This is a genomic window from Bacillus sp. ISL-18 (assembly GCF_018613415.1).
Classification (GTDB): domain Bacteria; phylum Bacillota; class Bacilli; order Bacillales; family Cytobacillaceae; genus Neobacillus.
Genome location: NZ_JAGGQG010000003.1, coordinates 1 through 115,343, shown reverse-complemented (window position 1 = coordinate 115,343; position 115,343 = coordinate 1). Strand labels below are relative to the sequence as shown.

Below are 115,343 nucleotides of genomic sequence, written 5' to 3'. Positions count from 1 at the left end.
TAATATGAAACTAGGCGTCTTTACTGTATTGTTTGCTGAAAAAACTTTCGAGGAAATGTTAGATACTGTTCAAAAGGCCGGATTACATGCGGTTGAAATTGGAACCGGCTGCTACCCAGGAAACAGCCACTGTGATGTAGATTTACTACTAGAAGACGAAAAGGCAAGAAGTGAATATTTTCAAAAAGTAGAGGAACGCGGATTAACGATCAGTGCGTTCAGCTGCCATGGCAATCCGATTTCTCCTGAAAAAGAATTTGCTCAAAGCTCACATGAAACACTTATAAAAACAATTAAATTGGCATCGTTACTGAATGTACCGGTTGTTAACTGTTTTTCAGGTACAGCTGGAGACCATGAAGGAGCAAAGTATCCGAACTGGCCTGTTACCCCTTGGCCAAATGAATATGGCGACGTTAAAAAATGGCAATGGGAAGAAAAGCTGATTCCCTATTGGAAAGAAGTTGGCCAATATGCTAAAGATAACAATGTCAAAATCGGTCTTGAACTACATGGCGGCTTTTTAGTCCATACCCCATATACGTTATTAAAATTACGTGAAGAAACCTGTGATGCAATTGGGGCTAACTTAGACCCAAGTCACTTATGGTGGCAAGGAATTGACCCTGTAGCGGCCATTAAGATTTTAGCAAAAGAAAATGCCATCCATCATTTCCATGCAAAGGACACATACATTGATCAAGAAAATGTGAATATGTATGGATTAACAGATATGCAGCCATACGGAGAAGTACGTTCGCGGGCATGGACGTTCCGTTCGGTTGGCTGTGGACATGGTTTAAAAGAATGGTCTGACATGATGAGCGCCCTTCGCACATATGGTTATGATTATGTGGTTAGTATCGAGCATGAAGATCCAATCATGTCGATAGAGGAAGGATTTACGCGAGCTGTAAACAATTTAAAATCTGTCTTAATTGAGCAGCCTGTTTCACAAATGTGGTGGGTATAACTCCTAAGAAAAACATCTAAGAATTAGAGGTGCCAAATGAATAAAAAGTGGTGGAAAGAAAGCGTGGCCTATCAGGTTTATCCTAGAAGCTTCGTGGACAGCAATGGTGACGGAATTGGCGATCTAAAGGGGGTAACTTCCAAGTTAGATTACTTAAAAGAGCTTGGCATTGATGTGATTTGGTTATCGCCAATGTTCAAATCCCCCAATGATGATAATGGCTATGACATTTCCGATTATCAAGATATTATGGATGAGTTTGGAACAATGGCTGATTTTGATGAGCTCCTTGAGGGAGTTCATCAGCGCGGGATGAAATTAATACTTGATTTGGTTATTAACCATACAAGTGACGAGCATCCATGGTTTATTGAGTCACGATCTTCCAAGGATAATCCAAAGCGTGATTGGTACATTTGGAGAGACGGTATTGATGGTAAGGCACCAAATAACTGGGAATCTATTTTTAGCGGACCGGCCTGGAGATATGATAAAGAAACTGAACAATATTTCATGCACATCTTTTCACCACGCCAGCCGGATTTAAATTGGGAAAACCCTGAGGTCAGAAATGCCTTATATGACATGGTCAATTGGTGGCTTGATAAGGGCATAGATGGATTCCGTGTCGATGCGATTTCTCACATAAAAAAAGAACCCGGATTCCCCGATATGCCAAATCCTGAGAATCTAGACTTTGTCCCATGCTTTCCGAAAATGATGAACGTGGATGGGATTGATGAATTCCTAACTGAATTCTCACAAAAAACGATTAAAAACTACGATATTATGACGGTTGGGGAAGCTAATGGTGTTGGGCTGGACGATGCGGATAAATGGGTCGGTGAAGACAACGGCTACTTTAATATGATTTTCCAATTTGAATTCCTAGGTCTCTGGGATAAGGATGCAGATGACCGTGTGGATGTACGTGCCTTGAAGAAGAATCTGACCAAATGGCAGAAAGGGTTGGAGGGCAGAGGGTGGAACGCTTTATTCATTGAAAACCATGACCAGCCGCGCCGCGTTTCAAGTTGGGGGAATGACCGCAAGCTTTGGAAAGAAAGCGCCAAAATGCTGGGCGCCCTTTACTTTCTCATGAAAGGAACGCCATTTATCTATCAAGGTCAGGAAATCGGAATGACCAATGTCCAGTTCCCTTCCATAGAGGATTATAATGATGTTGGAATGCTTAACTATTACAAGGTTGAAACAGCAAACGGCCGTTCCCATGATGAGATTATGGAGATTATTTGGAAACAGTGCCGTGACAACGCTCGGACTCCGATGCAATGGAATGCTTCCAATATGGGAGGATTTACTTCCGCAAATCAAACCTGGCTGGGAATTAATCCAAACTATAAAGAGATTAATGTTGAGTCTCAACTAAATGATCCTGACTCTATTTTATCTTTTTATAAAAAGTTAATTCGACTACGGAAAGATAACCCGCTGTTTGTATATGGAACTTACGACTTGTTATTACCAAACCATAAACATTTATTTGTTTACACCCGTCGCCATGGAAGCCGTAAGGCGATTGTGATTAATAACTTTAGTGAAAAATCAACTAGATTTAAAGTTCCAACGAGTGTCTCCTATACGGGTTCTGAATTGGTTTTAAACAATTATGACACAGCAGACAAAAAATTAAGTAGAGAATTCAACCTAAAGCCTTATGAAACAAGGGTATATCTGTTGAAGTAAGTTCGGGTTTATTCAAAATAAAAGACGATTCGAAAATCCGAATCGTCTTTTATATATATCTATCTTTACACGGTTGCTTTTGCTTTATCAGGATTTGCATTTCTGTTACTCATCTTTCTAATAAAAGGAACAACCCAGCGGTCTAAACCAATTTTACCAGCGTTATAGCCTGCAGTTAAGATGATAAAGCCTAAGAAAATGTCTCTAGGGTTATGAGATACGGTTCCTGCTAGGAAGAAAGTAAAGTTCATGACTAGACCAAAGAACATTGCTGCAGTTGTTAAGCAGCCAAGGATTAAACCTAAACCTATTAAAGTTTCCCCAACCGGTACGACTATATTAAAGATATCAACGTTTGGCAATGCAAAGTGTTTTAAGAAATCAACATACCAGCCAAAAACGACTACACCGTCTGGACCTTTAACTGGATTTGCAATCGCTCCTTTTATAAAACCAGAAGCATCGAATCCTCCGCTCGTTAATTTTCCTATACCGGCTGTAACCCAAGAGTAACCAAGATATACACGTAAAACAGTTAAGATCACTGCTGCAATTTTATTCTCTCTTAAAAATTTGTTAAACATAAATGATTCCGCCCTTCTATTTTTGTTTGTTCTTTATGGTTCTACTATATTCCTTTTTATTGTTAAAAACATGGTTATAGTGATAAGTTCAAAGTTTGTTCGAAATGTTATGGCAAACTATTGAACATCACAATCCATTAAATAAAAAAGTGGCAGCCAGTTCTTTTGAACTGATTGCCACTTTTTGTTTTATATCGAAAGTTCCGCTTTTGCAGCCTTGCGCCGCTCCCATGGTTTCATAGACCAGCGTTTTAAGGCGAAACAACCGCGCAGCCATTCATCTGCACCCTGGGCAAGCCAAACACCTAATAATCCAAGTCCATAGTGCACTCCAAGCAGATAGCTGAGGGAGACGGCTATTCCCCACATCGACAGTACGCCCATCACCACTGGGAAACGAACATCACCCGCCGATTTAAGGGAATTCATTAAAACAATATTCATCGCTCTGCCTGGTTCCACAAAGACAATGGCCCATAAGACAGGCAGGCCGACAGCGATAATTTCCGGGTTTTTTGTAAACGTTTCTAGTAAAGGCGACCCAATCAAAGCGATTATTAACGAGGTTAAGGTGGAGGCGGCCATGGCAATTTTCAAGGTCTTAATGCCTCGCTTTAAAGCCCGGTCATACTGCCTGCCGCCAATGTACCGGGCCACTAACAACTGCGTCCCTTGGGCGATTGCCACAGTAAATAGAAAACAAATATAGTTTATATTTAAAACATAGACACGTGCCGCAAGTGATGCTGTACCCATGGATACAACAAAACTGGTAATAATCAGCTGTGAGAATTGATAAGAAAGATTCTCACCCGCTGAGGGAATCCCAATACCGAGCAGCCCCTTAATATCTTCTTTTTTAGCAGTCATAACATCTTTTAATTCCAGTCTTAGTGCCATCCGGTTATATACAAAATATAGTAAAGCACAAACGGCAAAGGCACGTGCCACAACAATCGCCCAGGCCACACCTGTGACACCGGTAATCGGTAAACCGAAAATCCCTGTTATAGCAAGGATATTTCCGCCTATACTGATAAAATCCATCATCATTGTTACGAACATTGATTCTTTTGTATACCCATGGCTTCGTAAGATAGCACTTAATGCAAGAGAAATAGATTCAAAGAAAAGCGAAATTCCGCATATACGAAGAAAGGTCAATCCGTAGTCATATACTTTTCCATGGATATCAAATAGTTGTAAAAGCTGTTCGCCGAAGAAGAAAACGATGAAGGCTACAATGAGGCCGAACCAAACGTTCAGTCCAAATACTGTGCGTCCTAACTGTCTAGCATCTTTCAAACGGCCGGCACCGAGTTTTTGGCTTATTAAAACTGTTCCCCCGATCGAAGTCACATTAAAGACGAGAATAAATATATTTAAAAGCTGATTGGCAACCCCAACACCGGCAGCCGCTGAATCCGAGAAATGCCCCAACATGAAGGTCGCGATAATACCGATTCCCATATGCAGGGAAAGTTCAATAAAAAGCGGCCAAGAAATACTGAATAGAGATTGTTCTTGATATTTATATGATTTTTCCTCCAAACTTTTATACCCCTTTGCTCTAGTAACTTATTAAAACATAACTTCCATTGTACACCCAACTGACTGATAAAAATAGTGGAAATCTCACTCGGTCTCTCTTACCATATTCGATAGAGGCTTGTATAAGACATGATAAAAAAATAGACTGACTCCTTAATCTGCGAGTCAGCTAGTCTTGAAAAAATGGAGAAGGGATTATCTCCCCCATTTCATCGCAATGGTTAAGGTGCAGCAGTTGACTGATTGCAGCTGGCTAGGGTGGGTGGCAAGGGTAAAATTCACGCCAGTAGGTGTGAATCTAGACTGAACAGGTACTCTTAAACCAATTGATTTTATCAATTGATCAACTTCAGTCTGTTTTCCTTGCTGGGCCGCACTCATAACCTTTCGTGAAAATTGAGCATCACCGAGGCGGTCTAAAAGTATACTTCCCTGCGCCATTAACAGACGAAAGGTTTTGACGGACGTTTCAAATATATTGATATCGACAGGTGGATACATGCGTGGGATGGGAGCGTTTAGTGTATAGGTCGGATAAACCTGATTGGGAGGAATAGCCGGATAATAAAAAGGGTTGTAGTACATGCTTTCTCTCCTTCCATAAATAAAAACACAAGGCAATATACGGTATGACAGAAGGTGGACTTTTGTGCCGATAGAAGGAAGCAGGGGGATCAATATAGGGGATATCTAAGACTTTAACTATATCTTAAAATCCTCTTGATTTTATTAAAGTGGAGGAGTGAGCTAAAATTAAAGGATAAGGATATAGAAAGGAGAGTGATTTCTGTTATTCAGACCATTATTTTATTTATTCTAGCTGGACTTGCAGAGATTGGCGGAGGGTACTTGATTTGGCTGTGGCTTCGTGAGGATAAGCCATGGTGGTTTGGAATTTCGGGCGCAATTGTCTTAGTCGCATACGGCGTAATCCCAACGTTTCAAAAATTCCCTTCGTTTGGAAGGGTATACGCTGCATATGGGGGAGTCTTTATTCTTCTAGCTGTACTCTGGGGGTGGGGAATCGATAAAAAGACCCCTGATATGTATGATTGGATTGGTACGTTGATTTGTTTGATTGGCGTGACGGTGATCCTTTGGGCACCGAGACACTAAGGGAAAATTTTTTCGGTTTACGAAGTTTTTTTCATTCCCTCTAAAGAAATTATGGTATCCTTTGGTAGGGAGGAGATTTACATGCTGCAAAGTTTAAATAAACGACTTGTCAAAATTATGCCGTTGATCACTCCAGTTAGCGTGATTTTAGGCGTTCTTTTAAGCACTTATATAAAAGAGTTTTCTTATTTAATTCCTTGGATTTTTGCCTTTATGACTTTTGAAGGCAGTTTAAGTTCAAACTTCCGATCATTAAAGGATGTTATTACACATCCATTTCCTATATTCCTAGCCCTGATGATTTTACACGTCATTATGCCGCTTTGGGCTTGGGGGATTGGTCATGCTGCTTTTTCAGGAGATGCCTATACCATCACTGGTCTTGTTCTCGGCATGGTTATTCCAACGGGTGTCACGAGTTTCATTTGGGTATCGATTTATAAAGGAAATATTCCTTTGGTTTTATCGGTTATCTTAATTGATACTTTATTATCACCGATTATTGTTCCATTAACTTTGACATTATTTATCGGTCAAAAGGTCGATATGGATACAATGAGTATTATGAAAGGTATGTTGGGAATGGTGGTGATCCCATCATTGGTTGGGATGACTTTAAACCAGCTTACAAAGGGGAAAGTGAAAGAACAAATCGGACCAAATCTTGCCCCTTTTTCAAAACTTTGTTTAGGTATTGTTGTGATGCTGAATGGGTCTGTTGTGGCGCCTTATTTGAAAAATTTTAGCTTTAAGCTGGTTAGTATAATAGTAGTTGTCTTTTTCATTGCCTTAACGGGCTACTTGTTTTCCTTCTTTATTGGACGCTTGATGAAGAGAGGACAAGGAACTGTTATCACTTTGACGTTTACAGGCGGGATGAGAAATATTAGTGCCGGTGCTGTTTTAGCGGTCTCGTTTTTTCCTGCAGCAGTAGCAGTTCCGGTTGTAGTTGCTATGCTATTCCAGCAAGTGCTGGCGTCGTTAAATGGTCATTTTGTAGAACGTTATTATAGTAAAAAAGCCATCGACAGTCAGGAATCGATTGCGTTATAAATGGGAAAGTCAGTTGTGAAAAAACTGGCTTTTTATTATGAATTAATCCCAATATGCTTGAATGTTGACACCTGGAATAGCCCTTGATCAGTTAGCTTTAGCTCTGGAATAACCGGTAGAGATAAAAAAGATAGTGTTAAGAATGGATTAAGGTGGTCGTTAGCTCCAATCTTCTTAAGAGCAAGATTGATTTCATTTAGCTTGCTGTACACCTCCTTGTATGGCCGATCAGACATTAATCCTGCAATAGAAAGCTCTAAAGAGGCGACTACTTCTCCTTGATTAACGACAACCATACCACCCTGCATATCTTTGATTGCATTTGCGGCCACAACCATATCCTTATTATTGGTGCCTGCGATGATAAGGTTATGTGAATCATGGGCGATAGTGGTCGCGATGGCTCCTGATTTTAGTCCCAAGCCTTTCACAATCCCCAAACCTATTTCCCCTGTCAGCTGATGGCGTTCAATGACAGCCAGCTTTAATTGATCAGCAATAATGGATGGTCGAAATAATCCAAGTTCACACGTATCCACCTGTTCTATTTGATGGATCGTTACGAGACTGTTAGGGATAATTTCAATAATATTGGCCTTCGTGCCCTTAATAAGGAACTGAAAACTATCCTCTTCAAGCTCGTGAAAGCGAACCGATTCTCTTATGGATGCAGGGATGGGGAAAGTCAGACTTTTTGGTTCATTGATTAGCAAGCCATCCTTGACAACCGCAAGTCCATCTTTGTATACATTCGTTATTTGGATGGTTTCGAGGTGATCGAAAAGGATGAAATCCGCTTTGTAACCGGGGGCAATAGCTCCTTTTTCTTCAAGGCCATAACATTCGGCCGCATTAATAGAGGCCATTTGAATTGCAGTGACTGGGGAAATCCCAGAGGCAATCGCCAGCCGGACATTATGGTCAATACTGCCTTCCTGAACAAGGTCGTCTAGGTGCTTATCATCTGTTACAAACAGACAGCGCCTGGTATTATGTTCATTCACAACAGCAATTAACTGATGTAAGTCCTTGGCAACAGTCCCTTGACGAATCATCAAGTACATTCCTCTACGAAGACGCTCTTTTGCTTCATCAGCCGTTGTACTTTCGTGGTCAGTTCGAATGCCCGCAGACATATATACGTTTAAATCATCGGCTTTTAGTCCAGCAGCATGACCATCGATTTTTTTTCCTAAGTTCTTTGCATCTGATAGTTTATCGATCATATCTTGGTCTGCATTTACCACGGCAGGGTAATTCATTACTTCTGCTAACCCGAGGACGCGCGGATGCTTATAAAAAGGCTTTAAATCCTCGGCCATAAGAATAGCGCCAGAATGTTCAAAGGCTGTTGCGGGTACGCAGGAGGGAAGCATAAAGTAAAAGTCAAATGCAAGGCCTTCCGTAGAATCCAGCATATATTGAAGACCTGCCGCTCCTGAGACATTCGCAATTTCATGGGGATCCGCAATGACGGTCGTAACCCCATGAAGGAGAAGGACTTTGGAGAATTCCCCGGCTGTTACCGTAGAGGATTCAATATGGACATGGCCATCAATGAAAGCAGGAGAAACATAACTGCCATTTGCATCAATGATATTTTTTCCGCTATATTCTCCTATTCCTGCAAAATATCCGTCTACAATGGCAATGTCAGCTTCGATTATTTCACCGTTAAAGACATCGATTATTTTTCCATTCTTAATAACAGTATCTGCAAGTTCGTTTCCAGATGCCACAGAGATTCTTCTTTCTAATTGATTTCTCTCCATCTTCAACATCCTCTTTTTATCAGATTAATATTCAACCTTAGTGTGTGATTTCTCCCAGGTTCTAAACGGCAGGTCGCCATTTACAGGGAAAATTTGTTTCATTGGGATTTTTCGCGCTTCGTAAGGTAATGCGAGTTGTTCATAAATAAATTGATCATCAAAGCCAATTTTTGCTGCGTCTTCTTTGGTACAGGCATAATAAACAGCCTTTGGACGAGCCCAATAGATGGCGCCAATGCACATTGGGCAGGGTTCGCAGCTCGTATAGATGTCACAGTCCTCAAGCTGATAGCTTTTAAGAGCTTGGCAGGCTTCGCGAATTGCCTGAACTTCGGCATGGGCTGTCGGGTCGTTTGAGGAAGTAACTTCATTCCGGCCTCTGCCGATAATTTTCCCGTCTTTGACAACGATTGCTCCAAACGGTCCACCATGACTAGTCATCACATTGGTGAGAGCTTCATCAATTGCTTCTTCCATAAATTTGTCAGCCGACATTACAATCTCTCCAATCTACTTTATATATTAAACGTTAGTCATTATGGGTTTATACCTACCTTGTGAAAGGGGAAAGCAAAATTTCCCCTTTAAACTTGAGATTTATTATTCTATAACACCCGGATATTTTCTCTTTTGTTGTAAGGCTATCTGACATTCTTTTTCAAATTGATTCTCGTTAGAAAAAATTCCAAACATGTAATCCTAAGGCTGTTTTTATCTTGAATGTTGATTTTCGCTTCAGGCGGCTTCGCTTTTTGAATCCAGCAAAAAATTTCCATGTTAGATTATATAACGCCATTGTAGAAGCAATTTCCCCTTTTGGATATCATAAGTGAAAGGCTGATGATAGAAACATTAACATTATCCTTAGTTACATAATCTCACCTATCCACTTGAGCCCATATTTAGAGATAGAACATGGATGGTTTTTTAGGAGGTCTATAAATAAATGAAATAGAGGGGGTCTTGTATGGACGGGATACACGAGATTTTAGACGCTATGGATGGGTCGATTAATGATAATGTCCTTGCTACCATTATTCGGGTAGAAGGATCAGCTTACCGAAAAGAGGGAACTTCCATGCTGTTCCGGGGAGACGGGAAGCAAATAGGTCTTTTAAGTGCTGGCTGTCTAGAGACAGATTTGTCTTATCAAGTTCAAGATGTTCTTAATCAGCGAACGACAAAAACCGTTGTATATGACTTAAGGGATGAGGATGATCTGTCATGGGGACAGGGAGCAGGCTGCAATGGGGTGATTAGTGTCCTTTTGGAACCGATTGATGCCTGTCTTCGTGAGCACCTTAGTAAATTAAAGTTTCACCTTAATAATGGGAACCGAGTTACGGTCATAAAAAGATTAGCAGCAGACGATTCGGTTTCCGATTATTTGTTTATGACAGATGATCAGCAGCTGTTTGGAAAGTGGCATGGAAGAGTACCCTCGCAAATTAAAAAACTATTAAATGATATCCAGCAAACATCTCCCAATAGTGGAGTTACCTTTTTTTCGAGATTATCAGCTGAATTTTATATCCATTGCTTTGAGCCTAAGCCGCGGTTAATTGTCTTTGGCGCTGGCAGGGATGCAGTGCCATTAGTCAAGATGGCCTCACAAGCTGGCTTTTCCGTACTTGTATCTGATTGGCGCTCGTCCCTGTGTAAAGAGGAATTTTTTCCAGACGCTGATCAATTAATCGAAGGATTTCCAGGCGAAGTGGTGCCGATGCTGGCTTTGTCTAAGCTAGACTCCATCATCATTCTTACCCATCATTTTCATTGGGACAGGGAATTACTAAATCTTTTAAAAGGACAGAAATTAAGGTATTTAGGGGTACTTGGATCAAAAGCGAGGACTCAACGCTTATTGGATGGCAGGGAAATTCCACCGGAAATTAACAGTCCTGTGGGTCTTCGAATCGGAGCGGAGGGTCCAGAGGAGATTGCGGTTAGTATTGTAGCAGAATTAATTCAGAGGCAGCGCTTAAAGAGGCAAAGGCCTGAACAGGTAAGGCAACTGAAAGGAGCTGGTCCGATATATGATTAGGCAGGGAGCAGCGATGTTGAACTCACCAGAAGTTTGGCTTCCGGATGATCTTTCGGCAGCCTGGAAATTAAAACAGCAATTTCGTGGAGAGTCTTGTTTTATTGCAGGTGGGACTCTCATGCAGACCCAGTGGCAAAAAGGTGCGGATTGTCCACGTCATTTAATCAGTTTGGAAAAAATAAAAGAAATGCAAGTCTGTGAAAACGCTAAGTATTCCGGAGAAGCTGGTATCCGGATTGGTGCATTAACCACACTAGCTGCATGTAAGGAACACCCTTCACTTTTGAAACAATTTCCCCTATTAGAAGAGGCAGTAAGAAATGTCGCTGCTCCCGCTATTCGTAACAGGGCAACGATTGGGGGGAATATTGCGGGCAGATTTGGCGATTTAACTCCTGCCCTCTTGGCGCTGGACACCACGTTATCCCTTTATGATGGCAGCAAACTTCTATTTAAGCCATTATCTGATTGGATAAGAGAGGGGACTGCCTCCAACGATTTCATTCTTACTGCTATTTATGTCCATGACAATCTGAAATTGGATAAGAAGAGCTTTTTTTACAAAAAGCTGGGGTTTAGGGAAGCTTTTACACCTAGTATTGTCACAATCTCCGGCTGTTGCCAGCTGGGTGAACAAAATGAGGTGAAATACATTCGTCTAGCGGCAGGTGGAGGCACAACGCCGTATCAAAGATTAACAGAGTGTGAAAGATTAGCAGCGGGCTTAACCTTAACCAATGACCTTTTAAAAAAACTTTTTCAGGGGATAAAAGAGGAATTTAATGCTGCTACTGATGTGTTTACAACATCAGCTTATAAAAAGACAGTTGCGGCCAATATGATGGTTTCAAAGATTGCTAGTTTTGCTGGTTAGAAAAGGAGGGATCTTATGTCATCAAAAACGAACCTATCAGCGATGAAAAAGAGGATACGTCCTGATGGTCCCGAAAAAGTGACCGGCAGAATGAAATACCTCACTGATTTAACGTTTCCTAACATGCTGTATGGAAAAGTTTTAAGAAGCAAGGAGCCGCATGCTGAGATTTTAACTATTTCGGTCGAGGAAGCAAAGAAGCTTCCTGGTGTAAGGGCTGTATTGACCCACAAGGACGTTCCCGGATTAAACGGTTTTGGACTTATTTTTCCAGACCAGCCTGTACTTTGTGGAAATCGCGTACGATATGTCGGGGATGCTCTTGCGGCGGTCGCGGCGGATACAGAGGAAATTGCCGAACAGGCCTTGCGCTTAATAAAGGTTGAATATAAGAAGCTTCCAGTGCTTGACACTCCCGAAAAGGCCCTTCAGCCCGATGCTCCGCTGCTACATCCTGGTGGAAATATTCTTCATCATCCTCAGTTTATAAAGGGGGATGTGGAAACGGGTTTTTTTGATTCTGCTTTTGTGGTTGAGGAAACCTACGAATTGCCAAGGCAAATGCATGCCTATATGGAAACAGAGGGCGGTGTGATTGTCCCGGAACCCGATGGGAAATTAACGATATACGTGGGGACGCAGCATGGCTTCAAGGATCGGTTTCAATTAGCAAGAATTCTTGATATGCCGGAATCGGATATCCGGGTGGTTTCGAGTCCCATGGGCGGATCGTTTGGAGGGAAGGATGAATTAAACATTCAGCCTTACGGAGCATTACTTGCACTCGCCACAAACTGCCCTGTCAAAATCCATAACAGCAGACAAGAATCGGTGAGGGCGGGCCTTAAGCGCCACCCTATGAAAATAACGATGAAAACAGGGGTGGATCAAGAGGGAAATATTCTTGCTCACAAGGTAAAAATTATTGCGGATACCGGAGCATATGCCACTTTAGGTCCTGCTGTGTTAGATTTTGCAGTTGAGCATGCTCCTGGCCCCTATATCATCCCTCATCTAGAAATAGAGGGATTATCTGTTTTTACTAATAACGGCGTAGCGGGTGAGTTTCGGGGCTTTGGCGGAAACCAGATCACCTTTGCGTTAGAGGGACAAATCGACAGGCTTGCCGATAAGCTGAACATGGATCCTCTTGTATTCCGTTTAAAGAATTTAAGGAAGCCAGAAGATCCTGGACCATTAGGTCAAAAAATTGCTCCGACTAATGGAGCATTGGACGTTCTTCAGGCCATTGAACACTCACATGCTGAAAAAGCCAAGCGCTGGCAGCAGGAAACCTCAGATAAATGGAAAGTGAGAGGGACTGGAATTGCCATTACGATGCACGGAGGGGGACTTGGGATAGACCGAATGGATCCCGCAGGCGGACGACTTTCTTTTACAAAGGCAGGGAAAATCGAAGCCGCCTTTGGTTTTGAAGAATGTGGTCAAGGTCTTTTGGGAGTGATTGAAACCCTGCTTATCGAGGAATTCTCGTGTGCAGAAACAGATATTAAGATTGTGATCGGAGATACCGCCTTGGTACCCGTGAGCGGTTCCTCAACTGCTTCCCGATCGACAAGTATGGTATGGCAGGCACTGCAAAGAATGAGGGGCTCGTTTCGAAAGGAAGTTTTAGAACTAGCCCAGCTTCTTACGGGTATCACTGCTGATCACCTTCAGATGGGGCCAAGCGGGATATGGCTAAAGGAAGATATGGCTGCCGCGGGTCCTTGTATTACTTTTAAGGAACTGGCAGAACGTATGCCAAGCGGTCGTTCGATTAATGTCCATACTTCGTTTAACTTTCCAACGAGTCCGGATGCAACAGTGGGAGGAAGCCATTATCTCTATGCCTTTGCAGCTGTTATGGCACGAGTCGAAGTGGATTTGCTAACAGGCAAAGTGAAAGTGAACGCCATTGATCAATCGGTCGCAGCAGGTCCCGTTGTCAGCTCGCTGGGGTATTTAGGGCAAATTGAGGGTGGCGGTGTAATGGCCTTAGGCTATACCTTGATGGAGGAAGCCATCATGGAGAATGGCATCTATATGACTGATAACTTTGATACCTATTTGATTCCGACCATATGTGATGTTCCCTACAAAACAAGTGTTGAAGCAATCGAAAAACTAGTGGATGGCGACCCATTTGGTCCAAGAGGGGTAGGAGAAATCGGAACGGTTGCGGTTTCTCCTGCAATTGTTCGGGCTATTTTTGATGCGACTGGCTGTTGGGTGAACAAGTTGCCGGTTTCTCCTGAATTCTTATTAAAATCTGATCGTTTAGGAGAGGTGAGACCATGGATATGAAAGATGTCATCCAACGTGCAGAACTACCAGCAATGACCCCTAAAATAGAGCTTATGCTGACTGTAAATGGAAACCCCCAACAGTTAGAGGCGGCACCAGCTGCAAGGTTAGTCGATATTTTGCGAGAAGACTTAGGATTGACAGGTACAAAAATGTCTTGTGAAATTGGCCGCTGCGGTGCGTGTGCCGTTCATATGAATGGTCATTTGGTTAACTCCTGTTTGGTTATGGCCTACCAAGCAAATGAGGCTTCTATCTATACGATTGAGAGTTTGGAGGACGATCCGATTCAAAAAGCCTTCTTAGAAGAGGGAGGATTTCAATGCGGGTATTGCACCCCGGGGATGATTATGGCCGTTAAGGCATTGCTGGATACAAACCCAAACCCGGCGAAACAACAAATCGTTGAAGCACTATCCGGAAATTTATGCCGTTGTACGGGATATGGCGGCATTATTCGTGCTGTTGAAAAGGCGATTACAAGCTTACAAGAAAAACAGGTTACTAACATCAAGGAGTGATTTACTGAATGGCTAAAGTATTAACCGAAGTAGTCAAGAAGGAGAAGGAGACAACAGAGCTATTGGTGAAAAATGGCCTGGTCTATACGGAAGAAGGCTTTCGTGAGGTAACCATTAAAATTATCGCTGAAAAGATTGTCTCGCTTGTGGAGGAGGATGCAGGTCCAATCTTAGAGACAGAGGAAAACATCATAGATGCAAGCGGTTGTCTTGTGGTTCCAGGGTTTATTGATGCCCATGTTCATTTTAATGACCCAGGCAGGACGGATTGGGAAGGGATTGAGACAGGGAGCCGGGCTGCCGCAATGGGAGGGACGACCACCATTTTTGATATGCCTTTGAATTGTTCCCCATCGACAATTAACCTACAAAATTTAACTGAAAAGAGAGAGTATTTATCCTCCTTATCCCATATTGACTATGCCCTCTGGGGCGGGATGACTGGTACCAATCTATCTAATAGGCAGGAATTAGTGCAAATGAGTGAGGGCGTAATTGCCTGGAAGTCGTTTATGAGTGAAAGTGGGATTGATGATTTTCAACACTTATCTCCAGATGATTTGAAACAAGCGATGCAAGCGGCAATGGACCATGATAAAATCCTCGCCCTCCATGCGGAATGGGAAGAGGATATTGCTAGACTGACAGCTTTATATAAACAGGATCCGCGGTTGGATGAACGAAGTGCTTTTTTAGCAAGCAGGCCGATTTCTGCCGAAGAAAAGGCAGTTAGCTATGCATTAGAGCTTGCTGCTAAATACGGAACCGCTCTTCATTTTGTTCATATCAGTTCACCGAAAGTAGTCAGGCTGATTGACCAGGCGAAAAAAAGCGGTGTAAACGTAACAGTCGAGACCTGCCCGCATTATTTACTATTTGATGAAGAGGATTTTCACCGGGAGGGGGCCATCTTAAAATGTGCACCGCCGTTAAGACTACGGGAAGAGGTAGAAGGATTATGGGACTGTCTTGCAAACGGGATGATTGATACGATTGGGTCCGATCATTCTCCATGTCTTTATTCGATGAAAACAACCAATAGCATTTGGGATTCCTGGGGCGGTATTCAGGGGGTTCAATTCACATGGCTGGCCATGCTTGATGAGGCGCTAAAACGGAAAATATCTTTAAAACGGGTCTTACCTTTAGGTACCTCTAATGTGGCAGACCGGTTTGGAATCAGGCACAAAAAGGGAAGAATTAGTCCGGGACTCGACGCAGACTTAGTCCTCATTTGTTTAGATGAAACAACGGTTGCGAATAAGGAGTCCTTTGGCTTTCGCAATGCTTATTCTCCCTATGAGGGCCGAGTATTTTCTACCAAGGTTAAAAAGACGATGCTGCGTGGCAAGGTGATTTATGATGATCAAAAGGGTGTAACAGAAGAAAAATGGGGAGTCTGCCTTTAAGGAGGAAGCGAGAGAGGTGACCGAAATGAACTGTTAAGAAGCCATCCGCCGGAAGATATTGAAAACAGATCCTGTATTTCTAAGAAAATATTAATCGGCAGGTGGCTTGGACCATCTCCGATTTTTTCTTATAATAGAGATAACCAATACCAGCTTTGGAGGGTCATATGACTAAATTATTCGTGGACAAGACGATTGCAATTAATGCTCCTGCTTCAAATGTTTGGGATGTCTTAACTAAAAGTGAATTAAATTGCCAGTGGGCAATCGAGTTTTCAAGCGGCGGTCCGGAGTTTCACCTGGAATCAACCTGGGAGTTAGCAAGTCCGGTTTATTGGAAAGGTCAGGATGGGACCGTCATTGTTGAAGGGAATGTAACTGCTGTTAAGCAGGATAAACTTCTTCGTTTTACTGTTTTTGATGTCCGAATGGAAGAAAGACCCGAGGTTACAGAGGAAGATGGAATCACCTTTCATTTAGCTGAAGTTGAAGGAAAGACGACCCTTCATATTTTACAAGGTGATTTTTATGCGATGACGAATGGTCAGTTCTATCGAGATGCTAGCGCAGAAATCTGGGATAAGGTCCTGCCAAAGATTAAAAGGATAGCGGAAGAGTTTTAGTGGCTGAGTATTTTTTATACTTGGCCTTTTTTTATTATGGTACACTTTTTATAAAAAGGAGTTTTGGAAACCATGAATATTATTGATCTGCATTGTGATGCCTTGATGAAACTCCAGGAAGCAAAGGGAGCTTTGCGATTTGCCGATGCAAAAGAACTCGAAACCAATAAGAATCGGTTGCAAGCGGGCAAAGTTAAAGTGCAATGCTATGCGATATTTATCGAGCCGGACATTAAAGGTGATCAGAAGTTTCAGGTTGCACTTGAGCAAATTGATTATTTTTATAAGGAAGTTCTCGGTCGTAATCCTGATATAGTTCATATTAAAGCCTGGTCGGACTTTGACCGTTTGAAGCTTGGGCAGATAGGAGCAATGTTAACGCTTGAGGGTGTTGATGCCATCGGGAATGATTTAGCGAAGCTTCATATCCTTCACCAGCTGGGGGTCCGGTCGGTGGGATTGACTTGGAACCAGGCCAATCTTGCTGCCGATGGTGCAGGGGAACCGCGCGGCGGAGGGCTGACCGTCTTTGGCAAGGAGATTGTAGAGTTTAATAATCAGCATCAAATCCTTACGGATGTATCTCATTTGAGTGACAAAGGAATTTGGGATGTGATCGAATTAGCAAAATATCCGATTGCCAGCCATTCCAATGCCCGGGCTCTTTGCGAGCATCCCCGGAACCTTACCGATGAACAGGCGAAGGCGATGTTTGCAAGGGGGGGATTGGTCCACGTGGTTTATAATCCTCCGTTTATTAAGGAAAGAGGAGAGGTAATCATTTCAGACTTGGTCAAACATATTGATCATTTTTGTGGTTTAGGCGGCGTGAAACAAATCGGTTTTGGATCTGACTTTGATGGCATCACTACTTTTGTAAGAGAGCTGGATGATGCCTCTAAGAGTCAAAATCTGATCAATGAGTTGTTAAAGCATTTTAAAGAGGAAGAGGTAAGAGGCTTTGCCTGTGAAAACTTTCTTAATCACCGGCCGGGAATTGAGCGGTAATCTAGATTAAAAGGGGATATTATTATAGTGTATCTGACAATAGAAGAAACAGCGGAATATTTAGCGGTACCAGAGGCAACCGTCAAGAGCCTGATCCAAAAAAAGAAAATCCGAGCGCTATTTGACGGCGAACAATACCTCATTTACAAAGAACAATTTGCCACCCATTTAAAACAAGTAGAAAAATACAAACAGCTCGTCGAAGAATACCTGAACGAACCTATACCAGAAAGCATTGACGTAAAGGACGAAGATTAATGGTGCCTGACACCATTCGTGGACACTGTCCATTTGGAAAGGACAGTGAGGGGTGTTTATAGCTTAGTGAGGTGATTACTTTTGGCTACTATTTTTATTAAAAGGGTATATGAACCATATGATGAGTTGGATGGCTGCCGGATTTTGGTTGACCGGTTGTGGCCGCGGGGGATTTCGAAGGATGCTGCGCGTCTGTCGTATTGGTTTAAAGAGGTCGCACCTAGTAATGAGCTGCGGAAGTCGTTTTGTCATGTGCCGGAGCTTTTTGAAGAGTTTCGTAAAAACTATCTTAAAGAGCTTCGGACGGATGAGGAAAAGCATGGGTTGGTCAGGGAAATACTTGAGCTCGCTGAGAAGGATCGGGTGACTCTTTTATATGGGGCTAAGGAACCTATCTTTAATCATGCTCAAGTGTTGCTGGAGGAGCTTAAAAGACAAACATTAGAGACTAAAGAGTAAATGGGTCCTCATTGAGTGTTCATGAGGACAAAGCTAGCAAAAAAAAAGACGTATCTGTCTTCAAGAAGCAGAAGGCCAAAATCCCAACGGCCCTCTGCTTTTAATTTTTCCGGAATCGTCCCATGACTTCCATCGTTTGCATGATATTCACAAATGCATGTGGATCGACATTTTTTATCGTGTGCTTGGTTTCATTCAGCTCAAATTTAGTAATAACCGTCGTTAACATCTTCCGTTGCTTATGAGTGTAAGCCCCCTCGACATCTGTTACCGTTACCCCTCTAGCATGGAGCTTAAATAAGGAATCGGTCAGTTCGTGATACTTATCCGTAATAATCGTGATCGTTAACTTATTTTGATTCGTATAAACCATATCAACAGCACGGCCAGCCACATAGATCGCAATAATCGTATAAAGAGTAATATTCCATCCGAAAATCAATCCCGAACTCCCCACGACAAAAAGATTCATAGTCGTATTTAAAAAGCCAACCTGAATATTCTTCTTTTTAGCCAGTGTTAAGCTGATAATATCAGTCCCGCCCGTCGATCCGCCTTGGCGGATAATAAGCCCAACAGCGATTCCATAGAGGGCACCACCGATAATCGAAGATAAAAGAATATCAGGACTAATCGCCCGAATGGGAATGAATCGCATACTAAGCGATAAAACCAATACCGCATAACCAGTAAACAGGACAAATCTTTTCCCTAAATATTTGATCCCAACAAAAAATAATGGAATATTAATGGCTAAAATAATTAATCCCGTATTGATATGGGTAAAGTGCTGAATTAAGAAGGAGATCCCTGTTACGCCTCCTGAAGTCAGCTTATGTGGAATGAGGAAGGAATTAAAGGAAAAGCCGAAAAGGATGGCTGATAGCCCGATGACGATGATTTGAAAAAGTAATCGAAACAAAGAAAACACCTCAGTCATATTTAAGCCATTTGTCCACGGTCACTTGATAGTTCTTATGTCCAGAATCGAAGTGGGCAAAACCCATAAGAAGCAGAAAAAATTCACCTTATAAAAAACTTTATTTTAGTTTGAGCCTTAAAAAAAATTTAATGTTATAAATTTGTATAAAAGAATTCTAAATAAAAAACGCCTAGGATCAAAGGCGTCTAAACTTAAATCACATATAAGTATACCGATAAGAAATGGGACAGGGTTCCGAACAAAATAAAGATATGGAAAATCTCGTGAAAGCCTAAATACTTTGTTTCAAGAAATTTCGGTTTTGCCCCGTAAATCACGCCGCCTATCGTATAGAAAATTCCTCCGAGGATCAGTAAGAACAGTCCAACTGGGTTTAAACTTCCAGTCAGTGGTGAGAAGACAAACACAATCATCCAACCCATCGCGATATACAAAGTTGTCGAAATCCAGCGCGGACATGCAAACCAGACCATTTTAAAAACAACCCCGCTAATCGCAACCGCCGAGATAATCGAAAATAACATAGCCCCTGTCTTTCCGTTCAGACTAATAAAACAAAAAGGCGTGTACGTTCCCGCAATCAGCACAAAAATCATTGAATGATCGAGTCTTCGTAAAAAGGCAATCACCTTATCACGGGCCATCACCATGTGATAAGTTGCTGAAGCAGAGTAGAGAAGGATCATACTGACACCAAAAATAATTACGGCGGTAATCTCAAGCGGGGTTGGGTTTGTCATCGAGGCTTTTATGACCATCATGAGCAAACCGACAAATGATAAAACAGCTCCCGCTAAATGGGTTAATCCATTAATGGGTTCTCGGATATAATTATGCATTTTATTGCCTCCCTGACGCAACATGTAGTTTTAATAACTACTTATAATAATACTGATAAAACGGAATCTAGTCAATCTTTATCTCATTATGTATAATAAGAATATCGATTAAGTTAGCGGGGGCTATTTACATGGAAAACATCAAACAAATCCTTGATTCATTAAGTCTTGAGACAAATTTAACACTGGATGATATTCCAAACATTGATTTATATATGGACCAGGTTATTCAGTTATTCGAAAATAAATTCAATGAATCAAAGCGGAATCAAGAAGATAAGATTCTTACGAAAACGATGATCAATAACTATGCAAAGGGAAAATTGATTTTTCCGATACAAAATAAAAAGTATTCAAAAGAGCATTTGATCCTAATGAGCTTGATCTACCAGCTAAAGGGGGCACTGTCGATCAATGATATTAAAATCACCCTTAGTGGAATGAACAAAAAAATAATAAATGATGAAATGGATTTAGCTTCTTTTTATATGAGTTACTTAGATTTAACCGGCCAAAACGTTGCTGATTTTAAGGAAGATATCGAAGAACGGGTAACGGCTGTTATGGAGGAAATTACGGATGACCACCAGGAAGACGCAGCTTATTTAGAGAGGGTGCTGATGATTTCGTCATTAGTCCATATGAGTAATTTATACAGAAAAGCAGCTGAAAAACTAGTAGATGAAATAGTTGGTGAAAAAGAAGGAAAGCGTCAAAAGTAAGGCTTGACGCTTTCTTAATACTTTTAGCGCAGCTGCAACTGTGTCAATGAAAGGAAGATTCTGCTTCAATCCTAACATCTTGTACAGCTTTTCCAACCTCAATTTCTTCCGGATCGCAAGCTTGAATTTTTAGCGAATCAGCTCGATTATCGCCGCCGTAAACCTTTATACACGCTCCTCGATTCGTAAAATTCTTAACTGTGATCCTGTTCAGAATTACATTTCGCGCGCGATATTGAATAGCAATAACCGGATTACCTTTAAAATCGTACTCAGGGTTGCCAATGACTGTCAGTTGATTAACGACCACATTTTTATAAGCGGAAATTACCATTCCACGCGGTGCTGAATCTTTATATAAATCCGAATATACCGGTGCAATTGCTGCGAGATTGGCAGCAATAATATTGTAGGCAGTCCTTGATTCTTCATCGTTTAGTTTATGATGACCAATATGCCGGAAGTTAAAAGCTCGATTGTCATTCATCGATAGATGTCCAATAATTATTACGTTTGAGGCTGCTGAGGAATTCTCGTGGGCCTTTATTTCAACTCCGCCAAAGCACCTGGCACTTGAATTATTCACTAATAAAACATTTCTAGAACCATCATCGATTTCAAATCCGTTCGAATTAGAGAATCCTTGTTGATGGGCCCGGCCGCTTGGGTCACACATATGCGAATTAGAGATAAAAATATAATCACTGTGGTGTGTGGTAAGGCCATCATCACCGAAACCATACCCAGTTACATGATCGAGCCAGACATACTTACTGCCTCTAAGGCCCCGATATCCGTCACCCGCATAATTGTAAAGGGTTGAAGAAATATCAAAACAATGAAGCCCAGGATTTATTCCTTCTACCTCTTTCACCCATCCGTAGGTAACATTAGCGTAGGTTAAACAGCTTGAATGGTTGCCCCATGTACTTGTTTTTGGAATATTACCGAGCCTTTCGACATTCCAATCCAAACTTAAACCTTGGACGAGAAGGTGATGATTGCCTTTCCAATGGTTAGCGTTTGTGAGAAGTCTTGTACCCTTTGGGGCATTATCATGTAATTTAATCGTGGTGATGCCGGGGCCTGAGCCAACCAGCCATGTCCAAGACGGCAGTGTGATTCCCTTTGTGATATAAATCCCAGGAGGAACCATTACCTTTACCTGCCCACTACCGAGTGCTTTTTTAAAAGCAGCAGTGCAATCCGTTTTTCCATCCCCAACCGCACCACAATCTACTACATTTATTTCCTTTGTGATCGTTGATAGTAATCGCTTGTACTCCACATCAAGTTTGTCTTTCCAATCGGGAACGACATTTCCATCATCCTGGTCCAGCAAAATGCGGGTAGGTTCTAAAATCTGAGACTGCTCAGCAGTAAGACGAAAAATCCCGCCTTCCAGTTTTTTTGAAGTAGAAGGCGATGAACTTGCTTCTGGTGGGGGGGCACTTGCAAGGTTTCGTGATTGCTGAAACAGGGTCTCGGTTTCTTGGATTAGTTCTTTTAAAGGTAGCTTGTTTTCGGTGATTTGGTCAATCAGCATCTTATTCTGACGCGGATCATGTGTTTTATCAAAATTCAGCATATTTTTCACTCCGTAAAATCTTATGAAACTAGTATACCCTGTTCAGCCTTTGTCAAAAAGTGTGGGTCATTCAAATGTAAGTCAATTTCTGAATCTTTTGTGAACAGAGATAATCTTTGTAGGTCAGAGGAATTATTTGGTTTACGATAAAGAGGAATTGAAACTCACCATTCAAAGGAGGGATAAGAAATGAAAAATCAAAAATCGATCAGCTTTTTAGCCGTACTTATTTCGTTATTGTCTTTTGCTGCCACAACATACGCGCTTGTTTCACACCAAGGTAAAGGTCCATACAAATATAAATCAATATTTAGTGAAAATGTGGACATTTATGGAAGGGGACTCTATCAGCATGATTCCGTATCAATGGCCACACAAGCACTTGCACAAGATTATGTGACCTTATTTTTAGCTATACCATTGCTCATTATTTCACTTGTTCTAACTACAAAAGGATTGGTAAAGGGGAAGCTGCTTCTTACAGGAACGCTTGGCTACTTCTTATACACCTACTCCTCATATTCGTTTCTTTCCATGTACAACTCCATGTTCCTAGTTTATATCATCATCATGTCAGCTAGTTTCTTTGGGTTTATACTTGCGATGATGTCCTTTGATATTCCTAAGTTACCACAAATATTTAACGAGACACTACCTGTTACTTTTATCAGCGGCTTCTTATTCGTTGTCTCATCTGTATTTTGCTTGATGTGGCTTGGAAAAGTAGTACCAGGGGTGATCCACGGTTCTCAACCGGTCGGCTTGGAACATTACACAACCCTTATTATACAGGCACTAGACCTAGGCTTTGTTATTCCAGTTGGATTCATAGCTGCCATATTACTCATGAAACGAAGACCATTTGGCTACCTCCTTGCAGCAGTGATTACCTTTAAAGATGTTACACTAGTAACAGCCCTCTCCGCCATGGTCATTCGACTAGTCGCAATAGGTGTCCAAATTAGCCTAGTGTTTATCTGTATCGTCCTCCTCATCAACATCGTTTTCCTCTATACCATGGTACTCATCTTGAAAAACGTAAAAGAGGTGTCAGGCACCGACTTTTTTACAAAAGGATAAATTAAGGAAAATGAAAAATACTAACAAATGTTCGGAGGTGGAATGAATGGAACAAAAGGATTATCAAAAAATTTATGAAGAGTATAAGGCACAAAGTGAGCAGCAGGCACAAATCGAAGCACAACAAGGCAATAGCTCCGGAAAAGAGGAATTTGTTGCAGTTAGGAAAAATAATGATGGCGACATCATCGCGTTCAGAACGAGTTCTGGGCGGGAATTAGATTATCTAACGGCTTTAAATGAAGCGAAGGCAGGGAAACTCGCCCATGTAGATGTATTTCATAAATATGGCCGAGACATTATTCGGAGTGAGCCTGACGGTATTAAGGAAAATAACCTTGATCAGCTCCCTGAATTTTAATTGTAAGTAAAAATGCGCTTGGGCAACGCCCAGCGCATTATTCTAATTATTTATTGTTTCATATTGCTTAATTTTATCCTCGTAAGTTAAAGTAACGCCAATTTCATCCCAGCCATTAAGCAGCATTTGCTTAGGGTATGGAGCGATATCGAAGGATAGCTCAAAGCCTTCATTGTCGTATACTTTCTGTTCTTCAAGGTCTACTGTTAATGTATATTCAGTGGACTCTGCCTTTTTAATAATTGTCTGAACCTGATCCTCACTAGCTACAATCGCGAGTATGCCGTTTTTTACACAATTGTTCTTAAAAATATCGGCATAACTTGGGGCAATGATGACCTTGAAGCCGAAATCCTGAACTGCCCATGGGGCATGCTCACGAGAAGAGCCACAGCCAAAATTCTCGCCGGCAACAATGATCGATGCGCCTTTATATTTCGGCGCATTCAATGAAAAATCAGGGCGAGGATTGCCGTTGTCATCAAAACGCCAGTTATAAAATAGAAATTGGCCGAAACCACTGCGTTCTATCCGTTTTAAAAATTGCTTAGGGATAATCTGGTCAGTATCAATATTAGAACGGTTTATTGGATAAACAAGGCCTTGATGGACGCGTAACGGTTCCATTTTAAATTACCTCCTGTGCAGTAAATTGACGGACATCTACAAAATGACCGGCTACCGCTGCGGCAGCTGCCATTTCTGGACTTACAAGGTGGGTGCGGGCACCATTTCCTTGGCGTCCTTCAAAGTTACGGTTAGAGGTAGAAGCACAGCGACCACCTGGAGGTACAATATCATCATTCATCGCAAGACACATACTGCAGCCAGCTTCACGCCATTCAAAACCGGCTTCGATAAACACCTGATCAATACCTTCTTTTTCAGCGGCAAGTTTAATACTAAATGATCCTGGAACAACAATCGCTGTAACACCAGGATTTACTTTGCGGCCACGAATAACTTCAGCAGCTTTACGTAAATCGCTTAATCTTGAATTTGTACAAGAACCAATAAAGACGTGATCGATGACCACACTTGATAGAGGCTGTCCAGCTTCAAGACCCATATATTCAAGGGCGCGGCTAATTTCGTCTTTTTCACTTGGCTTATCGCTGTCATCAGGGCTTGGTACGTTTGCTGTAACCGGGATACACATACCAGGGTTGGTTCCCCATGTAACCTGCGGTTCAACTTCAGCTGCATCTATTTCCACAACAGTATCATAGACTGCACCTTCATCGGTTGCTAGGGCACGCCATTTTTCGACAGCTTTCTCAAACTCTTCGCCTTGAGGCGCATGTCTGCGTCCGCGTAAGTATTCAAAAGTAGTTTCATCCGGCGTAATTAATCCTGCTCTAGCACCAGCTTCAATCGACATGTTGCAGACTGTCATGCGCTCATCCATGGAAAGAGAGCGGATGGCCTCACCAGTGTATTCAATTACATAGCCAGTACCAAATTGAACACCAAATTTACCAATAATCGCTAGAATTAGATCTTTCGCGGTAACACCTGTCCCAAGTTTTCCATTTACCTTTACATTAAGGGTTTTTGGTTTTGCCTGCCATAGCGTTTGAGTAGCAAGCACATGTTCCACTTCGCTGGTTCCAATACCAAAGGCAAGAGCACCAAATGCACCGTGGGTAGAAGTATGACTATCGCCACAGACAATCGTCTTACCAGGCTGTGTAAGACCAAGCTCAGGTCCGATAACGTGGACAATACCGTTGTCTGGATGATGAATGTCGGCAAGGGTTACTCCGAATTCCTGACAATTTTTTTGTAAGGTATCGATCTGATTTTTTGAAACAGGATCATTAATAGTCAGTCTCTGACGGGTTGGTACATTATGATCCATTGTTGCAAAAGTAAGGTCAGGGCGGCGAACCTTGCGCCCGTTCATCCGTAAGCCCTCGAACGCTTGAGGGGAAGTTACTTCATGAACTAGATGTAAATCAATATAAAGTAAATCTGGTTTTCCTTCTTCTTGATGAACGACATGTTGTTCCCAAATTTTTTGGATAATCGTTTTTGGTGTTTGCATAGCCACACTTCCTCACGATAATAGATTTATAGAAAAATTGTGGGTAAACCATTAAGACAATGGTTTACCCTGTAATTGAATTAATAATAACAGCTGGCGATACACTTGGATGCATGCTGTGATTTAATGTAGTCGACAATTAATTTCGTCATTTCAGCGGTTCCGACTTGGCGTCCTTCTTCGATTTGAAGGTCCCCTGTATGGAAACCAGAATCGAGAACCGACTGCACGGCATCTTCAATCACTTTGGCTTCATTATTTAAATCAAACGAATATCTCAGCATCATGGCAGCTGATAAAATCATCGCAGATGGATTGGCAATTCCTTTGCCGGCGATGTCAGGTGCGGAACCGTGAACGGGTTCATACAGACCAACACCATCTTCACGCAAGCTTGCAGAAGGGAGCATACCAATCGAGCCAGTTAAAACAGAAGCTTCATCACTTAAAATATCGCCGAAAAGATTTTCTGTCACAATAACATCAAACTGTGTTGGATTCGTGATTAATTTCATTGCGGCAGCATCAACTAACAAATGTTCTACCACAACATCAGGATATTGTGCTTTCTTTTCCTCTACGACTTCACGCCACATCTTACTGGACTCAAGGACATTGGCTTTATCAACCGAAGTAAGATGCCCCGAGCGCTGCTGAGCAGCCAGAAAGCCTTTATCGACAATTCGTTCAATTTCCTTACGTGTATAAGAAAGTGTGTCTACTACAGCATTTCCATTATCACGCCGTTCACTTGGTGTACCAAAATAAAGCCCGCCCGTTAATTCACGTACAATGAGGAGATCGCTTCCTGCCACCACTTCTTCTTTTAGAGGGGAGGCATGGAGCAGGTTCTTAAATCCCTTAATTGGCCTTAAATTTGCATATAAGTCCAGCGCTTTTCGGATACCAAGCAAACCGCGTTCGGGGCGAAGATGAGAAGGATTTTGATCCCACTTAGGTCCGCCTACCGCTCCTAGTAAAACAGCATCTGCCTGTTTACAGGCATCTACTGTTGAATCCGGAAGGGGAGTGCCATATTGGTCAATGGCTGCTCCTCCGATTTCATGGGTTTCAAAGCTAAAACTGTGGTTAAATTCTTCAGCAATCGCATGTAACACATCTTTTGCTGAATTAATAACTTCCTTGCCAATCCCATCCCCGGGAAGTAAGACAATATGTTTTTTCATTAGAAGCAACCTCCTCATTTTTTTGTTTTACGAGAGGGCGTCTATGTAGACGCCTTAATTTTTGCTAATACTTTTTTATATGGTTGCAGGTTCTTGAACTACGGATGATTGGTTAAAAAATACGCGATTGACTGCATTTAAGAAAGACTTTGCTGATGCTTCCAAAACGTCCTGTGCAGAGCCGCGGCCCGAGAAAGAAGTTCCGTTAACAGTCATTTTTACATGGACTTCAGCAAGTGCATCACGTCCCTGACCGACAGAGCTTAGTCTGAAATCAGTCAAATGAATTTCTTCTGCAATTAGTGCTTCCAGTGTGTTCATCAGTGCCTCAACACTTCCAGACCCCGTACGTGCTGTTTCAACTCGATTTCCATCTGGAGTTGTCAGCGCAACGGTTGCAGTAGGAAGGTTTGCGGAACCATACTGTACTTGGAAGGCAACCAATTCATATTTTTTCACATCGATCGTGGTAGTTTGAATATCAGTCAGAATCGTGAATAGATCCTCATCCGTCACTTCTTTTTTACGATCAGTCAATTGTTTAAAGGCAGTAAATGCTTCAGCCAGTTTTTCAGGTGATAAGGTATAGCCCATTTGCTCAATCTTATCTTTAAAAGCATGGCGGCCTGAATGTTTTCCAAGGACTAAATCATTGGATTTAACACCGACTAATTCAGGGGTAATAATCTCATAGGTTAACGTATTTTTTAATACGCCGTCCTGATGGATTCCTGATTCATGAGCAAAGGCATTTCTGCCTACGACTGCTTTATTGGGTGGAACAATCATGCCTGTTAATCGGCTGACCAGATCGCTTGTACGTTTGATTTCTTTTAATACTAGATTCGTAGTAAATGGATACTTATCTTTACGGATATTCAAGGCAACGGCAACTTCTTCTAAAGAGGCATTGCCGGCACGTTCACCAATACCGTTAATAGTACCTTCAATTTGCGTTACTCCGTTTTCAATTGCTGCCAACGAATTGGCAACAGCCATACCTAAGTCATCATGACAATGACAGGAGAGGGCGGCTTTATGAATATTAGGTACATTTTCTCTGATGTAGCGGAACATCCGGCCATATTCTTCAGGTGTGGTATATCCTACCGTGTCCGGAAGATTAATAACGGTTGCCCCGGCATCAATGACCTTGGTAATAATTTTGACTAGAAAATCCAGATCAGAGCGGGAGGCATCTTCTGCAGACCATTCAATATGCGGGAATCTCTGTTTCGCATATCTAACCATGTCTACTGCTGTGCTAACGACTTCCTCTGGAGTCTTCATCAGCTTATATTGCATATGGATAGGAGAGGTAGCAAGAAATACATGCAATCTTGGTTCGGCTGCATCTTTTAACGCATCCCACGCAATGTCAATGTCCGATTTTGTTGCACGTGCCAAGCCTGTAACAGATGAATTTTTAATCGTCTGGGCAATGGCTCTTACTGCGTCGAAATCGCCTTGAGAGGAAGCCGGAAAGCCGGCCTCCATAATGTCAACCCCAAACCGCTCTAGCTGTCTGGCGATTTCCAATTTCTCAAGCTGGTTTAAATTTACACCAGGAGACTGTTCTCCATCACGTAAGGTTGTATCGAAGATGTTAACGTGAACCATTTACCACCACTTCTTTCTTTGCATTTACAGGCTTTTTAATAAATGGCATTAATGCACGAAGCTCGCGGCCAACAACCTCGATTTGGTGATTGTTTTCAGCACGGTTAATCGCATTGAATTGTGGACGGTTTGTTTGGTTCTCTAAGATCCAGCCCTGAGCAAATTTACCAGTTTGGATATCTTTTAATACTTCTTTCATGCGTGCTTTTGTCTCTTCGTTCACTACACGTGGTCCAGAAACGAAATCTCCCCATTGAGCAGTGTCAGAGATTGAATAACGCATGTTTTCTAATCCACCTTCATATAAAAGGTCAACGATTAATTTTAATTCATGTAAACACTCGAAATAAGCAACTTCAGGCTGATAACCAGCTTCTACAAGAGTTTCGAAGCCTGCTTTGATTAGGGCAGTTGCACCACCGCAAAGAACTGCTTGTTCTCCGAATAAATCTGTTTCTGTTTCTTCTTGGAAAGTCGTTTCTAATACTCCGGCACGAGCAGCACCGATTCCTTTTGCATAAGCAAGAGCGATATCACGTGCTTGACCAGTGTAGTCTTGGTAAACCGCATATAGAGCAGGAACTCCAGCACCTTCTGTATAAGTACGGCGTACTAAATGTCCTGGACCTTTTGGAGCTACTAAGAATACGTCAACATCAGCAGGAGGTACGATTTGGCTGAAATGAATGTTGAAGCCATGAGCGAAAACAAGAGCATTTCCTGCTTCAAGGTTTTGTTTGATACTTTCTTCATATACTTTTGGCTGCATTTCGTCTGGAAGGAGAACCATAACTACATCTGCAGCTGCAGTTGCTTCTGCAACAGGGCGTACATCTAAACCATCTTCAACTGCTTTATCCCAAGATTTCCCTTCACGTAAACCGACTACAACATCAAAGCCGCTTTCTTTTAAGTTTAGTGCGTGAGCATGACCTTGAGAGCCATATCCGATTACTGCGATTTTCTTTCCTTGTAAAACTGCCTCTTGAATATCTCCGTTATAAAGTACTTTTACCATTATGAATCATCCTCTCAAATATATTGTTATTTTAATAGTGAATGTGTTGCTAGATCGTTTACTTGCGGCTGGTGCCCGCGTTGGAGGGCAGTCAGTCCGGTTCTGGCAATTTCTTTAATACCGTAAGGGCGGAGCATCTCAATCAGGGCATCGATTTTATCAGGACGACCTGTAATTTGAACAGCGAGACTGTCCTTACTTACATCAATAATTAAGGCACGGAACGGATCAATAATTCCGTTGATTTCACTGCGTAAATGGCTGCTTGAGGCTACTTTAATTAAGGCCAGCTCACGAGCGACAATTGCCTTATCAGTAATATCGGAAACTTTTAAAACATCAATTTGCTTGTTTAATTGTTTCGTCACCTGTTCAAGGCGTTGTTCGTCTTCCACTTCAACCACCAAGGTCATTTTTGAAATACCTTCAGTTTCGGATGGACCAACTGAAATGCTTTCAATATTGAACTGGCGTCTTTGCAAAAGGCCGGTGACCCGGTTTAAGACACCGCTTCGGTCTTGAACGGTTGCTGTTATGATCCGTTTCATGGTTTCACCCCTAACATTTCATGAATTCCTTTACCAGGGGCAATCATCGGGAATACCTTTTCTTGCTGAAGAACACGGCAATCAACTAATACCGGACCATTATGAGCAAATACTTCTGGTAAAACGGTAATTAATTCTTCCTGATTGTTCACCCGAAAACCCTTAATCGAATAACTGTCAGCAAGTTTGACAAAATCAGGCTGTGTATGAAGAATCGATTCAGAAATCCTGTTTCCGTGTAATAGTTCCTGCCACTGGCGAACCATTCCAAGTGCGCCGTTGTTGACAATAATAATTTTTACCGGAAGATTTCTTTCATATATTATCGATAATTCCTGAAGTGTCATTTGGAAGCCGCCATCACCAACAATCGCAACGACTGTACTATCCGGCTCGGCGATTTGTGCGCCAATTGCGGCAGGGAAGCCAAAGCCCATTGTTCCAAGTCCACCTGAAGTAATCCAGCGGTGCGGCTGCTTAAAGGTGTAATATTGTGCGGCCCACATTTGGTGCTGTCCGACATCCGTCGCGACAATGGCATCACCATTCGTTACTTTATGGACTGCTTCAATCACCCATTGCGGACACATTCCGTTTGGATCATGTTTATACCAAAGCGGATACTCCTGTTTGTTCTGGCTTAGTTTTTCCAGCCATTCACTAGCATTAGGTGATTCAATTTCCTGATTAAGCAGTTCACTAAGTGCCTCTTTCGTATCAGAAACGATTGGAAGATGTGTTGGAACATTTTTACCAATTTCAGCCGGATCGATGTCAATATGAGCAACCTTCGCAAATGGGGCGAAGTGTTTAAGATTGCCTGTCAGCCTATCATCGAATCGGGCCCCAAAGTTGATAAGCAGGTCACACTCGTAAATGGCCATGTTAGCTGCATAGGTTCCGTGCATTCCTCCCATTCCTAACGAAAGGGGATTATCTGCAGGAAAGGTACCAAGTCCAAGTAAAGTAGTGATGACTGGGATTTGGTGTTTTTCCGCAAAAGCCGTTAATTCAGCTGATGCTCTTCCATGGAGAACACCGGCACCAGAAAGAATGACAGGCTTGATTGCCTTTGAAATGGATTCGGCAAGTTTTTTAATTTGAAATGGATTTGGCTTTGTTGTTGGCTGGTATCCAGGCAAATTAATGCTCGCTTCTTCAGGTTCTTCTGTTAAAAATCCGGCGGAAATATCTTTAGGGACATCGACTAAGACAGGCCCTGGCCGTCCGGTAGAAGCAATATGAAAGGCTTCCTTGACAATGCGTGGTAAGTCTTCGATCGATTGTACCTGATAGTTATGTTTCGTAATCGGTGTGGTGATCGCCATAATATCCGCTTCTTGGAAGGCGTCTGTTCCGATGATGTTTCTTGCAACCTGCCCCGTGAAGATAACAAGTGGCAGAGAATCCATCATTGCATCGGTTATGCCTGTTACAAGGTTGGTTGCTCCTGGTCCGGATGTGGCAATGACGACTCCAGGTTTGCCGGTTACCCGGGCATACCCTTCAGCTGCATGGATCATTCCTTGTTCATGTCGGAAGAGAACATGCTTGATTCTATCCTGTGCGCGGTAAATGGCATCATATATTGGAAGCACTGCACCACCGGGATATCCAAACAGAGTTTCTACACCTTCTTCTTTTAGTAAGTCGATGAGAAGGTCTGCACCGGTTCTGGGCTCTGTAGTTGTTTGGATGTCAAGCTTTTTTGCTTCTACTTTCACGTCATAATCCCTCCTTAAGGGTATTTGAAAATTTGAAAAATTTACGGTAGATCGTTGTCTTTTATTTTATTGGTGCTTTGTTCTTATTTTTGGAATAATCTCTATTTTGTAGAATCATATCTTATTTTTGTAGAATAATCTACAGATTTTGTAGAATCTTTTCATAATTCGTAGAATTTTGTAGATTCACAATCTAGCCTTCCAATTGTTCTGCTTCATCATAGTAAAAAAGACCTATTCCCCTCGAATTAACTGCAATCAAGACAACGGTGCAGAATAATCGGGGAGAAAAGGCCTTTCATTTCTCGGTACCACCCGGTTTTTACAGTATCCTTACGAATACTGTCTTAGGAAGCGACAACTAAAAAGATTCGCTTCTTTTGGTAACAGGTGCTTAAAAACTACACCTGATTGAGCCTACTTATAACCCATTTCAGCCCAACACTCAGGGATGATGTCAGAATAAGTTGTATTACTGGGCTTCCAGCAACCCCAGCTCTCTGAAAATACAAGTTCTTATTCCTTTATTCCCGTCATCGATTTAACTATTATTTTGTCAAATGGTCTTCATTTAACACTTCTAGTACCTTAGCTTCCTTAGGGAAGGGGAGGGGTACTAACTTTTCCCGTATTTAGCTTGGTACCTCAACGGATGGACCGCAGAACCAGTACGAATGCTAAACTTTATATTTTCATAATTCCGCCAGTATTGGCAGATGTAACAAGCTTTGCATATTTCGCTAGATAACCAGTTTTAATTTTCGGCTCAGGTTTTACCCATGCCGTACGTCTTTGGGCAAGTACTTCATCATCAACCACAAGTTCAATTGAACGAGCTTCAAGGTCGATTAAAATTTTGTCACCATTTTCAACGAGACCGATTGGTCCACCCTCTGCTGCTTCTGGTGAAATATGACCGATCGAGATTCCACGGCTTGCACCTGAGAAGCGGCCGTCTGTGATTAGGGCAACTTCTTTTCCTAAACCCCGGCCCATAATAGCGGAAGTAGGAGCAAGCATTTCCGGCATTCCTGGTCCGCCTTTAGGACCTTCGTAGCGGATAACCACTACGTGGCCTGCCTTTACAGTACCGTTATTAATGTTTTCTTGAGCCTCATCTTGGGAATCAAACACGATTGCCTCTCCCAAGAATGTCTTAATGGAAGGATCTACAGCGCCAACCTTGATGACGGCACCATCTGGAGCAATGTTTCCATATAGGATGGATAGTCCACCAACTGGGCTATATGGATTATCTTTTGTCCGGATGACCGCTTCATTTGTGATTGTTGCTTCCTTCACATTTTCACGAAGAGTTTTTCCTGTAATCGTTAGGCAGTTATCATGCAAAGCACCTTCAACTTTATAAAGTTCATTGATGATGGCACTTACACCACCGGCACGATGAACATCGTCCATTGAATAATCAGATGCTGGCATAATCTTGGAAAGGTATGGAACCCTCTCAGCAATTTTATTAATTTCGCTAAGATCATAATCGATCCCGGCTTCATGGGCGATGGCTAAAGTGTGTAACACGGTATTAGTGGAGCCGCCCATGGCCATATCTAGTGCAAAGGCATTATCAATGGCTTCTCTAGTAATGATGTCACGTGGTTTAATATCATTTTTAACTAATTCAATAAGATGTCTAGCAGCTTGCCTAATGAGTTCATGTCTTTCTTCGGATGTAGCAACCATCGTACCGTTACCAGGAACCGTCATTCCTAAAACTTCCATTAAACAGTTCATGGAGTTCGCGGTAAACATTCCGGAACAGGAACCGCATGTAGGACAGGCATTGGTTTCAATTTCAAGCAGTTGCTGTTGGCTGATTGTACCGTTGTGGTAAGCACCTACGCCTTCAAAAACTGAAGTAAGGGAAAGATTTTTACCTGTCGATGGTGAAACGCCAGCTTCCATTGGACCGCCAGATACAAAAACAGATGGCACGTTAGTTCTTGCGGCAGCCATTAACATCCCTGGAGTGATTTTGTCACAGTTTGGGATATAAAAAACACCATCGAACCAGTGTGCGTTAATGACTGTTTCAGCACTGTCGGCGATAATTTCACGGCTTGGAAGGGAGTAGCGCATCCCTATATGACCCATCGCAATTCCGTCATCGACGCCGATTGTATTAAACTCAAATGGAATACCACCGGCTTCCCGGATTGCCTCTTTCACAATTTCCCCGAAATGATTAAGATGTTTATGTCCTGGGATAATGTCAATATACGAGTTACAAACTCCGATAAATGGTTTTTCCAAATCACTCGTTTTTACCCCTGTTGCATATAATAAACTTCGGTGGGGAGCACGATCAATTCCCTTTTTAATCATATCGCTTCGCATATTCTTAGCTCCTAACTGACAATAGCATGGTTTGCCCCTTCTGGGTAACAAGTCATTCCGTCGATTGTTACAAATCGTCTGTAAATGATTGATGATTTATTTTCAGTAATCATACAACCAATTGAAAACATGGTCAATATAGAAATCTGACAATTCTAACAAATTAATTTATCTGATAGCGTTTTCATTATTGGTATGATAAGGAATTTGTAAATAAAAAATTTTTAAAAAATTTTTTATTCGTTACTAGTGAGTAGAAGAAATTCGGAGAAATTTCAGTAGTAAGTAAGGGAGAGGGGAATAAATGACCAGATGGAAACTACTATGCTAATAGGTGAAAATATTAGACTAGAATAGTAGTTTATCATCCGATTTTTGCTAAATATTCATAAACCTGACGTAAATAGCGGAAGCCTTTTTCTTCTGCTAGCTGTAAATAATATCTCCATACTTTTGCTGTCATGATGGCATCACTGAGAGCGTGGTGTCGATTCTCCACCTCAATACCGCAAATCTCGCAAACCTCTTCTAGTGGAGCGGATTTCATATAGGGGTTTGAAAGGCGGATGAGAAAAGAAGTATCGACAATTCGATGGTCGAATCTTGTTCGTAATACCTCGCTTGTGATTTTTTTCATAAAGGCCTGCTCGTGACTGGAATGGTGTGCAACGAGAAGATCACTTTTGATAAATTGAAAGAATTGCAGTAGTGCTTCTTGAGCAATCGGGGCAGTGCTTAGGTCCTCTTCATAAATATTGGTTAAAGCAGATAGTTCATTTGATAGTGGAAGATCCGATTTTACTAATGTATAAAAGGTTTCCTGTTCCTTTAGTTGGTCGCCTGTCATTTTGACCGCACCAATGGAAATGATTTGGTCACCTTTCTCGGGATAAAAACCGGTCGTTTCTAGATCAAAGACGACCACCCTTAATTCTTTCAGCGGAACGTCTAAGCTGTTCTTTTCTTTCATTTCTCTTTGTATTTCTCTAAGGAAAGCCTTCTGCTGCAGTGAGGATTGATCTGATAAACTTGCGAAAAGGTTTGAGTTTGCTTTTCCAGATATTTGACGAAAAAATTGGATCATATTATTTATTCTCATCTGAATCCTCCTTTTCTAGTAACCTTTTCATATGATGAAAGAGAGCAGCGCCATTTTTGATGATTTCCTTTACCTCTCTAGCCTGTTCTTTTGTCAGTTGGGTGACAGTTAAATAATGACCTGAATCATAATCTTTATGGTCAGAAAATAATAATCGGTAGGATAGCAGTTTTAAGAATTGCTTTTTGAAAAAAGCTTTGTCACTTGCAGGGAAATACATCTCTGGTATTTTGTCGAGACGTAAAAGGGATGAGGATTCGTGCAATCTTTCTTTCATCGAAAGGAGACGAATCGCATTTACATATGGAAAAAGACCAATTTCTTTGATATTTAGTTTACCGGCATGATTTCCGTGTGTTTCTGTTAAGAACTGACCTAAAACGTTGATTCCTTTTTTGAGATGGAGAGTATTGCTTAGTGATTTATGCAGTAAATGATGTTGCTTCATGTTTTGATAAATATGGTTCTTTAGCTTTTCAACATAGGTGTTCTCTCCATAGATTGATCTTCCGTCTAGAAATATGAGAAGATAACGGATCGATTCCCAAGTGGATTCAATCATCCAGTTTGATAATTGCTGCTCCCATTCACTAATCGATTTACACCAGAATGGGTTGCTGGCCATCACGCCCCCGTCACAATATCTGTATCCTGCTTGATAAAGTCCTTTCGAAATTTCTTTTCCTAATGTTAAAAAGTATGATTTGGCATCGTCCGATGAATCAAGATAAATCATTCCGTGGTCTTGGTCGCTCCATACCGATTGTTCCATCCTGCCAGCGCTGCCCATGACAAAGAATGTAAATGGTGATGGAGGAGGTCCGTGTTGACTCGAAACCTGGTTTATCGCGATGGCTGCTACCCGGTGAATCAAATTATCATGTAGCTCGTTCAGTTTAAAATGGTTATGGCAAACATTTTTCAGTTTTTCGTCTCTAATCTGAATTAATACTGAATATGGGTCATGCTGCAACATGTACACCCCCTAAATCAACTAGCAGTCATGCCCTGTAAAAAGGAATGACCGCTGTTGATTCCTTCAATTATTGAACTTTAATTTGCTGTTCTGCTTTTACCAATTCAGGGTAACCGTAGCTGCCGTGCTCGCTCATATCTAGACCGATAATTTCCTCTTCTTCAGTGACACGTAATCCGTTCATTACTTTCTTCATTACTGCTAGAAGAATGAAGGAAACGATAAAGGCGAAGGCGGCACAGGTGAATACCCCTAATGCTTGAACACCAAGCTGATGTAATCCGCCGCCGTAAAATAAACCTGGCTTACCAACAGTGGCTAATTCTTTTGTTGCGAAGAATCCGTTCGATAAGGTTCCCCAAACTCCGGCGGTCCCGTGAACAGATAGAGCTGCAATCGGGTCATCAATTTTAACTTTCTCAAAAAATCTGATACTATAAAACACTAATATTCCAGCGATAAAGCCAATAAGGACGGCGGCCCAGGTTTCTACGAAAGCACAGGATGCTGTGATTGCTACAAGGCCGGCTAAAGCACCGTTTAACATCATGGGGACATCTGCTTTCCCTAATACGATCCAAGAAACGATCATGGCTGCAATTGTTCCAGCTGCAGCAGCAAGATTGGTATTCATGGCAACAAACCCGAAGAATCCTTTGTCAACCGATAACGTACTGCCTGCATTGAATCCGAACCAGCCAACCCATAATAGTAAGACGCTTAAGGCTGTAAATACTTGGTTGTGTCCGGCAAGATTATTAGCGGAACCGTCTTTGTTATATTTTCCAATCCGCGGCTTTAATAGAATGGTAGCAGCAAGTGCCGCCATTGCGCCGGTTAAGTGAACAACCGTTGAACCAGCGAAGTCTTGTTTACCATGCTCAGCTAACCAGCCGCCGCCCCAAATCCAATGAGCGATTGGAGGATACACAATGACTGAGAAAAGAACAGCAAAGACAAGGTAAGCACTTAGTTTAGCCCGCTCTGCAAACCCGCCAAACGCAATCGTTAAAGAAATACCTGCAAAAGCTAATTGGAATAAAAAGAAAACTGAACCAGAGAGTGATAAACTATCCATATCATAGCCTGAATACAAGAAATTCGAGAAACCAATCAGTGCATTTCCCTTACCAAAAATTAAACCAAAACCCACTGCCCAAAAGATAATGGAACTGATACTAAATGTTAAGATGGTTTTACCAGCGATATGTCCAGCATTTTTCATACGGGTTGATCCTGTTTCTAATAAGATAAAACCACCGATCATTAAAATAACGAGGACTGCTCCTAACATTACCCATAGACTGTTCATTAAGTATGTCGTATCCATTTATACTCCCCCTTTTTAATGATGTTAATTTTTATAACATCCTCTGTAGTTGTAACTTTACATCAATCAGGGTATTGTATCTATAATTGTGGGAGATTTTCTAACAGGGTTTTTAGGAGGGGGGGATTCCCCTAAGCAGTCATAGAAAAAGCCTCGTTTCTACTAAAAGAATCGAGGCCTTTTCTAATCTGTGTTACCTTTTTCGTATACCAAACTGGGCATTAAGCTGTCCTTGAATCATTTTCCTGCGAATATCCTCCTGATTCTGTTTCTTCTGTTCCCGCAGCATTTCCTTTCTAATTTCATGTGTTTGAATTCCATCCTCGATTTTGTTGGCAATATCCATTAGTAGTTCGACATCGGTAAAGGAAAATTTACGGCTCCCGCCTGGAGACCGTTCAGGGAAAATCAGTTTTCTTTCTTCATAATAACGGATTTGTCTTTCGGACAGCCCGGTCAGATCTCTGACAATACCAATGGTAATAACTTTTTTATCTTTATAAGACATATCTTTTCCCATTTTAGTCGCTCACCACACCCCGTTGTTACCATAGTTAGAATATTTTTAATATTATACGTTACATTTTCTCACATGAAAATGGATAATTGTACTGATATGCATTATTTAATGAAATAAATTTTTAAAGGAGTAGAGGACGTTATTTTTTAGAGGGGTTCGACTTTTTATAAAGAATCTCCAGTTCACTGATGGTAAGGGATTGAAGCTCGGCAGATGAATAAAAGATATCTGAATCAGCTAGCTTTTTAATGTAAAACTGCTTTAGTCGTTCAAGGCCTCTTCGTAAGTGGGTTGTCAACGTCTTTCCCTCCTTTAGATATTAGGCGTTTTGCAGCTTTCGTAAAAGTTCATGTCCTTTAGAGCCCATCGTTTTCATGAGTTCCTCATATAATTCATCACGTAATTTATCTAATTGTAAGATTTGCATCGCTAATTTGATTTCATGCCGTTGATTCATGTGAATTCTCCCCTTCGATAAGTTTATATTCAAAAATTACCTGATTTTTTAGCTCTTGTCAGGGAAGATGTTAGAAAGGTTAACAGGATTTTTTCTTGGGCATGGATTGATTTGAAAGGATTTCTAACTAATGAAAAAGAACCGGAAAAAGACCGGTTCTTCGTGAGACTTTAAAATTCTCCTTCAAAAGGTGTAAAGGGAATGTGGAGACGATTTTCAATTGCTCTTACTCGCTGATTGACGCGTACAAGACGTCTTTGGAGCTGAGTTACATCCCGTTGGAGTTGAGTAATTTCTCTGATTTGACGTTCATTTTGTCTTTCAAGCTGACTCACTCGGCGTTCAAGCTGCTGTGGCTGACGATTTGGGTCATATGGGTCAAGCGGCGCATAATGATTCACTTGATCAATTGGCGCGTAGGTATGAATAGGTTCTGTTGGAACGTAGGATGAATATTGTTCTGCAGGAACATAGCTATGATACTCAATTGGCATTTGTGGAACTTGATAATATTCGTAGGGATTCATTTAGGCATCTCTCCTTATGTGATATTCCCCTATAGATTATGTAACGGTAGGTTTGGAGAAACGGCGAATGCCTATAAAGGATAATTTATTCTGAAGATAGACCTGTTCATCTACTATCTATAAATTATTTATATTTTTCATAATAATGGAAGGTGATTGGGTGGAAAAATTAAAGAGTTTTATTGGATTTATTTCAGATGGATTTTACTATTTCACGAGCCCATAACCTTATTGTAATTAGGTTAAAACTTCTATGTAATAATTGATTTTATCCTATTAACTTATTAGTATAGTAAGAAAATAGAATATTGAATAAAAACACGAAAGATATTATAATCATTATAGTCTAAAAATTTTCAATGTTTAAAAAATAGTATTCATAAAAAATAATTAGGAGGCTTAAACATGAAAAAATTAAAGGTAGTAACAACTCTTATGGTAGTAGGTTTGCTCCTGCTGCTATCCGCTTGTGGAACTAGTAAAACAGGGGGAAGCGAGAAGAAAACACTAAGAGTTGTAACCGATGCGGCCTATGCACCATTTGAATACCAAGAAAAAGGAAAAGTCGTTGGTTTCGATGTTGATTTTGTTAACGCAGTTGCCAAGGAAGCTGGATACAAGGTGAATATTGAGCATGTTGGCTGGGATCCAATTTTCGTTGAGATTGAAAAGAAAACAGCAGATTTCGCTGTATCTGCGATTACCATTACGCCAGAACGTCAGCAGAGCTATGACTTTACCGTTCCATATTTCCTATCCAGAAATGAAATCTTAGTGCCAAAAGAAAGTTCTATAAAGAGAGCGAAGGATTTAGAAGGCAAAAAGATTGCCGTTCAAAATGGAACAACTGGACAGGAAGTCGTCGAAAAATTATTTGGGGAGAATAACCAAAATCTTAAGAAGTTTAAAAATAACAATCTTGCCATTCTTGAATTGAAAAATGGCGGAGCAGATGCCGTTGTAGCTGATAACTCGGTTATTGAAACCTATGTTAAAAACAATCCAAAAGACAACTTTAAATTCATAGAAGATGATGCTGCTTTTTCAAATGAATTTTATGGTCTATTGTTACCAAAGGGCAGTAAGCTGAAGGGTGAATTAGACAAAGCAGTAAAGACTGTTATTGATAACGGAACATATACAAAAATCTATAAAAAGTGGTTTGGTGTGGAACCTGATACACAAACATTGAAAGACCAACAATAGTACTCTACTGAAATTGCGTAACTTCTATATAATAGGCAGTTACGCAATTTTTGCTTAATAAACGAATTAGCCTACTCAATTGTGTCGGGGGGATCGTAATGGATTTTAGGTGGGATATCATAGTAGATTATGCGCCCTTACTTTTAAAGGGAACATTATTAACAATTGGTTTTTCAATCGCAAGTATTATAATTGGTACCATTCTTGGTTTATTTGTTGGTTTAGGGAAAATGACGAAAAAAAGGTTATATTCCTTGCCATTTAGATGGTACATAAACTTTTTCCGCGGCACACCGTTAATGGTCCAAATTCTATTAATTCATTTTGCCGTTGTACCAGCATTTCTTCATTCCACCAATGCCATCGTTGCTGCCATTTTAGCACTATCCTTAAACTCGGCAGCCTATGTGGCAGAAATCTTCCGGGCCGGAATTCAATCGATTGATAAGGGCCAAATGGAGGCAGCCCGTTCACTTGGGATGACACATGTACAAGCTATGCGATATGTAATTTTGCCTCAAGCCTTTAAACGAATGATTCCTCCGCTTGGGAATGAATTTATCGTTTTAATCAAGGATTCTTCATTGGCGGCACTGATAGCGGCTCCTGAATTAATGTACTGGGGACAGGCAATGCAAGGGGAGTATATGCGTCCGTGGGAACCATACCTATCATCAGCGGCTATTTATCTAGTGTTAACCTTATCTCTTAACTTCCTGTTAGGTAAACTTGAAAGGAGGTTTGCAACAGAATGATTCAGGTGAAAAATTTAAAAAAGTCGTTTGGGACGAATGAGGTTCTTAAAGACATTAACGTAACGGTCAAACCACAAGAGGTGGTGGTTGTTATTGGGCCGTCTGGTTCTGGTAAATCAACTTTTCTTCGTTGTATTAATATGCTAGAAACCATTACTGGCGGACATGTTCTAATAGAAGGCGTTGATATTACGGATAAAAAAACAGATATTAATAAAATTCGCACGGAAGTCGGAATGGTGTTTCAGCAATTTAATCTTTTCCCTCATAAAAAGGTGATTGATAATATTATGCTGGCTCCGATGAAGGTAAGAAACATTCCTGCTGAAAAGGCGAGAGCAAAAGCAATCGAACTGTTACGAAAAGTTGGTCTTGAGGATAAAGCTGATGCCTACCCGGATTCATTATCAGGTGGGCAGAAGCAACGGGTAGCGATTGCCAGGGCACTAGCGATGGAGCCGAAAATCATGCTGTTTGATGAACCAACCTCTGCGCTAGACCCAGAGATGGTTGGTGAGGTTTTAGAAGTAATGAAGGATCTTGCGAAAGAGGGAATGACGATGGTGGTCGTTACCCACGAGATGGGGTTTGCAAAAGAGGTTGGAGACCGGGTTATCTTCATGGACGGCGGCTTGATCGTGGAAGAAAAGGTTCCGGCTGAGTTGTTTGACAATCCACAAGAAGAGCGGACGAAGGCGTTTTTAAGTAAGGTATTATAGTTGGTTTATTGGGAGCCTGACACAGGGGCTCCCTAATTGTTTGTCTTGTATCTGGTGGAATGTGCCTGAGAAGCTCCAATTTTGGGTGGAACGGTCAATTTAGGGATATTTGTGCCCACAGCAGCGCGAATTTGGGTGGAACGGTCAAAATAAAAGATATTGTGCCCACAGCAGCGCGAATTTGGGTGGAACGGTCAAAATAAAAGATATTTGTGCCCGCAGGATCCCGGAATTTGGGTGGAACGGTCAAAATATAGGATAATTGTGCCCACAGGAGCCCCGAATTGGGTGGAACGGTCAAAATAAAAAATAATTTTTTATATGGGGTGCTAACCTAGAGTAAATTCGCCATTCATAAAGCAGTGGCTGCAATATTTAATGCTTGTGATTCCATTTTTCTCCGTTCCGCCTCCTAACTCATCTTTTGCTAAAGGCATCCCACACCTTTAACAGTTTTTGTAAACTCCCATTTTCCACACCCATTTCAATTTTCAAAATCAAACACTTCGGTAATTTTATCCGCTTTAATCCGGTTTTGGCAAAGCTTGAACAGCTGTGTCAAGAAATCTTCCACATTAGCAGGTGAGGATGGCAATTTAATATAAACGGTTGTCGACCCAAACATCTGTTTAAAATATGCCTTTCTCTGGTCGTTTTTCCCGTCGCGTTTAAACGGTTTATAGGACCAAACCAGATGAGGTCTATCCTCCAATTCTTGTATCTGCCGTATCTCAGCACAGGTAGTGGATTTATCATGTGCATAGATCACTAAATAATAGTTGTCATTGCGATGCCAGTCTATGAATAAAAGATAATAGCCGAGTTCACTTTCTGGCCGGAATACTTCATATGCGGCCAATACTTGCTTGCCATTCGTCCATTGATGGAACTTTGGCAGCATCCCGCTCACGGTTTCTAGCTTCTTAATTTCATATCTTATTGGATTTGAGCGTTCGATTTGTCCGCTTAAATTAATTGCCTGACTTTTTTCCAAATGAATATCCCCTTTAGGTATTTGTCTACATTATACGTTGAAAATTGGAATAAAAGGAAGAAAAGACCGAAGCTAATTTTCATGCCTTTAACCATAGAATGAGAGTTTGTCTTCAAAATGAAATACAACTGACATCATTTTAAAAAATTCCTTTGTTAGAATCGATATAATTGGGACTTAAAATCCATACATACTGCGAATAGTATATGGAATAAATATGACTCTTTTCCATATGAATGACATAGAGTGTTTTGCAATTGGAGGGAAAGAAAATGACGTTAGAAGAGCAGCTAAAACAAAAAACGTATTATAAAATGTTCATCGATGAGCATGAAGACATTCACCCGATTCTTGTTCTAGGCGAGGCATTTCAGGATGAGGCAGCAAAGGATCTTCCAAACCTATCGTCGATACGCTTTGCCCAAGGAGAAGTGTATTTTCACCATAAAGACTATGAAACGGCGATTTTTAAATGGGAAAACATCACCGATGAACTCGTTCCATGGGCAAAGAAAAATACAGGTGATGCCTATTATGAACTAGGGTTGCTTTCGACTGCCGAGGATATTTATACGGCAATCTCAAGCGATAATGCAACACTAAATACTGAAGTAGCATTACAGCTTTTCTCGCTTTATATCGAACGTGGGAAGCTGGAGTCAGCGGTTGCCACGATTAAAAGGACAATTGCTGCAAACCCGGAGTATCCGAATGTTACCGAAATCGCCAGAACTTTTTTCGAAGAACAGCAGGATTGGGAGCATGCGGTTGAATTAGCCGTCTCCGAAGCCATGCGTTCGGAGGATCCAAGTTGGTTTCATATCCTAAATAGCTATGTAGACAAGGGTGTTACAAAAAGACATGCACCGAGCTATTTCACCCCAACTTTAATTCGCTTGTTTCAACTCGATAAGAAAAAATTTGAACAGCTCGTCTCTTCACTATGGAAAAGTTACGAACACGAAGAATCTTATTTCTCTTGGATCAGAGAAATCAACCAGCTATTATTACAACTTGACCTCGAAAGAGAAAGTAACTGGTATGAACTTTCAAAGCTTCATAAAGATGCTTATTTCGATTTAATAGAAGGCAGATATTTTATTAAAATGCTCCAAGAATTTATTCCAGACATGTTGACCAACTGGCTTCGATTAGCGGATGAGAGAAATGTCGTGTTAGCATCTGCTGCGGTGCTTTCTTGGAACGAATTGTTCCCTGCCACGATCAGCTTATCCATCGTTTCTGAAGCGGAACAGCTGATTAGCATAACAGAGACGGACATCAATGAACTCGAGGAGAGCCTGGCGTTATTTGATACCATCGTCGATTGGGCAACGGCACATGAGATGGGCGAGAATAACCGGTATAAATGGCTTGTCGAGCAACTGGTGGATTTTGATAGACACCATCTCCTTATTACTGGGTTAACCGGGAGTGGAAAGTCGACCTTTGTTAATACCGTTCTTGGAGAAGACCTTCAAGACAGCCCAACGTCATCACTCGTCATGTTTAGAGATAGTGACGAAGAAGAAATAATCGAAATAACTGATTGGCAGATTGCTAGCTTAGAAGGATTTACTGAATTCCAAGAGCGAATGGACCGCCGCCGTAATGCCTTAGAATCCATTATCGAATTCAAGCTTCCTAACGGATTTATGAAGGAAAACAAAGTGACCTTTATTGATACACCCGGGTTAAAGGGAAATCACAATGATCGCTATGAAGTATTAAAAAACTTGCAAGTAGCTGACACTGTCTTGTTTGTGCTGGATGGAAACTCTCCGTTTACCGACAAAGAACGAGGAGCGCTCGTACAAATACAAGAATTAGCACCTGATATTCCTGTCCACTTTCTATTAAGCAAAATGGATACGATTGTTGGTGAGCAGGAAGCGGTAAGAATATATGAGGAAACCAAGTCGAGGATTCACGCTATTATGCCGGATGCCAGCGTGTTTGCCTTTTCTTCGCAATATGAACGCGGCCAGCAGATGAGGGACATTAAAGAGTTTATTCAATCGATCAAGGTTACTAGAAATCTAGAGGATAAACGACTGGCTAAGCTATTGTTTTTTATTCGGACCACTATCGCAAGTTTATTGCAAAAACGAATTGATGTTGAAAACCAACTAGTAGAAGCGATTCGCTGGAATGAAGATATGCACATCAAATTAAATGGCGCCGTTAATCAGTTAAAGGATACGGAAGTACAAAAAACAAGGGCCATTACGAAATCGTACCGAACGATTAGGGAAAACATTCATAAGGATATGGCCAGCACGATTCCTGCTATGTTAAAAGAGTGCTCCGCCCTTATTAAGGAAGACAGCAATTTTAGTAATATTCATTTAGAACTGAACGAAGAAATGAATAAGAGACTACAAGAATACTTGGAACAAACCGTGATGCCTAAATTCTATCGTTCCTTACAGGATTGGATTGGCTATAGTAAAGAGGAGTTTGACCAGGCACAGGAATTTTTAAATGAGATGGCTGATGGCTTTAACCAGATGTACGGGGAAGAACATCTGGCACTTGCTTGTGATTTCAAGGTGCTCGATGATTGGCTTCGCGACACAGACCGGATGACAAGCAGATTCCAGCTGGAATCTGTCAATATTCTCCTTCGCCGGACGCCTTCGCAATTTTTATTAAAGAGTGCCGGAAAATTATTCGGGGCACTATCGCAAAACAAGGCAATGCTTTATAACAAATACAAAGCATTTGTAGAGAATGAGGATTACACAGAAACGATTGAAGAAGTTAGTAAGCAATTTTTCCAGCCGTTTGAGCTGTTTGAAAAATCTCTAGAGCGTGACGTAACCTTATTCTTCAAGAGCCCGTTAAGGAATTTAACCACGGCAGTAGATGAGGCAAAGCTAGGAATTGAATCAAACCAGGAGCAGCTTAATAAGATGAATACCAATCCGGAAATGTTCCGCGATCCATTAACTTTATTCGGCGTAAGGCTTCGACAGTTCGAATGGATGACAGTGGCCGGAAAAGGAATACAAACAGTATACTAATAGTTAAAAGGAGAACCTTTGGGGTTCTCCTTTTTTGGACTAACGATGAGTATTCAAATCTTTTATCTATTTTAAGGGTTTTTTTACATCTATATTATTTTTTCTCAGATAACCATTTGGCGATTTTCTCAGAGTCTTGGTCAGAAAGCAAGTTACTTGGCATCATCCCTCTGCCATCTTTCACAATGCTGAGGATTTCTTGCTCGCTGTATTTACTGCCCACTTTAGAAATATCTGGACCGGCTCCGCCTTTTAAATCATTTCCATGACAGCTAAGGCACGTTTTCTTAAAAATCTCTTCTGCCGCGGATACTGTGTCATGATTTCCATGAGAAGACTCTTTTGCAGCTTCTGTTTTCGGTGTAAACACACCGTAAGGAACAAATTGGATTTCATGAGGTACGCCATCTGCGACAATTTCTGTAATTAATTTGCCTGTCTCAGTATCCCAAACCTGGACCCCGCTTACTGCGGCACCGCCAAGCGTATAAGGATAACGCTTATCCATTCCATGGTTTAGTGTCCAAAGCTCTTTACCGTCAGGAGTTACGCCAACATGGGCGGGAACTGTTGTCCCTGTTGAGCTCCACTCAATTTTATGAGTTTTTACATTAATTTTATAAATTTGGTTTCCGCCTGTTGTCACATACCCGTATTTGCTGTCGGGACTAAAGGCAATGTGAATCGGGCCCTCTTTTAACTTAATTTCGCCATTAACTTCAAGTGTTTTTGGATTAATGATGGCTACCTTTTTTGCGCCCATAACAGCTGCCCAAACGTATTTGCCATCTGGAGTTAGGTTTGTACCATGAACCATTCCGCCAACCGGAATGTTTTTCACGATTTCATTCGTCTCCATATCAATCGCAACAACTTTATTTTCGCTCTCAACACTTAAGAACATGTACTGTGTATCAATGGCCTTTCCATCCCAATACATTGTTGGACTTAAATAGCAGGTTCCTTTACCTGTCTGCAGATCTTTGATCTTTTTCCTTGCGGCTAAATCAAGTACGGAAAGGGTGCCTTCATGCTGGTTTGCTACATATAGATACTTGTCATCAGGAGATAAGGCAATATGGTGTGCGCCTTTACCGGTTGGACGTCTCCACTTTTCTCTCATCGTAATTGGGTCAATCGCAATAACATCGGATGGTTCGTCGTAGTTATACCAATCTCCTGTGAATAGAGTTTTAAAGTCTTTCGTAAAAGCAATCGCGTGGGTGTCATTTAAATTAGGATAAAAATCCTTATTGGTTCTTTCATTATATGGGCCGCCTGCATCGATGGTTGAGACTAGTTTATGATACTTACCATCAATGACCCATAATTTATTGGCTGTTCCGGCGCCTACAAAAGCGATCGTTTCACTGCCAAGCTGACCTCCAGCGAGTTTCTCATCAAAGCTTGCTGTCTTTGTTACTTTTTCAGCTTTTGTAGTTATCTGTTGCTGCGCATTATTTGAACCGCATCCACTCGTAATTAAAGCCGTTAGCAGAAAAGCTGTCCATAATTTCTTCATGGGTGTTCCTCCTTTTGATAAGAGATAAGTTAACTATAATCAAAAACTCATCTCTAAAAAGAAGGGCATGTGAAAGATTGATGAACAGGACTTATAGTTTCAAAGATTGGACACATGTTAATTGTTCTTCGCTTTTTAACAGAAATCAGGTTGGTTTAAACAATAGCCTTTTTTTAATATCCTTTTCTAAAATTCACTAGATTAGTACTTGGTGTCTGTCCGGTTAGATACGTCTTTAAATTGGGAATAAGGATGTTTTCAACGACCCGTTTATTATAATGCTCGGTTGCCCCGGATGTGTGCGGCGTTATAATAACGTTTTCCATTTCCCATAAGGGGCTTTCAGTACTTAGCGGTTCTGTTTCAAATACATCCAGACCGGCACCCGCAATGGTGCCTTCTTGTAAAGCTGAAATTAAATCCTCTTCAATCACGATTTCACCTCGGCCAATATTGATAAAAAAGGCAGATCTTTTCATTTGGGTAAACTGCTGTTCCCCAAATAAGTGATGAGTTTCTTGTGTATGCGGCAATGTTACGACCACATAATCACATTTTGGCAGTACCTGGTCTAACTGGTCTGGTGTATACATTTCATCAACAAAATCCGCTGGTTTCCCAGAGTGCCTGACACCAAGTACAGTCATTCCAAATGCTTTGGCAATTTTAGCAGTTTCTCTTCCAATTTCCCCGACACCAATTACTCCAATTGTTTTTTCATGAATCTCGAGGCTTAAGTGAGCATGGTCCCAAGTCTTCGTTTGTTGATTTTTTACATAGGTATGAATTTTTCTTGTTAATCCGAGCATTAAGGCAAAGATCGTTTCAGAGATTGGATAAGCATGTACACCGTTGGCGCTGGTTACATTAATATGTTTTGATTGCAGCTTCTCAAGAGGCAACGAATCAACCCCGGCACTCCAGGTTTGCAGCCATTGCAGTTTTGATTCAGAGGTAAGGCAATAATCAGCTAACTCTTTTCTCCAGCCGGCAATGACTTCTGCATCTTTCGCATGTTCTTTCCAGACAGATGGGTCTTTGCCTGCGATTACGTCCCAATCAGGGATGATGTTTTTAATTTTCGCTATGTATTCTGGCTTTAAGTTTTGTGTAATAACTATTTTCCGTTTACTCATTTAACTCCCACCTTTATGTTGATATAGACTAATCATATCGTATATATAATTAAATATTAATAGTTTCTTTGAATGGGTGGTGTACAAAATTTAGACACTATTGCTTGGCGGCTGCCCAAATGTTACGGAGGAATTTTTGTTCATAAGGACAAGAATAGCTGGTGGTAACCGTTTTTTGTCCACATGAGAGCTCCATGAGGACAGGAATAACTGAGGCAAGAGTTTTTTGTACGCATGGGAGCTCCATGAGGACAGGAATAGCTGGTGGTAATCGTTTTTTGTCCGCATGAGAGCTCCATGGGGACAGGAATAACTGGAGGCAAGAGTTTTTTGTACGCATGGGAGCTCCATGAGGACAGGAATAGCTGGTGGTAATCGTTTTTGTCCGCATGAGAGCTCCATGGGGACAGGAATGGCTTACGGTTACAGCCTTTTGTCTGCAAGAACAATCAAAAAAGTGTACCGTATCGCACTTCCATGTAGCTCGTGCAAAAACCCGATCTAGCATAAAACTTGCAAACTAAGAATATGAAATTGAATATGAGGGGGTATGAATAAATGCAAAGTCAATCATGCAGGGCCATTGTAACAGGGGGCGCTTCCGGACTTGGAGAGGCTACTGTTCGCAACATCATTGGAAAAGGAGGAAAAACTGTTATCCTTGACCAATCAGAGGAAAATGGTTTTCGCCTTCAGAATGAATTAGGTGAAGCTGCTTTATTTTTAAAAGCAGATGTGACCAAGGAAAAGGAGATTCAAGAGGCAATCAATCAAGCGGCTCATTTCTTGGGTGAAATCAATACAGTAGTGAACTGTGCAGGAATCGGGATTGCCGATAAAGTATTGGGGAAGAAGGGGGTACATAATCTTGAGCTCTTCTCCAAGGTCATCCAAGTAAATTTAATCGGTACCTTTAATGTTATCCGTTTGGCAGCAGCGAAAATGTCTGGAAATAATGTGAATGAACAAAACGAGCGCGGTGTTATGATCAACACGGCCTCTGTGGCCGCTTTTGACGGACAAATCGGTCAAGCTGCCTATAGTGCCTCTAAAGGCGGGATTGTTGGCATGACCTTGCCAATTGCGAGAGAGTTAGCCCGGTACGGAATCCGCGTAATGACCATTGCTCCGGGATTGTTCCACACACCGATGTTTGATACTCTTCCAGACGAAGCAAGAAGTTCACTTGGGAAAATGGTGCCGTTTCCTCCACGCCTAGGGTATCCAAGCGAATACGCACAGCTTGTCCAGAGTATAATTGAAAACCCCATGCTAAATGGTGAAACCATCAGGCTTGATGGCGCAATCAGGATGCAGCCTAAGTAATATATGAATCTATTTTAATCGTGTCATATTGGAGGGATTCCCACTTAGGAGAATCCCTTACAGAAATAATTATCCTCCAAAGAACAAATCAAGAATGTTTGAAGCGGTCGATGTTTTTTTATTATAAAACTCTGAATATCCACATTTCTTACAAAAAACAACGGTGAATGTGTTGTGCTGAAGGTCAAACATCTTAGATAGTCCTGTTCCAGTCATTGCTACATCTTTTGTTCCAGCTTCCCTGCTTCCGCATTTCATACATCCTTTTTCACTCATCGCAATCAACTCCAAGTTTAGATATCTCAGATTATTTACGAATGAGGTTAGAAAAAGTTGCAAATTTGAATGTAAAAATATTCTAAATTATCTTTCTTATCTGCTACAATAGGGGGAGATAAGCTTTATTTGGAAAATATTTTCCAATTAATGTAGAATTACTTTTTATTTTGTTGAATTACTGTCTTTTTCGTAGAATTATTCTTTATTCTTGTAGAAAAAGTCTTAGATTTGTAGAATAACCTTAGAAATTTGTAGAATCCATACAAAATCATTTAAGTCTGAAACTCACATCGACAAAGTAAGCGTTTACAAATATTGAAAGCGAGGTTACTAGAATGAAGCATCCCTATTTAAACAAAGATCACGAAATTTTTCGTCAGTCATTAAGAAAGTTTTTAGAAAAAGAAGCATATCCCTTCTATGAACAGTGGGAAGAAAAGCGTATGATTCCGCGGTCATTCTGGAAAAAGATGGGGGAGCAAGGCTTTCTGTGTCCGGATATTGATGAAAAGTATGGCGGCAGCGAGGTTGACTGGGGATTTGCCGTAATCATCAATGAGGAGCTTGAACGAGTCGGATCAGGCTTAGTGGGTATTGGGCTCCACAGTGATATTGTCATTCCGTATATAACCTCTTACGGAACCGATGAACAAAAACAGCGCTGGCTGCCAAAGTGTGTAACAGGTGACATTATTACTGCAATAGCAATGACCGAGCCCGGAACCGGCTCAGATTTAGCCAACATTAAAACTACTGCCAAACTGGACGGTGACTGTTATATCGTCAATGGCCAAAAGACCTTCATCACGAACGGAATCCAAGCTGATTTGATCCTTGTTGCGGTCAAAACCGACCCACAAGCAGTTCCGAAACACAAAGGAGTAAGTCTTCTCATGATTGAGCGGGATACACCGGGATTTTCTCGAGGAAGGAAACTGAACAAGGTGGGGCTGCATTCTCAAGATACAGCTGAACTAATTTTCGAAGACTGCCGCGTCCCGAAAGATAACCTGCTGGGGGAGGAAGGCAAAGGCTTTCTTTATTTAATGGAAAAACTTCAACAAGAACGTCTTCTTGTCGCAATTGGAGCACAAACAGCTGCTGAGGTGATGCTTAAGACGACGATTGACTATGTGAAAAGCAGGGAAGCCTTTGGAAAACGAGTTAGCCAGTTTCAAAATTCCCAGTTTAAGATTGTTGAAATGGCAACAGAAATTGAAATGGGCAGAGCCTTTTTAAATCAGTTAATCGCCGAACACATCGAAGGGAAAAACGTGGTAACAAAGGTGTCGATGGCCAAATGGAAACTAACGGACATAGCAAAACGGACCGCTTCTGAATGCATGCAGCTCCACGGCGGCTATGGCTATATGGAAGAATACGAGATTGCGAGGCGGTTCCGCGACATCCAGGTTTCTAGTATTTACGCTGGAACAAACGAAATCATGAAAACAATTATTGCAAAAAATCTAGGATTATAGGGGGAAATAATCATGCGTGAAGTTGTCATTGTAGAAGGCGTTCGTACACCGGTTGGGAGAAAAAATGGGGTTTTAAAAGATATCAGGTCGGATGACCTGGCAGGTTTAACCCTAAAAGAGCTTATTAACAGGACCGGAATCAATCCAGCAATCATTGATGACGTTATTTTAGGATGTGTGACCCAAGCGGGAGAGCAGGCAGGAGATATAGCAAGGGTTGCCGCATTAATTGCCGGATTCCCAATCGAAGTTCCAGGAACAACGATTGACCGCCAATGCGGCTCCAGCCAGCAGGCCGTTCATTTCGCGGCACAAGCCATCCTTGCTGGAGACATGGATGTGGTCATCGCTGGCGGTGTTGAAAGTATGTCCCGAGTGCCAATGGGATCCAACTACAAGGGGGTGGAAGAGCCATTTAGCCCGGTGTTACGGTCAAAGTATGAAATGATTCACCAGGGGCTGTCGGCCGAGAGGATTGCTGAAAAATATGGGTTTACCCGCGCTGAACTTGACCAATTCGCACTGGAGAGCCACCAGAAGGCCCTTAAGGCGCAAGAAAAAGGATATTTTTCGAGAGAGATTTTTCCAATTGATGTGACCCTTCCTGACGGAACAACGGCTGTTATTAAGGAGGATTCGGGTCCAAGAAAAGGAACTTCTCTTGAAGCATTAGCCGGTCTCCGTCCAGCGTTTAAAGAAGATGGGGTCATTCATGCCGGGAATTCCAGCCAAATTAGTGATGGTGCTGCCGCCTTATTACTGATGTCTCGGGAAAAAGCAGAAGAACTTGGTTTGAAACCTCGTTTTCGAGTCCACACACGTGTGGTTGTTGGATCAGACCCCACCTTAATGCTGACAGGACCAATCCCGGCCACACAAAAGGCGCTTGAAAAATCAGGCTTATCGATTGATGATATCGATGTATTTGAAGTCAATGAAGCCTTTGCTCCAGTACCTTTGGCGTGGTTGAAGGAGACCGGTGCCAATCAAGAAAAGTTAAATCCGAACGGAGGTGCGATTGCCTTAGGACACCCTCTAGGCGGCAGTGGTGCACGGTTAATGGTTACGATGATGCATGAGCTTGAGCGGACAGGTGGGAGATATGGATTACAAACCATGTGTGAAGGTCATGGAATGGCAAATGCCACAATTATTGAGAGGCTGTAATCGCGTTAATATTTGGATTCGCTGATAGTACTGGGAAATCGCTGATAACCATGAAAAATCACTGATAACCATGAAAAAATCGCTGAAAAACAAAATTTCAGTTCCAAATCCTCAAAAAGTAAATTATTGGAGGCGGCCTAATGAGTACAACGATTGGCAAAATCTTTGATTTAACCGTGAAAAAGTTTCCGAACAAACCGGCCATTTACGATGTGAGAAAAAATATCCGTTATACCTATCAAGAGTGGAGCGAACAAGTGACTCGGCTAGCCAATGCCCTTTTAAAAGAAGGGGTCCAAAAAGGAGACCGCGTATCCACCTTCATGTTTAATACCGAAGAACTAGGAACAGCCCTTTTTGCCTGCGCCAAAATCGGGGCGGTATTTAATCCAATTAATTTCCGTTTAACGCCGGAAGAGGTTGCGTTTATTCTTTCAGATGCCACTCCAAAGGTAGTTCTTTTTGAAAAAGCATTGGAGCCAGTAATTGAGACGATTGCAGGCCGATTTGATCACACAGCCTTTTGGTTTATCGAAGAAGAAAAGCCGGACTTTGCCGCATCCTATCAAGAAAAACTGGCAGATGCTTCGACTGAGGACATTAAATTAGAGGTAGCTGAATCTGACATCTATGCGTTTATCTATACAAGCGGAACTACTGGAAGGCCCAAAGGTGTAATGCATACACACCGTAATATGGTAGACCAAAGCGTATTGTGTATTGCTGCCGAAAAGCTTGAAGCGAACGATGTCGGTCTTGTTACGGCACCCATGTTCCATTGTGCCGAACTCCATTGTGCTTTTATTCCAAGGGTGCATGTCGGGGCAAGTAATGTCATTTTGCATCAGTTTAATCCGGAGGCCATCCTTCCATTAATTGAAAGAGAAAAAATCACGAAACTATTTGCCGCTCCAACGATGTGGAATATGCTCCTTCAAGAAGATTTAACTCGATATAATCTCTCCAGTTTGAAGCTAGGACTTTATGGTGCGGCTCCCATGGCCCCATCGCTTGTTCACGCGCTGCATGACCGCTTAGGTATCTCGCTGATTCAGGCTTACGGGATGACAGAAATGGGACCAGCTATTACCTTTTTGTCAGAGAATGATCAGCTCCGGAAAGCAGGATCTGCCGGACAAGCCGCTTTAAGTCATGATATTCGAATCGTCCGCACAAGAGAAGATGGTCCTTCCGATCCGGAAGATATCGTTCCAGTGGGAGAAACAGGCGAGATTATTGTACAGGGGCCATGTATGATGAATGGTTATTTTAATCTGGAAGATGCGACTGAAAATGCCCTGTACAAAGGCTGGTACCACTCTGGGGATATCGGTTATCTGGATGAAGAAGGATACCTATATGTCAATGACCGTGTCGATGACATGATTATAAGCGGTGGAGAAAATATTTATCCACGGGAAGTAGAAGACTTGTTGCATGGGCATCCTGATGTCTTGGACGTGGCCGTCGTGGGTCAGCCAGATGACCGCTGGGGAGAAACCGTTACTGCCTTTATTGTAAAAAAGAATCCAGCGGTTACGGAACAGGAACTGGATGAGTATTGTAAAAACAGCGGCAAACTGGCTAATTATAAACGCCCTCGTAATTACGTTTTTTGTGAGACACTTCCGCGGAATGCTAGTGGTAAAATTCAAAAATTTATTTTGCGAAAACAATTAGAGCAGCTTCTAGCCCCAGATTCCAGCAAATAGGAAAGGGTTTTGCCAATGCTAAAAGGGATAAAGGTGATTGATTTTACCAATTATCTGCCAGGACCATTTGCGACTCTCAGATTAGCGGAATTAGGTGCAGAAATCATCAAAGTAGAGTCGCCTGAGGGAGACCCGGCCAGGAATACAGGTGTATTGAAGGACAATACGGGTCTTGTTTTTCTCGCTAATAACAGGCAAAAGAAGAGTATTACTCTTAATCTGAAAGAGCAGGAGGACTTGGAGATAGCACTAAGATTGATTTCCCAAGCCGATGTAGTAATAGAAAGTTTCAGACCAGGGGTAATGGCAAAACTCGGTTTGGGATATGAAGCGGTTAAACAGGTGAAGCATGATATCATTTATTGTTCTATCTCTGGCTATGGTCAAAATGGTCCGTTCAGTAAACTTGGCAACCATGACATTAATTATATGGCACTAAGTGGAGTTCTTTCCCAGCTTAAAGATCAACAGGGCAGACCAATTCATCCTTCGATTACTCTTGCAGATTACTTGGGCGGATTTGCCGCCAATGAGCGGATTCTTGCAGGGCTTGTTTCAAGATTTAAAATAGGAGAAGGAAGCTATCATTCTATTTCAATCACCGACCAGCTGGTATCCTTGCTTGGAAATCATGTCATGGTTGAAAAAGAAACAGGTGAGAGTACCGGAATTAACGTCCTGAACGGCAGCATTATATCCTATGCTATATATGAAACCAAGGATCAGCGGTATATGAGCTTAGGGGCCTTGGAACCAAAGTTTTGGAAGAATTTTTGTTTAGCTCATGGTCATGAAGATTGGTTGAGTGCTCACACTTCTAAAACGGAAGCTTCCAACCAGGTTTTCCAGGAGATCACTGATCTTTTTAAAAGTAAGACGTTTTATGAATGGATTGAATTTGCCCAAGTAGTGGATTGCTGTATGGCACCTGTGCTCGAGGTGGGGGAACTGAGCGAGAACCCCTACTTTAAGGAGAAGGAACTCATCTTTGTATCGTCTTGGGGAGATTATCAGGTTAAAATGCACAGTGACTTAGTGCTTTCTGCCATTGCCGCACCACCAAATAAAGGCGAGCATAGAACAGAAATTTTAAATAGTATTTTCATATAAAACAAGGTAAAAGCTATCGGAGAGCCCGATAGCCTTCTTTTTTTAGAAAGGTCTTTTGCCGGGCAGCAGGCGTAATAATTAGGCGGTCAATTAAAAAGGGTTACATTACCAGGGGATCGGAAAAAATAGTAATGCTTCAATGATGCCTCCGCTACTCTCAACATAAAAATTTACCACATAGATTTAATTTAATAGAGCAGTACCTAATTCTAAAAAGCAGTATAATAGAGACAGTTCGTAAAATTGAAAGGAGATACAACCTTGTTTGATCAAGCACTTTCCCTACTAAAAACTCACTTCGGTTACAGCTCTTTCCGAAACGGTCAGGAGCAGGCGATTCGGTCAGTCCTAACAGGCCAGAATACCATTTGTGTCATGCCGACAGGCGGTGGTAAATCGATTTGTTATCAAGTTCCAGCCCTCGTCCTTCCAGGTACTACAATCGTCATATCCCCATTAATTTCCTTAATGAAGGATCAAGTCGATACCCTCATCCAAGCAGGAATCCCAGCCACATTTATTAATAGCTCGTTAAGTTATTCCGAAGCCAATTCGAGAATTAACGAGGCCAAACAGGGGAAGTACAAGCTTTTGTACATAGCGCCGGAAAGATTGGAATCCTATGAATTTAGCGAGGAACTAAGGCAGATGGACATCCCATTAGTGGCAGTGGATGAAGCCCACTGTATCTCTCAATGGGGACACGACTTTCGACCAAGCTATCGTCATATTCAGCAGATGGTTGCTAACCTGCCTCAAAAACCGGTTGTACTCGCCCTTACAGCAACCGCAACACCAAGGGTTCGGGAAGATATTTGTGATTCTCTCGAAATAGATCAAGCGAATACAATCATCACCGGATTTGAGCGAATTAACTTATCTTTTTCTGTTATTAAGGGTCAGGACCGTCTTAAGTATCTTCTTGATTACTTAAAAAAGAATCAACAAGAAGCCGGGATTATTTATGCGGCTACACGGAAAAATGTTGATCAGCTATATGAAAGGCTGCGCAAGGAACAAATCAATGTTGCCCGCTATCATGCCGGGATGGGGGATGCAGACCGAGCACGGGAACAGGAAAGATTTTTAGAAGACAAAGCATCCGTGATGGTAGCTACCTCAGCGTTTGGCATGGGGATTGATAAATCCAATATCCGCTATGTAGTTCACTATCAGATGCCGAAGAATATGGAGAGCTATTATCAAGAAGCAGGCCGTGCCGGCCGGGATGGGTTAGACAGCCAATGTATTTTGCTGTATTCTCCACAGGATGTCCAAGTTCAGCGTTTCTTAATTGATCAATCAAGTGATCGAAACAGGATGACCCAAGAACTAGAAAAACTGCAGCAAATGGCGGATTATTGTCATACCGAGAACTGTCTGCAGGAATTTATTTTAAAATATTTTGGTGAAACAGAAACGGAAAGCTGCGGAAGATGCGGGAACTGTTTGGATTCAAGGTCCAGAATTGATGTTACCAAAGAGGCACAAATGGTGCTGTCGTGCGTGATTCGAATGGGGCAGCGTTTTGGGAAAAACTTAACTGCCCAAGTTCTAACGGGCTCTAAAAATAAAAAAGTTACTGAGCTGGGCTTTGATAGGCTAAGTACGTATGGAATCATGAAGAATCAGGGTGCTAAAGAAGTGGGGGATTTTATCGAATTCCTGATTTCACAAGAATTAATCGCGATTGAGCAAGGACAATTTCCAACCATCTTTGTCGCTCCAAAAGGTAAGGAGGTCCTCTTAGGAGGCCAGCAGGTCTACCGAAGAGAAGCTGTTCAGGTCAAAGAAGTTTCGAAAAACGATCCGCTATTTGAATACTTAAGAGAAGTCCGTAAGCGAATTGCTGAAACGGAAAATGTGCCGCCTTTTGTGATCTTTTCGGATGCTGCACTGAAAGATATGTGCGCCAAACAGCCAAAAACCAACGAGGAATTTTTGCAGGTGAGCGGAGTAGGGGAGCACAAGCTGCAAAAGTATGGTCTGGAATTTATTCAAGCTATTCGTAAGTTTCTTGAGGAGAATCCAGAGTATCAAAGTGAAGAAGTACCAGCATCGAATCCACCGAAAAAATCGGCCAAAAGGGCGGTTCGTGATTCTCATTTAGAAACGTATAGCTTATATAAAGAGAATCTGTCTTTAAATGAAATTGCTGAAAAGAGGGACTTATCTCTCAAAACGGTTGAAGAACATATCATCCAATGTGGACAGCAGGGAATGGAAGTTGAATTTAAGGAACTCATTCCGGGGGAATATCTGCCATTACTAGAGCAGGCTGTGGAAACAGCAGGAAGAAGCCGTTTAAAACCGATTAAGGAACTACTGCCTGAAGAAGTCAGCTACTTTATGATTAAAGCATATCTTTATTTTTTAAGTAAATAATCTTGTTTATACTATGATCGGTGTGCTACAGGTTATGAGTGGTTTATAACCGCTGAAGAGCAAGTGAGCGGAGTGTTACGACAGATAAGAGAGGTTTATAACTGCTGAAGAGCAAGAGTTGAAGGTGCTACGACAGATAAGAGAGGTTTATAACCGCTGAAGAACAAGAGTAGAAGGTGCTACGACAGATAAGAGAGGTTCATAACCGCTGAAGAACAAGTGAGCGGAGTGTTACGACAGATAAGAGAGGTTTATAACCGCTGAAGAACAAGAGCTGAGGGTGATACGACAGATAAGAGAGGTTCATAACTGCTGAAGAGCAAGAGATGGAGATCCTACAGCAGTTATGGAGAAACCTCGCCATCTCTTTGAACCCCGGCGAGGTTGTTATCAATAATAATTGTCGAAATCTCAAAGTTCTTGTTGATATTTCCCTGGAAATCTGTCGATAAACAAGGAGATTTTCTTAGTGCGCCTGCTCTTTATCGTATTCTTCTAAAAATGGCTTATTTGCGTAGTAATACATCATCGCCATGAAAACAGCACCGCCAATTAAGTTACCAATCGTTACTGGAACCAAATTATGGACGACACCTGCCCAAGAGATCGTTCCTGGATGATTTAAAACCAATGCAATTGCGAATGTACACATATTAGCAATACTGTGTTCATATCCAGAAAGAAAGAAGCAAAATACAAACAACATCATTGCAAACATTTTTGGGCCATCCCCTTTTAACCCCATTGGAAGGAAAAAGGCCATACAAACAAGCCAGTTACAAAGAATAGCCCGGAAAAATAATTGAGTTGTTGGAACCTGCATTTTGATTTCCACAACATGAAGTAAAAAACTGTTCACGGACGAATCAGCAAAAAGTCCAGTAGTAAAGATAATAAAGGCGAACACCAATGCTCCTAAAATATTTCCGATATAACTGCAAATCCATAATTTTATGACATCTAGCCACGCCATTTTTTTCCTAAGGGCTGCATAGGTGTAGTAAAATGTATTACCGGTAAACAAATCACCACCGCCATAGGCGATTAAAATGATTGCTGCCCCAAAAGTAAGTGCTGCCATAGGATAGGCGAATGGAGAATGTTCAAGATAGAAAAAATTCCCCGTTTTAAAGGCGACAATGACACCAAAACCAATAAACATACTCGCAAGCATGGCTCTTAATAGATAACGAAGGATACTTTGCTTAAAAATCTTAATCTTTTTTAAAGCGAGCTTTTCCGCCTCGCTTAAAGGTTGCATTTCCAAGTTGAATTCCCACCATTCTAACGTTTAATATTATTTATATATTGTAAACTAAAACAGGTATGGTATGTATCTTTTTGGAGAGTTTTCCTAGAATATCCACAATTTCCATAACATAAACTTCTGTAATAGTTATAACAACCCATTTTTCTAGTAATAAGCTATAATAAAAAGGTTTTGAAGACTGATTTTTAAGGAGTATTTATGTTAACTAGAAAAAAAATAACCCCAAAATATGATCCATGGGAAGCTTACTTAGATATTGAGGAGTATGGAAAGCCCCTGCTTTCAAATATTGAATTCACCACAACAACACTATGCAATATGCGCTGTGAACACTGTGCGGTCGGTTATACACTGCAGACAAAGGATCCGCAGGCATTGCCGCTTGAACTGCTATTAAAGAGATTAGACGAAATTCCAACATTGCGGTCTTTAAGTATTACAGGCGGAGAACCGATGCTATCGTTATCCTCTGTAAAAAATTATGTTGTTCCGCTTTTAAAGTACGCCCATGAGCGTGGTGTAAGAACGCAAATCAATTCGAATTTAACTCTTGATTTAGGTCGCTATGAGCTAATTGTTCCTTATTTAGATGTCTTACATATTTCACATAACTGGGGTACAGTCGAAGATTTCGCTCAGGGCGGTTTTGCGAGAATGGAAAAAAAGCCTGATAGTAAACAACGAGAAGCCTATTTTACAAGAATGATAGAAAACAGCCGTGAACTGGTAAAGTCAGGAATAATGGTTTCTGCTGAGACCATGTTAAACAAGCGGACACTTCCCCATTTAGAAAAGATTCACCGTCAAATAGTCGACGAGATGTTATGTCAAAGGCATGAGGTCCATCCTATGTACCCGAGCGATTTTGCCAGCGGCCTTGAAACCCTATCACTTAAAGAGTTAAGAGAGGCTATCCATCATTTATTGGATATTCGTGATGAGAAGATCTGGATGTTGTTTGGAACACTGCCGTTTTATGCTTGCAGTACTAATGAAGAAGATTTACTCCTTTTAAAAAGATTATATAATAGTAAAAATGTTACCGTCAGAAACGATCCTGATGGCCGTTCACGTTTGAATGTGAACATCTTTAATGGTGATATCATCGTAACGGATTTTGGTGATACACCAGCACTAGGAAACATTCAAACAACCAATTTGTTAGATGCATACCACAATTGGCAATCCTCTAAACTAGCAAAAGAATTAAGTTGTCATTGCCCAGCCGCAGCTTGCTTAGGTCCTAATATTTTAGTGAAAAATAGTTATTATCAAGATACGGATTTTTCAACTCTAAAGGCAAAAGTGGTAAAATCCTAATAAATTTATAAGGTTAACCAGTTTCTTGGTTGACCTTTTCTTTATGATATAGGATAAAAATCCCTCATTCTCTTTTGTAAAGGATGATAAAATCAAGATTAAGAAAGTGATTTAGGATGGAGAGTGCCATTGACTTGAAGATATTAACAGTTGAAGATTTAGTTCAAAAATTTTCCTTGGAAGTATTGGCTGGGGAAAATCAATTACAAAAAACCATTACACAAGCTCGATCTCATCGTCCGGGTTTAGAATTCGTTGGCCACTTTGATTTTTTTCCGACTGAACGTGTTCAAATCCTTGGAAGAAAGGAAATTACCTATTTGCATAAGTTAAGCATTGAGGAGCGTCAGATACGAATAGGGAATATCGTTAAATACCACCCTCCATGCTTTATTGTTACAGCGGGACAAGAAGGTCTAACGTATTTAACTCAATATTGTCATGAAGAGGGGATCCCTCTGTTATGTAAGTTAGAGCCACAAACGACTTCTGAATTTATTATGAAGCTTGATGCTTATATGGTAAAAAAATTAGCTCCAGAAGTCGCCGTCCACGGGGTTTGTATCAATGTATATGGAATGGGCATTTTACTTCGAGGTAAATCAGGTATCGGCAAAAGTGAAATTGCCCATACAATGATTGGTAGAGGTCATAGGCTGGTGGCTGATGATATCGTTGTATTAAAAAAGCTTAGTCCACGAACCATTCTCGCCACACATGACGGAAAAACGAAGGAATTTCTTGCTCTCAGAAGTGTAGGCCTATTGAATGTCGTCCGCTTATATGGAAGGAAAGCTTTTCAGGATGAGACGAGAATCGCGCTCGATATTGAGCTAACCAAATGGCAAAAAAATTCCCTTCATAATGAATTGGATCACGAATCTAGATTTACGGAATATATGGGCGTTCGAATCCCTCATATTGAGATTCAGCTCCAACCTGGCCGTGATGTTGCGGGCTTGATTGAAGCCGCAGCCAATAACTGGCTTCTAAAGCAGGAAGGATACAGTGCTGCAGAGGAGTTTATGAGACGACTGGAATCTGATTTGAGCTTATAATAAAGGAAGGCAAAATCCTTAATTCCTTTTTTTCAGAAATCTGTATTCTTAGTTGTTATCTCTTTTATAGTCTGGTGTCTAGCAGCGTGAAGGCCGTAACAAATTATTATGGTCCAACAGAAGTTAAAAAGGCTAATCCATTCTTAATTATGCATGGGATGATGACCCTTTAGTGCCTTATAATCAAGCTGCATTTCAAGAAAAGGGCCAAGCCGCCATCATCTATAAACTTAGTGGTGCAGGACATGGGACTGAGCATTTTTGGAAAAAAAATGTCCTCGATATTGTAAGAGACTTTTTCGATAAATATTTAAAATAACAAAAGTTTGCTTGAAGAGACATTAATTTGTCTCTTTTTTTCGTGGTTTGGAACAATAAAAGGAAGAGGAGGGAAATGAATGGATCATATTCAAGTATTTTTACGAAGCAAGAATTGGTTGGATACCGATTTAGACTCAAGGTATATCAATGTTCATCACCCCTATGCGATCCTTGTTTCCGAGGATGAGGGGCAAATTACTTTAAGAGGTAATGCTGGAATGGACAATGGCCAGAATGGCGAGGAAATCTTTACTTTTACCTCTTTGGAGGAGCTCCAGGAATGGTTTGAAAACAATATTGGAGAGTAGAGACGGGGCATCTGCACCCGTCTTTTTACTCAATTTGGAGAGTTTTTAAATTTTTTAGATAAAGGAAAAAAATATTTTGTTTACCTGCTAAACAAAATATTTTTTCAAAATAGATGTTGAAATAAAAAAAATTTTTTCGTATAATCAATTTTGTTGGAAGTGCTTTCATCGTATTTCTGCAAAAATAGAATAAAACCTAGAGGGGTGGCAGTTTAATGAATGCCTATTTATTACTAGTTACACTGGTCTCAATTGTTATAGTTATTTTAGGAGTTTCATTGTTTAAGTGGCATGCGTTTATTAGTTTAACAGTAGCAGGATTATTCTTGGCAATTATGTCGGGATTAGGTTTAGATAAGATTGTAGCCGCTTACGAAACAGGAGTTGGCGGTACGTTAGGGCACTTAGTCGGTATCTTGGCTTTGGGAACTATTTTAGGAAAGATGTTGTCTGAATCAGGCGCAGGTTTGCAGATTGCAAATTTCTTTATTAAAGTGTTTGGTGAGAAGAAGCTGCCTTGGGCCATGTTTTTATCAGGGTTTGTCATTGGGATCCCTGTTTTCTTTGAAGTTGGAATTTTAATTTTATTACCGCTTGTGATCTCCATTCAAAAAGCATCAAAGCAAAATATCTTATTAATTGGTTTACCAGCAATTGCAGGTTTGTCAATCGTTCACGGACTCGTTCCTCCACATCCTGGTGCAATTGCTGCGATTGGACTTTATGGGGCTAATCTCGGTAAAGTATTACTTTATTCTTTAGTTATTGCAATTCCGGCCGGCATTATTGGCGGACCACTATTTGCGAAATTTATCAATAAACGTGTAGTTCCGGTTGGGGAACCTGAATTAGTTCGTATTGATGACCATATGGATAAAAAGTCATTGCCAAGTGTAGGGATTTCTTTTCTAACAATCTTAATGCCTGTTATTTTAATGGTCTTAGGAACAGCAGCACCCTACTTACCAGTACCAGCGGGATTTGAAAAGTTTTTAGTGTTTATTGGAAGTCCAATTATTGCTTTACTAATCTCTTGTTTCCTTGCTTTTTATTTCCTAGGGTTTCGTCAGGGAATCGATAAAAATAAGATACAGAAATTCACGGAAGAATGTATTCTCCCAGTAGGATCGATTGTGTTAATTATCGGTGCCGGTGGTGGATTTAAGCAGATTCTGATTGAAAGTGGAGTAGCAAAGGTAATTGCCTCTATGTCTGAAGGAATGTCATTATCTCCTCTTGTATTAGCATTTTTAATTGCGGGATTAATTCGAATTGCAACTGGCTCAGCTACCGTTTCTTTAACAACGGCAGCGGGAATTGTTGCCCCAATTGTAGCTAACATGTCAGGTGTTAACTTAGAATTACTTGTTATCGCTACAGGAGCAGGTTCGTTAATGTTCTCTCACGTTAACGATGCCGGTTTCTGGATGGTGAAAGAGTATTTGGGTCTTTCCATTCAAGAAACATTTAAAACATGGACTGTCCTGGAAACGTTATTATCCTTCATTGCGTTCGCAGGTGCACTTATTCTTAATATTTTCGTATAAAATAAAGAGGATGGCCTTAGGTCATCCTCTTTCAATATGAATGAAAAAACTAAATTCTTGTATCGGATATCGCTTCTCTTACTTTTCCTAATGAATGTTTTGCTTTTTCTTTATTAAGGATCATTATATTTACATAGAGCGCGTCAATAAGGCTTAATTGGGCAATTCTGGATGAGAGTGCTTCGGAACGGTATTCTGTTTCTTCTGAACTAGTAAAAAGTGCTACATCTGAATACTGGCAAATTGGCGATTTTGGATAACTTGTGATGCCAATTGTTTTTGCCCCATTTTTTTTAGCCGTCTTTAATACATTGAGAGTGTCTTTATTTGTGCCAGAGTGGGAGATCACCACAGCAACGTCATTTTCTCCTAATTGTGAAGCAGACATCAGTTGGAAATGCGTATCAATAAATGCAAACGCTTTAATTCCGGTCCGTACAAATTTATGAAAAGCGTCCATTGCTACCACATTTGATCCACCAGTACCGTAAAATTCAACCCGTTTGGCCTTCATCAGCAGACCAACTGCTTTTTGAATAGAAGTTTCATCAAGGATTTGTAAGGTGTTTTCTAACGTTCTGATATTTGAATGGAAAATCTTATCGGCCACCGTTTTTTCATTATCGTTTTCATTTATTTCCTCATGAATCTGCTGAATGGGTTCAATGATTTCAGAAGCAAGAGCAATTTTCATGGCTTGATAACCCTTAAAGCCAATTCGCTTGCAAAAGCGGAATACAGTAGCATCAGCCACTTGCAAATCCTCGGCAACTTCATTGATGGTATTATGAATAATTTTATCAGGATTTTCCAAGATATAATCTGCAACTTTTTTTTCTTTTTCACTAAGCCGAGCATAATAAGATCGTATTTTTCCCAGACAGTTTTGAACCATAACTTGTTTTCCTCTCTATAAAAAAAATCGTATCTTTAGTATAGCATGAAATTTTCTGAAAAAATATTTTTTCAGGTAATATTTGATTTAAGAAATAAATTTTCATATAATGTAATTATCAAGAAAAATTTATTTCGGAGGTTTTACTCATGGAAATCGGATTAATAGGATTAGGAAAAATGGGTTTTAATCTTGCACTTAATATAATGGAAAATAATCATCGAGTAGTCGCGTTTGACGTAAATAAGGAAGCTGTAAAAAAACTAAGCGGAGATGGAGCGATTGGTGTGGAGTCTATTTCTGCACTTGTTAATCAGCTTTCCTCGCCAAGAATCATATGGATAATGGTTCCTTCTGGGCCCATCACTGAACAAGTGGTTGAGGAGCTTAAGGGCGTGCTGGCAGAAGGTGATATAGTTATTGATGGTGGAAATTCACACTATAAGGACTCTATCCGAAGGGGAACAGAACTTGGTGATAAGGGCATCCATTTCTTCGACGCTGGTACGAGCGGCGGTATGGCAGGTGCTAGGGAAGGTGCCTGTATGATGATAGGCGGGAATAAAGAGATATTTAGCACAATTGAGCCGGTTATTCGTGATATTAATGTAGAAAATGGCTATTTGTATGCGGGAAAGAGCGGCAGCGGCCATTTCTTAAAAATGATTCATAATGGAATAGAGTATGGAATGATGCAGGCAATAGCAGAAGGGTTTGAAGTTTTGGAAAAAAGTGATTTTGACTTTGATTATGAAAAGGTTGCGCGCGTTTGGAATAATGGTTCCGTCATCCGCTCTTGGCTGATGGAACTAACAGAAAACGCCTTTTCAAAAGATCCGAAACTCGATTCTATTAAAGGGGTTATGCATTCTTCAGGAGAAGGAAAATGGACAATTGAAACTGCTCTTGAACTTCAAGCTGCAATGCCTGTAACAGCCTTGTCACTAATGATGCGATATCGCTCATTAGAGGAAGATACGTTTACTGGTAAAGTTGTCGCCGCTTTACGAAATGAATTTGGCGGCCATGCAGTAGAAACGAAATAACAGGCAAGTAAAAAAGCATCCGGCACTAGCCGGATGCTTCTTTTTTTAGAAAGTATAAACTTTGAAAATTGTCCAGCTCCAGCGCCCTAGCGGCTAGTGTCCTTCGCGCTCCGCCCTACGATAAGTCAACATCGAATCGCTGTCGCTCTTCGTGTTGTCTAGCTCCAGCGCCTAGGGGCTCGGGGTCATAAGCCAATCCGTCAAGAAGGCTAAAGAGCAGCCTTCTCGCCGGCTCGTCTTATGCCTGTCGCCCCTGATCAAGGCGCCTCCGCTTTTCGACTTTCCTTTATCTCAGTTGGAGCACTCCAGGCCATACGCCGCTGACCAGGGCGCCTACGCTTTTCTAATTTATCCATTTCTCTTGAAAACTTGTAATTGGACCATATTCATTTTCTAAAACACGGGAGACACGGATATAGATTGGGGTTAGGTCATTATAAATTTCTACATTACTTTCAATTGGCTGATGGGTATGGGTTGAGCCCACTAATTCAGACATAATCGAAAAGTCCTCAATTTCCCCCAATGCATACATACCGAGAACGATAGCACCAAGACATGAACTTTCAAAGCTTTCTGGGACAACAACCTCTTGATTGAAAATATCAGCCATCATCTGCCGCCATAATTCCGATCGGGCAAAGCCTCCAGTTGCTTGAATCTTGGTGGGAACGCCAATAATCTCCTGAAGTGCAAGTAAGACAGAATATAAATTTAAAATGACACCTTCTAATACCGCGCGAATCATATGTTCCTTTTTGTGATGAAGTCCAAGGCCGAAAAAGGACCCTCTTGCATGGGCATTCCAAAGCGGTGCACGTTCCCCTGCCAAATAAGGATGGAAAATAAGACCATCAGCACCCGGAGTAACTCTGGAGGCAATTTTGGTTAATACTTCATAGGGGTCAATGCCCAACCGCTTCGCAGTTTCTACTTCGCTTGAGGCAAGCTGGTCGCGCACCCACCGGAAGGTCATGCCGCCGTTGTTAACCGGACCGCCAACAACCCAATGATTCTCTGTCAGTGCATAGCAAAAAATTCTTCCTTTTGGATCTGTAACCGGTCGATCCGTTACCGTCCGGATGGCCCCGCTTGTTCCAATCGTAACAGCAACGACACCAGGGTCAATCGCATTAACGCCTAAATTGGAAAGAACTCCATCACTTGCGCCAACTACAAAAGGTGTTTCAGTAGGCAGGCCCAGCTCTGCCGCAAATGGCTGTTTTAAGCCTGTTAAATAATAGGTAGTCGGGACAGGCTCAGCTAGTTTATCGCGGCTAATTCCTGCTACTTCTAAGGCCTCCGCATCCCAAGCAAGCTGTTCAAGATTAAACATTCCAGTTGCCGATGCAATTGAATAGTCGATGACATATTTGCCAAATAGCTTGTAGAATACATACTCCTTTATCCCGATAAATTTACTGGTCTGCTTAAAGAGTTCAGGCTTGTCGTGGCGCAGCCAAGTAATTTTACAAAGTGGTGACATCGGGTGAACCGGAGTCCCAGTCCTTCGATAGATTGCAAGTCCATTAAGATCGTTTTTAATCGTTTCAGCCCAGGCAGTTGCCCGGCTGTCTGCCCATGTTATACAGCGGGTAAGCGGTTTATTTTCATCACTCATGGCAATGACACTATGCATGGCAGAGCTAAAAGAGACAAGTTTAATTTTCTTTGAATCAATTTCACCCTTGCTAATCGCGACTTTGATTGTTTCCACTACTGCGCGGAAAATTTCATCTGGGTCTTGCTCGGCAACCGAGGGGGTTGGGCTAAAGAGTGGATATTCCACATGGTGCATACTTAAGACTGTTCCTTTATCTTTATAAAGTACTGCCTTTGTACTAGTTGTTCCAATATCAACGCCAAGATAGTAAGATAGGTTATCCATTAGACAATCTCCTTCATTATTAAATAGAAATTTTTTCGACTAAAAAAATGCCTAATAATAAAAATATGAAAAAATTTTTCCTATAACGTAATTGTACATGAAAAAATTATTGAGTTAAAACCTTTTTTCTTATAAAGATGTTTTTATACCTGTGGAAATAGTATAGGTAAATGCTTTAAAGACCAGCCATATCTCATTTTTTGTCAAAAAGGAACTTTATATGTAGCGATATGGAAGAACAAGTATAACCGGGGGAATTTATACCTTTAAGGGCTGGTTGTTTTTTTTGAGTTATTGCTTCCAATCCTTCTTTTGTTTTAAACTAGATATTAAATGTTGAAATATGTGGTGAATGAATAGATGGAGAAAATGGTGGTTGAACAAACTTATGAAATTATGGAAGTATGCCTGCTTGCAGGGAAAATTATGCTACAAAGCGGTGGGGAAACCTATAGGGTTGAAGACACCATGATGCGGATAGCCGCTTCCTTTGGCATTGAAAAGTCTCACAGTTATGTTACTCCAACGGGGATTATTTTCTCAGCGGAGGGGTCAGAGCCCACAAAAACAAAACTGATCCGAATATCAGAGCGGTCAACAGATTTAAAAAAGGTTGCCATGGTGAATAGTATTTCGCGTAGTATTAGCAGCGGAGAATTGGATTTAGAGGCAGCCTTGCGCAAATTAAAGGACATCGAAGAGTTAAATGTCACTTTTCCTTTTGCCTACCAGGCAGCCGCTGCATCGCTTGCCAGTGGTTGTTTTATGATTATGTTTAACGGGGGATGGAATGATTTTATCCCCGCAATGATTTCTGGCGGGGCAGGGTATATAAGTTTTATTGCCTTTCATCGTTTTGTGCCAATTAAGTTCTTTTCAGAGTTTTTAGCTTCATTCGTAATCGGATTACTTTCATTATTATTTGTAAGAACCGGTGTGGGGCATAAATTAGACACGATTATCATTGGTTCCGTCATGACGCTGGTGCCTGGGCTGTTAGTTACCAATGCCATTCGGGATCTAATGGCGGGACATTTGGTATCTGGTCTGTCAAAAGGGGCTGAAGCTTTTTTGACGGCGTTTGCGATTGGGGCCGGAATTGCGTTTGTATTATCATTTTTATAGCCTGGAGGTAAACGAGGATGACCATCTTTTCACAAGTTATAACCAGTTTTCTTGCTACAGCAGCGTTTGGGATCCTGTTTAATGCACCAAAGGAATCCTTACTAAAATGCGGTCTAATCGGAATGGGCGGATGGTTAATTTATTTTCTTCTTGTGGAATATTCACAGGATCCGATCGTGGCAACTTTGGCTGCAACGATTTTTATTGCGCTCCTCAGCCAAGAGATGGCGAAAATTTATAAGATGCCCGTGATCATTTTTAGTGTTGCCGGTATTATTCCATTAGTTCCTGGCGGGCTAGCGTATGACGCGATGAGAAATATTGTTGAAAATAATTATAATGATGCGATTGCACTCGCCGCAAAAGTCCTGATGTTGTCAGGTTCAATTGCTTTTGGTTTAGTCTTTTCAGAAGTCATTAATCAGATTGCAAAAAAAATAAAACAAGATAGAATAAAATCAAAAAATCTCCTTTAAGAAAGGGGGTTTTTTTTAAGGTTAAATTAAGAAAAGGCAAATATAATAATAGCTGGTAATAATTTTCCTTTATCCAAAAAGTAAAATTTGGTATGGTTATATAGTAGTAACTTACTAGTTTATCAAGATCAGCAAAGAATTCAACAAGGAATGGTTTATCTGCATATGAAAAAATTTCTAATTCTCATTGGAATTCTCTTACTGTCCGCTGTTGGTGTAAGGACGATTTATGCGGTCGTATCTGAGAGGCAAGCAGCTGCAAAGGTTTGGGAAGCAGTTCCTCTAAAAGTACGGGAAGTGGAACTTCAGGCGAAGGAAGCTCCCAAATTACCAGATAGTATCATATTGGATGTACCATTAATTAAGCAAATGGATGCACCATTGCTTTATAACGGCTGTGAGGTGACCAGCCTTGCGATGATTCTAAATTATGCTAGTATAAAGGTAACAAAGAATGAGTTAGCTGAACAAATTAAAACAGTCCCGTTCACCTATAGTAATGGCAAAAAAGGAAATCCTAATATCGGATTTGTCGGAGATATGGCTCATGGACCGGGACTTGGAGTTTATAATGGACCTGTATTCGAATTAACGAAGAAATATGCCGGAGACAGAGCTGTAAATCTAACAGGTAAACCATTTTCTGACATTTTAAAAGAGGTAGGACAAGGGCATCCTGTCTGGATTATTACCACGTCAAGCTTTGCACCAATCTCTGTTTTTCAAACCTGGGATACACCTCAGGGGAAAGTTAAAATTACTTTTAGAGAACATAGTGTGGCTGTAACTGGATATGATGAAAATTCTATTTATATAAATAATCCATACGGTGGAAAGAATATGAAATTAAATCGTGAGAACTTCATAAAGGCTTGGGAACAGATGGGCAAGCAAGCGATCTTTATAAAAAATTAATAAAGAGTCCTGTATTTTATGTACAGGACTCTTTATTTTATCGATGAAATTGGACGAAGGCAGAGGAAATATCCCTCTGCCTTCTTTTTTAAAAAAAGATTCATTTAGTTAGAACCTATTGTAACTTGTGAATGGGTGTGTTAATTACTATCAGCCATTGCAAGGTAAAAATTCAATTTATTGTAATTGTTAATAAAAACAAGTTTGCCGCGGTTATTCTTCCACCTGATGGTTTTATACCTAAACGATGTAAGCCCTACCTCTCTTACATCCTAACGGCTCCGAAGCCGATCCAGTGTGAATAAGTTTTTATCTTAAAACATAAGCAGAATGCCAGAAAAAAAATTCTTACATTGCATTATCTTCTCTATTACAAGTTACTGTTTATTTGTGAGGCACAAAAATTAATATTACACTATATTTTCTCGTATGTCAATGTTTTTCAAGCTTCAATTAAGAATGTCGTAAATATCTTACATGGGACAGAGATTTGTTCGTTCGGAAAAGCACTGAAAAAAAATAAAAAGTTCATTCTTTTTATTTTTTAATATATATATAATGATTTTCTGAAATAACGTATTAAGTGTGTAAAACAGTTGATGATAGTAAAAAACAAGTGAAATTAGTGTGTGTTTTTGGGAATTAATGTCTTGGAACTATTTTGAAATAGTTTATTTTTTAAAAATTTATTGCTTTTTCTGAAAAATGATATTATTATATCCAATATAAGTTTTAAATATTTTTTCAGAAATTTCCGAAATCAGCCCGAGGGGGGTTATAGAATGAATTTATTTAGAAAGAAATCTATACAAGAGCTTATTCAAGAAGTTGGTCGAAGGGATGTAACCTTAAAGAAAGAGTTAGGAGCATTTGATTTATCAATGCTTGGAATTGGTGCCATTATTGGAACGGGTATATTTGTCCTAACAGGAGTAGCTGCTGCTGAACATGCAGGTCCTGCCTTAATCCTTTCCTTTATCATATCAGGGTTAGCCTGTGTATTTGCAGCTTTATGTTATGCGGAGTTTGCTTCGACGGTTCCAGTTTCCGGAAGTGCTTATACTTACAGCTATGCTACATTTGGTGAGATCATCGCATGGATTTTAGGCTGGGATTTAATTCTTGAATATGGACTTGCATCATCAGCAGTAGCCAGCGGGTGGTCAGGATATTTCCAAGGATTGTTAGCAGGGTTTGGAATTCATTTTCCTAAAGCTATCACTAGTGCTTATAATCCTGCGAATGGAACGTTTATTGATGTTCCAGCTATCTTAATTGTATTCATTATCACAATGCTACTAACACAAGGCGTAAAAAAATCTACCCGATTAAATACGATTATGGTTCTTATCAAACTGGCAGTTGTCGTATTATTTATTGTTGTGGGAGTATGGTATGTTAAACCAGGTAATTGGACTCCGTTTATGCCGTTTGGATTCTCTGGTGTGACAACGGGTGCAGCTACAGTCTTTTTTGCTTACATTGGTTTTGACGCTGTTGCTACAGCCGCCGAAGAAGTGAAAAATCCACAAAAAAATATGCCGATTGGTATTATTGCATCACTGTTAGTATGTACGGTTTTATATATCCTTGTATCTGGTATATTAACTGGGATTGTTCCTTATCAACTGCTAGATGTTAAAAACCCTGTAGCGTTTGCTCTTAACTACATTCACCAGGATTGGGTGGCAGGTTTCATTTCGTTAGGAGCTATTGCCGGTATCACGACAGTATTATTAGTTATGATTTATGGACAAACACGTTTATTCTATGCAATCAGCCGGGATGGCTTACTTCCTAAGGTATTTTCTAAGGTAGATAAAAAGAAGCAAACACCAATGGCGAACTCTTGGATCACTTGTATATTGGTATCAATCTTTGCAGGATTAGTTCCATTAGGAAAGCTTGCGGAATTGGTGAATATCGGTACATTATTTGCCTTTATGACTGTATCAGTTGGAATCTTATACCTTCGTAAAAACAAACAGTCTCCTAAAACGGGCTTCCGTGTACCGTTTGTACCCTATATCCCGATTCTCGCTTTCTTATTCTGTGGCTATTTAGCTCTTCAGCTTCCAGCTATATCATGGATTAGTTTCGCTATTTGGCTAGTGCTCGGATTGTTTGTTTACTTTGGTTATGGACGCAGGCATTCAACGCTAAATTATAAAGCCGACCGAATCAAGAACGTCAGCTAAACAACTGGTAAAAAGAACTTGCTTTTAGTAAGTTCTTTTTTTTTGTGAAGGAAAAATCGAAAAATGTCGAAATTAATCGATTGGACAAAAATATTGTCATTTTAATGTAGAAAAGATGGTAGAATAGGAGCAGAGAGTAGTTAGATTATTTATATATTAAGGAGTAAGCATTATGAAAATTGGTGCCAATAATCATAGATTATTTGCCGAGGAAAGGAAAGCGGTGATACTTTTTTTATGGTTATTCAATCTGCTTTTCTACATCTGGGATATATATTATTACTATATTAGGTCATTTATCGGTGGAAGAGGTGGGGGTTCAAGAGATGGCTTAGGCCCATCAATATACATTTTAATGTTAATACCACTTGTTGTTGCAATTTACCAATTGAAAAAAGGCAATGTATACGTAATTAAATATCTATACTTAGCTGCATTTTTAATCATTGATTTTATAGATAACTTAGTTAGATATATTGGAACTAATCATCATTTTGCCACAGGGAATATCGTAGAGGTCCTTTGTATTATTTTTGCACCTATTTTTGTTAATAAGAAGTACTTTTGGTCTACTTCTATTGGTATCATTGGGAAATATATATTATTTATTTTAATCCTTCAGGATATGTATGTTGTTTTTCCAATATTACTTTACTTATTAATTTCTGCAATTGCTTTGATTGTTTTGACAAGGTTTTATTCCTACATCCATTCTTTAACTTATGCTTACGAGGAGCTAAAGAAAAAGGAGAAACTAGCGGTGATTGGACAAATGGCAGCTGCTATTGGTCATGAAATTCGAAACCCATTAGCGGCTTTAAAGGGATTTACTCAATTCCAGCAGGAAAACTATCCGTCTGCAAATAACTATTATCCAATTATGATTGATGAAATTGATCGTATAAACTCAATTGTTAATGATTTGATGTATATTGGTAAACCTAAAAAAATTAAATTTGAAAAGGCGAGCATTGAGGAAATTATAGCCTATACCTTATCAATTGCCCAGCAGCAGGCAGAGAGACAGGGGGTAACAGTTGAAACAATCATGGCCGGACCCTTACCTCCACTTGATTGTGATGAAAAACAACTAAAACAAGTTTTTATTAATTTGATAAAAAATGCCATTGAATCAATGCCAGAAGGCGGGCGGGTTCAAATTCATGTAAAAGTGATAGAAAAGCAACAAAAATTATCAATTTCTATACAGGATGAAGGAATTGGTATTGCAGATGAGGATATTCTTAATCTTGGAGAACCTTTCTTTACTACCAAAAAGGATGGAACTGGCTTAGGCTTAATGGTTACTAACCAAATAATACAAGACCATTTAGGAGAAATAAAAATACAAAGTCTTTTAAATGAGGGGACTAAGGTGGAAGTGATATTACCCATTTTAAATATAAGAAGCAATTGATATCACAGAAAATCCCAATTCATTAAAAATGAGCATTTTCTACATTTTGTTTTAAATATTTCTATTTTTATACATAAATCCCTCGGATTTAATGTACTTATATTAATCTAAATGTTTTATAATGTAGGAAAGTGTCAACAATACACTGTGTTAGTCTTAGCAGATGTAATACTTTTTACCTAAAAGGGGAATAATTCATGATCCTTTATGAAAGGTTCAAAAACAAAAAAAACTATGATTCCAATATTAGAGATGCAGAAACTCGGACTTTAAAATGGTTTTTAGTATTATTTTATATAATATCGATTGCTTTTGATATCATTTATTCCTTCATCTCTAGAAGTAATACCAAATTAGAGGATGGCCCCAATATATATTGGCTATATTTATTAATGGTAGTGTTACTGCCGGTAGCAATTTATATAAATAAAAAACAAAAAACACATTATATTAAATATATCTATTTTTTAACATATACTGTTATTTCGTTAATAAATGATTTAGTGACTTACGCTGGAGATCCAACTAAATATCCTGGTGGTAGTGCAGTAGAAATTTTTTGGCTGTTACTATCAGCAATTTTTGTTAGTAAACCTTTTGTTATAGTCGTTTCTTTTGGAATTATTTTCAAGTATTTGATAGTGGGACTATTTATTAATCCACCTAACGTAGTCATTGGCGTCATTTTAGCCATCACGCTTTCCGTTTTTTCCTTTATTCTATTATCAAGATTTCAATCATATGTGGATGCAATAAAAACTTCATATGATCAACAATTAACGGGTCTTGTAAAGGGAGTAATCGCAACACTTGAACTGAAGGATCCATATACTAGGGGTCATAGCGAACGTGTGGCGAGTTATGCTTTTGAACTTGCAAAAGCAACGGGAAAATATAAAGAAGAACAACTAAAAGATTTTGAATTTGCGTGTTTACTTCATGATATTGGAAAAATTCATATTCCAGATCAAATCTTGATGAAACCATCAAGACTTACTAATGAGGAATACGAAATAATTAAATCACACACAACTGTCGGTGCAGATGCCGTTTCAAAGGTGGTAGGGTTAAATAGTAGTATTGAAGTTATTCGCTCCCATCATGAAAGGTGGGATGGTAAAGGCTACCCTGATCAATTAAAAGGGGAGGACATCCCGTTTCTTGCACGGGTTGCGGCAGTAGCCGATGCCTTTGACGCAATGACCTCTAATAGATCTTATAGAAATGCCTTGTCCGTTGATGAAGCTTACAAACGGATATTAGAGGGGAAAAATACCCAATTTGATCCAGAATTAGTTGACTTGTTTAAACAGGTTTATCCAAAATGGAAGGAACTTCATGATAGGTCAGTTAATATTATTGATGAAAATTATATTACTAAATCTAGTAATATACTAATTTAAGGAGGTGAAAACCTTGAAAATCCGTAAATTAAAAAAGATTAAGGCTACAAGTTTATGTTGGGTTTGTTGGTTTGGATGATTAGTAATAATGGGGGTGCTAGCAAACTGCTTGCATCCTTCTTTATTAGAGCCTATTTAGGAAGGGTGTTTAAATGGATATAACCCTTTTTTCGAAACTTACATTAGTCCCAATCAAAATTAGGGAAGAAAAAAAACACTTTATTGTTGAGGATATAAATTCCAGTGAATTCTATGAATTGCCAAAAATTTGTATTGATGCAATTGATTTAATAAACAATGGTCATTTATTAGGTGATATCGAGCAGTGTTTGAAAGAAAAGTACCCAGAAGAAGAAGTTGACCTGATAGACTTTGCTAAACAGCTTTTAGATCTTCAGTTAATTGCGACAATCGATGGAGAGTCAATTAATACAAAACAAGTGCAAAAGAAAAAGGAACATTTGGGATTCTTGTGGATTTCACCTAAGGTAGGGAAATTCTTTTTTAATAAGTTTGCATTAATTTTATATGTGGTATTGTTTCTCATAGATGTATTCCTATTTGTCTCCCACCCAAATCTTTTTCCTCACTACAAGGACTTATTTATTTCAGATTATATGGTTTTAAACATTATTGCATGGATTGTTATTGCGTTTTGTTCTGTGTTAATCCATGAATTCGGTCATATTTTGGCGATGAGGTCGCAAAACCTTGCGACTAAACTAGAAGTTGGTCACCGACTGGTTCTAGTCGTCCTTGAGACAGATTTATCCACTGTTTGGAAGCTTCCTTCTAAAGATAGGAATGTACTATATATAGCGGGCCTTTGTTTTGATATGGTTATTCTGTTCCTCGCCCTACTTGGTCAACTGATTTTTTCAGATGGATTGGGGATATTTCTGAATTTATTGTCTGTAATTGTTTTAGATACATTTCTTCGGATTGTTTACCAATTCTGTATATATATGAAAACAGATCTGTATTATGTATTTGAAAATCTCTCTGGTTGTTATAATTTAATGGAAAATGCCCAACAAATGATTGGAAAATGGTTTCCATTTATAAAAACACATGCAATCGAAGAGGTAGTTTTTGATGATGAGAAAAAGACGGTTTTTACGTATTCTCTATTTTATTTTGTTGGTGTAGTTTTGACGATCAGCTTATATATAATCTTTTATATCCCTCAATTATTGTTTGCAGTGAAAAAAACTATCCCTGGATTTCTAGGAGGACCAACCTCTATCCCATTTTGGGATGCGACTGCTTTCTCTTTACAAATAATAATTGGTATAGTCCTTCTCCTATACTCATGGCGGAAAAAATACATTCAAAGATAAACCTGTATTCGGACAACGGCAAAAAAATGCCAGTGTACTCTTGTCGGAATCTCTCCTTCTTCAAAACTTCCACCATTCGTTTGTGACAAGAATTTGTCTAAAATAACTTTTTTAGGGGTTTTTCACCCGCATAATAGGGGATTTCCCTGATATAGATAACACTTCTATTTTTCTTACAATAAGGGTAAGAAAAAACGGAAGTGTTATTTTTTTTGAGGAGGATCAAGAAAATGCAATCAACCACTGTTGCAACGACCAAAAAAGCGGGACACACGGTAAATGATGCTTTTGCATCACACTTTGCTAAATCCATGTTTTTAACCATCGTCGGGCTTATCATTTTAACCTTTATCGGAACCAGAATGTTTACACATATTGACTTAAACCTATACGGCTATATGGTCGGAACACTTGTCTTCATAGGAGGTTTCTTCTATCGCTTCATCGCATGGGGTGAAAGACCGCCAACCAAAATTATTATTAAAAAAGGCTTAAAGCTTTTATTCAGAAAAAGTACCCCAAAAACAGCAGTAAGTCATCTAGCCATTTTTGACTTCATCCGGAACCGTGGCGTGTACCGCTGGGTGCAGCATATTCTAATCGGCTGGGGTTGTGTCCTTGCCTGTATGGTTACGTTCCCGCTCGTATTCAGCTGGATGTATTTTACAATGGAAGACAATGGATACTATACGATTGTACTTTTCGGGATGAACCTTATGCATGTCAAAGCAGATGGAATCATTGCCTGGATGTCCTATAATGCCCTTAATATTGCCGCCATCATGGTAACAGCTGGTGTATGTATGGCTTTATATCGTCGTTTAAAAAACATGCAAGCTCGAGCAGAACAAAAAATCATGTATGATTTTTTACCGCTTTACTTACTATTATTTATTTCAGTTACTGGCTTACTGCTAACCTTTCAAAACGTAGTCCTGCACGGCTGGATGCAGCCGCAAATGTCACTAATCCATCAATTTTCAGTAATAGTAACGTTAATTTATTTACCATTTGGAAAGCTTGCACATATCCCATTCCGGCCAATGAGTGTATTCGCAAGAAACTACCGTGAACATTACGCTGAACAAGAAATGAAAAAATGTAAAGTGTGCGGAGACCATTTCGTATCTGTTGAACAATCAAAGGATGTCATAAATGTATTAGGTGTAAATGAGATGGAATTTAACATGGAAGACGGGTTTAATCTTGCTGAATTGTGTTTACCATGCCGCCGAAAATATCGGATTGCAAGATTTTCAGGATTCGTAACGCACCAAGTGAAGGTTAAGGAGGCAAATCAAAATGCAAAAGGCTAATTTTAAGAACGAAAGAGATAAATTCTTTAAAGACATAGATAACCTAAATCATCCCAATGAGACTTTAGTCAAAACCCATTGCAGCTATTGTGCCATGCAATGTGGGATGAACCTAAGGGTTAACACTAAGACCAATAAAATAATCGGAGTTGAACCTCGTTATGATTGGCCAGTTACACTTGGTAAGATGTGTCCTAAAGGAGTGACTGCTTACCAACAGGTCAACCATCCAGACCGGATTCTAAAACCATTAATTCGTGATAATAAATCATTAAAAGGAACAAAACAAGGATTTCGTGAAGCCAGCTGGGAAGAAGCATATGATTTGATAGTTAAAAAATTCACCGAGCTTCAAGCACAGTATGGAAAAGATAGCGTCTCTGTCTACAGCGGTGTTTCAATGACAAACGAAAAATGTTACCTAACGGGAAAGTTTGCGCGCGTTGGACTTCAAACCCGTTATATTGATTATAATGGCAGGTTCTGTATGGCTAGTGCAGCCGGGGGATTAAATCGTTCACTTGGAATTGACAGAGGTTCAACTATTCCTTGGACAGACGTCCATGAAACCGACTGTATTTTCCTTGCCGGAAGCAATACGGCGGAGTGCCACCCGACATCCATGTTCCGGATTTGGGCTGTTCAAGAGCGGGGCGGATATGTCATTATTGCGGATCCAAGGGAAACTCCGATCGCAAGAAGAGCCGATCTTCATCTTGATTTAAGACCTGGAACAGACTTAGCACTTGCGAATGGAATCCTCAACTTACTAATCCAAAATGGCCATGCTGATGAGGATTTTGTCAAAAATCATACAAATGGATATGAAGAAACAAAAGAACTTGTAAAAGAATTTACCCCTGAATATACTAGCCAACTTACGGGTGTTGCACCTGAAAAAATTATTCGCGCTGCAGAACTATACGGAAAGGCGCCGAATGCCATTGTGATGTTTGCAAGAGGAATTGAGCAGCAAACCAAAGGGGTAGACAATGTTTCTGCTTATACGAATATGGCCCTAGTTACGGGGAAAATCGGTCGTCCGAAGTCTGGAGTTGCTACAATCACTGGACAAGGAAATGGTCAAGGCGGCCGTGAGCATGGTCAAAAAGCAGATGCTCTTCCAGGCTATCGAAAACTGGCTTATCCGGAACATGTTGAATATATCTCGAAGGTTTGGGGAATCCAGCCGGAAGAGATGCCAAAAGAAGGCGTATCCGCATACGAAATGTTTGGCTTAATGGAGCAAAAAACGATTCGTGCTCTTTACCTTTTATGTTCAAATCCTGCCGTATCTGCGCCAAATTTAAATTATGTACGGGAACAAATGAAAAACTTAGATTTCATGGTATGTGTAGACTTTTACCTTTCTGAGTCTGCTGAATTTGCAGATGTCGTTCTTCCAACCACATCTTGGGCAGAAGATGAAGGAACAACAACCAATGTCGAAGGCCGTATTATCAAGATTAACCAAGCACAAAAACCGCTGGGTGAATCAAAACCAGACTGGCAGATTCAAATTGAAATTGCCGAACGGATGGGCCGTGGAAAATACTTTTCTCATTTAAAATCCTCCAGAGATATTTTTGATGAACTTCGTGTCGCTTCTAAAGGCGGCACAGCGGATTACTACGGTGTTACATGGGAAAAGATTGAAAAACAAGATGGAGTGTTTTGGCCTTGTAGGGATGAAAGTGATCCTGGAACACCGCATTTATTTTTAGATAAAAAATTCTATCTCCCAGATGGGAAGGCGAAAATTTTCGCATTACCTTACCGGCCGCCAGCAGAAGAGCCGGACCAAGAGTTCCCGCTTCGTTTAACATCTGGCCGTGTTGTTTATCACTATCTATCTGGTAATCAAACTAGAAGGATTCAATTCTTGCGGGATATGTGCCCAGAGCCGTTTGTCGAGGTACATCCGGAAACTGCATTAAAATACAATATCAACCATGAAGAAAGAGTGCGGCTTTTTACAAGAAGAGGAGAAGCGGTTTATAAAGTAAAAATTACAGAAGCAATTCGTAAAGATACCGTCTTTGTTCCATATCATTGGGGACATGAACAATCTATTAATCTATTAACCATTGGTGCCCTTGATCCAATTTCAAGAATGCCGGAATTTAAAGCGTGTGCTGCCCAGATTGTAAAATTAGAAATGAAAAAGAAGGTGCAATAAATGAAAAAGAGGCTTTATATTGAACTAGAAAACTGTATAGGCTGCCGCTCTTGTTTAGCGGCATGTACACAGTGTGGCGGTCATGAGGAACGGAACCGTAACTATGTTTATGACGTAAATCCGCTTGTTAACCGTCAAACGATGCCTCTGATGTGCCTTCACTGTGTCAATCCAGCGTGTGCGAGAAGCTGTCCGGCTCAGGCTATTCAGATTCACGAAACAGGAGCGGTACTTTCCGCACTTGTGGAAAAGTGTATTGGCTGCCAAAACTGTACGATTGCCTGCCCATATGGTATACCGAAGTTTGATACCGAGCAAAATCTTATGTATAAGTGTGATTTATGTATTGATCGTTCTAAGGACGGGATTCCACCGATGTGTGCAAGTGTTTGTCCGACCAATACATTACAATGGTTGACTGACGAAGAAATTGAAGCTAAGCAAAAGCAATTTAACCTTGATAATGGCAAATGGGTAACAAGCATGCCTTACTTAGAAGGCGAAACAAATGTAAAAGTGAATCTTCCTGGAATCCTTCAGGGCGTCACTAAATTGTTTTAGGAGGGATTAAATATGACAGAGAAAAATAATAAAATCCCGTTCAATGAAGATAACTATACACACAATATCAATCGAAATAATGAACGAAAGCTGGACCGCCGCGGTTTCATGAAAACATTGGTCGGAGCAGCAGGTGTATTCGCGGTTTCCTCTCTTCCTTGGGGGGCCTTAGCAGCGAAAGAGCTATCAGGTCTAAGTGATAAAAAATACCCGAAGCACAAAATTACAGATGTTAGTGCAATCCCAGTGGGAGATGCCGTTGATTTTGTTTTCCCTGGTGAACATGATAGTGCCATTTTAATCAGACTATTTGAAAATAAATATGTAGCCTATCAAAATGCCTGTACACACCTCCGCTGTCCCGTGTTTTGGAAAAAGGACGAAGGTGAGATGTTATGCCCATGCCACCACGGAAAATTTGATGTAAAAACGGGAGAACCAATTGCCGGGCCGCCGAGACGTCCGCTTCCTGAAGTTTATGTAAAAGTAGAAAACGGCTCTGTTTATGCCGTGGGGGTGAAGCGTTATGAAGCGTAGTTACGTACCCGTTGGCCTACTTTTAGCTGTACTCATGTTAAACATAATTTTTTCACAATATATGGTCCATCAATATTTCTATCAAAATTATACGAACACCATCATTGCAGCTGTTATCAACGTCATTTTATTTCCGATTGCCTTGATTATTTATAAAAAAGGTGTGAATGTCCATGACTAGTGAGACTTATATTGATTTTTGTTTCGTTAGACCAGAAACAGGTGGATTTGCCTCGGAGATTGATGAGTTATTGAAAAAAACCTTTGCGAAAAAACGATTAAATTGGTTTTTAGAAGAAAAAACAAGTGAAGGTATTGAAATCGTTGTGGCAGAAATTAAGGGTATGAGCAATTGGCAGTCTGAAGAAGAGACGATTCAATTTATCGAAGAACATGCTGACGAGACGTTTTGGGAGTATTTGCAGGGGTACAAAATGTTTATCTATCCGGTATTGAGAGGATGTAATAGCTGTGGAACACATTAAATTGGCAGATGTGGAACAGTTTACTGGAGCTGAAGTCGACATCACCATTGGGGATGAACCAAACAGCGACCAAGCATCTACAGTAAGGAAAATCATAAAAAAAGTTCGGTATTGCCCTGATCAGACACATATTCGTCTTTATTTTGATCATTTTTATTTTCTTGCGGTTCCGCTCACCAGCCATGTCAAAAAGTCAGAAGAAGTATGGTCTGCGTATGACGCGGAAAGTGGGTTAACCTATACAATGAAAAAGGTTTAGGTCTTATAATAAGAGCCTGCCTTTTTTAATACTATCAAACAAATGGTAAAGGGGGGGACATGAATGGATGGACTACAGATAAATCAAAAAATTAATTCTTATATAATTGATTCACAGGAAGCGGAAATAAAACGAATTGCCTTAGAGCTGCATGAAGGTGTTAGCCAAAATTTATATAGTATTTTAACAGGATTGCAGTTTGTGGAATCAGGATTATCTGAACAGAATATGAAAAGCTATGTACATGAAATGTCAGAGCTCATTGAAAAAACAATCCAGGAGATCAGATTGTTATCTGTAGAACTGCATCCTCCAACCTTGACCACCTTTGGATTACTCCCGGCGATGAAAAGCTATCTAAAATTATATACATCTACGTTTGGCATTTTGGTGGACTTAGAATCATCTGGTGAAGAAGCCATTCTGCCAGAACGCCCCAAAATTGCGGTTTTTCGTGTATGCCAAGAAGCACTAACCAATATTGCAAAATATGCCGATACATCGAAAGTGAAAATGACAATCCAATGGTCAGAAGCAGAATTAAAGATCACCATTGACGATTTTGGTAAAGGATTTCAACTTGAAGATCATGACGGTACGCGTGAATCACATTCATTAGGAATTGCCATGATGAAAGAAAGAATGCATCTCACTGGCGGCAAGTGTGAGATATCTTCTAAAATAGGGGAAGGGACATCAATTAAATTGTCATTACCCTTATAGTTGCAAAGGAGAATTTATCATTGATAAAAATTCTGTTAGTAGATGATCATGCAGTAGTCAGAAGCGGTTTAAAGATGTTGTTGAATACCAATCCTGAAATGGAAGTAATTGGAGAAGCGTCAGAAGGAAAGGAAGGAATTAAAAAGGCCTTAAAATTAAAACCTGATGTTGTTGTTATGGATTTAAGCATGCCGCATGGAAAAGACGGATTATCAGCCACAACAGAACTAAAAAAGCTTATGCCTGAGATCAATATTCTAATTTTAACCATGCATGACGACGAGGAGTACCTCTTCCGTGCCATCGAAGGCGGGGCATCTGGCTGTATTTTAAAAAGTGCGCCTCATGCTGAGTTAATGTCTGCGATAGAATCAGTGGCCAGAGGGGATGCCTATCTCCATCCTGCCGCACAGAAACGATTAATGGAAGAATACTTAGCTGGGGCAAAACAAGATAGTAATGATTTGTACCATCTTTTGTCTGATCGTGAACAAGAAGTGCTCACTCTTATCGCAAAAGGGTATTCCAACAAGGAAATTGCAGAGCAGCTCGTCATTAGTGTTAAAACGGTTGAAACCCATAAAGGAAAAGTGATGGAGAAGCTGCAAATGAAAACCCGGCCAGAGCTGGTAGAGTATGCCGTGAAAAAAGGGCTCTTAGGTTATGGGATATAAGGGGGCGGAATGACAGAGATACAAGAAATACAAGCGGTTATTGACGTATGCGACCAATTAAAGAAACAGGTTGGCAGTGATTTTGTCGGCCTTGCCATCCAAAATAGAGTCGGTCCGGACGTAAAGTGGCATTATGCTGTTGGCAATTTAAATGATAAATATAAACGGATTACTGTACGCTTTGGTAAAGGCATAGCTGGAAAAATCATATCGACTGGGACCCCGATGATGATGGAGAATTTTCCTCATCAAGTAACAGGGAAGGTCACCGACTATCCAATTGCTCTTGCTGAAAAGCTGAACACATGCTATGCCGTTCCGTTATTTTTTAATGGAATACCAAAAGGAGTCCTGCTGGTTGGTAATCGCGAATGTCGTTCGTTTAGCGATACGGACCAAGAATGGGTAAATGATTCAGGTCAGGCTTTAGAAGAGATTTTAAGGGATTATATTGGATTTAATCAGGGGGATAGCTAGAAATGGATATGAAGCAGACAATAAACGAACTGATGGATTATAAATTTGCCCTTGATGAATCTTCAATAGTCGCCATTACCGATTCGCGAGGGACGATTACATATGTGAATGATCAGTTTTGTCATATCTCCAAATACACTCGGGATGAGCTCATCGGATATGATCATCGGATTGTCAATTCAGGCTATCATTCCAAAGAATTTTTTAAAGAGATGTGGAGAACAATCGGAGCGGGCAAGGTTTGGAAGGGTGAAATTTTAAACAAAGCTAAAGATGGGACTCATTATTGGGTAGATACTACAATTGTTCCGTTTTTAAACCAACAAGGAAGGCCCTATCAGTATGTTGCCATTCGGTATGAGATTACCGAAAGAAAGCGTGTGGAACAAGAACTTCAAAAAATGATGAGCTCCATTATTGATGTTCAGGAAGAAGAACGGAAGCGTCTGTCACGTAATTTACATGATGGAATTGGACAAAATCTGTATAGTCATTTAATTACCATTAATCGCTTAATGTCAGAAGTCGATCATCCACTGTTGCAGCAAATGCAGGAAGAAGCAGCGCAATTAATTGAAGAAATTCGAGAAATCTCGTGGGAATTGCGTCCTTCCGTTTTAGATGACCTTGGGTTAGTCCCGGCGATCCGGTCTTTTTTATCTCGTTATTCCGACCATTATAATATCGATGTCTACTTTGATTGTGTGTTAAACCAACGTCTTTCGATTAGTATTGAACTGACCATTTACAGGATTATTCAAGAGGCCTTAACCAATATCCGGAAATATGCGGAAGTTACAGAAGCATCAGTTACGATAAGGGAAATGGATGATATTGTCCGGGTTATGGTAGAGGATAAGGGGAAAGGGTTTGATGTAGATAAACAGACCCTTGGAGTCGGTTTGTTCAGTATGGATGAACGGGCACGCTCTGTCGGTGGTGAGTTATCGATTGTCGCTTCACTAGGGAAAGGAACGAAAGTGATTTTAGATATACCAATAGCAAACGACAAAGAACCAGGCTTTCAATAAGCCTGGTTCTTTGTCGTATAATAAGGAGTTTATAAGTTTCACTTTGTGATGATGCAGCTAATTTCTAATGTTTGCTAAACGGGTATTTCCGCTGTTATAGCTTAAATGAACTTTTTAGAGAGACGATTCTGTTAAAAACAAGCTTATCAACGGTCGTATCCTTAGGGTCGACGTTGAAATAGCCATGGCGGAAGAATTGGAATTTATCCTGCGGTCTGCTTTCTCGCATGTTTGGCTCGACAAAGCCTTGCAATACTTCTAATGAATTTGGATTTACATGATCAAGGAACGACGTTTTAACATCCTCTTCCTTTTCCTCTTTAGTATCCAAAATAAGCGGCTCATATAGACGGAATTCAGCTGGAACAGCATGCGTAGCTTCTACCCAGTGAATCGTTCCTTTCACCTTTCTGCCTGTAAAGCCAGTTCCACTTTTAGTCTCCGGGTCATAAGTACAACGAAGCTCGATAACCTCACCATTTGCATCCTTAATCACTTCTTCGCATTTAATGAAATAGGCATGTTTTAAACGAACTTCATTACCAGGGAAAAGGCGGAAATATTTCTTTGGAGGATTCTCCATGAAATCATCTTTTTCAATATATATTTCACGAGAGAACGGGATTTTCCGCATCCCCATGTCCGGATTTTCTGGATTGATCTCCGCATCAAGTAATTCTATTTGGCCTTCTGGGTAATTAGTAATCACCACTTTTAATGGGTTAATAATCCCCATTGTCCTTGGAACCTTTAATTTTAGATCTTCCCGGACATAGTGTTCAAGCATTTGTGAATCTACCGCTCCAGAACCTTTGTGCACACCAGTTTCCTTTACGAAGGCACGAATGGACTCTGGCGTAAAGCCTTTTCTTCTCATTCCGGAAATAGTCGGCATACGCGGGTCATCCCAGCCATCGACAAAGCCTTCTTCTACTAACTGCTTAAGCTTCCGCTTACTCATCACGGTATTGGTCACATTCAAACGGCCAAATTCAATTTGCTGTGGTGTGTTTTCCATTTCACATTGTTCGACCACCCAATTGTATAAAGGGCGCTGATCTTCGAATTCAATCGTGCAAATAGAATGGGTTACCCCTTCAATCGCATCTTCAAGCGGATGAGCAAAAGCATACATAGGGTATATGCACCATTTATCGCCAGTATTATGGTGTGTCACATGAGAAATGCGGTAAATAACAGGGTCACGTAAATTGATATTCGGTGAACTCATATCAATTTTTGCCCGGAGTACCTTTTGACCATTATCGAACTCACCAGCACGCATCTTTTTAAATAGCTCTAGGTTTTCTTCAATCGAACGGTCACGATAAGGACTATTCTTTCCTGGCTCTGTTAATGTACCGCGATATTCACGGATTTCTTCTGCGGACAAGTCATCCACATACGCAAGGCCTTTTTCAATTAATAGTACAGCCCGGTTGTACATTTCCTCAAAATAATCGGAAGCAAAGAATAAGTTATCCCATTCAAATCCAAGCCATTTCACATCTTCTTTAATGGAGTTTACAAACTCGATATCTTCCTTTAACGGATTGGTATCATCAAAACGTAAGTTTGTTAGTCCATTAAATTCATCAGCTAAACCGAAGTTAATAATGATGGATTTAGCGTGTCCGATATGTAAATAGCCGTTTGGCTCTGGTGGGAATCGTGTCACGATTTTTTGGTGTTTACCTGATTCCAAATCTTTTATCATCGTATCTTTTATGAAATTGGATGTTTGATTTTCCACCTTTTCAACCTCTTTTCATCAGTGTCTGCTATGTCCTTCGAGTCTAGGCCCTGCACTTTTCTTCATATCTATTACATATAACATAAAATCTGATATTTTTCCATTGTTCCCAACAATTGATGCTCGAAACAGATAGAATATGGAAAATTACTTGTTTATATTGGTAAGCAGAGCTTAAAAAGGATAAAATGGAAGCTAAAAGTAATCGATAGGAAGAGGGAATAAAATGATTAAGTTTGCTACAGTAGGGACTGGATGGATTACGGAAGCTTTTATTGAAGCAGCAAGACTTAGTGAAAAATATGAATTAACTGGAGTGTATTCACGAAACGAGGAAAAAGCGAAACAGTTTGCAAATCAATATAATGCTTCTCACTATTTTACTGATTTAGAAGAAATGGCAAAAAATGAAGAGATCGAGGCCGTGTATATTGCATCGCCAAATTCACTTCATTTCGAGCAGGCACTTATTTTTTTGAAAAATAAAAAGCATGTAATCTGCGAAAAACCAATCTTCTCTAATACGGCTGAATTAGAAAAGGCCTACCAAACAGCGGAAGAGCATGGTGTCTATTTATTTGAGGCAATCCGAAATATACATACTCCCAATTTTAAAATCCTCAAGGAGAGACTGCATAGGGCGGGCGAACTTAGAAGTGCGATTCTTCCATATATGAAATACTCCTCCCGATACGATCAATTTCTTGAGGGGCAGGAACCTAATATTTTCTCAAGCGTCTATTCCGGCGGGGCATTGGTTGATTTAGGGGTGTATCCTTTGTATTTAGCAGTCTGCCTGTTCGGCGAACCTAAAAAGGTTTCGTATCATCCTGTTGTATTGCGAAGCGGTGTCGATGGCAGTGGAACATTAGTATTGGATTATGAGGGATTCGTCTGTACCATTCTTTGTTCTAAAATTGTCGATTCCATTATTCCATGTGAAATCCATGGTGAGAAGGGAACGTTTGTGCTTGAAGATGCCGCCCCGATTTCAGAAATTAAGTTCCATGATACACGTACAAAGGAAAGCGAAATCCTGAGTGTGGACCAGGAAGAACAAAACATGGTTTATGAATGTATGAATATCGCCAATATAATGGAAACAAATCATCATGAAGAATATGAGCAATTAAGGGAATGGAGTAAAATCGTCCTGCGGATTACCGATGAGGCAAGAAAGCATAATCATATTGTGTTTAAGGCAGACTAATTTATTTTTTGACAAATTTAAGAATGGCAATGTGACATTTTTTCGACATAAAGGAATCAGATGATTTATATCACTTACCTCCAAAAAAGCGTTCATTATAGTTAGGTTAATAATGAATGGAGGAACCTTTATGAAGTCAAAAGCTTGGTATAGGAAGCAATTGAAACGTAAGCCCGTGCAAATCACCAGATATGCCATTCAGGCTGTGTTCTTGTTGTTTTCACTCTATATAGGACTGCAATTTTATCAATTTTATGATCATTTTGTAACAAATGGGAAAACACCTTTCGTGGAGCGTCCAGCTGCTGTCGAGGGATTTTTGCCAATAAGTGCCCTTGTTGCCCTAAAGGTTTGGCTGACAAGCGGGGATTTTGATGTGATTCATCCGGCTGGACTAGTTTTGCTTTCATTTTTTGTCGGAGCAGGAATTCTTCTTCGAAAATCCTTTTGCAGCTGGATTTGTCCAGTGGGTACAGCCAATGAACTAATTGCCTGGTTCGGCAGAAAGATATTTAAACGAAACTTTGATATGCCAAAATGGCTTGTCTGGCTGTTAACCCCGATTAAGTATGTGCTGTTGTTATTTTTTATCGGTATGGTCCTTCAAATGGATATTTTTAGTGCCAAAAGTTTTCTTGTTGATAACTATAATAAAGTTTCAGATGTGAAAATGCTGCTCTTATTCTTAAACATTAGTGGATTTACCTTGAAGTTTATTATTGTTATTTTTATTTTATCTTTATTCTTTCGGAACTTCTGGTGCCGCTTTTTATGCCCTTATGGTGCATTCATTGGCCTAGGTTCCATTCTTAGATTGACAAGAATTGAACGGAATGTTGATACCTGTACCAACTGTGAGATGTGTACAAAGGTATGCCCGCAGCGATTAAAGGTTCATGAGGTGGAAAAGGTTACTTCGCTAAATTGCTCTGCCTGCATGTCATGTGTGGAGGCATGTCCGATTAAAGATACGTTAAACATGACAGTTGCAAAGAAAAAGGTAAATAAATGGTTTGTTCCGGTTACTTTCTTTGTTTTATTCTTCATCGTAATCGGTGCAGCGAAAATGACCGGCCACTGGAATACCATTATTACTTACAGTGAATGGAAGCAATTAATCCCGGAAGCCCGGTATATTGGACACTAAAAAGGTTATATACATTTAGGTAATTAACCTTATTTTTTTGGTGGAAAGTTCAGAAAACTTTCACTGTAAAATACCAATATGTATTAGTATCATGGAGTTATAGAAAAGCCTGATTTTGATACTATGGGGGAATCTGGATGGCTAAAGCGATTAGAGAGTATTCGTTACCTGAATTAATGGAGCGGATTGAAGAAATTTTTAATGCAAATCCTGAACCAATTAAAGATTTTAACGGAGTAGTTCAATATGATGTTCACGGTGAAGAGACAGGAACTTACCAGCATTTTTTTAAAGATGGGACATTGACCATTAAAGAAGGGGTTGAAACACACCGGATGTCTCCATGGCCTTATCATACGATAATTTTAAGAAATTTTTATTAGGTAAACAAAGTGGAGCCGTTGCTCTATTAACGGGAAAGGTAAAAGCCAAGGGTGATATAGCAAAGGGCATGAAAATAGAAACGATTCTTCGAAGATACCATATTAAAGAACCTTTTTAATCATCGAAAGAGATAAATCGGCATTTGCCGAATTTGTCTCTTTTTTGCGAAAAAAAAGGAAAAGATGTGATTGCTTGATAAGAATGCGTACTAGTATCATAAAATTAAAGGAAAACAGGTGATTTAAAAAGAGGAGTGTTGTCTTTGTCAAAAACAATAGAAGAGTATTCTCTCCAGGATTTAATGAAGCTGATCGAAGAAATTTTAAATAAGCACCCAGAGCCAATCCGAGGGGTTACGGCCCTTTATCAATTTGATATTCATGGAGAGGAAGAGGAATCCTGCCAGCTTCATTTTCAGGATGGCGGTGCTACGGTAAGGAAAGGCAAAGATGCACCTCCCGATTGTACGTTAAAAATGTCATTAGCCAATTTCCGCCTGTTTTTGTTAGGAAAACTGAACGGAACGATGGCATTTATGACAGGTAAATTGAAAATTCAAGGGGATATCGGTAAAGCACTTAAAATCGAAAGCATTCTCCGACAGTACAATGTGAAGGACCATTTATAAGTGAACCTTAAATAGTACACATTCAAAGTGTGCTTTTTAATTTGTAAAGAATCATTATCACACACACCGCCTAACTCATTCATATATATAGTAAAAAAATGGGTGAGAAACAATGGTGGGATCTAATCGAGAAGTACGTCTTGTGATGCCTTACCTCCCAACAGGAGCAGAAATCGAATATCTAAACAATCAGGCCATTCTTAGTTGGGGAGATTTAGATGGGGACGGAATAACTGAAGTCTTTGGGCTTTATCGGTATCATCAACAGTCCTATTTATTTGTTTTAAAGAATAGGTATACAACCTTATCCTATTTTCCAGTTTCAAAATTAGTCGAGGAACGGGCCATTCGAATCCTTAATGAATTTTATGAAACAAGAGCTGTTTATTTATATCCTGCATCAATAAGGGAAATAGGCGGAAACAAGTGGGGATATCTCAATGCGAGAGGCAAATTTATTCTCCCTCCAATCTATGACCATGCTGCAGATTTTCAAGACAATGGTTTAGCGGTCGTCGGGCTTATAGATAAATCAGGCATTATCGACGAAAAAGGATATTTTATTGTGAAGCCCAAATATGATACGATTCAGCTGTTTTCGGAAGGTCGTTCGGTGGTTAATGACCGTCAAGGTTTCAAGGTTATCGACGAAAGTGGTAAAGAGGTTACTGAAAAAGCATACTCTTTTATCTATCCCGAATATAAGGAAGGCCGCGTAGAAGCTGTAGAAATAGAGGAGGACGGAAATTATCTATATGGGTATTTAAATAAACAGGGGAAAGTGGTAATCCCCGCAGCCTATGAATCGGCCAGTGAATTTACAGAGGGCAGAGCAGTTGTAAAACCAAAGGGAGAACAGTACCAATTAATTGACCTTACTGGAAACGTATTGCATACCTACCCCTATGAATGGGTGGGTAATTATGGTCAAGGCCTTCTTTCGTTTAAGAAAAATTACGATGGATTATATGGCTATATCGATGTTGAGGGTAACATGATTATTAAGCCAAACTATACAACTGCCGGACGATTTATAGACGGGCGTGCCATTGTCAGTCTGGAAAGTAATCAAAAGGAGCTCTATGGATTAATTAATCAAAACGGACAATTTGTCATGAAAGCCCATTACAATCAAATTTTATCTATTGGAGAAAAACGGTTTGCCATTGGGAGGGAGATCGACCCGAAACAAGCCTGCGTGCGATCTATTTTCGCCTTGGCTGACCATGCCGGACATGTTATGACTGGATTTATTTTTCATGAAATGGGGAACTTTCAGGACGGACTAGCGTCTGTCTCGGATGATCAGCATACTTATTTTATAGATAAGCAAGGAAATCGAATGGATCACTTGCCCTACGTAAGTGGAAACGGGAGACTTAGCATTGAAAAGACCCTTATAAAAGGTGAGATTGATCAGCGCCTCATTTACTTTAATCAAAAAAATGAGTTGGTTTGGAAACAAGCATCCATCTACCCATTAACTAACCAATATGCTGTTGTGGAACATAAATATAAGCCTAATTTTGATTATCTCGTTTATTATCCCGAGATAAAGGGAATGGAAAATGCAGGCCAAGTAAACGATGCTTTAAAGGCAATGGCAGGGGTAAAACAAGTACCTGTTACACCATTGGAGTCCCATTACACAGGCGATTTTACGATAAGTTTTTTTAAGAAAAATCTACTCGTGATTGAGATAACTGGTTATGATTATCCATTTTGTGCGGCTCACGGAATGCCGCTGAAAAAATATGCTCATTTAAACCTTAAAACGGGGCGGTTGTACCAGCTGGCAGATCTATTTAAACCAGAAAGCCCTTATGTTAAGGTGATTAGTGATTTAATTGAAGATCAAATCAAAAGTAATGACGAATACTCATACCTCTTTCCAGATCAATACCATGGGATTCAAGAGGATCAGCCGTTTTTTATAAGTGAAGCAGGATTAAATATCTACTTTCTGCCTTATGAAATTGCTCCTTATGCGGCTGGCTTCCCAACTTTTTCAATACCGTTTTCTGAACTGAAAGAATTGATTGATTATAATGGTGAATTTTGGCTGGCCCTTCATTAAGAATAGAAATAAACAAAAAAGCGTAAACCATGTGGTTAAACGCTTTTTGTTTCATGAATAACTTCTAAACATACTTCCTTCTAAAACCAAACCAGTAGCCGCCAAGGACGATGATGAGGAAAAGACACACAGCTGCAGGAACAACGTAGTCTTTAAAGGAAGGCTGAATACTCTGGTTTTTTTTCATAAGCAAAACAGCATTTTCTGTCTGATTCTTTGTGCCTTTTGTGTCTGTTGCCTGTATATTTGGATTTTTATTTGAGCTGGTCACCACAGTTAATGTTGAATTATTATGAAATGAATCTGCCGGTACAGAATCGGATGATGGAGTAGATTTTTCTAAATGTGTATAGGCAAAACTAGTTGTTCCAAATAAAAAGAACAATAACGATGCGAAAAGTGCAATTCTGCTAAACATCATATTCAACTCCGATATATTGTTTTCCGAATGTTCATTTTATCATCAATTGCACTGTTTAAATCCAATTAGCGACAATGTTCACAAACCTTTCAATTTTCATATCTTTGAAGATAAGTAAGATTTCTTAATAATAGCATGAAGGAAGGCTAGATGTACTATATATAATTATTCTTTATTAGAAACAGAAATGTTTGTTATAATGTAACTATCGTGTTCATGTAGAATCAAACATAAAATTACTTACTGAGTTACATAATATTCAAAAAGGGGGTGTTTGCTTGGATCAGACTCAGGATAGTAAATTTGAGGATTCATTTCTTCCAATGTCTTCGATTGGGAGCGGGATTGGCGTTGCTGTTTTGCCGGATATATATTGCTACACGGACCAAATTGTTAATCTAGTTTTGATAGGAAGCCCTGGAGAGACAACTGAATTTGTACTGATTGACACTGGGATGCCAAAGTCGGCTGGGCAAATTAAGGACATGATTCAGGAGCGGTTTGGCGAAAACGCCATTCCGAAAGCGATCGTCCTAACACATGGACATTTTGATCATGTTGGGTCTATTGCTGAACTTTTAGAGGATTGGAAAATACCTGTATATGCACATGAAAAAGAGCTTCCTTATTTAACGGGAAAAGAGAATTATCCACCTGGAGATCCAAATGTGGACAGCGGTCTTGTTGCGAAGATGTCAACGATGTTCCCCAACCATGGGATTGATATTAGTGCGCATGTTCAGCCGCTTCCAAGTGATGGGACGGTTCCATGTATGCCAGAGGGGTGGAAATGGATCCATACACCTGGACATACTCCAGGTCATATTTCATTATTCCGTGAACAAGATAGAACCCTAATTGCCGGAGATGCCTTTGTAACTGTAAAGCAGGAATCGCTTTATAAGGTGATTACACAAACGCAGGAAATCAGCGGTCCGCCGCGTTATTTTACGACTGATTGGGATGCGGCCTATCAGTCAGTGCAGAAATTGGCGGCTTTGAAACCGCAAGTTGCTGTGACGGGACATGGGATTCCGATGAGCGGGGAAGCGCTATCCATGAACCTTATGTATTTAGTAGAGCATTTTAATGAAGTGGCTAAACCTGCAAGCGGGAAATACGATAATTAAGGGGATTACATGGGTTGCTTTAACCAGCAGCCTTTTATTTTGGTTGTTATGTTCTTAATAAAGAATGTATTGTTGGATCAATAATTAGAAAGAATGGTTTTGAAACAGGGGATTTTAAGGAGGAAATATGAAACCTTGTATCTTTTTATTCGCAGCAGGCTTGTTAGATGCAATCTTGACAAATGTCGGAATCTCATTGGGGTTTATTGAAGAAGGAAACCCGATGATGAGAGAAATTATTGATGAGGGCTGGTCCTATTTTTACTTAATTAAAATAGTACTACCGCTGGTGCTGATTGTTTTATTTTATTTCAAACCCTTTCAAGGAATCATTCGGACGCTGCTTATGTCAACATGTGTCCTTTATTTATCTGTCTTAGTCTACCATATGGTCTGGGTGATCCTCTACCTTAATAATCCGGCTTAATCCAAACTAGACACCTTATGAATTATAAGATAGTATCAATACGATATCGATTAACAAATAATAAACGTAAAATGATATAGATAGAAGGAGTACAAAATGTTAAACACCTTACAACCCTTTTTACAGGAAGCATGGCAAAAGTCAGGATTTCAAGCACCAACCTCGATTCAGGAGTCAGCGGTTCCGCTCATCCTTGAAGGGAAAGATGTGATTGCGGAGTCACCCACAGGGACGGGGAAGACATTGGCTTATTTACTTCCATTGTTACATAAAATCGACATGAAGTCCTCTTCCTTACAGGCAGTAGTTTTAGCCTCTTCTCAAGAGCTTGTCATGCAGGTTTATCAAGAATTTCAAAAGTGGTCAGAGGGAAGCGGAATAAGAGGTACTTCCATTATTGGCGGCGCCAACCCAAAACGTCAGTTAGAAAAATTAAAGAAGCGCCCGCAGATTATTTTTGCTACGCCAGGAAGGTTACTGGAGTTAATCAAGCAAAAAAAGGTAAAAATGCACGAAGTTAAGATGGTCGTCCTTGATGAGGGTGACCAGCTGCTCATTCCGGAGCATTTGCAGACGGTACAGCAGATTGTCAAATCGACTATGGGTGACCGGCAAGTCGTATTATTTTCGGCCACAATGAAACAAGTGACAGAAAAGTTAGCTAAAGAATTGACCAATGAACCTGAAGTATTGCGGATTGAAAAAGATGAAATGGCTTCTTCGGGTGAAGTGGAACATATCTATTTTTTGTGTGAGCAAAGGGATAAAATTAAACTCCTTGAAAAAATAGCTCGCCTAGAGAAAAGTAAATCGTTAGCCTTTATTAATGATATTGGAGAAATTCAAGTTGTTAAAGAAAAATTGTTATTTAAAGAGTTATCAATTGGTATCCTTCATAGTGACATGAAAAAGCTCGAGCGCCAGGCCGCATTAAAGGATTTCCGTGATGGAAAAATGAAAATGCTGATTGCTACAGATATTGCGGCACGAGGTCTGGACATTCAAGGGGTCAGCCATGTTGTACAAATTGATTTCCCTAAGGATATTACTCAGTATGTCCACAGAGCTGGAAGAACGGGAAGAATGGGAGCAAACGGAACGGTTATTTCACTTGTAACAGAGCGTGAAGAACGCGAGTTGAAACGTTTTTGCCGGGAATTACAAATTCCGCTCCATAAAAGAGTTTTTTATCAAGGAAAAATCGTGGCGGAAGAACAAAGACAGCAAAAGCTTAAACGGTAAGAGGAAAGCAGTGGTGTATTCCACTGCTTATTTTTATAAAAAAAGGATTCTTTATGGGTTCACTTGAATTATTTATGTGATATGAGGAGGGAAACGATGCAAAAACCAAAATGGAATAAACGAGTTGAAGAGTGGCTTGAGGAGGCCTCCATCCGTACGATGCAAGAAAAATTAACAGCTGGTGAGATTACCTCTAAAGAGCTTACCCTGCTGTATTTAAAGAGAATTTCTATTTTTGATAAAACGATTCATTCTATCCTGGAAGTAAATCCAGATGCTTTACATATTGCTGAAGCTCTTGATGCGGAAAGGAAGAAGTCTGGACCACGCAGCCAACTGCACGGTATACCGATTTTAATTAAAGATAATATTGATACACATGACAAAATGCATACAAGTGCAGGTTCATTAGCCTTGAAGAATTCGATTGCTTTGGAGGATTCGGCAGTAGCGGATCAATTGCGTCAGGCGGGGGCTATTATTTTAGGAAAAACCAATATGACAGAATGGGCCAACTTTATGGCTTACGGTATGAAAAGCGGTTATAGCTCCAGAGGCGGGCAGGTCTTAAATCCGTATGGACCTGGAAAATTTGACGTTGGTGGTTCAAGTTCAGGATCGGGAGCAGCAATCGCTGCTAATTTTGCCGCTGCGGCAGTCGGAACGGAAACATCCGGTTCGATTTTAAACCCGGCCTGCCAGAATTCATTAGTGGGGATTAAACCAACGTTGGGTTTGATCAGTAGAAGAGGGATTATCCCAATAGCACATACCCAGGATACGGCAGGACCAATGGCGAGGACTGTTGAAGATGCTGCTATTTTATTGACATCTTTATGTGGAATGGATGACCGCGACCCCATCACGAAAACAAACCCCTTAATAGGGACGGACTTCACGAAGTTTTTGCGAAAGGATGGTCTGAAAGGGAAAAGAATCGGTATCGCAACAGAAGGTTTTATCGAGCTTCTAGATAAAAATAAGGCTGACGTCGTTAGAACAGCATTGGGTGTATTAAGAAAATCAGAGGCTGAGGTAGTTGAGAATATTTCCATTCCTTCAGTCAAAGCCGAGTGGAAGTATGATGTGTTAACCTATGAATTTAAGCCGGACCTAAATGCGTATTTAAGTAAGCTTCATCCGTCGATTCCAATCAGAACGCTGGCGGATTTAATTGCTTTTAATAATCAAAATGACGAACAAACGCTCAAGTATGGGCAAGAGGTACTCGTTGAATCAGAAGAAACAAGCGGGTCACTGACCGAACAAGCGTACATTGACGCATTAGAGTTTGATCTTTATCATTCCACCGAGCAAGGGATCGATTATGCTTTTAAAAATAATCACTTAGATGTGCTAATTATTCCAAGTGACGAAGGGTCGCATATTAGTGCGAAGGCGGGCTATCCAACCATAACAGTACCAATTGGTTACACTCATGAAGGGGAACCTGTTGGTATTTCGTTTGCAGGGACGGCTTTTAGTGAACCGGTATTGATTGAAATTGCTTATGCTTTTGAACAAATTACCGGCCATCGAAAACCACCAGTTTTAGGTAAGGAATAGGGGCAATCTGATTCAACCATACTATAAATGATTTTCTTACAAAAGGAGATGGTAGTGTGGGAAGACAGAAACTTGGTAACGCCAATGCCCAGCGAAATAATAATCGTAAAAAGGGTATGAAGGATAGTGCAGAGTTAGTGGAATTTACAACCGGAGAAGAATTAAAACGGAACCGTCCGAATAGCAAATAAATGAGAAAAAACGCCTCCTCCGTACGGAAGGAGGCGTTTTTGGATGTTGAGTGATGACCCTAATGAATATTTATTCTCCTTGAAGCAGTTCTAACGGCTTTTTAGTTGGACCCTCAATCACATCGCCCGCGTACGAATAGCGGGAGCCGTGACATGGGCAGTCCCAAGACTTTTCGGCACGATTCCATTCACATTCACAGCCGAGATGGGTACAAGTGGTGTCGACAATATAGAGTTTTCCCTGGTCGTCCTTATAGGCACCCGCTCTTTTTCCACGGTACGTAACAACCGAACCCTCACCTGCCTGTAAATCTTCCGGCACCTTTTCAACGACTTCAAGCTTACCCTTAAGTAAGTGTTTGGCCACATCGACATTCGTTGAAATTACTTCCTTTAAATCGGGATCGGCATGAAAACGTGATGGACTATATAACACTGCATATCGGCTCGTACTGCCAACAATATAATCTTTTAAAATATGCCCTGCCAGAATCCCAGTGGTCATTCCCCATTTTTTATAACCGGTTGCTATTAAAACATTTTTTCGGTCCTCCGTATAAGGGCCAATGTAAGGCATTTTATCCAAGGTCACATTATCTTGAGCAGACCATCGGTATTGGTATTCCTTTATGCCAAAAACTTCTTCTGTAAAGGCCTGCAGCTCGTCAAAGTGCTTTAATGTGTCAACGCCCTGACCCGTTTTGTGGTTTTCACCGCCAATAATTAACAAGTTCTCTCCATTATCCAAGGGGGTATACCGAATCGAACGGGTGGGGCTGTCAGCGCTTATATACATGCCGCCAGGATATTCCTGCTTCGTTTTGACCCCGATAGCGTAAGAACGATCAGCGTACATCCTTGCAAAGTAAAGTCCTGGTTTATCATAAAACGGAAAATGCGAAGCAATAATTACCTGCTTAGCCGTCACTTTTTGGCCATTCTTTGTGATCACCTTTGGCTCTGTAAAATCGTCCTCTATATTATCAGCAACAGTATTTTCATAAACAGAACAGCCTGCTTGCACTGCTTCATCCAAAAGGGCCTTTAAAAATTTTAAGGGATGATATTGAGCCTGATTACTCATCATAAGTGCCATTTTAACAGGAATATTAAATGGAATGGAATCTTTTAAGGCTCCAGCAATATCAAGATCCTTGTAAGCCTCCCATTCGGTTTTAAGCTTGTCCGCATACTCATCCGTTGTGGCATATACATAAGCATCCTGCTTACTAAAGTCGCATTTAATGCCTTTCTCGTTCACGGTATTTTCCACAAATTGAACCGCCATCATCATTGATTCATAATATAATCTAGCCTTTTCTTTTCCAAAATGATTAATAAACTCATCATAAATAAGGCCATGCTGAGCCGTTAATTTGGCTGTTGTGTGCCCAGTCGTTCCGTTTAAAATGCCGCCTGCTTCAAGAAGGGCTACCTTTTTTCCTTCCTTTGTCAGGAGGTAGGCGGCGGTAATACCTGTAATCCCAGCACCCACTATCGCTACATCCACATTAATATCTTGATCTAAAGACTTAAATGTAGGCATTTCGATTTCACGCCAATATGTCCGAGGAAACTTTTGGGTGTTTTCAGATGAATTCATATGTATTCCTCCACTTTTAAAGTAATCACATGTTTAATTTTTCCTAAAAAGAAAAAATCATGTGAAAAAGGATTTTATTTTATTTATTGGCTGTGTTAAGGGTTATTGGTGATTTTTTAGCATGTTGATTGGAGCGGAAGGCGGCGAAGACTCCTCGAAAATGCTATCGCATTTCCTTCGTGCGTGGGCGGATTCGAGGATGCAAATTCAAAGTCCTGCGGGAGTACGGGGCAGGGGAGACCCCACAGGCGCAAGTGCGCCGAGGAGGCTCCCCGGCACGCCCGCGGAAAGCGAAGCCGCCTGGAGCGGAAATCAACATTCAAGATTAACACAGCCTATTTATTTCTAAAAAAGAAAACTCGCCTATTTGGCGAGCCCAAAGTTCGTTATTTTAATGAGGGAGGTTACATAGATTCTTGATCAGAATTAATTTTATCAATCCGGTTGGGGTCGTCTGTATCCAGCCCTTGCCGTAAGAAATAAATAAAGGTTCCACCTGCAATGCCAAGACAAAGGACAAAAGCGATGGTCGTAATCCACCAAATTGCCATAGGAAATCCCCCCTTTAGATATGCCTAGCGTAGAAGCTAATCTAAATATATGCGCAGGGGCTCGTAATTTTTCCACTTGTCTTAGGTTTTGTTTCTGTCCTTTTTCTGAAGCTCGGAGTAGTAGTCGACCTTTTTTATGTTCACTCCGACAAACGTTTCAATAATCGATTGGCCGCCTGCTATGGAGAGAATTAAAATAATGACATAGGTGACCTTGGGGAATAGCAAGTAGGCACCGCCTAATAAAAAAGCGCTCCATACGCCGGCACACCAATAACATTTTAATAAGTAACCAAACAGTGAGGTAGGAACTTCCTTTGTTGTGGTTCCCTCACTCGTTTCTACCTTGACCTTTTTTACAAATGGTCTGCGGATAAATTCGGTAATTTTATCAAAAACGATTAAATGGGTTAATCGATAGCTTGCTAAAATTAACATGATATAAGTCATCCCAGAAATGTCTTCCACTTTTTTAGTCCTCCAAAGACGGTTTGTTGGTGTGTTATTTTCAGAAAGTTTTTTTCGCCGCCTGTATATTTTGAGCTTGAAATCAAAATTATATATCGAGGAGGCGAATAAAATGAAAAAATCTTTTTGGTTTAGTTTTCTGTTCTTACTATCCCTTTTCTGCATTCCAAGTGTTTCGTTTGCCCAACAAATCTATACGGTTCAGTCAGGTGACTCACTTTGGAAGATTGCTGTCAGGTATCAAGTTGGAATTAGTGAGATTATTTCAGCAAACCCGCAATTTAAGAATCCTAACTTGATTTATCCTGGTCAAAAGGTAAACATTCCTGATTTAGGCGGAGTAAAATCAATTGAAAACCAAGTGATTCAGCTTACGAATCAGGAGCGTGCAAAGAATGGGTTACCTGCCATGACGGCCGATTGGGAACTGTCACGGGTTGCACGCTACAAAGCGATGGACATGAGAGACAAAAATTATTTTAGTCATACAAGCCCAACGTATGGAAGTCCTTTTACGATGATGAAGAATTTTGGTATTACGTATCGCTCTGCAGCGGAAAATATTGCTGCCGGACAAACGACACCACAATCAGTTGTACAGTCATGGATGAATAGCTCAGGTCACCGTGCCAATATTCTTAGCTCCAACACTAGAATTGGAGTTGGTTACGCTAAGGGCGGTTCCTATGGTTATTATTGGGTTCAGATGTTTATATCTAAATAATCTAAAGATAAGGGTCAGTTTCTTTAAGCTTATGCTTAAGAGGCTGACCTTTTCTACGTCTTAAGACCGATACAAAAATCAAGCTTAGGCGCAATTTTAGGAGCAGTGAAAAATAGGTAAGATGAAAATAAGAAAAGAAAGGAGTGAAACAAAGATGAAAAAATTTGGTTTACTTTTAGCCGGAGGGATTGCCGGAGTCATCCTGCTGTCAACGATTGGTCCAATGGTAGGATTACTTGTAAGTGTGGTTCTTTTGTATTTCATCTTTAAGCAATTCTTAAAGACAAAATCGATTGGCGGTCGAATCGGGCTTGGAATACTTGGCTTTATCGTCCTGATGGCATCTCTTCACAATGCCCCAGCGATTATTGGTGTAGCGGCGGCTTACGTTTTATATCTAGTTTATAAAAACTGGAACAAAAGGAAGGTCAACAAAATAAACGCAGCTGATGATCCATTTATTAATTTTGAAAAACAGTGGAACGAATTGAAGAATTACTAAAAATTTTAAATTAAGGCTGTGTTAAAGGTTATTGTTGATTTTTTAGCAAGTTGATTGGAGCGGAAGGCGGCGAAGACTCCTCGAAAATGCTATCGCATTTCCTTCGTGCGTGGGCGGATTCGAGGATGCAAATTCAAAGTCCTGCGGGAGTACGGGGCCGGGGAGACCCCACAGGCGCAAGTGCGCCGAGGAGGCTCCCCGGCACGCCCGCGGAAAGCGAAGCCGCCTGGAGCGGAAATCAACATTCAAGATAACACAGCCTAAATTAAAAGGAGCGAATGAACAATGACAAACTTATTTACAAGGATTAAAAATACAATTACTGCAGATTTACATGAGGCGCTCGACCAGAAGGAAAATAAAAACCCAATTGCGATGCTGAACCAATATCTTCGCGAATGTGAGCAGGAAACAGAAAAGGTAAGGAAACTGTTAGAGCGTCAATCTACTTTAAAGGATGAATTTACGAGAGAATACCATCAGGCGGAGGAGTTAGCCAATAAAAGAAAGCACCAAGCAGACATTGCTTCAAAAGCGGGGGAAACAGAGCTAGCTGACTTTGCCTCGGCAGAGTATCAGCAATATCAAGACAGGTCAAACCGCATTAAGGCATCACTTGACCAAGTCACTGGACAGCTCGGAAATTTAGAAAGAAAATATGAAGAAATGAAGCATAAATTAAAAGACATGCATTTGCGCCGGATGGAATTAATGGGCCGTGAGAATGTAACCCGGGCAAACCTAAGAATGAACCAAGTGCTGGATGCCCATACTTATTCCGATCAATCTTACTCAAAATTTAAGGAAATAGAAAACTATCTCGACCGTCTCGAACATCAAGTCAACAGCTCTTATTACCACAATACGATTGATGCAAAAATTGCCCAAATAGAAAAAGAAATGAAATTAGAAGAAAGTAAGTCCATATAATCAAAAGAATGGTATTCTATTAGTAAAGCACAAGTGGGTTGGTAAAAGGCGTAGTCTAACTGCGCCTTTTACCTGTAAAAATCCTGCATAAAAAGGGAGGGTGGCCAATGTTTAAAAATACAAAAAGTGATTATCTTAGCTGGCTTGTTATCATCGGGATTGTCATTCTGCTCTTAGAGATTCTATTTTTTAACAGAGGGCTGATATTCTCTCTTTTTATTGCAGGCGGAATGATGTATTTAGGCCGCAGAAAAGCTGGAAAAAAGCTAGGGAAAATACTCTTTATTATGGGGATCATTTTCTTTGTTTTAAGCATCGTCAATATGATGACGTTTAAGTTTTTATTATTAGCCATACTACTGCACTTTTTCATTCAATTTATCAATACAAAGAAGCATGCTAGAAAAATAGTACCTGATATCGGTCCCGCAGCACCAGCACAATCCGAAGAGACGTTGATTAGTTCGGAACCATTGTTTAGTAATATTCTCGTTGGACAGCAAAAAACGCCTCAAGGTGTTTACGAGTGGGATGATGTGAACATTCAAACAGGGATTGGCGATACCGTTATTGACCTTAGTTATACGATGCTGCCAAAGGGAGAAGCTGTTATTTTTATCCGCAATATCATTGGAAATATCCATATCCTTGTTCCATACGAAATGGAAGTAAGTATACACCATTCTGGTGTCGTGGGTTCGGCTAAAGTATTTGGCAATGACAGAGATAAAATATTCAATCAAGTTTTTCACTTGAAAACTTCTGGCTATGAAACTTCTGAGACCAAGGTGAAAATCGTTACCTCACTTGTGGTCGGGAATCTAGAGGTGAGCCGGATATGAGTTCAACCCAGCGGCAAATGATCTGGCATATATCGTTTTGCTTTCTTATCGCGTTAGTCATTGGAGCGGTTTTAATTTATGTATTTCCACTTGGAAACTGGTCGGAGTTATGGTCGAGACAATTCATGAATATACCGATTGTCATTTTTGTTCCTGTCTTTAGTATTGCAATCGGAATAATTTTAGGCGGGTTTTCTGGCCTTTTTTGGCGTAAACAATTACTAGCAGTTGAACATTCATTGCATCAACTGGAAGAAGGAAGACAAATCGAAGTGCCAGAGAAGGCCTCTGTTTCAGAAATCCAAGCCATTGCTAAAAGAATTGAGAACGTTGGCAGGCAAATGTCTGAGCAGGCAAAGCTGTCCCAGCGGCTGGCTACTGAAAAGGTAGAGGGTCAAGAAGAAAGAATTCAGCAAATTATTGAACAGGAGCGGAATCGCCTGGCTCGAGAATTACATGACTCTGTAAGCCAGCAATTATTTGCTGCCTCGATGATGATGTCAGCCATCAACGAAACAAAAGACCAATCTGAAGATGACCGGGAAGCGAAGCAATTAAAGCTCGTTGAGGAAATGATTCATCAATCACAATTAGAGATGCGGGCTCTTTTATTACATTTACGCCCGGCTGCGTTAAAGAATAAATCGCTTCAAGAAGGAATTGAGGAGCTGCTAATCGAACTATCTCAAAAGGTGACAATGGATATTAACTGGAAGGTCGAAAATTTCCCATTAGATAAAGGGGTAGAAGATCATCTGTTTCGAATCCTGCAGGAGTCTGTTTCCAATACCCTTAGGCACTCAAAAGCCAGTAAATTTGAGGTTTTATTAGTAAAACGGGATGACCTTGTTATTCTTAGGATTGTAGATGATGGAATCGGCTTCGAAGTCAATGAAATGAAAGCTGGATCCTATGGAATGCAGAATATGCACGAACGGGCAGTCGAAATAGGCGGTACACTGAAAGTGGTTAGTGTTAAAAATAAAGGAACAAGGCTGGAAGTGAAGGTTCCGGTGATTATTAATGGAGATGGTGTGAATGATTAGAGTAGTGTTTGTCGACGACCATGAGATGGTAAGAATCGGAGTTTCTTCTTACCTTTCAGCTCAGCCGGACATTGAAGTGGTAGGGGAAGCTGATAATGGCAAAAAAGGGGTAGAACTTGCATTATCACTTCGCCCAGATATTATTTTAATGGACCTTGTTATGAAGGAAATGGATGGAATTGAAGCAACCCGGCAAATCATTGAACAATGGCCCGAGGCTAAGGTTATTATCGTGACAAGCTTTTTGGATGATGAAAAGGTTTATCCTGCGCTTGAAGCCGGGGCGACCAGCTATATGCTGAAGACCTCCAAGGCCAGCGAAATTGCTAACGCTGTCCGTGCTACCTATCATGGACAATCGGTTCTTGAGCCTGAAGTGACAGGGAAAATGATGGTCAAAATGCGTCAAAAAACTACTCATCTTCCACATGAAGAACTAACGACCCGGGAACTGGAAATCCTCCTGTTAATGGCTGAGGGGAAGACAAATCAGGATATTGCAGATGAATTATACATTGCCCTGAAAACCGTAAAAACCCATGTCAGCAATATCTTAAGCAAACTAAATGTCCAGGATCGTACCCAAGCGGTTATCTATGCTTTTAAGCATTCCTTAATTAAATAAACGAACAGACCTCCTAGATATGATGGGAGGTTTTTTAATTTTTAAAAAAATGATTGAAAATAGTTCTCATTTACTGTTATTATAATAGTAATGAAAATCATTCTCATTACTATTCTATTTGGAGGAAATTCATATATGAAAATACATACATTATCTGGACTTGTTTTATTATCTAGCAGTCTATTATTTGGCTGTTCCAATTCGGACCAAACCTCAAGCACAGAAAAAGCAAAGAAAACGCAAAACACATCAACGGAATCGCTTAAAGGTGTATCGGCTGAATATCGGCAATATGCCATTTCCGAGATTGAAGAATTTGTTAAGGCCACAGACGCTTTTACTGCAGCTGTTAAAAATGGAGAAATTGATAAAGCAAAGGAGCTTTATGGACCAGCACGAATGCACTATGAGCGTGCTGAACCAATCGCCGAAAGTTTTGGTGACCTCGATCCTAAAATTGATGCACGAGAAGGAGATGTTCCCGCTGCCGAATGGGGCGGATATCACCGGATTGAAAAAGGATTATGGATGGAAAATACAACCAAAGGTTATGAACAAATGGCTGATCAGTTAATGAAAGATGTAAACCTGTTACGTGCTAAAGCAGATACAGTAGAAGTGACGCCCGATTTATTAATTACCGGAGCTGTTGACCTCTTAAATGAAGTTTCCACTTCAAAAGTAACCGGAGAAGAGGATCGCTATTCCCATACAGATCTTTACGACTTTGCAGCAAACGTTGAAGGAGCGGAGAAAATCTATCAGCTTCTTAAACCAGCACTAGAGAAAAAGGACAAGGAAGTTTCAACAGAGATACAGGCTCGTTTTGATGATGTTTATCGTCTATTAAACCAGCATAAAAACGGTGATGGCTACAAGCTTTATACAGAATTGACAGAAGCACAAGTCAAAGAACTTAGCCAGGCTATTGATGCACTAGCTGAGCCACTATCACAAATAGGTATCATTACGGAGGCGTCTTAATTGACTAACAATCCAGCCAACTTAGAGGGATTAGCAGAAAAAAAGGTATCAAGACGGGATATTTTGAAAACTGCCGGCATTGGCGGGGTCGGAGTCATTCTAGGAGCATCCGGCCTCGGCAGTGTTCTTACACTAAAGGAGAGTAAGGCATCAGGCCCAGAGCCAAGTCAAGAGATTGTTCCTTTTTATGGCGATTACCAGAGCGGTATTACGACAAAACCACAAAATCATGTTTATTTTGTTTCCTTAGATGTCACGACGTCTAAGCGAGAAGACTTATCCAAACTATTTAAGGAATGGACCAAGGCTTCTGCTTTAATGACAAAGGGGAAGTCAGTCGGCAAGCTTTCTAGCAATGAATTTTTACCTCCAGATGATACTGGGGAGGCGGCAGGACTATCGCCATCCAATTTGACGATTACATTTGGGGTCGGACCTAGTCTTTTTGTAAAAGACAATCAAGACCGCTTTGGCTTAAAACACAAGCAGCCGAAGGAACTGGTTGATCTTCCCGCCTTCCCGCTTGATGCATTAGAAGAGGAATGGACCGGTGGTGATCTTTGTATCCAAGCTTGCGCAGATGATTTGCAGGTAGCCTTTCATGCGGTCAGAAATCTGATTCGAATCGCCAGAGGGAAAGCCACATTGCGCTGGGCACAAACTGGTTTCCAGCGGACGAAGCAGGCCGATCCTAAAAAGGAAACACCGAGAAACCTATTTGGATTCAAAGATGGTACAGTGAACCCCGATGTTGATAGTAAAAAGCAAGTGAATGAACATATCTGGGTTCAACAGGGCGATGGACCGGATTGGCTTATTAATGGCAGTTACCTTGTAGTCCGGCGGATTCAAATGTTTATTGAGGTATGGGACCGAACCAATCTAAGGGAGCAAGAAAACACTTTTGGACGCTACCGGGACAGTGGTGCACCGTTAGGGCAAAAGAATGAGTTTGATAAACCTGATTTCACTCTAAAGAAAGAAACTGGTCAGGACGTGATCCCGGCCAATTCTCATGTTCGCTTGTCTCATGGAGATGGCTCGCAGCAGATTCTCCGTCGTGCCTATTCCTATGCAGACGGGATGGATTTGAAAACAGGCAGCTTTGATGCAGGTCTATTGTTTCTATGCTTCCAGCGGACACCAAGTAAACAATTTATCCCCATTCAGAACAGGTTAGCTAAAATGGATAAATTAAACGAATATACCTCCCACCGTGGAAGTGCCATTTTTGCTTGTTTACCAGGTACTAAAGAGGGCGGTTTTATCGGAGAGACACTATTTAACTAGTGGTTGAGGAGAGAAGATTATGCAGCGTTTAAATTGGAAGCCTTTATTAGTAATGATTATGTTAATAAGTTTTTTTCAAATGAGCCTTCCCGTAAAGGCAGCAGAAAATAGTGATGAACTTTTTGTCCTAATTGGTGATAGTTTAATGAAGGCCAAGGATGGAGAGCAGACTGTTGTAGCCAAAAACATGGAGCAGTTTGCAAACGAGTGGCAGTCCATTAAAAAAGCTGGCAGCAAACGAGCCCACGCTGTTGACCAAGAGTTAAAAGAGGTTCAAAGTTTACTAGCTAAGACCAGCGTCGATCAAGAGGCACTCTCGAAAGGTCTCTCGGCCCTTTCAAGTGCAGTCGTCCAATATGAAGAGGAACAAAATCCCAAAGATAAAGAAAAAGGCAAAGAGCAGGTAAAGCAGTTGCTTCCGCTTATTTCTGTTATGGAGGGCTCGGTAGAAAAAGGAGATACCGGTTCATTAAAGCTTCAATACCAAAAATTAATGAATGGGTGGACGCTTTCAGAGAAGGCTGTTCACGATGAGAGTATTGCTGCATATGGAAACATTGAAAAATACACAGCTCTGATAAGAATTGCGATTACACAGGAACCAGCCGATTTAGATAAGGCCGGGCAAAACTTAGATCAACTTAAAGTAGAAGTACAAAATTTTCTTGCTGGTAAGGTATCGAAACAGGTAGAAGGAGATTATTCCTTGAATGACTTAGCTGCATTGTTAAGTGATTCTGAAAAAGCAACTTCTCAAAGGGACTACAAAGGGGCCAGTGAACATTTAAATAAAATTTTGACCATCTGGCCAATGGTGGAAGGCGATGTCCAAACGAGGGACAGCAGTTTGTACAGCGATATCGAAACGAAGGTACCAACTGCCATCAGTCTCTTAGATTCTGAAAAAGTAAATGCCGATAAAGCCACCGATATTGTTAAGGACCTAGAAGATCGGCTTGCCCCGTTATTAAGTAAAACAAGTTACTCCTACTGGGATGCAGCCCTAATTTTATTGCGTGAAGGATTAGAAGGATTATTAGTTGTCGCAACCCTGATTGCCTTTTTAAAAAAGATGGGGCAATCCGCCCAGCAAAAGTGGATTTGGACTGGAGTGGTTGCCGGAATCTTGGCCAGCGCCGTCCTAGCCGTCATTATTAATATTGTCTTTTCAAAATTTGTGGCAGCTTCAAGCCGGGAGTATATTGAAGGGATTACCGGTATCGTTGCTGTCATCATGATGCTGACGGTCGGGGCTTGGCTTCATAATAAGTCAAGTATTGGAAATTGGAATAAATACATTAATCAGCAAATGCAGCAGGCGATTGCCAAAGGAAGTCTCCTTTCCTTTGCCTTTATTAGCTTTCTTTCGGTCTTTCGTGAAGGTGCAGAGACAATTATCTTCTATACAGGCATTACTCCGTATATAGGTTTAGCGGAGCTCGTATTAGGGATTTGTCTGGCGCTTGTGGTGTTAGTCATCGCTGGCTTTGCCATTATTCATTACAGTGTAAGAATTCCAATTCGCTTGTTTTTTCGAACAGCAACCATCTTAATTTACTTCTTAGCGTTCAAAATTTTAGGAATCAGTATCCATGCACTGCAGATTTCAAATGTGCTATCGACCACTACCGTGGAACGCTTACCATTTATTGATTGGCTTGGACTTTATCCAACATATGAAACCACTTTACCCCAATTACTATTACTGTGCATTATCTTCTTCACTACTTATTTAGTGAAAAAAAGTGATGGGAAACAGGTAATCTCAACCAATGTTTAAAAGGGCTGACTTGATCAGTCCTTTTTCTTTTTAAAAAATTTCTCCTACTATTCAAGGGACTTGTCTCATAAGTTAGTAAAAGAGATGAGAGTAAGGGAGATTTGCAAATTGGGTATTTATTATAAAGGAATCTTTTTTCTAGCTGCTTCTGCTTTCTTGGGTGAAATGATTGAGGTTCTAATCAATATGATTTTGGCGAGAGAATTGGGATCACATGGGCTTGGACTTTATATGACAATCCTTCCATCCATTTTTTTACTGGTGTTATTGTCTAGCTTTGAATTACAAGTTTCCATTTCAAAGTTCATTGCTGAAAGGGAGCAGCGGTATCACCGTACGATTCTTTACCATGCTATGACCATTACCATCACTTTTACTTGTATTCTATTTTTAGCAGCCGCTGCGCTCCTTCCATTTATCTCCGTATTTGATAATTACCATCCATATGTTAGATGGCTGGTTCTGATTTTAATCCCAGTTATTTCGTTCACATCTGTGGCAAGAGGCTACTTTATGGGTGTTCAGGAAATGGGGAAAATAGCGGTTTCCAACTTCCTTCGTAAGGCAGTCCAGCTAGTCGGCTTGTTTATCCTCTTTCGCTTTTTCGAATATGATGCGGAGGCCTCGTTATTAATTGCTATTTGCGCCCTGATCGGCAGCGAGGTTGTGATGTTTTTATATTTGTTCTATTTGTTTATCATTCAATTTCAACAGTTAAAGCGGAAGCCTTTCTCTAATATGAACCGGAAAGGGGTACGGAAAAACTTAATCGCTGTGTCGATTCCAACGACAGGTCTGCGGCTATTCTCAGCGGTCATGAATGCCGTTCAACCGTTTGTGATCAAGGGAGCCTTGGTTTACTCTGGGGTATCAAGCACCCTGGCAACCCAACAATTCGGCATGCTGATGGGGGTGGCTGCTTCGATTGGATTTTTCCCAGCATTTATTGCACACTCATTAATGATTGTGCTGATTCCGGCCGTTTCTAAGACCAATTCACAAAAGGACTACGCAACCTTGCAAAAAATGCTCCAGCAGGTGATGACGATTACGTTTCTATATGGTGTTCCTGCTGTGGCGATTTTTTACTTTTTCGCTCCAGAACTAACTTCTTTATTTTTTAAATCGGATACATCTGCTGTTTATTTGCAGCTGCTCTGGCCATTTTTTCTTTTTCATTTCTTTATCATGCCAATGCAGGCTTTTTTAATCGGTCTTGATATGTTAAAAGAGTTATTTTTCCATATAATTTGGTCAACGATCATCTCCTTTGCTTTAGTCTTGTGGCTTGGCTCCTCGCATGACTGGCAGATGAATGGGGTAATTATCGGGATGAATACAGGGGCCGTTCTCTTAGCTCTCATGCACTATTTAACGATCTGTAAGAAGATTGGTGTTTCTATTTTTATGAAAGGGATGGTTACGAACGCAGCGGAACGATGAACTTTTCATAGAGTAGGGGGCAGCAGGGATCAAACAGAACAAAAAAACAGGAGCCTGGCAATTTGCCAAACTCCTGTTTTTTTAGTCTTTACTTGAAACAATTCCAAGGATACGAAGAATGCTGATAAATAAGTTAATAAAATCAAGGTATAAATTTAAGGCCATCAACGGCACATCTTCTGCTCTTACTCCGTAGTGCTTCATACGGCTGATATCGAAAAGAACATATCCGCTAAAAACTAAAACACCGACAAAGGAGTAAGCTAGCATTCCAGTCGAGCTTAAAGGGAAGAAGATATTATAAAGCGAAATGGCTACTAATGCTAAGATAGCTGCCAGTAAGAACCCGCCCAAGAAAGAAAAATCACGTTTGGACTTTGCTGCGTAAATGGAGATTCCTGAAAAGACTACGGTTGTGCTCGCAAATGCCATCCCGACTACATTAGCTCCTGAAGTCGACAGGTAGTAAGCTACGATCGGATACAAGGTAATCCCTGAGATAAAAGTAAAGATATACAAAAAGCCATATGAAACTGCTTTTCTCCTTCTAAAGAAAAAGGCGGTTATCAACATAATAAATTCTAAAATCATTAACGGCATAAACAATCCAGGCGGTACAACAAATGCCCCCGCCATCGTCCCTAAGAAGGCAATTGCTAATGAAAGGGCAAACGTCCTTAAAACGGAAGGCATAAATTCAGTCGATGTTTGTGTATACAAAATCTTCACCTCAAAATGAATTTGATAGAAAGTCTTTAGTCCCTGACTTCCTTATTAAGATATACGTATAAGTGGTCAAGATGTTTCATTTTTTCTTAAAAATTCTTGGTTTTCCTTTAGAAGGTCACGAATCTCCGCTAATAGCTCTTCCTGACGTTCTACTTTTACCACAACTTCCGTTGGTTCCTTCTTTTTAAAACGGTTAATGAACTTTACAAATAGGAAAACAGAAAATGCTATGATAAAGAAATCAACCACCGACTGGATGAATTTCCCGTAGTTCAAGCCAAGAAACGAAAGTTCTGCAAAGGAGTCCACTCTCCCAAGTAACAGCGCAACAATTGGCATAATAATATCGGCGACAAGCGAAGAGACGATTTTTCCGAATGCCCCGCCAATGATTACCCCAACGGCTAAATCAATCACATTGCCTTTAATGGCAAACTGTCTAAATTCTTTCCACATTTAAGCAGCCCCCTTGCTTTTTTTCTTAATTGTTCATTTTATCTTTAACTGGCAAGAAAGGCAATTAGATTTTTTTGGTACATATGGCACGTTTAGGATATTAAGTTCATTTTTATCGCCTTTACGGCTGCATCGGTCCGGTTCTTTGCGGCTAACTTTTGAATAATCGCTGATACATAGTCCCGTACGGTATAACTGCTAAGATGTAACTTAGCCGCTGCTTCATTAATGGAGGCCCCATCTGCAATTAACTGCAGGACTTCTTTTTCCCGAAGGGTTAAAATGGTCTGCGGACCGCCGAATTGCTGTAGTGCCTCATCCCATATTGAATACAAAAGCTCTCCAGCGTATTGACCAAATTTAATTAATGTCGTCATCGTCTCAGGCAATACCTCAAATGATGTATCTGCCCCTTGATCTAACAGGGCAATCCCAAGCAACTTGCTATTAGTTGGTACGAAAATAGGCAGGACAACGAGTGATTTAAGCTGGTACTCCCGCACATATCTTTTCGGCAAAATATCGAGCGCCTGCGGAAAATAGAGCGGCTGGGAATGACTTAGGGAATAAAAGTATTTGTCTATTAAGGGAAGAGTAAAGATCTCCTCTTTTATTTGTTGAACGGTGGAATCGCTTACGTTATAACCAGAAACACCTATCCCTTTGTCGACGTAGTGATTATATAAAAATAAAGCACAGCGCTTGAAGGGCATATAATTCACTAGTCCTCTCGTGATTGCATTAACGGCATCGTCAACGCTCTTCGTTCGGAGTAAATGTTGTAGAAATAGCAGGGAAGCATCCTTCCATTCCAATTTACTTTCAAGCTGTTGAAGCTTTAACTGGCGTAAGTACATCCCCTTGATAAAAGAAATCTGCTCTTCGGTCAGCAAATCCTCCGTACTAAAAAGGAGATAATCATTCATACATGGTATTTGGACTAGTTTCTCTTTACCAGTACTGACACCAATTAACTTTTGAATCGCTAGGGAAAGGTGGTGTATTTCTCCCGCTTTTAAACTTGTGCAGATATCGAGTAAATGGTTGTCCACTGGATTCGAATCCGTACAGACTACGGTTTCGACTTGATAATCGGACTGCTCTTTTTTCACCACTGCTACCCACTTCAGCGGGACCATATTGGTTGAGATGATTGATTTTAACCATTTATGATTTTGCCTTTCAACATGCTGGGTAATAAAGGTTTGATCAAGGACTCTTGAAAAGAAGGACTGTACGGCTTGATGGTCTAAAAAGGTCGTGGCAGGTTTTTCCGCTAACAGTTGGTGAAAGAGATTTTCTATCGTAGTAAGTAGGAAAATAGACTGATATTCCTCTTCTTTTTTTAAAAACTGCGCCTGCCACTCTGAAAATAGTGAAAAGATAAAGGAGTCAACATTAAGGTTTTTATGGTCGGCAGCCTTGTGGAAGGACATCTCTATAATCGTTTCAAATTTTCTAGCCAAGCTGTCATTTTGAAAGTTTAATTTTGTCAGCTGTTGTTTCCAACGTTTTAAAAACGGTTCTTTATATTCAAACAGAAGAGAAAGCCCTTTTAATAAAAGCTGATCTATTTTATGCTTCATCACCATTCACCCTCATTCTTTTCTTTTTAAATAGTACGTATTGGTTTTTTCTAATATGTCCGTAGTGAAATAACGACCCCGACATTTGACGGGGGGATAAAATTTACACGATATTTTCCGTAATTGCTGGGATGAAACAAGGGTTGTAAGCTTGGTATAAGAGTTATTATTTGAACATTTCGAAAACAGGAGGGGTTTGATGGAAAGTTCAATTCAGCTTGTAGAGGGGACCACTAGCAAAAAGGTATTTTGGTCAGCGCTATCGGCAGGGCTATTGACGTTAGCATTACTACTAGTTTCTTTTGGAATATCAGGTGTGGCTTATGCTGTTCCAATTGCAGGTGTGGGGGATTTTTATGTAGAGTTTGATAAATTAGTAGGGAATAATTATACCTTCTATCCTAAAATGGGCGAAACAAGTTCTTCTGATTCAGCACCGCAAGGAACAAACTTAATTGAAACACTGACCATTGATAATCTTCAATTATACAAAGATTTTAAGGTGGGGGGAGAATGGATTCGTGTCAAAATAACTGCCTCCAAGCCTGTCCAAATAACTGGTCTGCAGCATGATGCAGCATTGATTGAAGCAAACGCTAAATTTCAAAACTTAGTTTTACAAGAAAAGCATAGTGATGACTGGCAGAAACAATTTAAGCAGACGTCCTCCACGATTATATTAGAGCATGCAAAATTAAAAACTCACTATCTATTTCAAAAAACAATTAATATGAACGGAATGCGCTTAACCGTTGAAAAAATTAATAAGAATTAGCGAGGGGGTCTAATAATAATGGAAGTTCAAAAGTGGCGCAAAAGCCGGCCTCTGTGGGGATCCATCCTTACAATTGTAAGTGGGTTAATGATCTTATGGGTGCCGTTAAATCTATATCTAAGCACTTTTTTACCGGGATCCATTGCGATAATCGGGTTATTATTCGGAGGTGTCATCACCTTAATTGGTATAGTCGCGTTATTTTTTCCGAATGCTTCCAAGATCCTTGGTATTTTTACGATTTTCCTTTCGATTCTCTCTGTTATTGGTGCGCTGGGAGGGTTCTTATTTGGAACATTATTCGGAATTATTGGCGGGGCTTTACTAATGGCCTGGCGGCTTGAACCTGCAAACGTGAAGACAGCACCTCCAAGCGGATTGGAGAAAACACACTCTGTTTAAAGGGGAGAAACTATGTGGTGGAAACGAAAGCCTATTCTTTTATGCTTTTGTATTCTGTTGCTGATGCTGACCTTACGTTCTCTCGGTAATCCTGTTTACGCTGCTGACAAATCGACCGATGAGGGATTTATTATCGAGGCGGACCGGGTGGTTGGTTCCGGTATGAATGCAACAATTGTCAAACAAGAGACGACTCAGAAAAACGGGCAGCTAATGCTCAGAATTCAGTATCAATCTGCAACGATTTATGGAATGCGTTTAACGAAGCAAATCGACACACCCACTGGGTCTGTCACCATTAGCTTAAAAGCAAACGGACCGGTGACCGTAAAAAATATGACAGTTGACACAACGGCTATTTCATTTACTGGTGCTTGCATTAACGCGGCAGAGGTGATACCTGAAGTTGGCATGGAAAATGTCGTTATGGCTGCTCATTATATGAAATCGGTGGATAGTTTAATCGAACAATTGACACTGACTACGTTATCAGGAAAAACAAACTCACAAAAGCCAGGTACAATAAAGGTACTGCAAGACTTGAGCTTACTGCCTCTGAAGGAAGTGGATAAGGAAATTGAAAAAATCACAACTGGTCATCTGCCCTTAATGTGTGAGGATTCTTCCAAAATAGGAGAGGGGACAAATTCTGATGGTAGCCAGCTCGAGCCGATAAAAGATACGACGGCGCTGGTAACAAAACCGTTAGAGCCAGTGACGGGATCGCTGGAGCCAGTGTTGGATCCACTAGAGCCAGTAACGAAGGCGGTGGAGCCAGTGTTGAAACCGTTAGAGCCAGTAACGAAGGCGGTGGAGCCAGTGTTGAAACCGTTAGAGCCAGTGACCAAGGCGGTGGAGCCAGTGTTGAAACCGTTAGAGCCGGTAACCAAGGCGGTGGAGCCAGTGTTGAAACCGTTAGAGCCAGTAACCAAGGCGGTGGAGCCAGTAGTAAAAGGGGATATCGCGATTCAATCGGTGTGTGAACGCTTAAGACAAAGTAAAGGTGTCATTAATAAGCAGCTCGCCCTGGAGTTATTTAATGAAGGACTAAATAAGAAATTGCCTTTAAGTAAAGTATGTCAAAATGATCCCACGCTAGCGAATCAGCTTCAAAAAATGGAGACAGGTTTATTAAAATCGCTCGGACTCTTTGATCTATTGGGAAGAATCAAACTAGAAGACCCAGTTCAGCAACTAACTAAAATGCGTGAAAAAATCGATAGGGAAAAGGACGGAGAGATAATTTTTAAACCATAGAAAAAAGAGCAGATATTCTGCTCTTTTCCTATGATAAGGACTGAACTTCTTCATCAATTTTAGTAGGGCGTTCTGGGATTAAAAACTCATACCTGTCAAGGCTCCACCAAGGTACTGCGCATGGGTGATAAGGGCCATTCATAACTGTCGAAGCCCCACCAAGTTGCCGCGTACGGGAGATAAGAGCCATTCATAGGATTAAGTCCATATAATTGTGTAAAAAGAATAGGTCATCATCATGACCCGTGTTACAATGTTTTCGACCAAGAAAACCATAAAACGGAGGACATGATGATGACCCAAATTAATATTACTATAAATTTAGAAGATCTTAAAGCCAAAGTTGAGAATAGCTCATTAGAATCACCGGTAAAAGCCTCATTAGCA

113 protein-coding genes are annotated in these 115,343 nt (G+C 40.4%); 74 read left to right on the top strand and 39 right to left on the bottom strand.

Translation table 11 applies throughout. The annotated features are described in order from the left end of the window. The first annotated feature begins 4 nt into the window (after positions 1-4). Complete coding sequence (locus tag J7E81_RS06430) at positions 5-973, top strand: sugar phosphate isomerase/epimerase family protein (protein ID WP_215041337.1); 969 nt, start codon at positions 5-7, stop codon at positions 971-973. Positions 974-1,009: 36 nt separating this feature from the next. After that, complete coding sequence (locus tag J7E81_RS06425) at positions 1,010-2,680, top strand: glycoside hydrolase family 13 protein (RefSeq protein WP_215041336.1); 1,671 nt, start codon at positions 1,010-1,012, stop codon at positions 2,678-2,680. 65 nt (positions 2,681-2,745) lie between these two features. On the opposite strand, the gene J7E81_RS06420 is transcribed toward J7E81_RS06425, so the two are convergent. From J7E81_RS06420 to J7E81_RS06410, 3 genes are all read right to left on the bottom strand, one after another. Then, a complete protein-coding gene (locus J7E81_RS06420) occupies positions 2,746-3,264 on the bottom strand; it encodes a DoxX family protein (protein ID WP_215041335.1) in 519 nt (172 codons plus the stop codon). A 189-nt stretch (positions 3,265-3,453) separates the two neighbouring features. After that, positions 3,454-4,815 carry an MATE family efflux transporter gene (locus tag J7E81_RS06415; protein ID WP_215041334.1) on the bottom strand — a complete coding sequence of 454 codons (1,362 nt, stop codon included), beginning with the start codon at positions 4,813-4,815 and terminating at the stop codon, positions 3,454-3,456. 195 nt (positions 4,816-5,010) lie between these two features. Continuing rightward, positions 5,011-5,400, bottom strand: a complete 390-nt coding sequence (locus J7E81_RS06410; RefSeq protein ID WP_215041333.1) for a YuzC family spore coat inner layer protein — start codon at positions 5,398-5,400, stop codon at positions 5,011-5,013. A 207-nt stretch (positions 5,401-5,607) separates the two neighbouring features. Between J7E81_RS06410 and J7E81_RS06405 the strand changes: the two genes are divergently transcribed. Together J7E81_RS06405 and J7E81_RS06400 are read left to right on the top strand one after the other, a co-directional pair. After that, positions 5,608-5,931, top strand: a complete 324-nt coding sequence (locus tag J7E81_RS06405) for a YnfA family protein (RefSeq protein ID WP_215041545.1) — start codon at positions 5,608-5,610, stop codon at positions 5,929-5,931. 81 nt (positions 5,932-6,012) lie between these two features. After that, positions 6,013-6,984, top strand: a complete 972-nt coding sequence (locus J7E81_RS06400; RefSeq protein WP_215041332.1) for a bile acid:sodium symporter family protein — start codon at positions 6,013-6,015, stop codon at positions 6,982-6,984. Between the two features lie 35 nt (positions 6,985-7,019). On the opposite strand, the gene ade is transcribed toward J7E81_RS06400, so the two are convergent. Then, positions 7,020-8,756 carry an adenine deaminase gene (gene ade, locus J7E81_RS06395; RefSeq protein WP_215041331.1) on the bottom strand — a complete coding sequence of 579 codons (1,737 nt, stop codon included), beginning with the start codon at positions 8,754-8,756 and terminating at the stop codon, positions 7,020-7,022. Between the two features lie 24 nt (positions 8,757-8,780). Next, the gene (locus J7E81_RS06390) at positions 8,781-9,251 is read right to left on the bottom strand and encodes a nucleoside deaminase (RefSeq protein WP_215041330.1); all 471 of its coding nucleotides are present in this window, start codon (positions 9,249-9,251) and stop codon (positions 8,781-8,783) included. 472 nt (positions 9,252-9,723) lie between these two features. Here J7E81_RS06390 and J7E81_RS06385 point away from each other — a divergent pair, with 472 nt between their 5' ends. The 9 genes from J7E81_RS06385 to J7E81_RS06345 all read left to right on the top strand — a co-directional run bounded on the left by J7E81_RS06385 (position 9,724) and on the right by J7E81_RS06345 (position 18,259). After that, entirely contained in the window at positions 9,724-10,800 is a 1,077-nt protein-coding gene (locus J7E81_RS06385) for an XdhC family protein (protein WP_215041329.1), read from the top strand. Next, positions 10,793-11,674 carry an FAD binding domain-containing protein gene (locus J7E81_RS06380; RefSeq protein ID WP_215041328.1) on the top strand — a complete coding sequence of 294 codons (882 nt, stop codon included), beginning with the start codon at positions 10,793-10,795 and terminating at the stop codon, positions 11,672-11,674. The genes J7E81_RS06385 and J7E81_RS06380 overlap by 8 nt, the downstream gene beginning before the upstream one ends. 15 nt (positions 11,675-11,689) lie before the next feature. Further along, entirely contained in the window at positions 11,690-13,981 is a 2,292-nt protein-coding gene (gene pucD / locus J7E81_RS06375; protein WP_215041327.1) for a xanthine dehydrogenase subunit D, read from the top strand. Continuing rightward, positions 13,972-14,502 carry a (2Fe-2S)-binding protein gene (locus J7E81_RS06370; RefSeq protein WP_374103993.1) on the top strand — a complete coding sequence of 177 codons (531 nt, stop codon included), beginning with the start codon at positions 13,972-13,974 and terminating at the stop codon, positions 14,500-14,502. The genes pucD and J7E81_RS06370 overlap by 10 nt, the downstream gene beginning before the upstream one ends. An 8-nt stretch (positions 14,503-14,510) precedes the next feature. Next, positions 14,511-15,911 (top strand): allantoinase AllB, encoded by a 1,401-nt coding sequence (allB, locus tag J7E81_RS06365; protein WP_215041326.1) that lies wholly within the window; start codon positions 14,511-14,513, stop codon positions 15,909-15,911. Positions 15,912-16,078: 167 nt separating this feature from the next. Beyond that, positions 16,079-16,534 carry an SRPBCC family protein gene (locus tag J7E81_RS06360; RefSeq protein WP_215041325.1) on the top strand — a complete coding sequence of 152 codons (456 nt, stop codon included), beginning with the start codon at positions 16,079-16,081 and terminating at the stop codon, positions 16,532-16,534. Positions 16,535-16,606: 72 nt separating this feature from the next. Further along, on the top strand, positions 16,607-17,542 hold the full coding sequence (locus tag J7E81_RS06355; protein WP_215041324.1) for a dipeptidase: 936 nt from the start codon (positions 16,607-16,609) through the stop codon (positions 17,540-17,542). Between the two features lie 27 nt (positions 17,543-17,569). Further along, on the top strand, positions 17,570-17,800 hold the full coding sequence (locus J7E81_RS06350; RefSeq protein WP_215041323.1) for an excisionase family DNA-binding protein: 231 nt from the start codon (positions 17,570-17,572) through the stop codon (positions 17,798-17,800). An 81-nt stretch (positions 17,801-17,881) separates the two neighbouring features. Further along, complete coding sequence (locus J7E81_RS06345; RefSeq protein ID WP_215041322.1) at positions 17,882-18,259, top strand: DUF488 domain-containing protein; 378 nt, start codon at positions 17,882-17,884, stop codon at positions 18,257-18,259. 100 nt (positions 18,260-18,359) lie between these two features. Here the strand turns inward: J7E81_RS06345 and J7E81_RS06340 are convergent, their stop codons facing one another. Both J7E81_RS06340 and trhA read right to left on the bottom strand, forming a co-directional pair. Beyond that, positions 18,360-19,181 (bottom strand): YitT family protein, encoded by an 822-nt coding sequence (locus tag J7E81_RS06340; RefSeq protein WP_215041321.1) that lies wholly within the window; start codon positions 19,179-19,181, stop codon positions 18,360-18,362. A 212-nt stretch (positions 19,182-19,393) separates the two neighbouring features. Continuing rightward, a complete protein-coding gene (gene trhA / locus J7E81_RS06335; protein ID WP_215041320.1) occupies positions 19,394-20,041 on the bottom strand; it encodes a PAQR family membrane homeostasis protein TrhA in 648 nt (215 codons plus the stop codon). A gap of 131 nt (positions 20,042-20,172) precedes the next feature. Here trhA and J7E81_RS06330 point away from each other — a divergent pair, with 131 nt between their 5' ends. Then, positions 20,173-20,763: a DUF1836 domain-containing protein gene (locus J7E81_RS06330; protein ID WP_215041319.1), complete on the top strand. Its 591-nt coding sequence runs from the start codon at positions 20,173-20,175 to the stop codon at positions 20,761-20,763. A 43-nt stretch (positions 20,764-20,806) separates the two neighbouring features. Here J7E81_RS06330 and J7E81_RS06325 read toward each other — a convergent pair whose 3' ends face one another. After that, positions 20,807-22,351, bottom strand: a complete 1,545-nt coding sequence (locus J7E81_RS06325) for a glycosyl hydrolase family 28-related protein (RefSeq protein WP_215041318.1) — start codon at positions 22,349-22,351, stop codon at positions 20,807-20,809. A gap of 189 nt (positions 22,352-22,540) precedes the next feature. Between J7E81_RS06325 and J7E81_RS06320 the strand changes: the two genes are divergently transcribed. Together J7E81_RS06320 and J7E81_RS06315 are read left to right on the top strand one after the other, a co-directional pair. Continuing rightward, a complete protein-coding gene (locus J7E81_RS06320) occupies positions 22,541-23,431 on the top strand; it encodes a hypothetical protein (RefSeq protein WP_215041317.1) in 891 nt (296 codons plus the stop codon). A 46-nt stretch (positions 23,432-23,477) separates the two neighbouring features. Next, on the top strand, positions 23,478-23,792 hold the full coding sequence (locus J7E81_RS06315) for a DUF3892 domain-containing protein (RefSeq protein ID WP_215041316.1): 315 nt from the start codon (positions 23,478-23,480) through the stop codon (positions 23,790-23,792). 42 nt (positions 23,793-23,834) lie between these two features. Here J7E81_RS06315 and leuD read toward each other — a convergent pair whose 3' ends face one another. The 15 genes from leuD to J7E81_RS06240 all read right to left on the bottom strand — a co-directional run bounded on the left by leuD (position 23,835) and on the right by J7E81_RS06240 (position 39,200). Beyond that, the gene (gene leuD, locus J7E81_RS06310) at positions 23,835-24,419 is read right to left on the bottom strand and encodes a 3-isopropylmalate dehydratase small subunit (protein ID WP_215041315.1); all 585 of its coding nucleotides are present in this window, start codon (positions 24,417-24,419) and stop codon (positions 23,835-23,837) included. A gap of 1 nt (position 24,420) precedes the next feature. Next, positions 24,421-25,839: a 3-isopropylmalate dehydratase large subunit gene (gene leuC / locus J7E81_RS06305; RefSeq protein ID WP_215041314.1), complete on the bottom strand. Its 1,419-nt coding sequence runs from the start codon at positions 25,837-25,839 to the stop codon at positions 24,421-24,423. 80 nt (positions 25,840-25,919) lie between these two features. Beyond that, entirely contained in the window at positions 25,920-27,026 is a 1,107-nt protein-coding gene (gene leuB / locus J7E81_RS06300; RefSeq protein WP_215041313.1) for a 3-isopropylmalate dehydrogenase, read from the bottom strand. Positions 27,027-27,101: 75 nt separating this feature from the next. Further along, positions 27,102-28,646: a 2-isopropylmalate synthase gene (locus J7E81_RS06295; protein WP_215041312.1), complete on the bottom strand. Its 1,545-nt coding sequence runs from the start codon at positions 28,644-28,646 to the stop codon at positions 27,102-27,104. Continuing rightward, the gene (ilvC, locus tag J7E81_RS06290) at positions 28,633-29,664 is read right to left on the bottom strand and encodes a ketol-acid reductoisomerase (RefSeq protein ID WP_215041311.1); all 1,032 of its coding nucleotides are present in this window, start codon (positions 29,662-29,664) and stop codon (positions 28,633-28,635) included. The genes J7E81_RS06295 and ilvC overlap by 14 nt, the downstream gene beginning before the upstream one ends. 26 nt (positions 29,665-29,690) lie before the next feature. Next, complete coding sequence (gene ilvN, locus J7E81_RS06285; protein WP_215041310.1) at positions 29,691-30,212, bottom strand: acetolactate synthase small subunit; 522 nt, start codon at positions 30,210-30,212, stop codon at positions 29,691-29,693. Next, a complete protein-coding gene (ilvB, locus tag J7E81_RS06280) occupies positions 30,209-31,936 on the bottom strand; it encodes a biosynthetic-type acetolactate synthase large subunit (RefSeq protein WP_215041309.1) in 1,728 nt (575 codons plus the stop codon). The genes ilvN and ilvB overlap by 4 nt, the downstream gene beginning before the upstream one ends. Positions 31,937-32,620: 684 nt before the next feature. Then, positions 32,621-34,291 carry a dihydroxy-acid dehydratase gene (ilvD, locus tag J7E81_RS06275; protein ID WP_215041308.1) on the bottom strand — a complete coding sequence of 557 codons (1,671 nt, stop codon included), beginning with the start codon at positions 34,289-34,291 and terminating at the stop codon, positions 32,621-32,623. 364 nt (positions 34,292-34,655) lie between these two features. Beyond that, a complete protein-coding gene (locus tag J7E81_RS06270; RefSeq protein WP_215041307.1) occupies positions 34,656-35,390 on the bottom strand; it encodes an exonuclease domain-containing protein in 735 nt (244 codons plus the stop codon). After that, the gene (locus J7E81_RS06265) at positions 35,377-36,366 is read right to left on the bottom strand and encodes a DUF294 nucleotidyltransferase-like domain-containing protein (protein WP_215041306.1); all 990 of its coding nucleotides are present in this window, start codon (positions 36,364-36,366) and stop codon (positions 35,377-35,379) included. Before J7E81_RS06265 ends, J7E81_RS06270 begins: the two co-directional genes overlap by 14 nt. 67 nt (positions 36,367-36,433) lie before the next feature. Further along, on the bottom strand, positions 36,434-37,696 hold the full coding sequence (locus J7E81_RS06260) for an ammonium transporter (RefSeq protein WP_215041305.1): 1,263 nt from the start codon (positions 37,694-37,696) through the stop codon (positions 36,434-36,436). A gap of 193 nt (positions 37,697-37,889) precedes the next feature. Next, positions 37,890-38,216 carry a MerR family transcriptional regulator gene (locus J7E81_RS06255; protein WP_215041304.1) on the bottom strand — a complete coding sequence of 109 codons (327 nt, stop codon included), beginning with the start codon at positions 38,214-38,216 and terminating at the stop codon, positions 37,890-37,892. A gap of 139 nt (positions 38,217-38,355) precedes the next feature. Next, entirely contained in the window at positions 38,356-38,514 is a 159-nt protein-coding gene (gene fbpA, locus J7E81_RS06250; RefSeq protein WP_215041303.1) for a Fur-regulated basic protein FbpA, read from the bottom strand. 21 nt (positions 38,515-38,535) lie between these two features. Further along, on the bottom strand, positions 38,536-38,673 hold the full coding sequence (locus J7E81_RS06245) for a hypothetical protein (protein WP_215041302.1): 138 nt from the start codon (positions 38,671-38,673) through the stop codon (positions 38,536-38,538). A 170-nt stretch (positions 38,674-38,843) separates the two neighbouring features. Then, a complete protein-coding gene (locus tag J7E81_RS06240) occupies positions 38,844-39,200 on the bottom strand; it encodes a PspA/IM30 family protein (RefSeq protein WP_215041301.1) in 357 nt (118 codons plus the stop codon). A gap of 405 nt (positions 39,201-39,605) precedes the next feature. Here J7E81_RS06240 and J7E81_RS06235 point away from each other — a divergent pair, with 405 nt between their 5' ends. The 3 genes from J7E81_RS06235 to J7E81_RS06225 all read left to right on the top strand — a co-directional run bounded on the left by J7E81_RS06235 (position 39,606) and on the right by J7E81_RS06225 (position 41,880). Beyond that, entirely contained in the window at positions 39,606-40,406 is an 801-nt protein-coding gene (locus J7E81_RS06235) for a basic amino acid ABC transporter substrate-binding protein (RefSeq protein ID WP_215041300.1), read from the top strand. A 98-nt stretch (positions 40,407-40,504) separates the two neighbouring features. Next, positions 40,505-41,161 carry an amino acid ABC transporter permease gene (locus J7E81_RS06230; RefSeq protein WP_215041299.1) on the top strand — a complete coding sequence of 219 codons (657 nt, stop codon included), beginning with the start codon at positions 40,505-40,507 and terminating at the stop codon, positions 41,159-41,161. Then, a complete protein-coding gene (locus J7E81_RS06225) occupies positions 41,158-41,880 on the top strand; it encodes an amino acid ABC transporter ATP-binding protein (protein WP_215041298.1) in 723 nt (240 codons plus the stop codon). Before J7E81_RS06230 ends, J7E81_RS06225 begins: the two co-directional genes overlap by 4 nt. Positions 41,881-42,209: 329 nt before the next feature. Here J7E81_RS06225 and J7E81_RS06220 read toward each other — a convergent pair whose 3' ends face one another. Both J7E81_RS06220 and J7E81_RS06215 read right to left on the bottom strand, forming a co-directional pair. Further along, a complete protein-coding gene (locus J7E81_RS06220; protein WP_215041297.1) occupies positions 42,210-42,317 on the bottom strand; it encodes a zinc ribbon domain-containing protein in 108 nt (35 codons plus the stop codon). A gap of 47 nt (positions 42,318-42,364) precedes the next feature. After that, the gene (locus tag J7E81_RS06215) at positions 42,365-42,874 is read right to left on the bottom strand and encodes a hypothetical protein (RefSeq protein ID WP_215041296.1); all 510 of its coding nucleotides are present in this window, start codon (positions 42,872-42,874) and stop codon (positions 42,365-42,367) included. A 272-nt stretch (positions 42,875-43,146) separates the two neighbouring features. On the opposite strand from J7E81_RS06215, the gene J7E81_RS06210 reads away from it, so the two are divergent. Next, a complete protein-coding gene (locus J7E81_RS06210; RefSeq protein ID WP_215041295.1) occupies positions 43,147-45,900 on the top strand; it encodes a dynamin family protein in 2,754 nt (917 codons plus the stop codon). 94 nt (positions 45,901-45,994) lie between these two features. Here the strand turns inward: J7E81_RS06210 and J7E81_RS06205 are convergent, their stop codons facing one another. Then, entirely contained in the window at positions 45,995-47,422 is a 1,428-nt protein-coding gene (locus J7E81_RS06205; protein ID WP_215041294.1) for a DUF5074 domain-containing protein, read from the bottom strand. A gap of 173 nt (positions 47,423-47,595) precedes the next feature. Next, positions 47,596-48,558 (bottom strand): D-2-hydroxyacid dehydrogenase, encoded by a 963-nt coding sequence (locus tag J7E81_RS06200; RefSeq protein WP_215041293.1) that lies wholly within the window; start codon positions 48,556-48,558, stop codon positions 47,596-47,598. A 558-nt stretch (positions 48,559-49,116) separates the two neighbouring features. On the opposite strand from J7E81_RS06200, the gene J7E81_RS06195 reads away from it, so the two are divergent. After that, positions 49,117-49,884: a 3-hydroxyacyl-CoA dehydrogenase gene (locus J7E81_RS06195; protein WP_215041292.1), complete on the top strand. Its 768-nt coding sequence runs from the start codon at positions 49,117-49,119 to the stop codon at positions 49,882-49,884. Positions 49,885-49,953: 69 nt separating this feature from the next. Here the strand turns inward: J7E81_RS06195 and J7E81_RS06190 are convergent, their stop codons facing one another. Further along, positions 49,954-50,160: a zinc ribbon domain-containing protein gene (locus J7E81_RS06190; RefSeq protein WP_215041291.1), complete on the bottom strand. Its 207-nt coding sequence runs from the start codon at positions 50,158-50,160 to the stop codon at positions 49,954-49,956. A 338-nt stretch (positions 50,161-50,498) separates the two neighbouring features. On the opposite strand from J7E81_RS06190, the gene J7E81_RS06185 reads away from it, so the two are divergent. From J7E81_RS06185 to recQ, 5 genes are all read left to right on the top strand, one after another. Further along, entirely contained in the window at positions 50,499-51,644 is a 1,146-nt protein-coding gene (locus J7E81_RS06185) for an acyl-CoA dehydrogenase family protein (protein ID WP_215041290.1), read from the top strand. Positions 51,645-51,656: 12 nt separating this feature from the next. After that, positions 51,657-52,811 carry a thiolase family protein gene (locus J7E81_RS06180; RefSeq protein WP_215041289.1) on the top strand — a complete coding sequence of 385 codons (1,155 nt, stop codon included), beginning with the start codon at positions 51,657-51,659 and terminating at the stop codon, positions 52,809-52,811. Between the two features lie 140 nt (positions 52,812-52,951). After that, positions 52,952-54,523 (top strand): fatty acid--CoA ligase, encoded by a 1,572-nt coding sequence (locus J7E81_RS06175; protein WP_215041288.1) that lies wholly within the window; start codon positions 52,952-52,954, stop codon positions 54,521-54,523. A 15-nt stretch (positions 54,524-54,538) separates the two neighbouring features. Then, positions 54,539-55,633, top strand: coding sequence for a CaiB/BaiF CoA transferase family protein (locus tag J7E81_RS06170; protein ID WP_215041287.1), 1,095 nt, complete (start codon positions 54,539-54,541; stop codon positions 55,631-55,633). 261 nt (positions 55,634-55,894) lie between these two features. Beyond that, a complete protein-coding gene (recQ, locus tag J7E81_RS06165) occupies positions 55,895-58,018 on the top strand; it encodes a DNA helicase RecQ (RefSeq protein WP_215041286.1) in 2,124 nt (707 codons plus the stop codon). A 466-nt stretch (positions 58,019-58,484) separates the two neighbouring features. Here the strand turns inward: recQ and J7E81_RS06160 are convergent, their stop codons facing one another. Beyond that, the gene (locus tag J7E81_RS06160) at positions 58,485-59,279 is read right to left on the bottom strand and encodes a formate/nitrite transporter family protein (RefSeq protein WP_374104001.1); all 795 of its coding nucleotides are present in this window, start codon (positions 59,277-59,279) and stop codon (positions 58,485-58,487) included. A gap of 207 nt (positions 59,280-59,486) precedes the next feature. On the opposite strand from J7E81_RS06160, the gene yfkAB reads away from it, so the two are divergent. The 5 genes from yfkAB to J7E81_RS06135 all read left to right on the top strand — a co-directional run bounded on the left by yfkAB (position 59,487) and on the right by J7E81_RS06135 (position 63,842). After that, positions 59,487-60,608, top strand: coding sequence for a radical SAM/CxCxxxxC motif protein YfkAB (yfkAB, locus tag J7E81_RS06155; RefSeq protein WP_215041284.1), 1,122 nt, complete (start codon positions 59,487-59,489; stop codon positions 60,606-60,608). Positions 60,609-60,724: 116 nt separating this feature from the next. After that, complete coding sequence (gene hprK, locus J7E81_RS06150) at positions 60,725-61,666, top strand: HPr(Ser) kinase/phosphatase (protein ID WP_374103990.1); 942 nt, start codon at positions 60,725-60,727, stop codon at positions 61,664-61,666. Positions 61,667-61,838: 172 nt separating this feature from the next. Beyond that, positions 61,839-61,985 (top strand): hypothetical protein, encoded by a 147-nt coding sequence (locus J7E81_RS06145; protein ID WP_215041283.1) that lies wholly within the window; start codon positions 61,839-61,841, stop codon positions 61,983-61,985. A 79-nt stretch (positions 61,986-62,064) separates the two neighbouring features. Then, the gene (locus J7E81_RS06140) at positions 62,065-62,295 is read left to right on the top strand and encodes a hypothetical protein (RefSeq protein ID WP_215041282.1); all 231 of its coding nucleotides are present in this window, start codon (positions 62,065-62,067) and stop codon (positions 62,293-62,295) included. A 215-nt stretch (positions 62,296-62,510) separates the two neighbouring features. Then, a complete protein-coding gene (locus J7E81_RS06135; protein WP_215041281.1) occupies positions 62,511-63,842 on the top strand; it encodes a GntT/GntP/DsdX family permease in 1,332 nt (443 codons plus the stop codon). A 49-nt stretch (positions 63,843-63,891) separates the two neighbouring features. On the opposite strand, the gene J7E81_RS06130 is transcribed toward J7E81_RS06135, so the two are convergent. Then, positions 63,892-64,737: a MurR/RpiR family transcriptional regulator gene (locus J7E81_RS06130; protein WP_215041280.1), complete on the bottom strand. Its 846-nt coding sequence runs from the start codon at positions 64,735-64,737 to the stop codon at positions 63,892-63,894. A 149-nt stretch (positions 64,738-64,886) separates the two neighbouring features. On the opposite strand from J7E81_RS06130, the gene gnd reads away from it, so the two are divergent. Then, a complete protein-coding gene (gnd, locus tag J7E81_RS06125) occupies positions 64,887-65,783 on the top strand; it encodes a phosphogluconate dehydrogenase (NAD(+)-dependent, decarboxylating) (protein WP_215041279.1) in 897 nt (298 codons plus the stop codon). 343 nt (positions 65,784-66,126) lie between these two features. Here gnd and gntK read toward each other — a convergent pair whose 3' ends face one another. Then, positions 66,127-67,671: a gluconokinase gene (gene gntK / locus J7E81_RS06120; RefSeq protein WP_215041278.1), complete on the bottom strand. Its 1,545-nt coding sequence runs from the start codon at positions 67,669-67,671 to the stop codon at positions 66,127-66,129. A gap of 360 nt (positions 67,672-68,031) precedes the next feature. On the opposite strand from gntK, the gene J7E81_RS06115 reads away from it, so the two are divergent. The 18 genes from J7E81_RS06115 to J7E81_RS06030 all read left to right on the top strand — a co-directional run bounded on the left by J7E81_RS06115 (position 68,032) and on the right by J7E81_RS06030 (position 84,787). Next, positions 68,032-68,796: a threonine/serine exporter family protein gene (locus J7E81_RS06115; protein WP_215041277.1), complete on the top strand. Its 765-nt coding sequence runs from the start codon at positions 68,032-68,034 to the stop codon at positions 68,794-68,796. A 17-nt stretch (positions 68,797-68,813) separates the two neighbouring features. After that, on the top strand, positions 68,814-69,272 hold the full coding sequence (locus J7E81_RS06110; RefSeq protein WP_215041276.1) for a threonine/serine exporter family protein: 459 nt from the start codon (positions 68,814-68,816) through the stop codon (positions 69,270-69,272). 165 nt (positions 69,273-69,437) lie between these two features. Beyond that, positions 69,438-70,187, top strand: coding sequence for a C39 family peptidase (locus J7E81_RS06105; RefSeq protein ID WP_215041275.1), 750 nt, complete (start codon positions 69,438-69,440; stop codon positions 70,185-70,187). 782 nt (positions 70,188-70,969) lie between these two features. Then, positions 70,970-72,385 carry a branched-chain amino acid transporter BcaP gene (bcaP, locus tag J7E81_RS06100; RefSeq protein ID WP_215041274.1) on the top strand — a complete coding sequence of 472 codons (1,416 nt, stop codon included), beginning with the start codon at positions 70,970-70,972 and terminating at the stop codon, positions 72,383-72,385. Between the two features lie 172 nt (positions 72,386-72,557). Continuing rightward, the gene (locus J7E81_RS06095) at positions 72,558-73,802 is read left to right on the top strand and encodes an ATP-binding protein (RefSeq protein WP_215041273.1); all 1,245 of its coding nucleotides are present in this window, start codon (positions 72,558-72,560) and stop codon (positions 73,800-73,802) included. 197 nt (positions 73,803-73,999) lie between these two features. Further along, positions 74,000-75,205 carry an HD-GYP domain-containing protein gene (locus J7E81_RS06090; protein ID WP_215041272.1) on the top strand — a complete coding sequence of 402 codons (1,206 nt, stop codon included), beginning with the start codon at positions 74,000-74,002 and terminating at the stop codon, positions 75,203-75,205. Positions 75,206-75,357: 152 nt separating this feature from the next. Beyond that, entirely contained in the window at positions 75,358-76,545 is a 1,188-nt protein-coding gene (locus J7E81_RS06085; RefSeq protein ID WP_215041271.1) for a hypothetical protein, read from the top strand. A 230-nt stretch (positions 76,546-76,775) separates the two neighbouring features. Beyond that, complete coding sequence (locus J7E81_RS06080) at positions 76,776-77,861, top strand: hypothetical protein (protein WP_215041270.1); 1,086 nt, start codon at positions 76,776-76,778, stop codon at positions 77,859-77,861. Beyond that, positions 77,848-80,040, top strand: a complete 2,193-nt coding sequence (locus J7E81_RS06075) for a molybdopterin oxidoreductase family protein (RefSeq protein WP_215041269.1) — start codon at positions 77,848-77,850, stop codon at positions 80,038-80,040. Before J7E81_RS06080 ends, J7E81_RS06075 begins: the two co-directional genes overlap by 14 nt. Further along, positions 80,041-80,601, top strand: a complete 561-nt coding sequence (locus J7E81_RS06070) for a 4Fe-4S dicluster domain-containing protein (protein ID WP_215041268.1) — start codon at positions 80,041-80,043, stop codon at positions 80,599-80,601. It abuts the gene before it with no gap. A gap of 12 nt (positions 80,602-80,613) precedes the next feature. Beyond that, positions 80,614-81,138 (top strand): Rieske (2Fe-2S) protein, encoded by a 525-nt coding sequence (locus tag J7E81_RS06065; protein ID WP_215041267.1) that lies wholly within the window; start codon positions 80,614-80,616, stop codon positions 81,136-81,138. After that, the gene (locus J7E81_RS06060; protein WP_215041266.1) at positions 81,128-81,319 is read left to right on the top strand and encodes a hypothetical protein; all 192 of its coding nucleotides are present in this window, start codon (positions 81,128-81,130) and stop codon (positions 81,317-81,319) included. Before J7E81_RS06065 ends, J7E81_RS06060 begins: the two co-directional genes overlap by 11 nt. Next, complete coding sequence (locus tag J7E81_RS06055) at positions 81,312-81,623, top strand: hypothetical protein (protein WP_215041265.1); 312 nt, start codon at positions 81,312-81,314, stop codon at positions 81,621-81,623. The genes J7E81_RS06060 and J7E81_RS06055 overlap by 8 nt, the downstream gene beginning before the upstream one ends. Further along, the gene (locus J7E81_RS06050; RefSeq protein ID WP_215041264.1) at positions 81,610-81,882 is read left to right on the top strand and encodes a hypothetical protein; all 273 of its coding nucleotides are present in this window, start codon (positions 81,610-81,612) and stop codon (positions 81,880-81,882) included. The genes J7E81_RS06055 and J7E81_RS06050 overlap by 14 nt, the downstream gene beginning before the upstream one ends. Before the next feature lie 63 nt (positions 81,883-81,945). Beyond that, complete coding sequence (locus J7E81_RS06045) at positions 81,946-82,605, top strand: sensor histidine kinase (RefSeq protein WP_215041263.1); 660 nt, start codon at positions 81,946-81,948, stop codon at positions 82,603-82,605. 20 nt (positions 82,606-82,625) lie between these two features. Continuing rightward, positions 82,626-83,279 carry a response regulator gene (locus J7E81_RS06040; RefSeq protein WP_285291994.1) on the top strand — a complete coding sequence of 218 codons (654 nt, stop codon included), beginning with the start codon at positions 82,626-82,628 and terminating at the stop codon, positions 83,277-83,279. Positions 83,280-83,288: 9 nt separating this feature from the next. Continuing rightward, positions 83,289-83,756, top strand: coding sequence for a GAF domain-containing protein (locus tag J7E81_RS06035; protein ID WP_215041262.1), 468 nt, complete (start codon positions 83,289-83,291; stop codon positions 83,754-83,756). Positions 83,757-83,758: 2 nt separating this feature from the next. After that, positions 83,759-84,787: a PAS domain-containing sensor histidine kinase gene (locus tag J7E81_RS06030; protein WP_215041261.1), complete on the top strand. Its 1,029-nt coding sequence runs from the start codon at positions 83,759-83,761 to the stop codon at positions 84,785-84,787. 94 nt (positions 84,788-84,881) lie between these two features. Here the strand turns inward: J7E81_RS06030 and J7E81_RS06025 are convergent, their stop codons facing one another. Continuing rightward, positions 84,882-86,540: a glutamine--tRNA ligase/YqeY domain fusion protein gene (locus tag J7E81_RS06025; protein ID WP_215041260.1), complete on the bottom strand. Its 1,659-nt coding sequence runs from the start codon at positions 86,538-86,540 to the stop codon at positions 84,882-84,884. Between the two features lie 229 nt (positions 86,541-86,769). Here J7E81_RS06025 and J7E81_RS06020 point away from each other — a divergent pair, with 229 nt between their 5' ends. The 6 genes from J7E81_RS06020 to J7E81_RS05990 all read left to right on the top strand — a co-directional run bounded on the left by J7E81_RS06020 (position 86,770) and on the right by J7E81_RS05990 (position 91,986). Beyond that, positions 86,770-87,750: a Gfo/Idh/MocA family protein gene (locus J7E81_RS06020; RefSeq protein ID WP_215041541.1), complete on the top strand. Its 981-nt coding sequence runs from the start codon at positions 86,770-86,772 to the stop codon at positions 87,748-87,750. Between the two features lie 130 nt (positions 87,751-87,880). After that, a complete protein-coding gene (locus tag J7E81_RS06015) occupies positions 87,881-88,897 on the top strand; it encodes a 4Fe-4S binding protein (RefSeq protein ID WP_215041259.1) in 1,017 nt (338 codons plus the stop codon). A gap of 137 nt (positions 88,898-89,034) precedes the next feature. Further along, the gene (locus J7E81_RS06010; RefSeq protein ID WP_215041258.1) at positions 89,035-89,280 is read left to right on the top strand and encodes a hypothetical protein; all 246 of its coding nucleotides are present in this window, start codon (positions 89,035-89,037) and stop codon (positions 89,278-89,280) included. Then, the gene (locus J7E81_RS31280; RefSeq protein WP_215041257.1) at positions 89,241-89,399 is read left to right on the top strand and encodes an SCP2 sterol-binding domain-containing protein; all 159 of its coding nucleotides are present in this window, start codon (positions 89,241-89,243) and stop codon (positions 89,397-89,399) included. Before J7E81_RS06010 ends, J7E81_RS31280 begins: the two co-directional genes overlap by 40 nt. Positions 89,400-89,543: 144 nt before the next feature. Then, positions 89,544-89,909: an SCP2 sterol-binding domain-containing protein gene (locus tag J7E81_RS06000; protein ID WP_215041256.1), complete on the top strand. Its 366-nt coding sequence runs from the start codon at positions 89,544-89,546 to the stop codon at positions 89,907-89,909. A 112-nt stretch (positions 89,910-90,021) separates the two neighbouring features. After that, positions 90,022-91,986, top strand: a complete 1,965-nt coding sequence (locus J7E81_RS05990) for a WG repeat-containing protein (protein ID WP_251028492.1) — start codon at positions 90,022-90,024, stop codon at positions 91,984-91,986. Between the two features lie 64 nt (positions 91,987-92,050). On the opposite strand, the gene J7E81_RS05985 is transcribed toward J7E81_RS05990, so the two are convergent. Continuing rightward, positions 92,051-92,404 carry a hypothetical protein gene (locus J7E81_RS05985; RefSeq protein WP_215041255.1) on the bottom strand — a complete coding sequence of 118 codons (354 nt, stop codon included), beginning with the start codon at positions 92,402-92,404 and terminating at the stop codon, positions 92,051-92,053. A gap of 326 nt (positions 92,405-92,730) precedes the next feature. On the opposite strand from J7E81_RS05985, the gene J7E81_RS05980 reads away from it, so the two are divergent. From J7E81_RS05980 to J7E81_RS30845, 5 genes are all read left to right on the top strand, one after another. Continuing rightward, positions 92,731-93,537, top strand: a complete 807-nt coding sequence (locus J7E81_RS05980; protein ID WP_215041538.1) for an MBL fold metallo-hydrolase — start codon at positions 92,731-92,733, stop codon at positions 93,535-93,537. Between the two features lie 127 nt (positions 93,538-93,664). Beyond that, the gene (locus J7E81_RS05975) at positions 93,665-93,964 is read left to right on the top strand and encodes a DUF5658 family protein (RefSeq protein WP_215041254.1); all 300 of its coding nucleotides are present in this window, start codon (positions 93,665-93,667) and stop codon (positions 93,962-93,964) included. Between the two features lie 96 nt (positions 93,965-94,060). Then, a complete protein-coding gene (locus J7E81_RS05970) occupies positions 94,061-95,206 on the top strand; it encodes a DEAD/DEAH box helicase (RefSeq protein ID WP_215041253.1) in 1,146 nt (381 codons plus the stop codon). A 96-nt stretch (positions 95,207-95,302) separates the two neighbouring features. Further along, the gene (locus J7E81_RS05965) at positions 95,303-96,772 is read left to right on the top strand and encodes an amidase family protein (RefSeq protein WP_215041252.1); all 1,470 of its coding nucleotides are present in this window, start codon (positions 95,303-95,305) and stop codon (positions 96,770-96,772) included. Positions 96,773-96,828: 56 nt separating this feature from the next. Beyond that, positions 96,829-96,963, top strand: coding sequence for a hypothetical protein (locus J7E81_RS30845; protein ID WP_275677366.1), 135 nt, complete (start codon positions 96,829-96,831; stop codon positions 96,961-96,963). A 70-nt stretch (positions 96,964-97,033) separates the two neighbouring features. Here J7E81_RS30845 and J7E81_RS05960 read toward each other — a convergent pair whose 3' ends face one another. The 3 genes from J7E81_RS05960 to J7E81_RS05950 all read right to left on the bottom strand — a co-directional run bounded on the left by J7E81_RS05960 (position 97,034) and on the right by J7E81_RS05950 (position 99,585). Next, entirely contained in the window at positions 97,034-98,566 is a 1,533-nt protein-coding gene (locus tag J7E81_RS05960; RefSeq protein ID WP_215041251.1) for an FAD-dependent oxidoreductase, read from the bottom strand. 404 nt (positions 98,567-98,970) lie between these two features. Beyond that, positions 98,971-99,117: a hypothetical protein gene (locus tag J7E81_RS05955; RefSeq protein WP_215041250.1), complete on the bottom strand. Its 147-nt coding sequence runs from the start codon at positions 99,115-99,117 to the stop codon at positions 98,971-98,973. An 81-nt stretch (positions 99,118-99,198) separates the two neighbouring features. Then, complete coding sequence (locus J7E81_RS05950; RefSeq protein ID WP_215041249.1) at positions 99,199-99,585, bottom strand: DUF1360 domain-containing protein; 387 nt, start codon at positions 99,583-99,585, stop codon at positions 99,199-99,201. 112 nt (positions 99,586-99,697) lie between these two features. Here J7E81_RS05950 and safA point away from each other — a divergent pair, with 112 nt between their 5' ends. The 10 genes from safA to J7E81_RS05900 all read left to right on the top strand — a co-directional run bounded on the left by safA (position 99,698) and on the right by J7E81_RS05900 (position 109,751). After that, positions 99,698-100,309, top strand: a complete 612-nt coding sequence (gene safA / locus J7E81_RS05945) for a SafA/ExsA family spore coat assembly protein (RefSeq protein WP_215041248.1) — start codon at positions 99,698-99,700, stop codon at positions 100,307-100,309. 154 nt (positions 100,310-100,463) lie between these two features. Then, entirely contained in the window at positions 100,464-100,811 is a 348-nt protein-coding gene (locus J7E81_RS05940) for a lmo0954 family membrane protein (protein ID WP_215041247.1), read from the top strand. A 285-nt stretch (positions 100,812-101,096) separates the two neighbouring features. Next, positions 101,097-101,741 carry a PspA/IM30 family protein gene (locus J7E81_RS05935; RefSeq protein ID WP_215041246.1) on the top strand — a complete coding sequence of 215 codons (645 nt, stop codon included), beginning with the start codon at positions 101,097-101,099 and terminating at the stop codon, positions 101,739-101,741. Between the two features lie 107 nt (positions 101,742-101,848). Next, positions 101,849-102,583: a cell wall-active antibiotics response protein LiaF gene (liaF, locus tag J7E81_RS05930; RefSeq protein WP_215041245.1), complete on the top strand. Its 735-nt coding sequence runs from the start codon at positions 101,849-101,851 to the stop codon at positions 102,581-102,583. Beyond that, positions 102,580-103,629: a sensor histidine kinase gene (locus tag J7E81_RS05925; RefSeq protein WP_215041244.1), complete on the top strand. Its 1,050-nt coding sequence runs from the start codon at positions 102,580-102,582 to the stop codon at positions 103,627-103,629. The genes liaF and J7E81_RS05925 overlap by 4 nt, the downstream gene beginning before the upstream one ends. Further along, positions 103,622-104,254, top strand: coding sequence for a response regulator (locus J7E81_RS05920; RefSeq protein WP_215041243.1), 633 nt, complete (start codon positions 103,622-103,624; stop codon positions 104,252-104,254). Before J7E81_RS05925 ends, J7E81_RS05920 begins: the two co-directional genes overlap by 8 nt. Positions 104,255-104,389: 135 nt before the next feature. After that, positions 104,390-105,238: an iron uptake system protein EfeO gene (gene efeO, locus J7E81_RS05915; protein WP_215041242.1), complete on the top strand. Its 849-nt coding sequence runs from the start codon at positions 104,390-104,392 to the stop codon at positions 105,236-105,238. Then, a complete protein-coding gene (gene efeB, locus J7E81_RS05910; protein WP_215041241.1) occupies positions 105,239-106,528 on the top strand; it encodes an iron uptake transporter deferrochelatase/peroxidase subunit in 1,290 nt (429 codons plus the stop codon). A gap of 19 nt (positions 106,529-106,547) precedes the next feature. Then, entirely contained in the window at positions 106,548-108,308 is a 1,761-nt protein-coding gene (locus tag J7E81_RS05905; protein WP_215041240.1) for an FTR1 family iron permease, read from the top strand. Positions 108,309-108,416: 108 nt separating this feature from the next. Next, a complete protein-coding gene (locus J7E81_RS05900) occupies positions 108,417-109,751 on the top strand; it encodes a polysaccharide biosynthesis protein (protein ID WP_215041239.1) in 1,335 nt (444 codons plus the stop codon). Between the two features lie 81 nt (positions 109,752-109,832). Here the strand turns inward: J7E81_RS05900 and J7E81_RS05895 are convergent, their stop codons facing one another. The 3 genes from J7E81_RS05895 to J7E81_RS05885 all read right to left on the bottom strand — a co-directional run bounded on the left by J7E81_RS05895 (position 109,833) and on the right by J7E81_RS05885 (position 112,522). Beyond that, positions 109,833-110,471 carry a Bax inhibitor-1/YccA family protein gene (locus J7E81_RS05895; RefSeq protein WP_251028491.1) on the bottom strand — a complete coding sequence of 213 codons (639 nt, stop codon included), beginning with the start codon at positions 110,469-110,471 and terminating at the stop codon, positions 109,833-109,835. Positions 110,472-110,546: 75 nt separating this feature from the next. Next, complete coding sequence (gene mscL / locus J7E81_RS05890) at positions 110,547-110,936, bottom strand: large-conductance mechanosensitive channel protein MscL (RefSeq protein WP_215041238.1); 390 nt, start codon at positions 110,934-110,936, stop codon at positions 110,547-110,549. A 92-nt stretch (positions 110,937-111,028) separates the two neighbouring features. Next, entirely contained in the window at positions 111,029-112,522 is a 1,494-nt protein-coding gene (locus tag J7E81_RS05885; RefSeq protein ID WP_215041237.1) for a LuxR C-terminal-related transcriptional regulator, read from the bottom strand. Positions 112,523-112,721: 199 nt separating this feature from the next. On the opposite strand from J7E81_RS05885, the gene J7E81_RS05880 reads away from it, so the two are divergent. The 3 genes from J7E81_RS05880 to J7E81_RS05870 are packed head-to-tail and all read left to right on the top strand — an operon-like array spanning position 112,722 to position 114,956. Continuing rightward, positions 112,722-113,297 (top strand): DUF6230 family protein, encoded by a 576-nt coding sequence (locus J7E81_RS05880; RefSeq protein WP_215041236.1) that lies wholly within the window; start codon positions 112,722-112,724, stop codon positions 113,295-113,297. 18 nt (positions 113,298-113,315) lie between these two features. Further along, the gene (locus J7E81_RS05875; protein WP_215041235.1) at positions 113,316-113,699 is read left to right on the top strand and encodes a DUF6114 domain-containing protein; all 384 of its coding nucleotides are present in this window, start codon (positions 113,316-113,318) and stop codon (positions 113,697-113,699) included. Between the two features lie 12 nt (positions 113,700-113,711). Beyond that, entirely contained in the window at positions 113,712-114,956 is a 1,245-nt protein-coding gene (locus tag J7E81_RS05870; RefSeq protein WP_215041234.1) for a DUF6230 family protein, read from the top strand. Positions 114,957-115,343: the final 387 nt, after the last annotated feature.

What these genes read in the sequence shown, in the direction of transcription:
- ilvD (WP_215041308.1), bottom strand. Translation starts at nt 34,291, where the DNA reads ATGCGAAGCGATATGATTAAAAAGGGAATTGATCGTGCTCCCCACCGA.
- J7E81_RS05870 (WP_215041234.1), top strand. Translation starts at nt 113,712, where the DNA reads ATGTGGTGGAAACGAAAGCCTATTCTTTTATGCTTTTGTATTCTGTTG.
- J7E81_RS05880 (WP_215041236.1), top strand. Translation starts at nt 112,722, where the DNA reads ATGGAAAGTTCAATTCAGCTTGTAGAGGGGACCACTAGCAAAAAGGTA.
- J7E81_RS06260 (WP_215041305.1), bottom strand. Translation starts at nt 37,696, where the DNA reads ATGGATACGACATACTTAATGAACAGTCTATGGGTAATGTTAGGAGCA.
- J7E81_RS06090 (WP_215041272.1), top strand. Translation starts at nt 74,000, where the DNA reads ATGATCCTTTATGAAAGGTTCAAAAACAAAAAAAACTATGATTCCAAT.
- J7E81_RS05955 (WP_215041250.1), bottom strand. Translation starts at nt 99,117, where the DNA reads ATGGCAATTTGGTGGATTACGACCATCGCTTTTGTCCTTTGTCTTGGC.
- J7E81_RS06190 (WP_215041291.1), bottom strand. Translation starts at nt 50,160, where the DNA reads ATGAGTGAAAAAGGATGTATGAAATGCGGAAGCAGGGAAGCTGGAACA.
- J7E81_RS06270 (WP_215041307.1), bottom strand. Translation starts at nt 35,390, where the DNA reads ATGAGAATAAATAATATGATCCAATTTTTTCGTCAAATATCTGGAAAA.
- J7E81_RS06265 (WP_215041306.1), bottom strand. Translation starts at nt 36,366, where the DNA reads ATGTTGCAGCATGACCCATATTCAGTATTAATTCAGATTAGAGACGAA.
- J7E81_RS06205 (WP_215041294.1), bottom strand. Translation starts at nt 47,422, where the DNA reads ATGAAGAAATTATGGACAGCTTTTCTGCTAACGGCTTTAATTACGAGT.
- safA (WP_215041248.1), top strand. Translation starts at nt 99,698, where the DNA reads ATGAAAAAATCTTTTTGGTTTAGTTTTCTGTTCTTACTATCCCTTTTC.
- J7E81_RS06255 (WP_215041304.1), bottom strand. Translation starts at nt 38,216, where the DNA reads ATGGGAAAAGATATGTCTTATAAAGATAAAAAAGTTATTACCATTGGT.
- J7E81_RS06095 (WP_215041273.1), top strand. Translation starts at nt 72,558, where the DNA reads ATGAAAATTGGTGCCAATAATCATAGATTATTTGCCGAGGAAAGGAAA.
- J7E81_RS06385 (WP_215041329.1), top strand. Translation starts at nt 9,724, where the DNA reads ATGGACGGGATACACGAGATTTTAGACGCTATGGATGGGTCGATTAAT.
- J7E81_RS06380 (WP_215041328.1), top strand. Translation starts at nt 10,793, where the DNA reads ATGATTAGGCAGGGAGCAGCGATGTTGAACTCACCAGAAGTTTGGCTT.
- J7E81_RS06055 (WP_215041265.1), top strand. Translation starts at nt 81,312, where the DNA reads ATGACTAGTGAGACTTATATTGATTTTTGTTTCGTTAGACCAGAAACA.
- J7E81_RS06320 (WP_215041317.1), top strand. Translation starts at nt 22,541, where the DNA reads ATGAAAAATCAAAAATCGATCAGCTTTTTAGCCGTACTTATTTCGTTA.
- J7E81_RS06175 (WP_215041288.1), top strand. Translation starts at nt 52,952, where the DNA reads ATGAGTACAACGATTGGCAAAATCTTTGATTTAACCGTGAAAAAGTTT.
- leuD (WP_215041315.1), bottom strand. Translation starts at nt 24,419, where the DNA reads ATGGAACCGTTACGCGTCCATCAAGGCCTTGTTTATCCAATAAACCGT.
- J7E81_RS05985 (WP_215041255.1), bottom strand. Translation starts at nt 92,404, where the DNA reads ATGTTTAGCAGAATTGCACTTTTCGCATCGTTATTGTTCTTTTTATTT.
- J7E81_RS31280 (WP_215041257.1), top strand. Translation starts at nt 89,241, where the DNA reads ATGGCCTTATCATACGATAATTTTAAGAAATTTTTATTAGGTAAACAA.
- J7E81_RS05965 (WP_215041252.1), top strand. Translation starts at nt 95,303, where the DNA reads ATGCAAAAACCAAAATGGAATAAACGAGTTGAAGAGTGGCTTGAGGAG.
- J7E81_RS06220 (WP_215041297.1), bottom strand. Translation starts at nt 42,317, where the DNA reads ATGCCTTTAGCAAAAGATGAGTTAGGAGGCGGAACGGAGAAAAATGGA.
- gnd (WP_215041279.1), top strand. Translation starts at nt 64,887, where the DNA reads ATGGAAATCGGATTAATAGGATTAGGAAAAATGGGTTTTAATCTTGCA.
- J7E81_RS06140 (WP_215041282.1), top strand. Translation starts at nt 62,065, where the DNA reads ATGGATCATATTCAAGTATTTTTACGAAGCAAGAATTGGTTGGATACC.
- liaF (WP_215041245.1), top strand. Translation starts at nt 101,849, where the DNA reads ATGTTTAAAAATACAAAAAGTGATTATCTTAGCTGGCTTGTTATCATC.
- J7E81_RS05990 (WP_251028492.1), top strand. Translation starts at nt 90,022, where the DNA reads ATGGTGGGATCTAATCGAGAAGTACGTCTTGTGATGCCTTACCTCCCA.
- yfkAB (WP_215041284.1), top strand. Translation starts at nt 59,487, where the DNA reads ATGTTAACTAGAAAAAAAATAACCCCAAAATATGATCCATGGGAAGCT.
- J7E81_RS06235 (WP_215041300.1), top strand. Translation starts at nt 39,606, where the DNA reads ATGAAAAAATTAAAGGTAGTAACAACTCTTATGGTAGTAGGTTTGCTC.
- J7E81_RS06400 (WP_215041332.1), top strand. Translation starts at nt 6,013, where the DNA reads ATGCTGCAAAGTTTAAATAAACGACTTGTCAAAATTATGCCGTTGATC.
- J7E81_RS06105 (WP_215041275.1), top strand. Translation starts at nt 69,438, where the DNA reads ATGAAAAAATTTCTAATTCTCATTGGAATTCTCTTACTGTCCGCTGTT.
- J7E81_RS06295 (WP_215041312.1), bottom strand. Translation starts at nt 28,646, where the DNA reads ATGGTTCACGTTAACATCTTCGATACAACCTTACGTGATGGAGAACAG.
- J7E81_RS06035 (WP_215041262.1), top strand. Translation starts at nt 83,289, where the DNA reads ATGACAGAGATACAAGAAATACAAGCGGTTATTGACGTATGCGACCAA.
- J7E81_RS05885 (WP_215041237.1), bottom strand. Translation starts at nt 112,522, where the DNA reads ATGAAGCATAAAATAGATCAGCTTTTATTAAAAGGGCTTTCTCTTCTG.
- leuC (WP_215041314.1), bottom strand. Translation starts at nt 25,839, where the DNA reads ATGCAAACACCAAAAACGATTATCCAAAAAATTTGGGAACAACATGTC.
- J7E81_RS06045 (WP_215041263.1), top strand. Translation starts at nt 81,946, where the DNA reads ATGGATGGACTACAGATAAATCAAAAAATTAATTCTTATATAATTGAT.
- J7E81_RS05975 (WP_215041254.1), top strand. Translation starts at nt 93,665, where the DNA reads ATGAAACCTTGTATCTTTTTATTCGCAGCAGGCTTGTTAGATGCAATC.
- J7E81_RS06070 (WP_215041268.1), top strand. Translation starts at nt 80,041, where the DNA reads ATGAAAAAGAGGCTTTATATTGAACTAGAAAACTGTATAGGCTGCCGC.
- J7E81_RS06370 (WP_374103993.1), top strand. Translation starts at nt 13,972, where the DNA reads ATGGATATGAAAGATGTCATCCAACGTGCAGAACTACCAGCAATGACC.
- J7E81_RS06240 (WP_215041301.1), bottom strand. Translation starts at nt 39,200, where the DNA reads ATGAATCCCTACGAATATTATCAAGTTCCACAAATGCCAATTGAGTAT.
- leuB (WP_215041313.1), bottom strand. Translation starts at nt 27,026, where the DNA reads ATGAAAAAACATATTGTCTTACTTCCCGGGGATGGGATTGGCAAGGAA.
- J7E81_RS06160 (WP_374104001.1), bottom strand. Translation starts at nt 59,279, where the DNA reads ATGCAACCTTTAAGCGAGGCGGAAAAGCTCGCTTTAAAAAAGATTAAG.
- J7E81_RS06060 (WP_215041266.1), top strand. Translation starts at nt 81,128, where the DNA reads ATGAAGCGTAGTTACGTACCCGTTGGCCTACTTTTAGCTGTACTCATG.
- J7E81_RS05905 (WP_215041240.1), top strand. Translation starts at nt 106,548, where the DNA reads ATGCAGCGTTTAAATTGGAAGCCTTTATTAGTAATGATTATGTTAATA.
- hprK (WP_374103990.1), top strand. Translation starts at nt 60,725, where the DNA reads ATGGAGAGTGCCATTGACTTGAAGATATTAACAGTTGAAGATTTAGTT.
- J7E81_RS06355 (WP_215041324.1), top strand. Translation starts at nt 16,607, where the DNA reads ATGAATATTATTGATCTGCATTGTGATGCCTTGATGAAACTCCAGGAA.
- J7E81_RS06170 (WP_215041287.1), top strand. Translation starts at nt 54,539, where the DNA reads ATGCTAAAAGGGATAAAGGTGATTGATTTTACCAATTATCTGCCAGGA.
- efeO (WP_215041242.1), top strand. Translation starts at nt 104,390, where the DNA reads ATGAAAATACATACATTATCTGGACTTGTTTTATTATCTAGCAGTCTA.
- J7E81_RS06075 (WP_215041269.1), top strand. Translation starts at nt 77,848, where the DNA reads ATGCAAAAGGCTAATTTTAAGAACGAAAGAGATAAATTCTTTAAAGAC.
- J7E81_RS06210 (WP_215041295.1), top strand. Translation starts at nt 43,147, where the DNA reads ATGACGTTAGAAGAGCAGCTAAAACAAAAAACGTATTATAAAATGTTC.
- J7E81_RS06230 (WP_215041299.1), top strand. Translation starts at nt 40,505, where the DNA reads ATGGATTTTAGGTGGGATATCATAGTAGATTATGCGCCCTTACTTTTA.
- mscL (WP_215041238.1), bottom strand. Translation starts at nt 110,936, where the DNA reads ATGTGGAAAGAATTTAGACAGTTTGCCATTAAAGGCAATGTGATTGAT.
- J7E81_RS06325 (WP_215041318.1), bottom strand. Translation starts at nt 22,351, where the DNA reads ATGCTGAATTTTGATAAAACACATGATCCGCGTCAGAATAAGATGCTG.
- J7E81_RS05940 (WP_215041247.1), top strand. Translation starts at nt 100,464, where the DNA reads ATGAAAAAATTTGGTTTACTTTTAGCCGGAGGGATTGCCGGAGTCATC.
- J7E81_RS06130 (WP_215041280.1), bottom strand. Translation starts at nt 64,737, where the DNA reads ATGGTTCAAAACTGTCTGGGAAAAATACGATCTTATTATGCTCGGCTT.
- ade (WP_215041331.1), bottom strand. Translation starts at nt 8,756, where the DNA reads ATGGAGAGAAATCAATTAGAAAGAAGAATCTCTGTGGCATCTGGAAAC.
- J7E81_RS06330 (WP_215041319.1), top strand. Translation starts at nt 20,173, where the DNA reads ATGGAAAACATCAAACAAATCCTTGATTCATTAAGTCTTGAGACAAAT.
- J7E81_RS05970 (WP_215041253.1), top strand. Translation starts at nt 94,061, where the DNA reads ATGTTAAACACCTTACAACCCTTTTTACAGGAAGCATGGCAAAAGTCA.
- J7E81_RS06135 (WP_215041281.1), top strand. Translation starts at nt 62,511, where the DNA reads ATGAATGCCTATTTATTACTAGTTACACTGGTCTCAATTGTTATAGTT.
- J7E81_RS06015 (WP_215041259.1), top strand. Translation starts at nt 87,881, where the DNA reads ATGAAGTCAAAAGCTTGGTATAGGAAGCAATTGAAACGTAAGCCCGTG.
- J7E81_RS06200 (WP_215041293.1), bottom strand. Translation starts at nt 48,558, where the DNA reads ATGAGTAAACGGAAAATAGTTATTACACAAAACTTAAAGCCAGAATAC.
- J7E81_RS06430 (WP_215041337.1), top strand. Translation starts at nt 5, where the DNA reads ATGAAACTAGGCGTCTTTACTGTATTGTTTGCTGAAAAAACTTTCGAG.
- pucD (WP_215041327.1), top strand. Translation starts at nt 11,690, where the DNA reads ATGTCATCAAAAACGAACCTATCAGCGATGAAAAAGAGGATACGTCCT.
- J7E81_RS06110 (WP_215041276.1), top strand. Translation starts at nt 68,814, where the DNA reads ATGACCATCTTTTCACAAGTTATAACCAGTTTTCTTGCTACAGCAGCG.
- J7E81_RS06065 (WP_215041267.1), top strand. Translation starts at nt 80,614, where the DNA reads ATGACAGAGAAAAATAATAAAATCCCGTTCAATGAAGATAACTATACA.
- J7E81_RS06315 (WP_215041316.1), top strand. Translation starts at nt 23,478, where the DNA reads ATGGAACAAAAGGATTATCAAAAAATTTATGAAGAGTATAAGGCACAA.
- ilvN (WP_215041310.1), bottom strand. Translation starts at nt 30,212, where the DNA reads ATGAAACGGATCATAACAGCAACCGTTCAAGACCGAAGCGGTGTCTTA.
- J7E81_RS06245 (WP_215041302.1), bottom strand. Translation starts at nt 38,673, where the DNA reads ATGAATCAACGGCATGAAATCAAATTAGCGATGCAAATCTTACAATTA.
- J7E81_RS06115 (WP_215041277.1), top strand. Translation starts at nt 68,032, where the DNA reads ATGGAGAAAATGGTGGTTGAACAAACTTATGAAATTATGGAAGTATGC.
- bcaP (WP_215041274.1), top strand. Translation starts at nt 70,970, where the DNA reads ATGAATTTATTTAGAAAGAAATCTATACAAGAGCTTATTCAAGAAGTT.
- J7E81_RS06425 (WP_215041336.1), top strand. Translation starts at nt 1,010, where the DNA reads ATGAATAAAAAGTGGTGGAAAGAAAGCGTGGCCTATCAGGTTTATCCT.
- J7E81_RS05920 (WP_215041243.1), top strand. Translation starts at nt 103,622, where the DNA reads ATGATTAGAGTAGTGTTTGTCGACGACCATGAGATGGTAAGAATCGGA.
- gntK (WP_215041278.1), bottom strand. Translation starts at nt 67,671, where the DNA reads ATGGATAACCTATCTTACTATCTTGGCGTTGATATTGGAACAACTAGT.
- ilvC (WP_215041311.1), bottom strand. Translation starts at nt 29,664, where the DNA reads ATGGTAAAAGTACTTTATAACGGAGATATTCAAGAGGCAGTTTTACAA.
- allB (WP_215041326.1), top strand. Translation starts at nt 14,511, where the DNA reads ATGGCTAAAGTATTAACCGAAGTAGTCAAGAAGGAGAAGGAGACAACA.
- J7E81_RS06010 (WP_215041258.1), top strand. Translation starts at nt 89,035, where the DNA reads ATGGCTAAAGCGATTAGAGAGTATTCGTTACCTGAATTAATGGAGCGG.
- J7E81_RS06030 (WP_215041261.1), top strand. Translation starts at nt 83,759, where the DNA reads ATGGATATGAAGCAGACAATAAACGAACTGATGGATTATAAATTTGCC.
- J7E81_RS05925 (WP_215041244.1), top strand. Translation starts at nt 102,580, where the DNA reads ATGAGTTCAACCCAGCGGCAAATGATCTGGCATATATCGTTTTGCTTT.
- J7E81_RS06195 (WP_215041292.1), top strand. Translation starts at nt 49,117, where the DNA reads ATGCAAAGTCAATCATGCAGGGCCATTGTAACAGGGGGCGCTTCCGGA.
- J7E81_RS06360 (WP_215041325.1), top strand. Translation starts at nt 16,079, where the DNA reads ATGACTAAATTATTCGTGGACAAGACGATTGCAATTAATGCTCCTGCT.
- J7E81_RS05960 (WP_215041251.1), bottom strand. Translation starts at nt 98,566, where the DNA reads ATGAATTCATCTGAAAACACCCAAAAGTTTCCTCGGACATATTGGCGT.
- J7E81_RS06185 (WP_215041290.1), top strand. Translation starts at nt 50,499, where the DNA reads ATGAAGCATCCCTATTTAAACAAAGATCACGAAATTTTTCGTCAGTCA.
- J7E81_RS05935 (WP_215041246.1), top strand. Translation starts at nt 101,097, where the DNA reads ATGACAAACTTATTTACAAGGATTAAAAATACAATTACTGCAGATTTA.
- J7E81_RS05980 (WP_215041538.1), top strand. Translation starts at nt 92,731, where the DNA reads ATGTCTTCGATTGGGAGCGGGATTGGCGTTGCTGTTTTGCCGGATATA.
- J7E81_RS06225 (WP_215041298.1), top strand. Translation starts at nt 41,158, where the DNA reads ATGATTCAGGTGAAAAATTTAAAAAAGTCGTTTGGGACGAATGAGGTT.
- J7E81_RS06080 (WP_215041270.1), top strand. Translation starts at nt 76,776, where the DNA reads ATGCAATCAACCACTGTTGCAACGACCAAAAAAGCGGGACACACGGTA.
- J7E81_RS05875 (WP_215041235.1), top strand. Translation starts at nt 113,316, where the DNA reads ATGGAAGTTCAAAAGTGGCGCAAAAGCCGGCCTCTGTGGGGATCCATC.
- J7E81_RS06390 (WP_215041330.1), bottom strand. Translation starts at nt 9,251, where the DNA reads ATGTCGGCTGACAAATTTATGGAAGAAGCAATTGATGAAGCTCTCACC.
- J7E81_RS06085 (WP_215041271.1), top strand. Translation starts at nt 75,358, where the DNA reads ATGGATATAACCCTTTTTTCGAAACTTACATTAGTCCCAATCAAAATT.
- J7E81_RS06420 (WP_215041335.1), bottom strand. Translation starts at nt 3,264, where the DNA reads ATGTTTAACAAATTTTTAAGAGAGAATAAAATTGCAGCAGTGATCTTA.
- trhA (WP_215041320.1), bottom strand. Translation starts at nt 20,041, where the DNA reads ATGCATAATTATATCCGAGAACCCATTAATGGATTAACCCATTTAGCG.
- J7E81_RS06410 (WP_215041333.1), bottom strand. Translation starts at nt 5,400, where the DNA reads ATGTACTACAACCCTTTTTATTATCCGGCTATTCCTCCCAATCAGGTT.
- J7E81_RS06180 (WP_215041289.1), top strand. Translation starts at nt 51,657, where the DNA reads ATGCGTGAAGTTGTCATTGTAGAAGGCGTTCGTACACCGGTTGGGAGA.